Origin of the sequence: Streptomyces sp. NBC_01803 (assembly GCF_035917415.1) — a bacterium.
In the GTDB taxonomy this organism is placed as follows: domain Bacteria; phylum Actinomycetota; class Actinomycetes; order Streptomycetales; family Streptomycetaceae; genus Streptomyces.
The window spans coordinates 3,755,165-3,866,610 of record NZ_CP109073.1 but is presented as its reverse complement, the minus strand read 5'-3'; the positions used below and the strand labels follow the sequence as shown (position 1 = coordinate 3,866,610).

At 71.4% G+C, this 111,446-nt stretch carries 115 protein-coding genes and 2 pseudogenes (2 of these 117 running past the window's edge); 26 read left to right on the top strand and 91 right to left on the bottom strand.

From position 1 onward, the window contains the following. The 3 genes from OIE51_RS17650 to OIE51_RS17640 form a co-directional block, all read right to left on the bottom strand. Positions 1–124, bottom strand: the start of a protein-coding gene (locus OIE51_RS17650; RefSeq protein WP_326598677.1) for an ABC transporter substrate-binding protein. The gene continues 1,517 nt to the left of window position 1, outside the view; only the first 124 of its 1,641 coding nucleotides appear in the window; the start codon lies at positions 122–124; the stop codon falls past the left edge of the window. A 105-nt stretch (positions 125–229) separates the two neighbouring features. Then, positions 230–526, bottom strand: a complete 297-nt coding sequence (locus OIE51_RS17645) for a carboxypeptidase-like regulatory domain-containing protein (protein WP_326598676.1) — start codon at positions 524–526, stop codon at positions 230–232. Between the two features lie 158 nt (positions 527–684). Continuing rightward, the gene (locus tag OIE51_RS17640) at positions 685–2,013 is read right to left on the bottom strand and encodes a metallophosphoesterase (protein ID WP_326598675.1); all 1,329 of its coding nucleotides are present in this window, start codon (positions 2,011–2,013) and stop codon (positions 685–687) included. A gap of 165 nt (positions 2,014–2,178) precedes the next feature. Between OIE51_RS17640 and OIE51_RS17635 the strand changes: the two genes are divergently transcribed. Further along, positions 2,179–3,405: a D-alanyl-D-alanine carboxypeptidase family protein gene (locus OIE51_RS17635; RefSeq protein ID WP_326598674.1), complete on the top strand. Its 1,227-nt coding sequence runs from the start codon at positions 2,179–2,181 to the stop codon at positions 3,403–3,405. A gap of 64 nt (positions 3,406–3,469) precedes the next feature. Here the strand turns inward: OIE51_RS17635 and OIE51_RS17630 are convergent. From OIE51_RS17630 to trpS, 3 genes and pseudogenes are all read right to left on the bottom strand, one after another. Continuing rightward, a pseudogene (locus tag OIE51_RS17630) lies at positions 3,470–4,228 on the bottom strand (YihY/virulence factor BrkB family protein); the annotation flags it as partial. A gap of 78 nt (positions 4,229–4,306) precedes the next feature. Next, positions 4,307–4,882, bottom strand: a complete 576-nt coding sequence (locus tag OIE51_RS17625; RefSeq protein ID WP_326600667.1) for a 2'-5' RNA ligase family protein — start codon at positions 4,880–4,882, stop codon at positions 4,307–4,309. 77 nt (positions 4,883–4,959) lie between these two features. Further along, complete coding sequence (gene trpS, locus OIE51_RS17620; RefSeq protein ID WP_326598673.1) at positions 4,960–5,976, bottom strand: tryptophan--tRNA ligase; 1,017 nt, start codon at positions 5,974–5,976, stop codon at positions 4,960–4,962. Between the two features lie 169 nt (positions 5,977–6,145). Between trpS and OIE51_RS27000 the strand changes: the two genes are divergently transcribed. From OIE51_RS27000 to OIE51_RS17605, 3 genes are all read left to right on the top strand, one after another. Then, entirely contained in the window at positions 6,146–6,709 is a 564-nt protein-coding gene (locus OIE51_RS27000) for a hypothetical protein (protein ID WP_442811949.1), read from the top strand. 36 nt (positions 6,710–6,745) lie between these two features. Next, positions 6,746–7,735, top strand: coding sequence for a malate dehydrogenase (locus OIE51_RS17610; RefSeq protein WP_326598672.1), 990 nt, complete (start codon positions 6,746–6,748; stop codon positions 7,733–7,735). 134 nt (positions 7,736–7,869) lie between these two features. Beyond that, the gene (locus OIE51_RS17605) at positions 7,870–8,757 is read left to right on the top strand and encodes a glycine betaine ABC transporter substrate-binding protein (protein ID WP_326598671.1); all 888 of its coding nucleotides are present in this window, start codon (positions 7,870–7,872) and stop codon (positions 8,755–8,757) included. Positions 8,758–8,833: 76 nt separating this feature from the next. Here OIE51_RS17605 and OIE51_RS17600 read toward each other — a convergent pair whose 3' ends face one another. Together OIE51_RS17600 and OIE51_RS17595 are read right to left on the bottom strand one after the other, a co-directional pair. After that, positions 8,834–9,247 (bottom strand): DUF3017 domain-containing protein, encoded by a 414-nt coding sequence (locus OIE51_RS17600; RefSeq protein WP_326598670.1) that lies wholly within the window; start codon positions 9,245–9,247, stop codon positions 8,834–8,836. A gap of 35 nt (positions 9,248–9,282) precedes the next feature. Then, positions 9,283–10,140 carry a bifunctional methylenetetrahydrofolate dehydrogenase/methenyltetrahydrofolate cyclohydrolase gene (locus OIE51_RS17595; RefSeq protein ID WP_326598668.1) on the bottom strand — a complete coding sequence of 286 codons (858 nt, stop codon included), beginning with the start codon at positions 10,138–10,140 and terminating at the stop codon, positions 9,283–9,285. A gap of 291 nt (positions 10,141–10,431) precedes the next feature. On the opposite strand from OIE51_RS17595, the gene OIE51_RS17590 reads away from it, so the two are divergent. Together OIE51_RS17590 and OIE51_RS17585 are read left to right on the top strand one after the other, a co-directional pair. Then, the gene (locus tag OIE51_RS17590; RefSeq protein WP_326598667.1) at positions 10,432–11,124 is read left to right on the top strand and encodes a DUF4234 domain-containing protein; all 693 of its coding nucleotides are present in this window, start codon (positions 10,432–10,434) and stop codon (positions 11,122–11,124) included. A gap of 103 nt (positions 11,125–11,227) precedes the next feature. Further along, positions 11,228–11,593 (top strand): hypothetical protein, encoded by a 366-nt coding sequence (locus OIE51_RS17585; protein ID WP_326598666.1) that lies wholly within the window; start codon positions 11,228–11,230, stop codon positions 11,591–11,593. On the opposite strand, the gene purH is transcribed toward OIE51_RS17585, so the two are convergent. Together purH and purN are read right to left on the bottom strand one after the other, a co-directional pair. Further along, the gene (gene purH / locus OIE51_RS17580) at positions 11,565–13,175 is read right to left on the bottom strand and encodes a bifunctional phosphoribosylaminoimidazolecarboxamide formyltransferase/IMP cyclohydrolase (protein ID WP_326598665.1); all 1,611 of its coding nucleotides are present in this window, start codon (positions 13,173–13,175) and stop codon (positions 11,565–11,567) included. The two genes, OIE51_RS17585 and purH, sit on opposite strands and share 29 nt — an antisense overlap. Beyond that, complete coding sequence (purN, locus tag OIE51_RS17575) at positions 13,172–13,807, bottom strand: phosphoribosylglycinamide formyltransferase (RefSeq protein WP_326598664.1); 636 nt, start codon at positions 13,805–13,807, stop codon at positions 13,172–13,174. Before purN ends, purH begins: the two co-directional genes overlap by 4 nt. Before the next feature lie 141 nt (positions 13,808–13,948). Here purN and OIE51_RS17570 point away from each other — a divergent pair, with 141 nt between their 5' ends. Next, positions 13,949–14,695, top strand: coding sequence for a hypothetical protein (locus tag OIE51_RS17570; RefSeq protein WP_326598663.1), 747 nt, complete (start codon positions 13,949–13,951; stop codon positions 14,693–14,695). 17 nt (positions 14,696–14,712) lie between these two features. Here OIE51_RS17570 and OIE51_RS17565 read toward each other — a convergent pair whose 3' ends face one another. The 4 genes from OIE51_RS17565 to OIE51_RS17550 all read right to left on the bottom strand — a co-directional run bounded on the left by OIE51_RS17565 (position 14,713) and on the right by OIE51_RS17550 (position 19,366). After that, the gene (locus OIE51_RS17565; protein ID WP_326598662.1) at positions 14,713–16,152 is read right to left on the bottom strand and encodes a cell division protein PerM; all 1,440 of its coding nucleotides are present in this window, start codon (positions 16,150–16,152) and stop codon (positions 14,713–14,715) included. A gap of 405 nt (positions 16,153–16,557) precedes the next feature. Next, on the bottom strand, positions 16,558–17,448 hold the full coding sequence (sucD, locus tag OIE51_RS17560; RefSeq protein ID WP_326598661.1) for a succinate--CoA ligase subunit alpha: 891 nt from the start codon (positions 17,446–17,448) through the stop codon (positions 16,558–16,560). Positions 17,449–17,476: 28 nt separating this feature from the next. Next, positions 17,477–18,652 (bottom strand): ADP-forming succinate--CoA ligase subunit beta, encoded by a 1,176-nt coding sequence (gene sucC, locus OIE51_RS17555; RefSeq protein ID WP_326598659.1) that lies wholly within the window; start codon positions 18,650–18,652, stop codon positions 17,477–17,479. 312 nt (positions 18,653–18,964) lie between these two features. Beyond that, positions 18,965–19,366 carry a cobalamin B12-binding domain-containing protein gene (locus OIE51_RS17550; protein WP_326598658.1) on the bottom strand — a complete coding sequence of 134 codons (402 nt, stop codon included), beginning with the start codon at positions 19,364–19,366 and terminating at the stop codon, positions 18,965–18,967. A 301-nt stretch (positions 19,367–19,667) separates the two neighbouring features. Here OIE51_RS17550 and OIE51_RS17545 point away from each other — a divergent pair, with 301 nt between their 5' ends. Further along, positions 19,668–20,882 carry a M23 family metallopeptidase gene (locus OIE51_RS17545; protein WP_326598657.1) on the top strand — a complete coding sequence of 405 codons (1,215 nt, stop codon included), beginning with the start codon at positions 19,668–19,670 and terminating at the stop codon, positions 20,880–20,882. A 144-nt stretch (positions 20,883–21,026) separates the two neighbouring features. Here the strand turns inward: OIE51_RS17545 and OIE51_RS17540 are convergent, their stop codons facing one another. Both OIE51_RS17540 and pcrA read right to left on the bottom strand, forming a co-directional pair. After that, positions 21,027–21,704 (bottom strand): hypothetical protein, encoded by a 678-nt coding sequence (locus OIE51_RS17540; protein ID WP_326598656.1) that lies wholly within the window; start codon positions 21,702–21,704, stop codon positions 21,027–21,029. 160 nt (positions 21,705–21,864) lie between these two features. Beyond that, on the bottom strand, positions 21,865–24,339 hold the full coding sequence (pcrA, locus tag OIE51_RS17535) for a DNA helicase PcrA (RefSeq protein WP_326598654.1): 2,475 nt from the start codon (positions 24,337–24,339) through the stop codon (positions 21,865–21,867). Positions 24,340–24,586: 247 nt separating this feature from the next. On the opposite strand from pcrA, the gene OIE51_RS17530 reads away from it, so the two are divergent. Next, positions 24,587–25,771: a C40 family peptidase gene (locus OIE51_RS17530; RefSeq protein ID WP_326598652.1), complete on the top strand. Its 1,185-nt coding sequence runs from the start codon at positions 24,587–24,589 to the stop codon at positions 25,769–25,771. A gap of 22 nt (positions 25,772–25,793) precedes the next feature. Here OIE51_RS17530 and OIE51_RS17525 read toward each other — a convergent pair whose 3' ends face one another. Then, positions 25,794–26,144, bottom strand: a complete 351-nt coding sequence (locus OIE51_RS17525; RefSeq protein ID WP_326598651.1) for a hypothetical protein — start codon at positions 26,142–26,144, stop codon at positions 25,794–25,796. Between the two features lie 222 nt (positions 26,145–26,366). Here OIE51_RS17525 and OIE51_RS17520 point away from each other — a divergent pair, with 222 nt between their 5' ends. After that, a complete protein-coding gene (locus tag OIE51_RS17520; RefSeq protein ID WP_326598650.1) occupies positions 26,367–27,191 on the top strand; it encodes a DsbA family protein in 825 nt (274 codons plus the stop codon). A gap of 129 nt (positions 27,192–27,320) precedes the next feature. After that, positions 27,321–28,418, top strand: coding sequence for a C40 family peptidase (locus OIE51_RS17515; RefSeq protein ID WP_326598649.1), 1,098 nt, complete (start codon positions 27,321–27,323; stop codon positions 28,416–28,418). Here the strand turns inward: OIE51_RS17515 and OIE51_RS17510 are convergent. Together OIE51_RS17510 and OIE51_RS17505 are read right to left on the bottom strand one after the other, a co-directional pair. Then, a complete protein-coding gene (locus OIE51_RS17510) occupies positions 28,344–28,691 on the bottom strand; it encodes a hypothetical protein (RefSeq protein ID WP_326598648.1) in 348 nt (115 codons plus the stop codon). The two genes, OIE51_RS17515 and OIE51_RS17510, sit on opposite strands and share 75 nt — an antisense overlap. Further along, positions 28,688–30,004: a PspC domain-containing protein gene (locus tag OIE51_RS17505; RefSeq protein WP_326598647.1), complete on the bottom strand. Its 1,317-nt coding sequence runs from the start codon at positions 30,002–30,004 to the stop codon at positions 28,688–28,690. Before OIE51_RS17505 ends, OIE51_RS17510 begins: the two co-directional genes overlap by 4 nt. Positions 30,005–30,127: 123 nt before the next feature. On the opposite strand from OIE51_RS17505, the gene OIE51_RS17500 reads away from it, so the two are divergent. Then, positions 30,128–31,405: a PspC domain-containing protein gene (locus tag OIE51_RS17500; RefSeq protein ID WP_326598645.1), complete on the top strand. Its 1,278-nt coding sequence runs from the start codon at positions 30,128–30,130 to the stop codon at positions 31,403–31,405. Continuing rightward, complete coding sequence (locus OIE51_RS17495) at positions 31,402–32,097, top strand: response regulator transcription factor (RefSeq protein ID WP_326598644.1); 696 nt, start codon at positions 31,402–31,404, stop codon at positions 32,095–32,097. Before OIE51_RS17500 ends, OIE51_RS17495 begins: the two co-directional genes overlap by 4 nt. A 13-nt stretch (positions 32,098–32,110) precedes the next feature. Here OIE51_RS17495 and OIE51_RS17490 read toward each other — a convergent pair whose 3' ends face one another. After that, positions 32,111–33,088: a helix-turn-helix domain-containing protein gene (locus tag OIE51_RS17490; RefSeq protein WP_326598643.1), complete on the bottom strand. Its 978-nt coding sequence runs from the start codon at positions 33,086–33,088 to the stop codon at positions 32,111–32,113. 51 nt (positions 33,089–33,139) lie between these two features. Between OIE51_RS17490 and OIE51_RS17485 the strand changes: the two genes are divergently transcribed. Beyond that, positions 33,140–33,562 (top strand): cupin domain-containing protein, encoded by a 423-nt coding sequence (locus tag OIE51_RS17485; protein ID WP_326598642.1) that lies wholly within the window; start codon positions 33,140–33,142, stop codon positions 33,560–33,562. Positions 33,563–33,571: 9 nt separating this feature from the next. On the opposite strand, the gene guaA is transcribed toward OIE51_RS17485, so the two are convergent. Beyond that, positions 33,572–35,155 (bottom strand): glutamine-hydrolyzing GMP synthase, encoded by a 1,584-nt coding sequence (guaA, locus tag OIE51_RS17480; RefSeq protein WP_326598641.1) that lies wholly within the window; start codon positions 35,153–35,155, stop codon positions 33,572–33,574. Between the two features lie 327 nt (positions 35,156–35,482). On the opposite strand from guaA, the gene OIE51_RS17475 reads away from it, so the two are divergent. Then, positions 35,483–35,749, top strand: coding sequence for a chorismate mutase (locus OIE51_RS17475; protein ID WP_326598639.1), 267 nt, complete (start codon positions 35,483–35,485; stop codon positions 35,747–35,749). Between the two features lie 495 nt (positions 35,750–36,244). After that, complete coding sequence (locus tag OIE51_RS17470; RefSeq protein WP_326598637.1) at positions 36,245–36,991, top strand: LPXTG cell wall anchor domain-containing protein; 747 nt, start codon at positions 36,245–36,247, stop codon at positions 36,989–36,991. Positions 36,992–37,318: 327 nt separating this feature from the next. Here OIE51_RS17470 and OIE51_RS17465 read toward each other — a convergent pair whose 3' ends face one another. The 5 genes from OIE51_RS17465 to OIE51_RS17445 form a co-directional block, all read right to left on the bottom strand. Then, positions 37,319–39,157 carry a GMC family oxidoreductase gene (locus OIE51_RS17465; RefSeq protein ID WP_326598636.1) on the bottom strand — a complete coding sequence of 613 codons (1,839 nt, stop codon included), beginning with the start codon at positions 39,155–39,157 and terminating at the stop codon, positions 37,319–37,321. After that, on the bottom strand, positions 39,157–40,731 hold the full coding sequence (locus OIE51_RS17460) for a succinic semialdehyde dehydrogenase (RefSeq protein WP_326598635.1): 1,575 nt from the start codon (positions 40,729–40,731) through the stop codon (positions 39,157–39,159). Before OIE51_RS17460 ends, OIE51_RS17465 begins: the two co-directional genes overlap by 1 nt. A gap of 87 nt (positions 40,732–40,818) precedes the next feature. Then, entirely contained in the window at positions 40,819–43,551 is a 2,733-nt protein-coding gene (locus OIE51_RS17455; protein ID WP_326598634.1) for a serine/threonine protein kinase, read from the bottom strand. Between the two features lie 99 nt (positions 43,552–43,650). Further along, positions 43,651–45,588: a serine/threonine-protein kinase gene (locus OIE51_RS17450; RefSeq protein ID WP_326598633.1), complete on the bottom strand. Its 1,938-nt coding sequence runs from the start codon at positions 45,586–45,588 to the stop codon at positions 43,651–43,653. A gap of 85 nt (positions 45,589–45,673) precedes the next feature. Beyond that, positions 45,674–47,380 carry a glycerol-3-phosphate dehydrogenase/oxidase gene (locus OIE51_RS17445; protein WP_326598632.1) on the bottom strand — a complete coding sequence of 569 codons (1,707 nt, stop codon included), beginning with the start codon at positions 47,378–47,380 and terminating at the stop codon, positions 45,674–45,676. Positions 47,381–47,595: 215 nt separating this feature from the next. Between OIE51_RS17445 and OIE51_RS17440 the strand changes: the two genes are divergently transcribed. Next, positions 47,596–48,828, top strand: coding sequence for a nucleotide sugar dehydrogenase (locus OIE51_RS17440; protein ID WP_326598631.1), 1,233 nt, complete (start codon positions 47,596–47,598; stop codon positions 48,826–48,828). Between the two features lie 25 nt (positions 48,829–48,853). Here OIE51_RS17440 and OIE51_RS17435 read toward each other — a convergent pair whose 3' ends face one another. The 5 genes from OIE51_RS17435 to OIE51_RS17415 all read right to left on the bottom strand — a co-directional run bounded on the left by OIE51_RS17435 (position 48,854) and on the right by OIE51_RS17415 (position 53,388). Further along, a complete protein-coding gene (locus OIE51_RS17435; protein WP_326598630.1) occupies positions 48,854–49,969 on the bottom strand; it encodes a GuaB3 family IMP dehydrogenase-related protein in 1,116 nt (371 codons plus the stop codon). Between the two features lie 70 nt (positions 49,970–50,039). Then, complete coding sequence (locus tag OIE51_RS17430; protein WP_326598629.1) at positions 50,040–50,306, bottom strand: hypothetical protein; 267 nt, start codon at positions 50,304–50,306, stop codon at positions 50,040–50,042. Between the two features lie 27 nt (positions 50,307–50,333). Beyond that, positions 50,334–51,839 carry an IMP dehydrogenase gene (gene guaB, locus OIE51_RS17425; protein ID WP_326598628.1) on the bottom strand — a complete coding sequence of 502 codons (1,506 nt, stop codon included), beginning with the start codon at positions 51,837–51,839 and terminating at the stop codon, positions 50,334–50,336. A 124-nt stretch (positions 51,840–51,963) separates the two neighbouring features. Next, positions 51,964–52,539, bottom strand: a complete 576-nt coding sequence (gene shbA, locus OIE51_RS17420; protein WP_326598627.1) for an RNA polymerase sigma factor ShbA — start codon at positions 52,537–52,539, stop codon at positions 51,964–51,966. A 237-nt stretch (positions 52,540–52,776) separates the two neighbouring features. Then, a complete protein-coding gene (locus OIE51_RS17415) occupies positions 52,777–53,388 on the bottom strand; it encodes a response regulator transcription factor (protein WP_019431595.1) in 612 nt (203 codons plus the stop codon). A gap of 325 nt (positions 53,389–53,713) precedes the next feature. Here OIE51_RS17415 and OIE51_RS17410 point away from each other — a divergent pair, with 325 nt between their 5' ends. The 3 genes from OIE51_RS17410 (at position 53,714) to OIE51_RS17400 (ending at position 55,591) form a co-directional block, all read left to right on the top strand. Beyond that, positions 53,714–54,031 (top strand): WhiB family transcriptional regulator, encoded by a 318-nt coding sequence (locus OIE51_RS17410; protein ID WP_326598626.1) that lies wholly within the window; start codon positions 53,714–53,716, stop codon positions 54,029–54,031. Positions 54,032–54,050: 19 nt separating this feature from the next. Beyond that, positions 54,051–54,833 (top strand): SDR family NAD(P)-dependent oxidoreductase, encoded by a 783-nt coding sequence (locus OIE51_RS17405; protein ID WP_326598625.1) that lies wholly within the window; start codon positions 54,051–54,053, stop codon positions 54,831–54,833. 62 nt (positions 54,834–54,895) lie between these two features. Then, entirely contained in the window at positions 54,896–55,591 is a 696-nt protein-coding gene (locus OIE51_RS17400; RefSeq protein ID WP_326598624.1) for an ester cyclase, read from the top strand. A 49-nt stretch (positions 55,592–55,640) separates the two neighbouring features. Here OIE51_RS17400 and groL read toward each other — a convergent pair whose 3' ends face one another. The 3 genes from groL to OIE51_RS17385 all read right to left on the bottom strand — a co-directional run bounded on the left by groL (position 55,641) and on the right by OIE51_RS17385 (position 58,895). After that, on the bottom strand, positions 55,641–57,257 hold the full coding sequence (gene groL, locus OIE51_RS17395; RefSeq protein ID WP_326598623.1) for a chaperonin GroEL: 1,617 nt from the start codon (positions 57,255–57,257) through the stop codon (positions 55,641–55,643). Between the two features lie 109 nt (positions 57,258–57,366). Then, the gene (groES, locus tag OIE51_RS17390; RefSeq protein ID WP_049567300.1) at positions 57,367–57,675 is read right to left on the bottom strand and encodes a co-chaperone GroES; all 309 of its coding nucleotides are present in this window, start codon (positions 57,673–57,675) and stop codon (positions 57,367–57,369) included. Positions 57,676–57,890: 215 nt separating this feature from the next. Further along, entirely contained in the window at positions 57,891–58,895 is a 1,005-nt protein-coding gene (locus tag OIE51_RS17385; protein ID WP_442811948.1) for a polysaccharide deacetylase family protein, read from the bottom strand. A gap of 72 nt (positions 58,896–58,967) precedes the next feature. On the opposite strand from OIE51_RS17385, the gene OIE51_RS17380 reads away from it, so the two are divergent. Next, on the top strand, positions 58,968–60,179 hold the full coding sequence (locus OIE51_RS17380) for a class I SAM-dependent methyltransferase (protein ID WP_442811947.1): 1,212 nt from the start codon (positions 58,968–58,970) through the stop codon (positions 60,177–60,179). Between the two features lie 10 nt (positions 60,180–60,189). Here the strand turns inward: OIE51_RS17380 and OIE51_RS17375 are convergent, their stop codons facing one another. The 4 genes from OIE51_RS17375 to tsaB are packed head-to-tail and all read right to left on the bottom strand — an operon-like array spanning position 60,190 to position 62,678. Continuing rightward, a complete protein-coding gene (locus tag OIE51_RS17375) occupies positions 60,190–60,444 on the bottom strand; it encodes a hypothetical protein (protein WP_326598621.1) in 255 nt (84 codons plus the stop codon). Continuing rightward, positions 60,444–61,496 (bottom strand): tRNA (adenosine(37)-N6)-threonylcarbamoyltransferase complex transferase subunit TsaD, encoded by a 1,053-nt coding sequence (tsaD, locus tag OIE51_RS17370; protein WP_326598620.1) that lies wholly within the window; start codon positions 61,494–61,496, stop codon positions 60,444–60,446. The genes OIE51_RS17375 and tsaD overlap by 1 nt, the downstream gene beginning before the upstream one ends. After that, positions 61,489–62,022 carry a ribosomal protein S18-alanine N-acetyltransferase gene (gene rimI / locus OIE51_RS17365; protein WP_326598619.1) on the bottom strand — a complete coding sequence of 178 codons (534 nt, stop codon included), beginning with the start codon at positions 62,020–62,022 and terminating at the stop codon, positions 61,489–61,491. The genes tsaD and rimI overlap by 8 nt, the downstream gene beginning before the upstream one ends. Further along, positions 62,019–62,678 carry a tRNA (adenosine(37)-N6)-threonylcarbamoyltransferase complex dimerization subunit type 1 TsaB gene (gene tsaB / locus OIE51_RS17360; RefSeq protein ID WP_326598618.1) on the bottom strand — a complete coding sequence of 220 codons (660 nt, stop codon included), beginning with the start codon at positions 62,676–62,678 and terminating at the stop codon, positions 62,019–62,021. Before tsaB ends, rimI begins: the two co-directional genes overlap by 4 nt. 102 nt (positions 62,679–62,780) lie before the next feature. Between tsaB and OIE51_RS17355 the strand changes: the two genes are divergently transcribed. Continuing rightward, the gene (locus OIE51_RS17355) at positions 62,781–63,392 is read left to right on the top strand and encodes a hypothetical protein (RefSeq protein WP_326598617.1); all 612 of its coding nucleotides are present in this window, start codon (positions 62,781–62,783) and stop codon (positions 63,390–63,392) included. 28 nt (positions 63,393–63,420) lie between these two features. Here the strand turns inward: OIE51_RS17355 and tsaE are convergent, their stop codons facing one another. From tsaE to alr, 3 genes are read right to left on the bottom strand one after another with little or no spacing between them, the layout of a single operon-like run. After that, positions 63,421–63,945: a tRNA (adenosine(37)-N6)-threonylcarbamoyltransferase complex ATPase subunit type 1 TsaE gene (gene tsaE, locus OIE51_RS17350; protein WP_326598616.1), complete on the bottom strand. Its 525-nt coding sequence runs from the start codon at positions 63,943–63,945 to the stop codon at positions 63,421–63,423. After that, positions 63,929–65,101, bottom strand: a complete 1,173-nt coding sequence (locus tag OIE51_RS17345) for an alpha/beta fold hydrolase (protein WP_326598615.1) — start codon at positions 65,099–65,101, stop codon at positions 63,929–63,931. Before OIE51_RS17345 ends, tsaE begins: the two co-directional genes overlap by 17 nt. Then, the gene (gene alr, locus OIE51_RS17340; RefSeq protein ID WP_326598614.1) at positions 65,098–66,276 is read right to left on the bottom strand and encodes an alanine racemase; all 1,179 of its coding nucleotides are present in this window, start codon (positions 66,274–66,276) and stop codon (positions 65,098–65,100) included. Before alr ends, OIE51_RS17345 begins: the two co-directional genes overlap by 4 nt. Positions 66,277–66,327: 51 nt before the next feature. Between alr and OIE51_RS17335 the strand changes: the two genes are divergently transcribed. Continuing rightward, positions 66,328–67,773: an NAD(P)H-hydrate dehydratase gene (locus tag OIE51_RS17335; RefSeq protein WP_326598613.1), complete on the top strand. Its 1,446-nt coding sequence runs from the start codon at positions 66,328–66,330 to the stop codon at positions 67,771–67,773. Positions 67,774–68,449: 676 nt separating this feature from the next. On the opposite strand, the gene OIE51_RS17330 is transcribed toward OIE51_RS17335, so the two are convergent. Then, positions 68,450–68,818, bottom strand: a complete 369-nt coding sequence (locus tag OIE51_RS17330) for a holo-ACP synthase (protein WP_326598612.1) — start codon at positions 68,816–68,818, stop codon at positions 68,450–68,452. A gap of 14 nt (positions 68,819–68,832) precedes the next feature. After that, positions 68,833–69,543 (bottom strand): annotated as a pseudogene (locus tag OIE51_RS17325) (glutamine--fructose-6-phosphate transaminase (isomerizing)); the annotation flags it as partial. A gap of 34 nt (positions 69,544–69,577) precedes the next feature. On the opposite strand from OIE51_RS17325, the gene coaA reads away from it, so the two are divergent. After that, positions 69,578–70,513: a type I pantothenate kinase gene (gene coaA / locus OIE51_RS17320; protein ID WP_326598611.1), complete on the top strand. Its 936-nt coding sequence runs from the start codon at positions 69,578–69,580 to the stop codon at positions 70,511–70,513. Between the two features lie 23 nt (positions 70,514–70,536). On the opposite strand, the gene glmM is transcribed toward coaA, so the two are convergent. The 3 genes from glmM to rplM all read right to left on the bottom strand — a co-directional run bounded on the left by glmM (position 70,537) and on the right by rplM (position 73,010). Then, positions 70,537–71,895, bottom strand: coding sequence for a phosphoglucosamine mutase (gene glmM / locus OIE51_RS17315; protein ID WP_326598610.1), 1,359 nt, complete (start codon positions 71,893–71,895; stop codon positions 70,537–70,539). A gap of 120 nt (positions 71,896–72,015) precedes the next feature. Next, entirely contained in the window at positions 72,016–72,525 is a 510-nt protein-coding gene (gene rpsI / locus OIE51_RS17310) for a 30S ribosomal protein S9 (RefSeq protein WP_442811946.1), read from the bottom strand. A gap of 41 nt (positions 72,526–72,566) precedes the next feature. Further along, a complete protein-coding gene (rplM, locus tag OIE51_RS17305; RefSeq protein WP_326598609.1) occupies positions 72,567–73,010 on the bottom strand; it encodes a 50S ribosomal protein L13 in 444 nt (147 codons plus the stop codon). 571 nt (positions 73,011–73,581) lie between these two features. Here rplM and OIE51_RS17300 point away from each other — a divergent pair. Beyond that, a complete protein-coding gene (locus OIE51_RS17300) occupies positions 73,582–74,466 on the top strand; it encodes a hypothetical protein (RefSeq protein ID WP_326598608.1) in 885 nt (294 codons plus the stop codon). Positions 74,467–74,498: 32 nt separating this feature from the next. On the opposite strand, the gene truA is transcribed toward OIE51_RS17300, so the two are convergent. The 38 genes from truA to rpsL all read right to left on the bottom strand — a co-directional run bounded on the left by truA (position 74,499) and on the right by rpsL (position 98,868). Further along, entirely contained in the window at positions 74,499–75,365 is an 867-nt protein-coding gene (truA, locus tag OIE51_RS17295) for a tRNA pseudouridine(38-40) synthase TruA (protein WP_326598607.1), read from the bottom strand. Positions 75,366–75,447: 82 nt separating this feature from the next. Continuing rightward, on the bottom strand, positions 75,448–75,984 hold the full coding sequence (rplQ, locus tag OIE51_RS17290) for a 50S ribosomal protein L17 (protein ID WP_326598606.1): 537 nt from the start codon (positions 75,982–75,984) through the stop codon (positions 75,448–75,450). Positions 75,985–76,176: 192 nt separating this feature from the next. Beyond that, a complete protein-coding gene (locus OIE51_RS17285) occupies positions 76,177–77,199 on the bottom strand; it encodes a DNA-directed RNA polymerase subunit alpha (RefSeq protein ID WP_326600664.1) in 1,023 nt (340 codons plus the stop codon). Positions 77,200–77,321: 122 nt separating this feature from the next. Beyond that, complete coding sequence (gene rpsD / locus OIE51_RS17280; RefSeq protein WP_326598605.1) at positions 77,322–77,948, bottom strand: 30S ribosomal protein S4; 627 nt, start codon at positions 77,946–77,948, stop codon at positions 77,322–77,324. A 28-nt stretch (positions 77,949–77,976) separates the two neighbouring features. Next, entirely contained in the window at positions 77,977–78,381 is a 405-nt protein-coding gene (gene rpsK, locus OIE51_RS17275) for a 30S ribosomal protein S11 (RefSeq protein WP_059012899.1), read from the bottom strand. Between the two features lie 64 nt (positions 78,382–78,445). Next, the gene (gene rpsM / locus OIE51_RS17270; RefSeq protein ID WP_326598604.1) at positions 78,446–78,826 is read right to left on the bottom strand and encodes a 30S ribosomal protein S13; all 381 of its coding nucleotides are present in this window, start codon (positions 78,824–78,826) and stop codon (positions 78,446–78,448) included. 187 nt (positions 78,827–79,013) lie between these two features. Beyond that, a complete protein-coding gene (rpmJ, locus tag OIE51_RS17265; protein ID WP_049567412.1) occupies positions 79,014–79,127 on the bottom strand; it encodes a 50S ribosomal protein L36 in 114 nt (37 codons plus the stop codon). A gap of 43 nt (positions 79,128–79,170) precedes the next feature. After that, positions 79,171–79,392: a translation initiation factor IF-1 gene (gene infA, locus OIE51_RS17260; RefSeq protein ID WP_003948620.1), complete on the bottom strand. Its 222-nt coding sequence runs from the start codon at positions 79,390–79,392 to the stop codon at positions 79,171–79,173. A 134-nt stretch (positions 79,393–79,526) separates the two neighbouring features. After that, positions 79,527–80,363 (bottom strand): type I methionyl aminopeptidase, encoded by an 837-nt coding sequence (map, locus tag OIE51_RS17255; RefSeq protein ID WP_326598603.1) that lies wholly within the window; start codon positions 80,361–80,363, stop codon positions 79,527–79,529. Positions 80,364–80,388: 25 nt separating this feature from the next. Next, positions 80,389–81,045, bottom strand: coding sequence for an adenylate kinase (locus OIE51_RS17250; protein ID WP_326598602.1), 657 nt, complete (start codon positions 81,043–81,045; stop codon positions 80,389–80,391). After that, complete coding sequence (gene secY, locus OIE51_RS17245; protein ID WP_326598601.1) at positions 81,045–82,370, bottom strand: preprotein translocase subunit SecY; 1,326 nt, start codon at positions 82,368–82,370, stop codon at positions 81,045–81,047. The genes OIE51_RS17250 and secY overlap by 1 nt, the downstream gene beginning before the upstream one ends. Before the next feature lie 189 nt (positions 82,371–82,559). Next, a complete protein-coding gene (rplO, locus tag OIE51_RS17240; RefSeq protein ID WP_326598600.1) occupies positions 82,560–83,042 on the bottom strand; it encodes a 50S ribosomal protein L15 in 483 nt (160 codons plus the stop codon). 1 nt (position 83,043) lies between these two features. Then, positions 83,044–83,226 (bottom strand): 50S ribosomal protein L30, encoded by a 183-nt coding sequence (rpmD, locus tag OIE51_RS17235; protein WP_326598599.1) that lies wholly within the window; start codon positions 83,224–83,226, stop codon positions 83,044–83,046. After that, complete coding sequence (gene rpsE, locus OIE51_RS17230; RefSeq protein WP_049567390.1) at positions 83,226–83,828, bottom strand: 30S ribosomal protein S5; 603 nt, start codon at positions 83,826–83,828, stop codon at positions 83,226–83,228. The genes rpmD and rpsE overlap by 1 nt, the downstream gene beginning before the upstream one ends. 37 nt (positions 83,829–83,865) lie before the next feature. Then, complete coding sequence (gene rplR, locus OIE51_RS17225; protein WP_326598598.1) at positions 83,866–84,249, bottom strand: 50S ribosomal protein L18; 384 nt, start codon at positions 84,247–84,249, stop codon at positions 83,866–83,868. A gap of 2 nt (positions 84,250–84,251) precedes the next feature. Then, the gene (gene rplF, locus OIE51_RS17220; protein ID WP_326598597.1) at positions 84,252–84,791 is read right to left on the bottom strand and encodes a 50S ribosomal protein L6; all 540 of its coding nucleotides are present in this window, start codon (positions 84,789–84,791) and stop codon (positions 84,252–84,254) included. A 22-nt stretch (positions 84,792–84,813) separates the two neighbouring features. Next, positions 84,814–85,212 (bottom strand): 30S ribosomal protein S8, encoded by a 399-nt coding sequence (gene rpsH, locus OIE51_RS17215; protein WP_326598596.1) that lies wholly within the window; start codon positions 85,210–85,212, stop codon positions 84,814–84,816. Positions 85,213–85,292: 80 nt separating this feature from the next. Next, positions 85,293–85,478, bottom strand: coding sequence for a type Z 30S ribosomal protein S14 (locus tag OIE51_RS17210; RefSeq protein ID WP_059013617.1), 186 nt, complete (start codon positions 85,476–85,478; stop codon positions 85,293–85,295). Between the two features lie 2 nt (positions 85,479–85,480). Next, complete coding sequence (gene rplE / locus OIE51_RS17205) at positions 85,481–86,053, bottom strand: 50S ribosomal protein L5 (protein WP_326598595.1); 573 nt, start codon at positions 86,051–86,053, stop codon at positions 85,481–85,483. Beyond that, positions 86,053–86,376, bottom strand: a complete 324-nt coding sequence (rplX, locus tag OIE51_RS17200) for a 50S ribosomal protein L24 (RefSeq protein ID WP_326598594.1) — start codon at positions 86,374–86,376, stop codon at positions 86,053–86,055. The genes rplE and rplX overlap by 1 nt, the downstream gene beginning before the upstream one ends. Positions 86,377–86,378: 2 nt before the next feature. Then, positions 86,379–86,747 carry a 50S ribosomal protein L14 gene (gene rplN / locus OIE51_RS17195; protein WP_019433424.1) on the bottom strand — a complete coding sequence of 123 codons (369 nt, stop codon included), beginning with the start codon at positions 86,745–86,747 and terminating at the stop codon, positions 86,379–86,381. A gap of 3 nt (positions 86,748–86,750) precedes the next feature. Next, positions 86,751–87,032, bottom strand: coding sequence for a 30S ribosomal protein S17 (gene rpsQ / locus OIE51_RS17190; RefSeq protein WP_059012874.1), 282 nt, complete (start codon positions 87,030–87,032; stop codon positions 86,751–86,753). Then, entirely contained in the window at positions 87,032–87,277 is a 246-nt protein-coding gene (gene rpmC / locus OIE51_RS17185) for a 50S ribosomal protein L29 (protein ID WP_326598593.1), read from the bottom strand. Before rpmC ends, rpsQ begins: the two co-directional genes overlap by 1 nt. Next, a complete protein-coding gene (gene rplP / locus OIE51_RS17180) occupies positions 87,277–87,696 on the bottom strand; it encodes a 50S ribosomal protein L16 (RefSeq protein ID WP_326598592.1) in 420 nt (139 codons plus the stop codon). The genes rpmC and rplP overlap by 1 nt, the downstream gene beginning before the upstream one ends. A gap of 4 nt (positions 87,697–87,700) precedes the next feature. After that, positions 87,701–88,540 carry a 30S ribosomal protein S3 gene (gene rpsC, locus OIE51_RS17175; RefSeq protein ID WP_326598591.1) on the bottom strand — a complete coding sequence of 280 codons (840 nt, stop codon included), beginning with the start codon at positions 88,538–88,540 and terminating at the stop codon, positions 87,701–87,703. Further along, entirely contained in the window at positions 88,540–88,887 is a 348-nt protein-coding gene (rplV, locus tag OIE51_RS17170; RefSeq protein ID WP_326600663.1) for a 50S ribosomal protein L22, read from the bottom strand. Before rplV ends, rpsC begins: the two co-directional genes overlap by 1 nt. A gap of 40 nt (positions 88,888–88,927) precedes the next feature. Next, positions 88,928–89,209, bottom strand: coding sequence for a 30S ribosomal protein S19 (gene rpsS, locus OIE51_RS17165; RefSeq protein WP_059012867.1), 282 nt, complete (start codon positions 89,207–89,209; stop codon positions 88,928–88,930). 12 nt (positions 89,210–89,221) lie between these two features. Beyond that, entirely contained in the window at positions 89,222–90,058 is an 837-nt protein-coding gene (gene rplB / locus OIE51_RS17160; RefSeq protein ID WP_326598590.1) for a 50S ribosomal protein L2, read from the bottom strand. Between the two features lie 38 nt (positions 90,059–90,096). Further along, positions 90,097–90,429, bottom strand: a complete 333-nt coding sequence (gene rplW / locus OIE51_RS17155; RefSeq protein ID WP_326598589.1) for a 50S ribosomal protein L23 — start codon at positions 90,427–90,429, stop codon at positions 90,097–90,099. Next, positions 90,429–91,073, bottom strand: coding sequence for a 50S ribosomal protein L4 (rplD, locus tag OIE51_RS17150; RefSeq protein ID WP_326598588.1), 645 nt, complete (start codon positions 91,071–91,073; stop codon positions 90,429–90,431). Before rplD ends, rplW begins: the two co-directional genes overlap by 1 nt. A gap of 8 nt (positions 91,074–91,081) precedes the next feature. Further along, entirely contained in the window at positions 91,082–91,726 is a 645-nt protein-coding gene (gene rplC / locus OIE51_RS17145) for a 50S ribosomal protein L3 (RefSeq protein ID WP_326598587.1), read from the bottom strand. A gap of 16 nt (positions 91,727–91,742) precedes the next feature. Continuing rightward, entirely contained in the window at positions 91,743–92,051 is a 309-nt protein-coding gene (rpsJ, locus tag OIE51_RS17140) for a 30S ribosomal protein S10 (RefSeq protein ID WP_016473429.1), read from the bottom strand. 461 nt (positions 92,052–92,512) lie between these two features. Beyond that, positions 92,513–93,559, bottom strand: coding sequence for a DUF5954 family protein (locus OIE51_RS17135; RefSeq protein WP_326598586.1), 1,047 nt, complete (start codon positions 93,557–93,559; stop codon positions 92,513–92,515). A 102-nt stretch (positions 93,560–93,661) separates the two neighbouring features. Then, entirely contained in the window at positions 93,662–94,321 is a 660-nt protein-coding gene (locus tag OIE51_RS17130; RefSeq protein ID WP_326598585.1) for an NAD(P)-dependent oxidoreductase, read from the bottom strand. A gap of 164 nt (positions 94,322–94,485) precedes the next feature. Continuing rightward, complete coding sequence (tuf, locus tag OIE51_RS17125) at positions 94,486–95,679, bottom strand: elongation factor Tu (RefSeq protein WP_326598584.1); 1,194 nt, start codon at positions 95,677–95,679, stop codon at positions 94,486–94,488. 172 nt (positions 95,680–95,851) lie between these two features. Continuing rightward, positions 95,852–97,984, bottom strand: coding sequence for an elongation factor G (fusA, locus tag OIE51_RS17120; RefSeq protein WP_326598583.1), 2,133 nt, complete (start codon positions 97,982–97,984; stop codon positions 95,852–95,854). A 38-nt stretch (positions 97,985–98,022) separates the two neighbouring features. Further along, on the bottom strand, positions 98,023–98,493 hold the full coding sequence (gene rpsG / locus OIE51_RS17115; protein ID WP_049572475.1) for a 30S ribosomal protein S7: 471 nt from the start codon (positions 98,491–98,493) through the stop codon (positions 98,023–98,025). Positions 98,494–98,496: 3 nt separating this feature from the next. After that, on the bottom strand, positions 98,497–98,868 hold the full coding sequence (rpsL, locus tag OIE51_RS17110) for a 30S ribosomal protein S12 (RefSeq protein ID WP_049572471.1): 372 nt from the start codon (positions 98,866–98,868) through the stop codon (positions 98,497–98,499). A 252-nt stretch (positions 98,869–99,120) separates the two neighbouring features. Here rpsL and OIE51_RS17105 point away from each other — a divergent pair, with 252 nt between their 5' ends. Further along, entirely contained in the window at positions 99,121–100,194 is a 1,074-nt protein-coding gene (locus tag OIE51_RS17105) for an LCP family protein (RefSeq protein WP_326598581.1), read from the top strand. 84 nt (positions 100,195–100,278) lie between these two features. Here OIE51_RS17105 and OIE51_RS17100 read toward each other — a convergent pair whose 3' ends face one another. The 7 genes from OIE51_RS17100 to rplK all read right to left on the bottom strand — a co-directional run. Beyond that, positions 100,279–104,178 carry a DNA-directed RNA polymerase subunit beta' gene (locus tag OIE51_RS17100; protein WP_326598580.1) on the bottom strand — a complete coding sequence of 1,300 codons (3,900 nt, stop codon included), beginning with the start codon at positions 104,176–104,178 and terminating at the stop codon, positions 100,279–100,281. A 101-nt stretch (positions 104,179–104,279) separates the two neighbouring features. After that, positions 104,280–107,765: a DNA-directed RNA polymerase subunit beta gene (rpoB, locus tag OIE51_RS17095; protein ID WP_326598579.1), complete on the bottom strand. Its 3,486-nt coding sequence runs from the start codon at positions 107,763–107,765 to the stop codon at positions 104,280–104,282. 481 nt (positions 107,766–108,246) lie between these two features. Then, positions 108,247–108,636 carry a 50S ribosomal protein L7/L12 gene (rplL, locus tag OIE51_RS17090; RefSeq protein ID WP_326598578.1) on the bottom strand — a complete coding sequence of 130 codons (390 nt, stop codon included), beginning with the start codon at positions 108,634–108,636 and terminating at the stop codon, positions 108,247–108,249. 71 nt (positions 108,637–108,707) lie between these two features. Further along, a complete protein-coding gene (gene rplJ, locus OIE51_RS17085) occupies positions 108,708–109,256 on the bottom strand; it encodes a 50S ribosomal protein L10 (protein ID WP_326598577.1) in 549 nt (182 codons plus the stop codon). 280 nt (positions 109,257–109,536) lie between these two features. Continuing rightward, positions 109,537–110,463 (bottom strand): hypothetical protein, encoded by a 927-nt coding sequence (locus OIE51_RS17080; RefSeq protein WP_326598576.1) that lies wholly within the window; start codon positions 110,461–110,463, stop codon positions 109,537–109,539. A gap of 154 nt (positions 110,464–110,617) precedes the next feature. Further along, on the bottom strand, positions 110,618–111,334 hold the full coding sequence (rplA, locus tag OIE51_RS17075) for a 50S ribosomal protein L1 (protein ID WP_326598575.1): 717 nt from the start codon (positions 111,332–111,334) through the stop codon (positions 110,618–110,620). 82 nt (positions 111,335–111,416) lie between these two features. Beyond that, positions 111,417–111,446, bottom strand: the end of a protein-coding gene (gene rplK, locus OIE51_RS17070; protein WP_326598574.1) for a 50S ribosomal protein L11. 402 nt of this gene lie beyond the right edge of the window; the window shows 30 of its 432 coding nt (coding positions 403–432); the start codon falls outside the window, past its right edge; the stop codon is at positions 111,417–111,419.

Here is a 111,446-nt window from a genome sequence, read left to right as displayed (position 1 = left end):
CGACCACGATCGGCTCCTTGTCACCGCCGTCCGGCCGGAAGACCATCCAGCCGCCGATCGCGCCGACCACCACCGCCACGGCCAGTCCGATGCCTATGGCCCCTCTGGCCCGGATTCGTCGCACTCCCCGCGCCCCTTCTCCCATGCTGTGTCGCGGGCCAGCCAACCACAGGGCCATATCCCACGCATTACACAGGGGGCAACGGACCGGCCACAACGCGCGGGGTGATCAGTCCACTACCGCGCCGGGAACATCCATCCGGAATTCCACTTCGACGGGGCGGCCGTCCAGTCTCACCAGGATGCTCTGAGTGCCGAGCTGCGGGGAGAACGCGGCCAGCAGATAGTCACCGTGGCCCGGCGCGATCACCGTGAAGCCGCCGTCGTCGGCACTGCGCGTCTTCATCAGATTCCGGCCGCCCTCGGCGCCCGTGAGCGTCACCACGGCCCGCGGCAACGCGACTCCCAGCGAGTCACGCACCTGGCCCCGGATGATGAGGGCTTCCGCCCCGGACTCGTCCGTCATCCCCGCACTCCTCCGTCACCGCGGTCCGTGTTCCCGTCACGCTGCCAGTTTGTTCTCCAGCCGTTATCTAGGACACCAGCTTGGCCCGAATAGTTGACCCGGAAGAGAGCCCGGGTCAAAAACCGGACAGCGAGGCGTTCATATGCCTGTCACGTGGATCACGCCTGCGCCGACGCGAGTTCGATGATCGTGATGTCGGGGTCGGCGCCCACGCGCACCGGCGGCCCCCAGGCACCGGCGCCCCGGGTGACGTAGAGCTGGGTGTCGCCGTAGCGTTCGAGACCGGCCAGGGTGGGGTTGGAAAGGTCCGCCAGGTAGGTGAACGGCCAGAGCTGGCCGCCGTGGGTATGGCCGGAAAGCTGGAGGTCGACGCCGTAGTCCACGGCGTCGTGGATCTGCACGGGCTGGTGCGCCATGAGGACGGTGGCCCGCCGCCGGTCGCGGTCGCCGAGCGCCGCCTCGAAGTCGGGCCCGCCGAAGTCGCTGCCCTCGCCGTCGGCGTCGTTGACCCCGGCGAGGTCGAAGTACGGCAGCTCGTCCCGGGCGTTGACCAGGGGCGTCAGGCCCAGCTCCCGGACGTGGTCCACCCAGGCTCGGGTGTCGAGGTAGTACTCGTGGTTGCCCGTGACGAAGTAGGCCCCGTCCCTGGCCCGCAGCCCGGCCAGCGGCGCGGCGGCGGACCGCAGGTCGTCCACCTCGGCGTCGACGAGGTCGCCGACGACGGTGACGAGGTCGGGCTGGGCGCGGTTGATGTGGTCCACCACGTTCTGGCAGTGGGCGCGGCCCAAGATGGGCCCGAGGTGGATGTCGCTGACGACGGCGATGCGGTAGCCGTGCGCGGCGCGCGGCAGCTTGGCGAGGGTGATCCCGACCCGCTTGGTGGTCAGCCGCCGCGCGGCGTACGACCCGTACCCCACGACCCCGGCCGCGACCACCCCGGCCCCGACGGCGATCCCTCGCGAGACAAGCAGCCGGCGGCTGAGCGCGTCCGCCTCGCGCGCGGCGTCCCCGGCCCCGGCCCCGGGCGGGGCCGTGATCTCCGGCTCCTCGTCCGGCACCGCCGCACCGCCCCCGGCGCCGGCCCCGGAGACACCCGCCGCCGCACCGACCGCCACGGGCTCCGTGCTCCGCGCCGCTTCGGCGTCCGGGACGGTGGCGGTGGCGGTGGCGGGCACGGGCGTCCGCGTGCGGCGGAGCAGCGCCCAGCGCAGGAGCTCGGCCGGGACCAGGAGCAGCATCAGGTACAGCAGCATGGCCAGCCAGTAGTTGCCCGGCCAGGCCAGCGCCTGGAGCACCCCGAACGGGATGCCGATCTCGCGGCCCGTCGTGGCGAGCATCGACAGCAGCGGCAGCACCACGACCGCCGCCGTGCCTATCCGGCGGTACCAGCCGCCGGGGGCCGAGACGTCGCGCACGAGGCGCCGCCACAGATACCAGTGCGTTCCCGTGAGCAAAAGTGAGAAGACGACGGCCGCGCCGATAAGCATGAAGTTCCCCTCTGTGCTGTCAGTCGTCCCCCACCGCAAGTATCCGGGATGCCCGTCCCCCATTTGACCCGGGTCCTCACCGGTTTGGTCCGCTCCGCTGGTGGGCGCTCCGGGGGGCAACGGTAAGTTCACCGTGTGCCGTTCAATCGCTCGTCCTTTCTTCGGATGTCCGTTCGCGCGCTCGCTCTCGCGATAATCCCCCTCGCCCCCACGTTGCTCACGCCCGCCGCCGCGGCCGACGACCCGCCGCGGATGTCGACCGTCGGCGGTGAACTGCTGGGCAGACCCGGGACCCAGGTCCACTCCGGTGGCCGGGTGCCGGAGCTGCCCGAGGACCTGACCGCGAAGTCCTGGATCGTCGCCGACGCCGAGAGCGGCGAGGTGCTCGCGGCGCGCAACGCCCACAAGCCCCTGCCGCCCGCGAGCACCCTCAAGATGCTGTTCGCCGACACGGTGATCCCGAAGTTCGACCGCGAGGACCTGTACCGGGCGCGTCCGGAGCACTTCGCCGAGATGGGCCCCGGCAGCAGCGCGGTCGGCATCGCGGACTACCAGACGTACACCGTCGAGGACCTGTGGCGCGGCGTCTTCCTCGCCTCGGGCAACGACGCGGTGTACGCCCTCACCGCCATGAACGGCGGCAAGGAGGACACGGTCGCCGAAATGAACGAGCGCGCCGAGGAGTTGCGGGCCGGCGACACCCACGTGGTGAACCCGGACGGCTACGACGCGCGCGGTCAGACGTCCTCGGCCTACGACCTGACCCTCTTCGCCAGGTCCGGCATGCAGAACCCGGACTTCCGCGAGTACGCCGCCACGCCCCACGCCGAGTTCCCCGGCGCCGGGGAGGGCGAGGACCGCGAGTCCTACGCGATCCAGAACACCAACCGGCTTCTGGTCGGCGCCCCCGGCCTGGAGCCCTACGAGGGCATCGCCGGCGTCAAGAACGGCTACACCTCCACCGCCGGCCACACCTTCACCGGCGTGGCCGAACGGGCCGGCCGCGTGCTGCTGGTCACCGTCATGCACCCCGACGAGGACGACAGCCTCGCCGTCTACCGGGAGGCCGCCGACCTGCTGGACTGGGGCTTCGAGGCGGCCGGGACGGTGGAGCCCGTCGGCGAGCTGGTGCCGCCGCTCGACGAGCTGCCCGAGGTCGCGGAGACCACCGAGGACGGCGGCAAGAACGCCGACGACGAGGCCGCGCTCAACGGCGCGGCCGGGCCGTCGGACGGCGGCGGCTCCGCCAGCGGCGTCGTCGTGCTCGGCGTCACGGCCTCAGGTGCGGCACTGCTGGCGGCCGGGGCGTATGTGTTCCATCGTCGGCATCCGCTTCCGATTCGGCCTCTTCCACGTCCAGCGCGTCGACGCGGGAGCGCTCCTCCGGGGTGACGGCGGTGGCCGTCCAGGCGCAGCACAGCAGCAGCAGCTTCGCCATCAGGTTGATCCAGATGAGCAGGGCGATGGGCACCCCGAAGGCGCCGTAGACGTTCCGGCCGGCGACATCGGTCAGATAGCTGCCGAGCAGCAGCTTCAGCAACTCGAAGCCGACCGCGCCGATCAGGCAGGCGGTGATCACCGCCTGCCGCGGCGGCCGGACGGCGGGCAGCCAGACGAGCATGTACGCCAGCAGGAAGAAGGTGACGACCATCGCCAGCAGATAGACGACGATCTGGAAGAGGATCGCGGCGCCGAGCCAGCGGGTGACCCAGTGCAAGGCGTTCATGCCCAGCGCGGAGGCGGCGAGCGACACGAAGGTCACGCCGCCGAGCCCGGCCAGCACGCCCACGTCCGTGATCCGGCGCCGGATGAAGTTCTCCTCCGGCTCCGGCAGGTCCCACACCGCGCGCAGGCAGCCGCGCAGCGCGTCCACCCAGTTGGCGCCGGTGGAGATCACCAGGAGCGCCGAGACGAATCCGATGGTCCCGGCGTGGTCGAAGAACGCCGCCAGGTCGAGCTGGTCGGAGATGCCGGGGACCTGGTCGGAGAACCACCGCTCGACGTCGTCCAGGCGCCGCTCGTCCAGCAGCACCGCGCCGATGGCCGCGGCGAGACCGAGCGCGGGAAAGAGCGTGACGAAGCTGGTGAACGTGATCGCGGCGGCCAGCCGCGTCCACTGTCGCGCGTCGAGGTGCTGGTACACCTGCCACCCACGGCTGCGGAAGAACCACGCCACCACGGCGCCGATCCTCGGCACCCGGGTCAGTCGCTGCATAACGTCGGCCACGCTAGGACCGGGTGCCCCGAATCCCGCACGTGACACGCGCCGGGGAGCTGTCTCGCGCCGCCCCGCTCACGCGGCCTCGGGCGCCCACTGCCGGGGCCGCGGCCTGCGCTGGCGCGGATAGGGCGCGAACCGGAACTCCCGGCGGGGCTCCCAGGCCCCGTCCGGCCCCTGCTCGTAGAGCGAGAAGCCGTTCACGGTCCAGGCGGCCTCGTAGTCCGCCAGCTCCGCCTGCGCGCTGTCCATCGCGCTCTCCGCCACCCCGTGCGCGACCGTGACGTGCGGGTGGTAGGGGAACTGGAGCTCGCGGGCGAGCGGCCCGCCGCGCTCGCGGACACGCTCCTGGAGCCGGCCGCAGGCCAGGCCACCCTCGACCACCCGCACGTAGACCACGGGGGACAGCGGCCGGAAGGTGCCCGTGCCGCACAGCCGCATGCGGAACGGCCGGGCCGCCTCCGCGATGCCCGCCAGGTGCTCGTCGATCACCGGTCGGCACGCCGCGTCCACCTCGGTGGGCGGCAGCAGGGTCACATGGGTGAAGATGCCGGCCGCGGCGGCGTCTCCGAAGCCGAGACGGCAGCGCTGAAGCAGGCTTCCGTGCGGCTCCGGGACCGCGATCGACACGCCGAGCGTGACGGTCCCCACGTGCTCCATGTCCCTGTCGACTCTCCCTGTCGTTCGTCCGCGGAATGTCCTCGGTCCGTCCTGGAATCGTCCCTCAGTCAGTGTGCACCCGCGGGCAGGAAACCGACCTTCTCGTACACGTCGGCCAGTGTCCCGGCGGCGATGGCGCGGGCCTTCTCGGCACCCCGGGCCAGGAGGCGGTCCAGCTCGGCCGGGTCGTCCAGGTACTCCTGGACGCGGGCCCGGAAGGGCGCCACCCAGTCCGCGAACACGTCGCCCAGCTCGGTCTTCAGCGAGCCGTAGAGCCGGCCGGTGAACTTCTCCTCCAGCTCCCCGACGCCGATCCCGGTCAGCGCGGAGTAGATGGTCAGCAGGTTGCTCACGCCGGGCTTGGTCTCCGGGTCGTACCGGATCACCGTGTCGGTGTCGGTGACGGCGCCGCGGAACTTCTTGCCCGACGTCTTCGGGTCGTCCATCAGCCAGACGATGCCCTTGGGCGAGGACGCCGACTTGCTCATCTTGATCGACGGGTCCTGGAGGTCGTAGATCTTCGCGCCCTCCTTCAGGATGTACGGCCCGGGGACGGTGAACGCCCGCCCGAAGCGCCCGTTGAACCGCTCGGCCAGGTCCCTGGTCAGCTCGATGTGCTGGCGCTGGTCCTCCCCGACCGGCACGAGGTCCGCCTGGTAGAGCAGGATGTCGGCGGCCTGGAGCACCGGGTAGGTGAAGAGTCCGACCGTGGTGCCCTCGGCGCCCTGCTTGGCGGCCTTGTCCTTGAACTGGGTCATCCGGGACGCCTCGCCGAAGCCCGTGACGCAGTTCAGCACCCAGGCGAGCTGCGCGTGCTCGGGCACCTGGCTCTGCACGAAGAGGGTGCAGCGCGCGGGGTCGAGCCCGGCGCCCAGGAGCTGGGCGGCGGCCAGCCGGCTGGACTCGCGCAGCGCGCGCGGGTCTTGCGGAACGGTGATCGCGTGCAGGTCGACGATCGAGTAGAACGTGTCGTGCGTCTCCTGAAGCGCCACCCACTGGCGGACGGCGCCCAGATAGTTGCCGAGGTGGAACGAGCCAGCCGTCGGCTGGATTCCGGAGAGCACGCGAGGACGTTCAGCAGCCATGCCGTCATTGTCTCAGGTAACCCGTCCGTGTCTGCCGCCCCGGTGCCGCGCCCGGACCGGCCGGGTGCGGTCCCCGGAAACCCGGGCGGCTACCCTGGACCCCGGGTATCTTGATGACGAGATATCAAGGTGCCCGGACCCGGCCGCTGGAGAGGGAAAGACCGCGCTCATGGCCACGACCAAGGTAGCCAACCCCGTCATGAAGCTCGACGGGGACGAGATGACCCGCGTCATCCGGCGGTTCATCTCGGACGGGCTGATCCTTCCGTATCTCGATGTCGACCCGGAGTACGACGACCTGGGGATCGAGCACCGCGACGTGACGGACGACCAGGTCACGGTCGACGCGGCGCACGCGATCAGGGAGCACGGCGTCGGCGTCACGCGCGCCACCGTCTCGCCGGACGAGGCGAGGGTCGAGGAGTTCGGCCCGAAGCGGATGTACCGCTCCCCGAACGGCACGATCCGGAACATCCCCGGCGGCGTCTTCTCCCGCGAGCCGATCATCATGAGCGACGTGCCGCGTCGGCACGGACCAGCCCTGGCCGACCACCGAGGACTTCCTCGCGGCGCTCGACGAGAGCCTGAGGAAAGAGATCGCGCGTACCTGACGCGCCCCCGACGCCGTGTCCCGGGCGTCCCGCCCCGCCTCCAGCTGGGCGGGGTGCCCGGAACGGCGTCAGATAACCTGCCCCCCGGGTCTCTTGACGTGGAGAGGACCTCGGACACGTAAGCGACCCGGCAGTCATCGTCCGAATCCGGAGACACAATGCCCCGCACCCCCGTCACCGTCACCGTCACCGGCGCCGCCGGCCAGATCGGCTACGCGCTCCTCTTCCGCATCGCGTCCGGGCACCTGCTCGGCCCCGACACCCCGGTGAAGCTCCGGCTGCTGGAGATCACCCCGGCCCTGCCGGCCGCCGAGGGCACCGCCATGGAGCTCGACGACTGCGCCTTTCCGCTGCTGTCCGGCATCGACATCACCGACGATCCGAACGTCGCCTTCGACGGGACCAACGTCGCGCTGCTCGTCGGCGCCCGCCCCCGCGCCAAGGGCATGGAGCGCGGTGACCTGCTGGAGGCCAACGGCGGCATCTTCAAGCCGCAGGGCCGTGCCATCAACGACCACGCCGCCGACGACGTCAAGGTCCTGGTCGTGGGCAACCCGGCCAACACCAACGCGCTGATCGCCCAGGCCGCCGCGCCCGACGTGCCGGCCGACCGCTTCACCGCCATGACCCGCCTGGACCACAACCGGGCGCTGTCGCAGCTGTCCAAGAAGACGGGCGTCCCGGTCAGCGAGATCCGGAAGCTCACCATCTGGGGCAACCACTCCGCCACCCAGTACCCGGACGTCTTCCACGCCGAGGTCGCGGGCAAGAACGCCGCCGAGGCCGTCGGCGACGAGAAGTGGCTGGCCGACGAGTTCATCCCGACGGTCGCCAAGCGCGGCGCCGCGATCATCGAGGCCCGCGGCGCGTCCTCGGCCGCCTCGGCCGCGAACGCCGCCATCGACCACGTGCACACCTGGGTGAACGGCACCCCGGAGGGCGACTGGACCTCGATGGCCATCCCGTCCGACGGCTCCTACGGCGTTGCCGAGGGCCTGATCTCCTCCTTCCCGGTGACCACCGCGGGCGGCTCGTACGAGATCGTCCAGGGCCTGGAGATCAACGAGTTCTCCCGCCCCCGCATCGACGCCTCGGTGCGGGAGCTGGCGGAGGAGCGCGACGCGGTCCGGGGACTCGGTCTCATCTGAGCTCTCGTCCGAGCGCCCTCACCCGGGACGCCGGGGACGTAATATCGTCACATCTGTGGCCCCCACACATTCGCTGTCGGGGCCACACCCGTCCCCGGGACCCACCGCACGGAAGCCGTAAGGAAAGCCACACCATGGCCAAACGTCACCCTCTCCTCGCCGGAGTGGGCGCCCTGTGTCTGGTCGCGACGAGCGCCTGCAGCGTCGCCGGGAGGGTGACGGGCGGCGCGGAGGCCGATCCGGTCTACATCGCGATGCCGGACTGGCCGGGCGGCCAGGCCAACGCGGCGGTCGCCGCCCACGTGCTGGAGGCCGAGCTGGGCGTGGACGTCGTGACCTACCCGACCGACCAGGCGACGGCCTGGGACGCGATCGGCGACGGCGCGATACAGGCGATCCTGGAGGACTGGGGCGCGCTGCCGGACAAGACCGAGCTGCACGTCGAGCACAAGAAGGACGTGGTGGACGCGGGCGGGCTCGGGATCACCGGGCACGTCGGCTGGTTCGTCCCGGCGGACTTCGCCGAGGCGCATCCGCGGGCCCTCCAGTGGCGCAACCTGAACGACTTCGCCGACCTCCTCGGCGGCGCGGTGCTCCAGGGCGATCCGCAGGACGCCACCCGCGACGAGGCGATCATCGAGGAGCTCGGGCTCGACCTGCGGACCGTGGCGGCGGGCAGCGAGGACGCGCTGGTCGAGGAGATATACCGGGCGGGCAGCGGCGGCGCGCCCCTGCTGACGTACTTCTGGCAGCCGCACTGGCTGGCCACCGAGGTCGAGCTGGAGGAGGTCGACCTCCCCGGCTACTACCCGCGCATAGAGCTGCGGAAATACCTCAACGCCGACTTCGCGGCGGACGGCGGCCCGGCCGCCGTGTTCCTGCGGAACTTCTCGTGGACCGCCGACGACCAGAACGCGGTGGCCGAGCTGATCGCCAACGAGGGCCTCTCCCCGGCCGCCGCCGCCGAGCGGTGGGTGACCGACCACCCGGACGCCGTCGCCTCCTGGCTGGCGGGCGGCTGACCGACGCCGGGGGCCGACCGGGGCGGCGGAGTCAGTGGGGGCGGCGGCGCCGGTGGGGGCGGCGGGGCCGGCCGGATCACCCCGCCGAGAAACGCAGCACGTCGCTGAGGATCGGCACCTCAAGCCACGGGTTGGGCTCCGCCATCAGCGTGAGCAGGACGATCAGGCCGCCCAGCACCCCGTAGGTCAGCACATCGGTGAAGCGCGAACGCACCGCCAGCATGCCCACGGCCGGCAGCCAGCCGCGCAGCAGCGCGCCCGCCAGCAGCGCGAGACCGACGGTCAGCAGGCCGATACGGAAGTCCGCCAGGGTGATCAGCAGCCCGGCGACGGTGGCCCCCAGCACCGCGAGCAGGGGCCACTGGCGTATCGGGGCCGGCGCGTCGCCGCCGGCGCTGCGCTGCCCGCCCTCGGGCCGGGCCGTTCCCCGAGTGGGGTACTTGTCCCGGATCCGCCTGCGCCCGCGCCATGTCGTGCCGTTCGCCCCCATGGATCGCCGTTCCCCTTCCTTCGCCGGCCCGTCCGTCACCCGGCCGCCGCGCGCTCGGCGGCCTCGACCACGTTCTGGAGCAGCATCGCCCGGGTCATCGGCCCGACGCCACCGGGGTTCGGGGAGAGCCAGCCGGCGACCTCGGCGACGCCCGGGTGCACATCGCCGACGATCTTGCCGTGCTCGTCCCGGCTGACGCCGACATCGAGGACGGCGGCGCCCGGCTTGATGTCCTCGGGCTTCACCAGGTGCGGCACACCGGCCGCCGCGACGACGATGTCGGCGTCGCGCAGGTGCGCGGACAGCTCGCGGGTGCCGGTATGGACCTGGGTGACCGTGGAGTTCTCGGTGCGGCGGGTGAGCAGCAGCGGGAGGGACCGGCCCACGGTGACGCCCCGGCCGACCACGACGACGTGGGCGCCGGCCAGCTCCACGCCGTAGCGGCGCAGGAGGTGGATGACACCGTTCGGCGTGCAGGGCAGCGGCGCGGGCTCGCCCAGCACCAGGCGGCCCAGGTTGGTGGGGTGCAGTCCGTCCGCGTCCTTGGCCGGGTCGATGAGCTCCAGCACGCGGTTCACGTCGATGCCGCGCGGCAACGGGAGCTGCACCAGGTACCCGGTACAGGCCGGGTCCTCGTTCAACTCGCGGACGACGGCCTCGATCTGCTCCTGGGTCGCGGTCGCGGGAAGCTCCCGCTGGATGGAGGCGATCCCGACAGCCGCGCAGTCGCGGTGCTTGCCGGCCACGTACTTCTGGCTGCCGACGTCCTCCCCGACCAGCAGCGTGCCGAGGCCCGGGACCACGCCGCGCTCCGCGAGGGCGGCGACCCGGACGGACAGATCGGACTTGATCGCGGCGGCGGTTGCCTTGCCGTCGAGAATCTGGGCGCTCATGCCCCCTATCCTCGCGGATGGGGGCCCCAGGTCACCAATCAGCCCCCGGCCGGGCCGGGGGCATGTTGCAGCTTCGCCACAGTCCTTGCGCCCGGCTGGACAGCGGGACCGACCAAAGGATGAAATGACCCGCTGGTGCCGCCCCGGGGGGAAGCGCGCGCGGTTACGGCGTCGTCACGCACACGTCCTCACAGCCTCTGCTTCCCAGGCCCTTTCGCCCGGCCGCAGACCACGGCCGCGGCCGTCCCCGCACCCGGACAAGAGCAGACGAATCACGAGGAGCCCACAGACGTGAGCAACTATCAGACGCCCCCCGGGCAGCCGCCGCAGGGCGGGCAGCCGGGTCCGTATCCGCCGCAGGGCGTCCCCGGCCAGGGCCTCCAGAAGGACGGTCGGCCCGGACAGCCCGGCCCCTACCCAGGGGGAGCGCCCGGTCCTTACCCGGGTGGGCAGCCCGGCCCCTACCCGCCGCAGGGCGCGCCGCAGCCGGGCGCGTACCCGGGCCCGGGGCAGGGCGCGCCGCAGCCGGGCGCGTACCCGGTGACGCCGGGGCCCGTACCGCCCGGCATGCCCGTGTCTCCCGCCGGGTTCGGGCTGGCGATGAAGACGCGCAATCCGCTCGGCGTCTGGGGCCTGACCCTCATCACCCTCGGCATCTACGGCCTGGTGTGGTGGTTCAAGATCCAGAAGGAGCTCGGCCTCTTCGACCGGCGGATCGTGGTCAACCCGGGGGTCAGCGTGCTGGCGTTCCTCCCCGGCGCGTACATCGTCGTCCCGCCGTTCGTCTCGGTCTACAACACCGCCACCCGGATCCAGGCCGCCCAGCGCGCGGCCGGTCTGCCGCAGTCGTGCAGCGGCGGCCTCGGCATCCTGCTGTACATCCTGCTCGGGACGCACACGATCTACTACCAGTCCGAGCTGAACAAGATCAACACCCACTACCGGAACCCTCCGGAGGGCACCCAGCTCCCGCTGGTCGCCTGAGGTTCACCGCACCGCCGCCGTCCGCGCGCCCGGGCCGTCAAGCCCGGCGCGCGGACGCGGCGTTGAGGGGCGATCACGGGGTGTCCGTGGTCGAATATCCGGTATGAGCGAAAGGTACTCGGTCTTCACCGCGCCTCGCGGCGGCGTGATGACCAAGGAAGTCGGCGTGATCACCGGCGAGTTGGAGCTGCACAGCAGCGCCGGGCCGGACGGCGCGCTGACGCTGAGGGTCCGTTACGCGGGCGCCGACGAGTGGTACACGCCGGAGGGCGGGCCGTACACGCTGTACGACCCGCGCGACCACGAGGTGGTGCACGAGGTGGTCGTCGACCTCCTGCACCGCCCGCCGCTGACGCCGGCCGCCGGGACCGGTGGCGCGTCCTCGGTCAATGGCCCCTCCGCCAGCGATGGCCCCTCCACGATCAATGGCCCCTCCACGATCAATGAAAGAAGTGCCGGGTCCCGGTGAGGTAGAGGGAGATCCCCGCCGCCCGGGCGGCCTCGACCACGTGCTCGTCCCGGACCGAACCGCCCGGCTGCACCACGGCCTTGACGCCGGCCTCGGTCAGCACCTCCAGGCCGTCCGGGAACGGGAAGAAGGCGTCCGAGGCCGCGAACGCCCCCGCCGCCCGCTCCGCGCCCGCCCGCTGGACCGCCAGCCTGGCCGAGTCCACGCGGTTGACCTGGCCCATCCCGACGCCGACCGTGGCGCCGTCCTTGACCAGCAGGATCGCGTTCGACTTCACCGCCCGGCAGGCGCGCCAGGCGAAGGCGAGATCCGCCAGCCCGTCCGCGTCCAGCGCCTCGCCGGTCACCAGCCGCCAGGCGGCCGGGTCGTCGCCGGGGGCCTGGAGCCGGTCGGTGACCTGGACCAGCGTGCCGCCGTCGATCGGCCGGTACTCGGTGACCGCCTCGGGCCGCTCGGGGCAGCGCAGCACCCGGATGTTCTTCTTGCGGGCCAGCACCTCGACGGCGCCGTTCTCGTACGCGGGCGCGACGATGACCTCGGTGAAGATGTCCGCGACCTGCTCGGCCATGGCCACCGAGACCGGCCGGTTGACGGCGATGACCCCGCCGAACGCGGACAGCGGGTCGCAGGCGTGCGCCCTACGGTGCGCCTCGGCGACGTCCGCGCCGATCGCGATGCCGCACGGGTTGGTGTGCTTGATGATCGCCACGCACGGCGGCTCGTGGTCGTAGGCGGCCCGGCGGGCGGCCTCGGTGTCCACGTAGTTGTTGTACGACATCTCCTTGCCGTGCACTTGCTCGGCCGCCGCCAGGCCGGTGCCGCCGCCGTCGGTGTAGAGCGCGGCGGCCTGGTGCGGGTTCTCGCCGTAGCGCAACACCCGTTCGAGGCCGAACGTCAGGCGGGCCCGCTCGACGAACAGCTCACCCTCGGCCGTCTCGTCCGCGTCCGCCGCCTCGACGGCGTCGAGCTGCGTGAACCAGCCGGCCACCGCCGCGTCGTACGCCGCCGTGTGCTGGAAGGCGCGGGCGGCCAGCCGCCGCCGCTCCGCCAGTGTGAACCCGCCGTCCGCCACGGCCGCCAGCACGTCCGCGTACCGCTCGGGGTCGGTGACGACCGCGACGGACGGGTGGTTCTTCGCCGCCGCGCGCACCATCGAGGGGCCGCCGATGTCGATCTGCTCCACGCACTCGTCGGGCGAGGCGCCGGACTCGACGGTGAGCTGGAACGGGTAGAGGTTGACCACCACCAGGTCGAACGGCTCGACGCCGAGCTCGTCGAGCTGCGCCCGGTGCTCCGGCTTGCGCAGGTCGGCGAGGATGCCCGCGTGGACGCGCGGGTGGAGGGTCTTCACCCGGCCGTCCAGGCACTCGGGGAAGCCGGTCAGCTCCTCGACCGGGGTGACCGGCACCCCGGCGGCGGCGATCTTCCCGGCCGTTGAGCCGGTGGACACGATCCGCACCCCCGCCGCGTGCAGGCCCCGGGCCAGCTCGTCCAGACCGGTCTTGTCGTAGACGCTGACCAGCGCACGTCGGATGGGCCGCTTCGCCTCGCGGGCGGTTCGGGCGGTCTCTTCGGCGGTCACGGGATATACACCTTTCGTCCCTTGATGCTGTACCCGTCGCGGGCGAGCCGGCCCACGACGTCGACCAGGAGCCTGCGCTCCACGTCCTTGATCCGCTCGTGCAACGCGGCCTCGTCGTCCTCGTCGCGGATCTCCACGACCCCCTGCGCGATCACCGGCCCGGTGTCCACGCCGTCGTCCACGAAGTGGACGGTGCAGCCGGTCACTTTCGCACCGTAGGCGAGGGCGTCGCGCACGCCGTGCGCCCCGGGGAAGCTGGGCAGCAGCGCCGGGTGCGTGTTGACGATCCGGCCGCCGAACCTCGCCAGGAACTCCGCCCCGACGATCTTCATGAAGCCCGCCGAGACCACCAGGTCCGGCCGGTGCGCGGAGACCGCGTCGGCCAGCGCCACGTCCCACTCCGGGCGCGAGGCGAAGTCCGCGACCCGGCGGACGAACGTCGGCAGCCCGGCGCGCTCGGCCCGGCGCAGTCCCTCGATGCCGCTCCGGTCGGCGCCCACCGCCACCACCTCGGCGCCGTACGCCGGGCCGCCTTCGGCGGTGGCGTCCAGCAGTGCCTGGAGATTGGTCCCCGATCCTGAGACGAGGACGACGACGCGGGCCGGAGACGAAGGCTCCGTGGGAGCGGCCACGATGGGGGTCTTTCTCTGGGGACGGTCTGCCGCCACGATACCGGCATGCCCCGCTCCCCCCGTGCCGTGGGGCCGCCCGGGCCAGGTACGGTCGAAGGCACCGGACCCATCCGCAGCCACGAGGGAGATTCGACGACCACGATGACGGACCGACGCCGTGCCTCCGGCCAGCAGGAGCGGCCGGGCGAGGAGGACAACCCCTTCGCCCCGCCGCCCGAGGGAGAGCCCGACCGGCCGTGGCGACCGCGTCACCCGGAGCCGTCCGGGGGAGCCGGCGGCGACGCCGGGCAGGATGAGCAACGCCAGCGCTGGGGCAGCCAGTGGAGCAGGCGCCAGCCCAAGCGGGACGGCGGCGCCTTCGGCGAGCCGCCGCGGCGCGACCCCGAGAGCGGTGGCGGCCCCGGCGCGGGCGACGGCCCGGGCGCCCGGGGCCGCTGGGACCCGGCCGATCCGGCCCAGCGGCACGCGCGGTACGCGGTGCTGGCGGGCATGTGGGGCGTCTTCAGCGGACTGCTCGGCTGGGAATGGCTGGCCCTGCTGCTCGGCGCCCTGGCGCTGTACTGGGGCGTGAGCGCGCTGCGCGGCGGCCCCAAGCCCGACGGAGAGCCGAGGAACCGCCGCCTGGAGGCCCTGGAGGGCAAGCCACCGCCCCCCGCCGCCCCCGCTCCCCCGGCCGGCCGCCCGGCCCGGCCGCAGCTCACGGCGGCGATCTCCGGGATCGTGCTGGCGTCGGCGGCACTGGTGATCGTGGCGACGACCTACACCGTTCAGCTGGTCTACAAGGACTACTTCGACTGCGTGGACGAAGCCCTGACCTCCCCGTCCAGGGAGTCGTGCGAAGACCTCCTCCCCGACCGGCTCCGCCGGGTGCTGGGCGAGGAGGACTGAGGGCCGAGAACGGAGAACTACGGTCCGGGCCGTTTCTCCGGCGGCTGGTCCGGGGTCCGGGGGATCTCGGGGACCAGCGCGCCGGAGGTCTTCTTCAGGGCCGCCCAGCGTGTTCTGCGGGCGCCCGTGGCGTGCCACGTGTCCGCGTCGTCCGTTCCCCCGGGGGCCGGGCGGCGGCGCGGGGCGCGCGGGAGCCCACGCGGGCGGACGACGACGGCGGCCCGCGCGACGCGCGCCGTGACCCACTGCCGCAGCCACCGGGGCCGGCGCAGCCGCCGGGACCGCAGCGCGAGGGCCAGCGGGGTGCCGAGCACGGCCGTCCAGCCGGCGGCGGCCGGGGCCACGAGCAGGCCGTCCGGTCCGAACTCGGCCAGCGCGCCGCTGCCCAGCGGCCCGCCGGCCAGCGTCGCCAGCAGGCCGAGGGCCACGCCGGTGCCGCAGGCCGCGAGCAGCACGGTGAGCGCGGTGCCCTGCCGACCCGACGCGGTGACCCGCTCGCCGCGCACGGGCACGGCGGCGCGGGCGGCGAACCACGCGGTCGCCGCCACCCCGGCGGCGGGCACCAGGGCGGCCGTCCACAGGGCCGGACCCTGGGGCGTCTGCGCGGGCAGCACGGCGAAGAGCGGGAACGGCGGCAGGTCCGGGGCGCCGCTGACGCCCAGCGGCGCGACCGCGGTGCCGCCGCCCACCGTGAACCCGGGGCCGAGTCCGTACGCCGCCCCCCACACCGCCGCGTTGGGGGCCAGCGCCAGGGCCAGCAGGAGCACCGCCAGCCGACCCGACCACTCGCCGCTGAGCTGCCCCAAGCCGTCCTGCGCGGCCGACGCGCGCAGCACCAGCGCCCCCGCCACGAGCAGCGCCCCGGCGGCGCAGTACGCGGCGGTCCCGGCCGCCGCGATCCGGCCGGCGGCCAGCAGCCGGCGTCGGTCGAGGGCGGCGAGCACCCCCGGTGGCAGCCGGCGGAACGGCCACGGCGCGGGCGGGCCCCACGCCGCCCAGGCCCCGGCCAGCGTGACCGTCAACGCGAACAGCGGCAGATGCACGGCGGCGCTCAGCGGTCTGGCGTCGATCGGGGCGGGCAGGGTGTGGAGGACGGCCGCCGCCCCGGCGAGCAGGTACCCGCCGGTGATCCACAGCGCCGCGCGGGTGGCCCCGGCCGGCTCCGTTCCCCAGTCCACGGCGCGGACGGCGCGCAGCAGCAGCCAGCCCGGCAGCGCGCACAGCAGTAGCGGGGTCAGCCCGACCGGGGCGGGGGTGCCGCCGAGGGTGTCGGAGCGCAGCAGTTCCGTGCCATGGGCCAGCAGCCACAGGTCCGTGGCGACGCGGAGGGCACCGTCGGCGCCACTGTCGGGGTAGGGCGAGAGGGTCCACAGGAGGAGGACGAGCGCGGCGAGTGCGCCGAGCCCGAGACCGGCGGCCAGCAGCCCTTCGAGAAGCCATCGGAGAGGGTGTCGCACGCGGCCATGCTGCCAACAACAGCCGGCGGGGGCGGGTAACGGGGTTTCACCGTGGTGTCGCTCGATATGCGCACATGTCCCTCTTCTCACCGCCTGCCGGGACGAGCAGCGGGCTTCCGTGCTGACCGAGCTGCTGACCGAGCTGCTGACCGAGCTGCTGACCGAGCCTCGCGGCGGACCCGCCGGTCCGCTCCCGTTCCGGCACGGGTGATCCGCGCGACGAGCGAACGTGCCAGGCGGCGGCTGACGCTCGCCGCCTCGGCGGCGGTGCTGCTGGGGGTGGCCACGATGGCCGCGGGCACGGCGACGCCGCTGCCGGCGCGGTGAGCCGCCGGCCGGGCGGCGAAAGCCGCCCGCCCCTCCCCGGGACGGGGAAGGGCGGGCGGGACGTCGGGGCGCCGGGTCTCAGGCCCCCGTGCCCAGCAGCTCGCGGGCCAGGAGCGCCGTCTCGGAGGGGGTCTTGCCGACCTTCACCCCGGCGGCCTCCAGGGCCTCCTTCTTCGCCTGCGCGGTGCCGGCCGAGCCGGAGACGATGGCGCCGGCGTGGCCCATCGTCTTGCCCTCGGGCGCGGTGAAGCCCGCCACGTAGCCGACGACCGGCTTGGTGACGTTCGCCTTGATGAAGTCCGCCGCCCGCTCCTCGGCGTCGCCGCCGATCTCGCCGATCATCACGATCAGGTCGGTGTCGGGGTCCGCCTCGAACGCCGCGAGCGCGTCGATGTGCGTCGTCCCGATGATCGGGTCGCCACCGATGCCGACGCAGGAGCTGAAGCCCAGATCACGCAGCTCGTACATCATCTGGTACGTCAGCGTGCCGGACTTCGAGACCAACCCGATGCGGCCCGGCTTGGTGATGTCGGCCGGGATGATGCCCGCGTTGGACTGGCCCGGGGTGATGAGGCCGGGACAGTTGGGGCCGATGATGCGGGTCTTGTTGCCCTTCTTCCCGGCGTACGCCCAGAAGTTGGCGGTGTCGTGGACCGCGATGCCCTCGGTGATCACGACGGCGAGCGGAATCTCGGCGTCGATCGCCTCGATGACCGCGTCCTTGGTGAACTTCTCCGGGACGAAGATGACGGTCACATCGGCGCCGGTGGCCTCGACGGCCTCCTTCACACCGCCGAAGACGGGCACCTCGGTGCCGTCGAAGTCGACCTTCTGGCCCGCCTTGCGGGGGTTCACGCCGCCGACGATGTTGGTGCCGGCCGCCAGCATGCGCCTGGTGTGCTTCTGGCCTTCGGAACCGGTCATCCCCTGGACGATGACCTTGCTTTCCTTGGTGAGGAAGATAGCCATGGTGGTGTTCGGTTTCCTTTACTCGGCCTTACTTGGCAGCCAGCTCGGCGGCCCGGTCGGCCGCTCCATCCATCGTGTCCACCTGCTCGACGAGCGGGTGGTCGGCGTCGGTCAGGATCTTCCGGCCGAGCTCCGCGTTGTTGCCGTCCAGCCGGACGACCAGCGGCTTGGTGACGTCCTCACCCTTGGACTTCAGCAGCTCCAGGGCCTGCACGATGCCGTTCGCGACGGCGTCGCACGCGGTGATGCCACCGAAGACGTTCACGAAGACGGACTTGACCTCGGGGTCGCCCAGGATGATCTCCAGGCCGTTGGCCATCACCTCGGCGGACGCGCCGCCGCCGATGTCCAGGAAGTTGGCCGGCTTCACACCGCTGTGCTTCTCGCCCGCGTAGGCGACGACGTCCAGGGTGCTCATGACGAGACCCGCGCCGTTGCCGATGATGCCGACCGAGCCGCCGTCGAGCTTCACGTAGTTCAGCCCGCGCTCCTTGGCGGCGGCCTCCAGCGGGTTGGCCGCGGCCTTGTCCTCCAGGGCGGCGTGGTCCGGCTGGCGGAACTCGGCGTTGGCGTCCAGCGACACCTTGCCGTCCAGCGCGACGATCCGGCCGTCGCCGGTCTTGACCAGCGGGTTGACCTCAACCAGCAGCGCGTCCTCGGCGATGAAAACGGCCCACAGCTTCTGCAGGACGTTGACCACCTGGTCGGCGATCTCGGCGGGGAAGCGGGCTGCCGCCACGATCTCGCGGGCCTTCTCCTCGGTCACGCCGTCGATCGCGTCCACCGGGATCTTGGCCAGCGCCTCGGGGTTGTTGACCGCGACTTCCTCGATCTCCACGCCGCCCTCGACGGAGGCCATGGCGAGGAAGGTGCGGTTGGTGCGGTCGAGGAGGAAGGAGACGTAGTACTCCTCCACGATGTCGGCCGTCTGGGCCAGCATCACCCGGTGGACCGTGTGGCCCTTGATGTCCATGCCGAGGATGGCGCCGGCCTTGGCCACGGCGTCCTCGGGGTCGGAGGCGAGCTTCACACCGCCGGCCTTGCCCCGCCCGCCGGTCTTGACCTGCGCCTTGACAACCGCGCGACCACCGAGTCGCTCGGTCACCTCACGCGCCGCCTCGGGGGTGTCGATGACTTCACCGGCCAGCACCGGTACGCCATGCTTGGCGAAAAGATCCCTCGCCTGGTACTCGAACAGGTCCACGCGCGTCCGTCCCTCATCAGTGGTATCGCGGATCGTTTACAGCGGTGGGCGTGCCGCGAGGCCGCGCGCACGCGGCAAGTCCGGAGATGAGCGTATCGGGGGGCCGCGAAGGCGCATAAATCGTGGGTCACACCTGAGTGGTGAGACCTGTCACAGTCCCACCGGCCCGGCTGCCCCGCCGCCGACGGCGGCGGACCGGGGGCACCCACCGGGCGCGGGCACACCGCTCCCCTCCTCCATTCCCCTTCGCGCAGGGGAAGCGCGGACGGGAAGAGGGAGAGGACGCGCCCGCCCTCGGCGCCCGGGCCGGGGCTACCCGCGGACGTGTTCCCGGATCCAGGTCACCACCTCGCCGGTCCCCGCGCCCGGGGTGAAGATCTCGGCCACGCCCGCCGCCTTCAGCGGAGCGATGTCCGCCTCCGGGATGATGCCGCCGCCGAAGACCGTGATGTCGCTCGCGTCCCGTTCCTTCAGCAGCTCGATGACGCGCGCGAAGAGCGTGTTGTGGGCACCGGAGAGGATGGACATGCCGATGGCGTCCGCGTCCTCCTGGATCGCGGTGTCCACGATCTGCTCGGGGGTTTGGTGCAACCCGGTATAGATGACCTCCATACCGGCGTCGCGCAGCGCCCGGGCGATGACCTTGGCCCCACGGTCGTGACCGTCGAGACCGGGCTTGGCCACCACGACACGGATCGGACCCGAAACACCCATCTGAAGCCTCCCAAGGACGATGACACCAGGATCTCTCACACCACCGGGCTCGCGGCAGACTCAGAGGGGGAAATCACACCCGCGGGACATCCGGCACTCAATTCGAACGATTACCGAACGAGTTGTGACGTGATGATGCGCGCGCCCGCCGAAAGGCGGCCTATTGCCCGGTTCCTGGTGCTCGAAACCCGCGAACAGCCCGCGAAAGATTGTGGCCGAAGCGTACTGCCAGGTACAGTCGCGGCACTACAGCGCCGGGCCCCCACCCCTGCTCCTGTTGTCGAGCCGAAAGGCGTATTCGGTGAGCGATCGTCTGTTGTCGGAAGTCTCCGACCACTCGGATCACTCCGGCATCGGCTCTTACGCCGCCTACGACCCGCTCGACCCCTCATACGGCCATGACCATCAGGCCACCACCCACTACTGGGGGACGATGGACCAGCAGTGGACGGGCTACGGCCAGCAGGGTCAGGCCACCGAGTGGTACGGGGAACACCCGCGGCCCGCCCCCTACGGCACCGACGGCTGGGACGCCGGACAGCCTTTCGCGGCGGACCCGGACCCAGCCCACGCGTACGACGGCTATCACGAGGCCGGGTACGCCTACCAGGAGCCGGTGGCCCAGGCTCCCGAGCCGCGATACCAGCCGGACCCCAAGCCCGAGGCCGAACCGGAGCCGGAGACCGATCCGGAAGCCGCGACCGGGTCCGCCCCGGAGCCCGAGGCCGTTCCCGCTCCGGTTCCCGTCCCCGGACCGCGCGCCCAGCGCGGCAGGCGGCGGCGGGCGTCGCGGATGCGTCCGCGCCGGTCCGCGTTCCTGAGCGTCGCCGCGCCCTCCCTGGCGGTCCTCGGTGTCACCGCCGTCGCCACCGCCGCGACGGTCTCCGGCGGCCCGGGCTCCGCGCCCGCACCGGCCCCGGTCGCCGCGCCCGATCCGGGCGAGGCAGAAACGGTCGCCGCCAACGAGGAGTTCGACACCCAGCTCACCAGTCTCTCGGCCGCCGCCGACGACTACGCGGAGCGCGCCAGCCGGACCCAGGGCCGGATCGACCTGGAGGCGCAGCAGGAGGCCGAGGAGCAGGCGGCGGCGGAGGAGGCGGCCCGCCGCGAGGCCGCCCGGCAGAAGTTCTTCCTCCCGGTCGAACAGCACGGACTCAGCGCCTACTTCGGGCAGTCCGGCATCAACTGGATGTCCACGCACACCGGCATCGACTTCCCGGTCGGCTACGGCACCCCGGTCCGGGCCGCCACCGACGGCACGATCAGCACCCAGTGGCACCCCAGCTACGGCAACATGATGATCCTGACCGCCCCGGACGGCACCGAGACGTGGTACGCGCATCTGAGCAGCACGGCCTACACCTCCGGCTCGGTCCAGGCCGGCACCGTCATCGCGTACTCGGGGAACTCCGGCACCTCCACCGGACCGCACCTGCACTTCGAGGTCCGTCCCTACGGCGGCTCCCCCGTCGACCCGCTGCCCTGGCTGCGCGGCAACGGGCTGGAGCCCACCTGAGGCCATCGCCCCTGACCGAGGGCCCCGCACAGCGGAAGGCACCCCTCATATAAGGCATAAGGGCACCCCTCTATAGCGGAACGGGCCCGGCGGCTCCTGTTCGGAGCGCCGGGCCCTTTTCTTCCGGTCGTCAGTGGCCCCGTGCTAACGCCTGCGCTGCACGCCCGTGCACAGCGCGATGGCGCCGACCGGGGCGAGGGCGAGGAAGAGGTAGTTGGCGGCCTCGTTGGTCTCTTCCCAGATGTCCCAGGTGTCCCCGAACTTCTGGAACAGGACCTCGATGCCGCTCAGCTTCTCGGCCTCCAGGCCGGTGAACGGGTCCACGCCGCCGGTGTAGATGTACTCGCTCATCACCATGGCCGTGCCGTAGAGCTCACCGAAGATCGCCGCCGCCAGGCCGAGCGCGGCGGCCACCAGGTACGCGCCCCAGTTCCCCCGGGCGAGGAACGCCGGGCCGACGCCCACGGCCGCGCCGATGGCCAGCGAGATGTAGCTGATCTGCGTGAACTCGCCCTTCTCCTCGTCGAACATCCCGTTGTAGATGAACCCGTAGAGGATGCCCGCGATGATCGCGGCGGCGAGGGCGGCGACGATCGCCAGCGGCACGTTCGACCGGCGGCCGGCGGGCGGGGGCGCCGGGTAGCCGCCGTACGGCTGCGGCTGGGCCGGCGGGTAGCCGTAACCCTGCTGCGGCGGCTGGCCGTAGGGCTGCGGTTGTCCGTACGGCTGAGGCTGTCCGTAGGGTTGCGGCTGGCCATAGCCGCCCGGCTGTTGTGGCTGCTGACCGTATCCGTCCGGCTGTTGCTGCCAGGGCTGGCTCATGGTGTGTTCCCCCTGGGAATCTCAGGTCGTACGTACTCCGGGGACAGACCGGCGAGCGTGGAGTACGCACATTGCCACCTGGCAGCTAATCGCCCCCCGGGCCCGCACCACAAGCCTTTTCCCCGGGCTGTGACATAGCGGCGACACTACAGGGTAGTGATCAGAGCTTCTCCACCGGGGCGTAACGGAGCAGCAGCCGCTTGGGCTTCTCGCCACCGAAGTCGATCGTGGCCTCCGCCCGGTCGCCGCCGCCCTGGACGGAGACGACCGTGCCCATGCCGAAGCTGTCGTGCGTGACCCGGTCCCCCGGCGCGAGGGCCACCACCGGCCGGTCCGCCATCCGTCCGGTGGCGAACCCGCCCGCGCCGCGCCGCCCGCGCGCTCCGGCCGGAGGCGCCAGCACCGACGACGCCGCCGAGGGCGCGGGCACCGCCGATGTCGCGCCCGTGCGGCGCCAGTCGACGTACTGCTCCGGGATCTCGTCGAGGAACCGCGACGGCGGGTTGTGCTGCGGCTGCCCCCAGGCGCTGCGCAGCGCGGACCGGGTGACGTACAGCCGCTGCCGGGCCCGGGTGATGCCGACGTAGGCGAGCCGGCGCTCCTCCTCCAGCTCCTTCGTCTTGCCGAGGCTGCGCATGTGCGGGAAGACGCCGTCCTCCATGCCGGTCAGGAAGACGACGGGGAACTCCAGGCCCTTGGCGGTGTGCAGCGTCATCAGCGTGATCACGCCGCCGCTGTCGTCCGCGTCGTCGGGGATCTCGTCCGAGTCGGCGACGAGCGCCACCCGCTCCAGGAAGTCCGCGAGCGTGCCGGGGCTGTCGGTGCCCTGGCGCTCCTGCTCGAACTCCAGGGCGACGGCCGCCAGCTCCTGGAGGTTCTCCACCCGGGTCTCGTCCTGCGGGTCGGTCGATGCCTGCAACTCGGCCAGATACCCGGTCTGTTCGAGCACGGCCTCCAGCACGGTGGCCGGTCCGGCGCCCGACTCCACGACCGTGCGCAGCTCCTCCAGCAGGACGTTGAACCGCTTGACCGCGTTGGCCGAGCGGGCGGCCATCCCGTACGCCTCGTCCACGCGGCGCAGCGCCTGCGGGAACGAGATCCGCTCGCGCTGTGCCAGCGCGTCGATCATGGCCTCGGCGCGGTCGCCGATGCCGCGCTTGGGCACGTTGAGGATGCGGCGCAGCGGCACGGTGTCCTCGGGGTTGGCGAGCACCCGCAGATAGGCGAGGACGTCGCGGACCTCGCGGCGCTCGTAGAAGCGGACGCCGCCGACGACCTTGTAGGGCAGGCCGACGCGGATGAAGACCTCTTCGAAGACGCGGGACTGGGCGTTGGTGCGGTAGAAGACGGCGACGTCGCCGGCGCGGGCGTCGCCCGTGTCGGAGAGCCGGTCGATCTCGTCGGCGACGAACTGCGCCTCGTCGTGCTCGGTGTCCGCGACATAGCCGGTGATGCGTGCGCCGGCGCCCTCGTTGGTCCACAGGTTCTTCGGGCGGCGGTCCTCGTTGCGCGCGATGACGGCGTTGGCGGCGGAGAGGATGGTCTGCGTGGAGCGGTAGTTCTGCTCCAGCAGCAGGGTGGTGGCGTCCGGATAGTCCTGCTCGAACTGGAGGATGTTGCGGATGGTCGCGCCGCGGAAGGCGTAGATCGACTGGTCGGCGTCGCCGACGACGCACAGCTCGGCGGGGTCGGCGTCCCGTCCGTCGGCGCCCACCAGGTGCTTGATCAGCGTGTACTGCGCGATGTTGGTGTCCTGGTACTCGTCGACCAGGACGTGGCGGAAGCGGCGCCGGTAGTGCTCGGCAACGTCGGGGAAGGCGTCGAGCAGGTGCACGGTGGTCATGATGATGTCGTCGAAGTCCAGCGCGTTGGCCTCGCGCAGCCGCGACTGGTACATCCCGTACGCCTCGGCGAGGGTCTTCTCGAACCCGTCGCTCGCCATCGCCGCGAAGTCCTCGGCGTCGATCAGCTCGTTCTTCAGGTTCGAGACCTTGGCGCTGAACGACTTGGGCGGGAACCGCTTGGGGTCGAGGTCCAGGTCGCGGCAGACCAGGGCCATCAGCCGCTTGGAGTCGGCCGCGTCGTAGATCGAGAAGCTGGAGGTGAAGCCCAGCAGCTTGCTCTCGCGGCGCAGGATCCGCACACAGGCGCTGTGGAACGTCATCACCCACATCGCGTTGGCGCGCGGGCCGACCAGCTCCTCCACGCGCTCCTTCATCTCGCCGGCGGCCTTGTTGGTGAAGGTGATCGCCAGGATCTGCCCGGGGTGCGCGGAGCGGGCGGCCAGCAGGTGCGCGATGCGGTGGGTGAGCACCCGGGTCTTGCCGGAGCCGGCGCCCGCCACGATCAGCAGTGGCGTTCCGCTGTGGGTGACGGCCTCGCGCTGCTGCTCGTTCAGCCCGGCCAGCAGGGCGGCGGCATCGGTGACGGGCTTGCGGGCGCCGTCGCGGTAGAAGGCGTCCTCGTCCGCCCGCTTCGGCTCGGCGAAGGTCCCGGCGAACAGGTCGTCCGGGATGTCGTCCGGCGCCGCGTCGGGCTCCGGCTCGTAGCCGGACTCGGGGGGCGGCTCCTCGTCACCCATGACGGGCAGGGGGGTGAGGTTCGCCAGCGCGTTGTCATCGAATAGGCCGCTCATCGCTGACCGAGTCTAGGCCGCCGGGCGGGCCGACGGGCCGGGACGGCGCAGGCGGTCCCGGCCGTGCCGTCCGGCTGTGAGAAGCGCCACAGAAAACGGCGTGGAACGCGCCAAACCCCGGACTCCGGTCACGAATTGGTTTCGGTCACATCGCGCATCGGCCTTCCCAAACACCGCCGCGAGTGGTTAGCGTGCAGCGCCAAGCGCTTCGTTACCGCCCCGTAAACAAGCGAAGGAGGGACCGGCCTTGGGATCTCACCGCAAGCCGCGCGTCGGCTTTCTCAGCGGGTTCACCACGCGCCGCGGCGCCGTCGGTGTGGGCGTGCTGGCGCTCGCCTCGGCGACGCTGTTCGGCTCGACCGCGCGGGCGGACGACGACGCCTCCTCCGTCGAGGAACAGCGCGACCGCGCCGACGAGGCGCACGAGCGCGCCGTCGAGGTCAGGGACCGGGTCGACGAGCTGTACCGGGAGGCCGGCACCGCCACCCAGCACTACAACGCCGCCCAGGAGGCCACCGACCGGCAGCAGGAGATAGCCGACGAGCTGATGGAGGAGGCCGCGGCGGCGAGCGAGCAGGTGAACGAGGCCCGCCAGGTGCTGGGCACGTTCGCCACCGCTCAGTACCGGCTCGGCGGCGGGCTCTCGGACACCGCCGCGCTGCTCCTCGCGCCGGACGTCAGGAGCTTTTTCGACACCAGGAACACCCTCAACCGGCTGACCGAGGCGCAGCGACAGGCCGTCACGGACTTCACCGAGCGGAGCGAGGACGCGGAGGCGCAGCGCGCCGACGCGTCCGAGGCGCTGGCCGAACTGGAGGCGAGCGAGGCCGAGCGGGCCGAGCAGGAGGAGACGGTCCAGGGGAAGTTGACCGAGGCCCGCGAGTTGCTGGACCAGCTCACCGACGAGGAGGAGGCCGAACTCGCGGAGCTGGAACGGCTGGAGCGCGAGGAGGCCGAGCGTCTGGCCGAGGAGGCGCGCCGGGCGCAGGAGGAGCGCGAGGCGGCGGAACGCGCGGCGGCGGAGCAGGCCGCGGACGGCGGAACCGGCGGCGAGGCCGCGGACATCGGCGGCGGCGAGGTCTCCGGCCAGGCGGAGGCGGCGATCGCCTTCGCGGAGACCCAGCTCGGCAAGCCGTACGTCTGGGGCGCCACCGGGCCGAATTCCTATGACTGTTCAGGGCTGACGCAGGCCGCCTGGCGCGCGGCCGGTGTGAGCATCCCGCGCGTCACCTGGGACCAGGTGAACATCGGCACCCCGGTCTCCCGGGACGCCCTCCGCCCGGGCGACCTGGTCTTCTTCTACGCCGACATCAGCCACGTCGGCCTGTACATCGGTGACGGTCTGATGATCCACGCCCCCAAGCCGGGCGACGTGGTCAAGGTCGAGTCGATCGACTACATGCCGTTCCACAGCGCGGTCCGGCCCGCCTGAGCGGGCCGGGGCGCCCTCCCTCTCACCACAGCGCGGCGACGAGGATGTTGCCGACGGTCAGCGCGGCGACCGCGCCGAACAGCGAGTTGGGGACTTTCTCCTCGTCACGCTTGACGTAGATCAGCGCCAGGATGATGACGACCACGCCGAGTTTGACGGCGAGCTTGACGTTGTTGAGGTCCTGATCGTCGGCCTGGTTCAGGGCGACCAGCACGATGCCGGTCAGCAGTGCCGCCGCCGCGCCGAGGCGCATCGCGGGTCTCATCCGCGCTTTGCCGGCCATGGCGGCGGGCAACTGGACCGCCATATCGGCCAGCAGGACGATGAAGCCGATGAAGTGTAAAACGACGAATACGTTGATCAGCGTGTCCATGGCGCGGAGTGTACCGGCGGCCCGTTACGGGCTTCCCCCGCCCCGGAGGACCGCGCGATACCCCTGGGCGTCCTTCTCCCGACCCGTCCGGGAGGAGTCCCGGGCCGCTCCGCCGCATCGCGCGCGCACGACCACGCGCGCACGACCACGCGACGACGGGCGACCACGTACCACCAGGACCTGGTCCAGGAAGGCCCGCAAGGCAGGCCCTAGGCTTGCGGCATGCCCGTATCCCGGACCCGGAAGCCCAGGAACAAGTCCAAGGCCGCGGCCAGGGACAGCCGCGCGGACAAGCGCGCCCCCCGGGAGCCCGGTGCGGCGACCGGTGGACGGCGGCTCGCGGCCGGGGCGCTGGCCCTGGCGCTCGTGTGCGTGCTGGTCATCGGCGCGCTGTCGGCACTCTCCGGCTCCGGCGGCGACGACCCGGCCGGCGGCGGGGACGGGCCGACCGTCGAGCCGCTGCCGTCCGACCACCCGGCGCTGGCACTCGCCCGCCGGGAGGACGGTGATCCGCTGGCGATCGGGGACACCGACGCTCCGGTGGTGATGATCGAGTACGCGGACTTCCAGGACGCCTTCGCCGGCATCCACGCCCGCGACACCCACGACAGCCTGGTCGCGGAGTACGTCGAGTCCGGCGTCCTGCGCATCGAGTTCCGCAACTTCCCGGTCAACGGCCCGGAGTCCGACGCCGCCGCGCGGGCCTCCTGGGCGGCCGGGCGGCAGGGGAGGTTCTGGGAGTTCTCCGCGGTCGCGTTCGGCGAGGAGTTCAACCACGACAGCGGCCGGTTCTCCGCCGACGGCCTGCGCGAGCTCGCCACCGAGGCCGGCGTTCCCGACCTGGACCGGTTCGCCGAGGACACCGAGTCGCCGGAGGCGGGCGACGCCGTGGGCCGGGACGCGGAGGAGGCGCTGGACCTCGGCGTCACCACCACCCCCGCGTTCCTCATCAACGGCCAGGCGCTCCAGGGAGCCCGGCCCGTCGAGGACTTCCGGGACATCATCGACCAGCTCGCCGGGGCAGCCGAAGAGGACTCCGCAGACTGATCAGGAGCCGTCAACGACCACTGCCGAAGGAGCAGCAAACGGTCACCTTTACCCCTTCTGCGGACAATTGCCACCAATGCCGGTCGGGTGGCCGTGTCCGGGGGGCCGCCCGGTTTAGCCTGCGGGGCCATGGCTCAGCATCGTAAGCAGCGCCCCTGGCGCAGGACCGGCCACCGGAAGAAACCTCAGCCGTCGCCCCCGGCGGCCGTGCCCGGCGCCTTCCGCACCGCCGCGACCCTCACCCTCGCCGGGGCCGCGTCCGCCGCCGCGCTCGGCGGGACCGCCGCCGCCGACCCCGAGCCCTCGCTCGCCGAGATCGAGGAACGGGTGGACACCCTGCACCGCGAGGCGGAGGAGGCGACCGAGGAGTACAACGCCGCCGCCGAGGCCGTCCGGCGCGCCGAGGAGCGGCTCGACCGGCTGCGCGACCGGGCCGCACGCGGTACCGAGGAGCTCAACACCGCCCGGGACGCGCTCGGTTCCCAGGCTGGTGCCGCGTACCGGGCGGGCGGGCTGCCGCCGTCCCTCCAGCTCGCCCTGTCCTCGGCCCCGGACGACTTCCTGGACCGGGTCGCGCTGATCGACCGCACCGGCCGCCGACAGGCCCGCGCCGTGCGGGACATCGAGGGCCGGCTGCTGGACATCCGGCGGCTGCGGGCCGAGGCGTCCGCGCAGGCCGACACCCTCACCGACGCCCGGGAGCGGGCCGACGACCAGCGCGAGACGGTCGAGACGAAGCTCGCCGAGGCCGAGGAGCTGCTGGCCACCCGGACCGCCGAGGAGCGCGAGCGCCTGCTGGACGAGGAGACGGCCCCCGGCACCGGCCGCGCCGACCGCTCCACCACCCCGCGCGCGGCGGACCCGGCCGCCGCCCCGACCGAACGCGCCGCGGCGGCCGTCGCGTTCGCCTACGCCCAGCTCGGCAAACCGTACGGCTGGGGCGCCACCGGCCCCGACGCCTTCGACTGTTCGGGGCTCACCCAGGCCGCCTGGCGGACCGCCGGGGTCGCGCTGCCCCGCACCAGCTACAGCCAGGTCGGCGCGGGCACCCGGGTGCCGCGCGCGCGACTCGCCCCGGGCGACCTGGTCTTCTACTTCTCGGGGATCAGCCACGTGGGCATCTACGTCGGGAACGGCCAGATCATCCACGCCTCACGGCCCGGCACCCCGGTCCGTCTGGCCCCCGTCGACTCCATGCCGATCGCCGCCGCCACCCGCCCCGCGTGAGTCGCCCGGAGCACCGGCGGCGCGACCGGCCCGCGCCGCCGCACCGGACCGGGCGCGGGCCCGGGCGCGGCGGGCGGCGAACACGACCACGGCCACCACGGCGGCGAGGAGCAGCGCGGCCGGCAGCAGCGCGGCGAGCACGGGCAGCGGCATGTCGCCGCGCCCGGTCGCCCGCAGCAGGTGCACGGCGGCGACGGCGATCAGCGCCAGCCCGAGGACCAGCCGCGCCGGCTCGAAGCGGTGCCGCCGCGACAGCGCGTTCCTCCCGTTCACGGCCGCTCCACCACCACGTGCCCGATGCCCATCTCCACGCGCAACTCCAGCGTCCCGCCGGGCTCGACACCCGGCTCGGGTCCATAGGTGTCGGTCCGCTCCTCACCGAGGCCGCCCCAGGAATCGTCCGGTCGGCCCACCAGGGCCGGCGACAGCGCCTCGTAGTGGAACGCGCCCGCGCCGATCTCCGTGTGCGTGATCACCCTCGCGTCGTGCGGCACGACCACCCTGATCTCTCCGGCCCCGGCCTCCACGGCGGTGCGCAGGGTCCGGTCGGCGGGCAGATCGAGCGCCGACAGGTCGAGCACCGCGTCACCGGTGCCCAGCTCGTAGGCCGCCCGCACCGCCGACGCCTCGGTCGGCCGCCACTCGGGGCTGGACCAGCCGGTGGTGATGCTGTCCGGCAGCGCCGACGCGCCCGCCAGCATGCCGCCGGTCAGCACCACGGCGACGACCGTGCCGCCGCCGAGGCGGCCGACGAAGGCGCTGACCACCAGCCCGACGCCGTAGACCGCCAGAGCGGCGGACAGGCCGACGACCAGCGCGGTGCCCAGCGGCTCGTCCCAGGTCAGGGCGGTGCCGGTCACGCAGGCGATCGAGGCCAGCAGCTGCACCAGCCCGCCGAGGCGGAGCTCGCGCCGCCCGGCGGCCGGCGCGGGCGGCGCCTGGGGCTCGCGCGGCGCCCACCCGCCGCCCGCCGCGCCGTCGTGCGCCGCGAGGCCGGGCGTCGGCCCGAAGTCGCCGGGCCGGGCGTCGGCCGGGCCCCACAGATAGCCGCCCGCCGCCGACCCCTGCCACCAGGACGGTCCCAGCGGCGCGGGCGGCGCCTGGGCCTCGGGCGGCGCCTCCGCGACGACCTGCGCGCCGCCGGCCTGGCCCACGCCCGCCGCACCACGCCGCCGCGACCAGTGGGCGGCGGCGGCCAGCACCACCAGGATCATGACGGAGAACCAGGTGGCCGGGCCCTGGTTCCCCAGCGACGCCAGGAGCAGCCCGCAGCCGGCCACGATGAACAGCAGCGCGGTGAGTCCCGGGCCCTCCACGCGCCCGGACAGCAGCCGGCGGCCCTCGTTCTCCTCCTCGCCCTCGAACGGGATGAGCAGCCAGGCCAGGCCGTAGGCGACGAAGCCCAGGCCGCCGACGACGGACAGCACCGCGAGCGGGACCCGGAAGATCACCGGGTCGAGGTGGCAGTACCGGCCGAACCCCCCGCAGACGCCGCCGATCACCTTGTGGCGCCGGCTCCGGGTCGGCCCGTCGACCGGCGGGGGCCGCCGCTCCGCCGCCGGCTCGGTGATGAGGTCGTCGGTCATGCACACCATGGTGACGCAGCCGGACCGGGCGGGAATCCGGGTCCGTCCCCCAGTGGTCCCTGAGCTTTCCTTCAGGGACCAACCCTGATGTGGCGGGCCGTCCGGACATGTGACGATCGGAGTATGACCACCGCCACCCCGGCCGCCGGTGCCGCCCCGGACGAGGCGCCCGCGCGCAAGCTGTACCGCAGCGCGGAGGGCCGCTGGCTCGGCGGCGTGGCACAGGGCATGGCCGGGCACCTGGCGCTGCCGGTGTCGTGGGTGCGGATCGTCTTCTTCGTGCTGATCCTGGCGAACGGCCTGGGCGTGCTGCTGTACGCCATCTTCTGGTTCGTCGTCCCGCTCGGCGCCCCGCGCACGACCGCCGCCGCGCCGGCCGGGCCGCCGCTGCGCCGCCGGCTGCTGCGCCGCCCGCACAAGCGGCGGCTGTTCGCGTTCCTGGTGCTGGCCTGCGCGCTCGGCGTGCTCGGCACGAACGTCCAGTTCCCCATCAGCGGCGGGTACTTGTGGCCCCTGCTGATCATCGGCGTCGGCGCGGCCGTCGTATGGCGGCAGGCGGACAACTCGCGCCGCGCGCACTGGGCGGCGGCCACCCGGGACAGCCGCTGGCTGCCGCTGCTGCGCAGCGCCGCCGGTGCCGTGCTGGTGTGCCTGGGCGTGGGCACCTTCGTGATCGGGCAGCACCCGGCCGAGGCGACGCAGAGCCTGAGCCTGGTCTTCCAGGCGGCGGTCGCCGTCGTGGTCGGGATCGCGCTGCTGGCCGGGCCGTATCTGGTGCGCATCGTGCAGGACCTGTCCGAGGAGCGCACCATGCGCATCCGCGCCCAGGAGCGCGCCGAGGTGGCGGCCCACATCCACGACTCGGTGCTGCACACCCTCACCCTGATCCAGCGCAACGCGGAGAGCCCGCGCGAGGTGGCCCGCCTGGCCCGCGCCCAGGAACGCGACCTGCGCGCCTGGCTGTACAAGCCGGCCGAGCGCTCGGGACCCACCGAGGAGGAGGACAAGCCGGCCGGCCTCGCCGAGTCGGTCCGCGCCACCGCCGCCGAGGTCGAGGACCACCACGGCGTTCCGATCGAGGTGGTCTGCGTGGGCGACTGCCCGCTGGACGAGCGGCTGGCCGCGCAGCTCCAGGCGGCCCGCGAGGCGATGGTGAACGCCGCCAAGTACGGGGACGAACGCGGTCCGGTGCGGGTCTTCGCGGAGGTCGAGGGGCGTACCGTCTTCGTGTCGGTCCGCGACCGCGGTCCCGGCTTCGACCCCGACGCGGTGCCGGCCGACCGGATGGGCGTGCGGGAGTCCATCGTCGGCCGGATGCGGCGCAACGGCGGCTCCGCGCGGGTACGGTCCATACCAGGCGAGGGCACAGAGGTGGAGCTGACGATGGAGCGAGCGGAATGAACGGCACCGGGACGCGAGATCTGCCCGAGGAGCGCGGAGCCCGCGTCGTCCTGGTCGACGACCACCGGATGTTCCGCGCCGGGGTGCGGGCGGAGATCGGCCGCACCGAGGAGACGGGCGTGGAGGTCGTCGGCGAGGCGGGCGACGTGGACCAGGCGGTGAGCGTCATCAAGGCCACCCGGCCCGATGTGGTCCTGCTCGACGTCCACCTGCCGGGCGGCGGCGGGGTGGAGGTGCTGCGCCGCAGCGCGGAGCTCCTCTCCGCGCCCGAGCGGCCGGTGCGTTTCCTGGCGCTGTCGGTGTCGGACGCCGCCGAGGACGTGATCGGCGTGATCCGGGGCGGTGCCCGCGGCTATGTCACCAAGACGATCACCGGCTCCGACCTGGTGGACGCGATCTTCCGGGTCGCGGACGGCGACGCGGTGTTCTCGCCGCGCCTGGCCGGCTTCGTGCTCGACGCCTTCGCCTCCTCCGAGGCCGCCCCGGTCGACGAGGACCTGGACCGCCTGACCCAGCGGGAACGCGAGGTGCTGCGCCTGATCGCGCGCGGGTACGCGTACAAGGAGGTCGGCAAGGAGCTGTTCATCTCGGTCAAGACGGTCGAGAGCCACGTCTCGGCGGTGCTGCGCAAGCTCCAGCTCTCCAACCGCCACGAGCTCACCCGCTGGGCCACGGCCCGCCGCCTGGTCTGACCCCGGCCGCCGGTCAGGGGCGGCGCGCGAAACGGCGGCGGTAGGCCGAGGGGCTCAGCCCGGTGTGGCGGCGGAGCTGGAGGCGGAGGTTGGTCGCCGTGCCCAGCCCGCAGGAGCGGGCCACGACATCGAGGCGGGGCTCGCCGCGTTCGATCAGGCGGCAGGCGAGGGTGACCCGTTCGGCGGTGAGCCAGGCCAGCGGCGTGGTGCCCAGCTCGGCGCGGAATCTGCGGTGCAGTGTGGCCTGGCTGACGGCCGCCCGCTCCGCGAGGTCGGGCACGGTCAGCGGCTGGTCGAGGCGCTCCTGCGCCCAGGCGAGCAGCGCGGCGAGCGAGCCGTCGCGCACGGCCGGAACCGGCCGTTCGACGAACTGCCGCTGGCCGCCGTCCCGGTGACCGGCGAAGACCAGCCGCCGGCTGACCGCGTTGGCCACCTCGGCACCATGATCGCGGCGGATCAGGTGGAGGCACAGGTCGAGCGCCGCCGCGCTCCCGGCGGCGGTCAGCACGTCGCCGTCGTCCACGAACAGCACGTCGGGCTCCAGCTTCACCGCCGGGTGGCGGGCGGCGAGCTGCCCGGCCCAGTGCCAGTGCGTGGTGGCGCGGCGACCGTCCAGCACCCCGGCGGCGGCCAGCACGAAGGCGCCGGTGCAGAAGCTGAGCAGCCGGGCGCCGCGCGCGGCGGCCCGCCGGACGGCCGTCAGGACCTCGGGCGCGGGCGTGGCCAGCGGATCGGGGCGGTTGGGGACGATCACGGTGTCCGCCTCGGCGGCGGTGTCGAGGCCGGCGACGCCGGAGAGCGTGAAGAATCCGGCGTGCATCCGTACCTCGGGCCGGGCGGCGCACAGCGTGAACTCGTACCAGGGGCGGCCCAGTTCCGGCCGCCGCAGTCCGAACAGTTCGGTGGCCACACCCATTTCGAACGGGTTGGACCCCTCGTCGACGATCATCACGACGCGGTGCGGACGGGAGTGCGAGGATTCTTGCGGCATATGCGATTCCTATCACTCGTCCCGCGCCGCGCGGCGCGGGACGATGACCGCATGACCACCAGGAACGACGGACCGGCCAGGCCGGTCGACCTGTACGCCGCACTCGACACGTTCGACGAGATCTTCGACCCGCGCGTCGCCACCCGCGTGAACGACTACGACGTCCGCATCGGCAAGGTGCGCGGCGACTACGTCTGGCACACCCACCAGCACACCGACGAGTTCTTCCTCGTCCTCGACGGCGAGCTGACCATCGGCCTGCGCGAGAACGGCGCCGAGCGCACCGTCACCCTCTCGCGCGGCGCGGTCTTCACCGTGCCGCGCGGCACCGAGCACCGGCCGTCCTCGGCGGACGGCGCGGCCATCCTGATGTTCGAGCCGACCGGCACCGTCACCACCGGCGACGACGGGGACACCGCCGCCGCCCTGCCCGGCCACATCAGGCCGCGCACCGGCCGCGCCCTGGCGGAGTGAGCCGAGGGCTCACTCCCACTCGATGGTCCCCGGCGGCTTGCTCGTGATGTCCAGCGTCACGCGGTTGACGTCGGGGACCTCGTTGGTGATCCGGGTGGAGATCTTCGCCAGCAGGTCGTACGGCAGCCGCGACCAGTCGGCGGTCATCGCGTCCTCGGAGGAGACCGGGCGCAGCACCACCGGGTGGCCGTAGGTGCGGCCGTCGCCCTGGACGCCGACGCTGCGGACGTCGCCCAGCAGGACCACCGGGCACTGCCAGATCTCCCGGTCGAGCCCGGCGGCCGTCAGCTCCGCGCGGACGATCGCGTCGGCCTCGCGCAGCAGGTCCAGCCGTTCCCGGGTGACCTCGCCGACGATCCTGATGGCGAGCCCCGGGCCGGGGAACGGCTGCCGCTGGACGATCTCCTCCGGCAGGCCGAGCTCCTGCCCGACCATCCGCACCTCGTCCTTGAACAGCTTCCGCAGCGGCTCGACCAGCTCGAACTCCAGGTCCTCGGGGAGCCCGCCCACGTTGTGGTGCGACTTGATGTTGGCCGTGCCGGTGCCGCCGCCGGACTCGACCACGTCCGGGTAGAGGGTGCCCTGGACCAGGAACGCCACGTCCTCCCCCGCCGCGCCCGCCTCGGCGACCAGCTCGGCCTGGGCGAGCTCGAAGACCCGGATGAACTCCCGGCCGATGATCTTCCGCTTCTGCTCCGGGTCCGAGATACCGGCCAGCGCCTCCAGGAAGCGGTCGGCGGCGTCCACGACCTTGAGCCGCACGCCGGTCGCGGCCACGAAGTCCTTCTCGACCTGCTCGGTCTCGCCCTTGCGCATCAGCCCGTGGTCCACGTACACGCAGGTGAGCTGGTCCCCGATGGCCCGGTTCACCAGCGCGGCGGCGACCGCCGAGTCCACCCCGCCGGAGAGCGCGCAGATCGCGCGCTTGCCGCCGACCTGGGCGCGGATCACGGCGACCTGCTCCTCGACGATGCTGCCGGTCGTCCAGGCCGGGGCGATGCCCGCGCCCCGGTAGAGGAAGTGCTCCAGCACCTGCTGCCCGTAAGTGGAGTGCATGACCTCCGGGTGGTGCTGGACGCCGTACAGCCGGCGCTCGTCGTCCTCGAAGGCGGCCACCGGGACGGTGCCGGTGGAGGCGGTGACGGTGAAGCCCTCGGGGGCGGCCGAGCAGGCGTCGCCGTGCGACATCCACACCTGCTGCTCAGCGGGCGTGCCCTCGAAGAGGGTGGAGCCGGTCTTGCTGACGGTCAGCGCCGTCCGCCCGTACTCGCGAGCGCCGGTGTTGTCGACCCGCCCGCCCAGGGCCTGGGCCATGAGCTGGAAGCCATAACACATGCCGAGCACCGGCACCCCGGCCTCGAAGACGGCGCGGTCTATGCCGGGGGCGTCCTCGGCGTAGACCGACGAGGGGCCGCCGGAGAGGATGATCGCGCGCGGATTCCTGGCGAGCATGTCGGCCACCGGCATGGTGGAGGGGACGATCTCGCTGTAGACCCTCGCCTCACGCACCCGGCGGGCGATGAGCTGCGCGTACTGCGCGCCGAAGTCCACGACGAGGACCGTGTCGGTGTCCTTGCCTGCCACGTCTGCCACGTCTGCCACCAAGATGTTGCCTTTCTCGCCTTCCCCCTGAAGTGCCTCCGAGTCTACCGACGGGCCGGGCCCGCCGGATCCGGCGCGGGGTTGGCCGGTGCCGGTTCCGCTGGCATACTCGCGAGCATGCTTCGCGTTGCGCGTCTGCGCTCCTTGATGTATGGCACCGGTTCGGCCGGCCGCCACGAGGAGCGCTGCGCACAGCACTGACCAGCGACGTCCTTCGCGCCCCGGGCCCATCAGCGGCGGCCCGGGGCGCTCTTCGTCGGCCGGGCGGCGGCCGAGGGGGACCCGGGGCCCCGACCGCACTGATCGAGGAGACCCCACATGAGCAGCACCGGCAGCACCACGGACACCGATGTCGTCGCGGACGGGCGCGAGCGCCTCGACGCCCTCGACGCCCGGATCATCGAGCTCGTCAAGGAGCGCGTCACCGTGTCCGAACAGATCCAGGCGGCGCGGATCGCCGCCGGCGAGCGGCGCATCCACCTGGCCCGCGAGATGGAGGTCCTGCGCCGCTACCGCGACGAGCTCGGCCGCCAGGGCACCCAGCTCGCGATGACGCTCCTCGAACTGTGCCGCGGCCGGGCCTGAACGCGCACGCGAGCGAGTCACCCGTACGGAGCGTGACCGGTCTGCGGCGGACTTCGTTGAACGGTGTGTCCCCGGGGCGATGAGACACTCCGGCCCCTCGCGGTGTGGCGGGGGCCGGGTGTCGTGGGACCTCGCTCCGGTGCGGTGGCCGGGCAGCAGGGGACAGCAGGCCGGTCACGTCCTCGGGCGGCCGGTTCCCGGGACGCCGGGGACCGGCCGCCCGCTCCGCGATGAGCACGGCCGACGGCGGCGTCACCCCCGGACGCCGCTTCACCAGCACCGGCGCCGCCCTGTCGCCCGGGTGCTGACCGAGGGGCCCCGGCGCGGGACGCCGGGGCCCCTCGACATGTGGGCAGGTCGTGTCCTTTTCGTGATCAAGGCCGACACAACCGATCACCGCGATGGCGGGTCGTAGCTGATGAAACCGATCTGTCACCTCGTCACTTTCCTTCCACTTCCTTTCACGGCCGTTCCTTCTACGGGGGTGAGGCACCGATGCGGCTCCGACGAGCTCTTCCCGCCACGGCGGTGACCGCCGCCGTCGCCCTGACGGGCGGCCTGGTGCCCGGCCACGCCTCGGCGGAGGACGCCTGCGCGGACTGGTCGGGCGCCGGGCCCGCGCCCACCGAGCTGACCGGCGTGCCGGAGACACTGGTGGCGGGCGAGTGGGCGGAGTTCACCCTCCGGGCCGCCAACACCTTCGACGGGCCGGTCGATTCACTGCACCCCTTCGTCTTCGTGCAGACCACCAGCCCCGGCGGCGACTACGCGGCATGGGTCGTCGCCACGGTGGAGTGGCACGCGGACGGCGAGTGGATCGAGCCCGGGACGAACGGCTATCTCGCCGTCACCGGACCGCTGGCGCCCGGCGAATACGCCGAGGCGCGGGTGCGGACGCGGGTCCCGGCCGGGATCTCCGAGGAGATGGGCTGGTCGGTGGTCTCGGGGGTGTATGTCAACGCGGAGGGCGAGTGCCAGCTCTCCGACTGGAACGATTACGAGTTCGACGCCATGCCCGCGGACGGCGACGCCGTCACCGCGGGTGAGGCGACGGGCGGCGAGGTGGTGGGCGGCATGCTGGCTCCTATGGGCGCGTTCGAGGAGCTCCCGACGGCGGGCCGCCTGCCGGACTCCGGACCGTCCGCCACCTTCCCGGCCCTGGCGCTGGCCGCCACGACCGCCGCCCTGGTGGCGTTGGGCGCGCTTCTCGCCCTCCGCCGACGCCGCCGCACGAGGGCCTGACGCCGGCTCTCCCCCATGACCGGGGTCCGCTCCCAATCCCCCGGGGGGCGGGCCCCTTTCTCCTGCCCGTCCGCCGCCGACGCGGCCCCGTTCCGCGTCCGCCCGTCCGCCCGTCCGGCCGGACGGGCGGGCGGGCGGGCGGACGGGCGGACGCGGTCGGCGGTGGCGTCTTCCGGCGGGACCGAGCCGCGACCGGCCGGCGGGTCCGCGGCGAGACGTCCATGAGCACGAGCGCCGAGGCGGAACGGAACCCGGACCGCCCGGAGACCCGCGGTGCCGTCACGCACGTCCACCGCGGGCGCCGAGGGAGCCGCGTCCGTTCACGGACTACGCCTCCGCCGTGTGCGGCTCCTCCCGCGACTCCGCGGCCGGGCGGGCCGGGGGGATGGTCGGAATCGGGAGGATCACCGGCGGGCGCAGGGCCGCGAAGGCGTCCTCGGGGACCGCCGGGTTGGCCGGGGGGACCGCCGGGAGGGACTCGTACGCGGCGCCCTGCGCCGGGCGCGGGTCCGGCTCGCCCTTGTTGGGCCACAGGGACATGGCGCGCTCGGCCTGGGCGGTGATGGTGAGGGACGGGTTCACGCCGAGGTTCGCGGAGACCGCCGAGCCGTCGACCACCGAGATGTCGGGATGGCCGTACAGCCGGTGGTACGGGTCCACCACGCCCTGGGAGGCGTCCGCGCCGATCGGGCAGCCGCCGAGGAAGTGAGCGGTCAGCGGGGTCCCGATCAGCTCGCCGACGTTCGTGCCGGCGAAGCCGTTGATGTCGTCCGCGATCCGCCGGGCCGCCTCGGCGCCCTCGGGGATGTAGTCGGGGTTCGGCGCTCCATGGCCCTGCTCGGCGCTCAGCAGGCCCTTGCCGAGGCCCTTGCGCTTGCGGAACGTCGTCAGCGAGTTGTCGTGCGTCTGCATCACCAGGCCGATGATCGTCCGCTCCGACCACTTCCGGTTCGACAGCGAGATCAGGAAGAGCAGTGGGTGGCGCACGGTGGTCGCCGCGTAGGCCAGGAGCTTGGGCATCTTCCCGTCCTGGCGGAACTGCTTGAGGGATAGGAAGCCCATCGCGTTCGAGCCCTTGCCGTAGCGGACCGGCTCGATGTGGGTGTGCTCGTCCGGGTGGATGGACGAGGTGATCGCGACGCCCTTGGTGAAGTCCAGCACGGCGTCCTTGCCGTGCTTGGCGCGGTAGCGGCGCGGGTTGGTGCGGGAGCCGACCAGGGCCTCGGAGTTGGTGCGGGTGAGCGTGCCGAGGCGGTCGGAGACGCGCGGCAGCGCGCCGGTGTCCCGCATCCGGTGCAGCAGCGTCTGGGTGCCGTAGGTGCCGGCGGCCACCACGACCTTGCGGGCGACCAGGGTGCGCCGCGCGCGGCGGCGCTTGCGCGGCGAGGCGTTCGTCGGGACGACCGTGATCCGGAAGCCCTCACCGCCGTCGAGCTCGGTGATCTCGGTGACGGTGGTCAGCGGGTGCACCTCGGCGCCGGCCCGCTCGGCGAGGTAGAGGTAGTTCTCGTTCAGGGTGTTCTTCGCGCCGTGCCGGCAGCCGGTCATGCACTCGCCGCACTCGGTACAGGCGCGGCGGGACGGGCCGACGCCGCCGAAGTACGGGTCGGGGATCTCCTCGCCCGGCCGGGCGGTGCGGGTGCCGTCGGCGTCCTGGTCGTCGCCGAAGAAGACGCCCACCGGCGCCATGTGGAACGTGTCGCCCACGCCCATCTGCTCGGCCGCCGCCTTCAGATGCGTGTCGGACGGGGTCATGGTGGGGTTGAGCCGGACGCCGAGCATGCGCTTGGCCTGGTCGTAGTACGGCGCCAGCTCCTGCTGCCAGTCGGTGATGTCACGCCACTGCCGGTCCATGAAGAAGGCCGCCGGCGGCACGTAGAGGGTGTTGGCGTAGTTCAGCGAACCGCCGCCGACCCCCGCGCCCGCCAGGATCATGACATTGCTCAGGAGGTGGATGCGCTGGATGCCGTACAGACCCAGCCGGGGCGCCCACAGGTAGTTCTTGATGTCCCAGGAGTTCTTGGGGAGATCGGTGCGGGCGAAGCGGCGGCCCGCCTCCAGCACACCGACCCGGTAGCCCTTCTCGGTCAGCCGCAGGGCGGACACGGAGCCGCCGAATCCGGAGCCGACGATCACCACGTCGTAGTCGTAGGCGTTGTCTCGCATCAGCGGAACCTCAGCGTCTTCAGTGCTTTCAGGGATTGCGTCAGCAGCGCCGCGTAACGGCGGTCGTCCAGGCCGAATGACGGCTCCATCGGCACCAGCCGCTGCTGGGCGATGGTCTGCGCCTCGGTGTACTTGAGGATGCCCTCCGAGCCGTGCCGCCGGCCGAGGCCCGAGTCGCCCATGCCGCCCATCGGGGACTGCACGCTGCCGTACGCGGCGGCGTAGCCCTCGTTGATGTTGACGGTGCCGGTGTGGAGTTGGGCGGCGATCCGGCGCGCGCGGCGTCCGTTCTTCGACCAGACGCTGGAGTTGAGGCCGTACGGGGTACCGTTCGCGCGGGCGATCGCCTCGGTGTCGTCGTCGAAGCGGTAGACGGAGACGACCGGGCCGAAGGTCTCCTGCTCGCACACCAGCATCGAGGGCTGGACGTTGTCGAGGATCGTCGGCTCGTGGAAGAACGGGCCGAGGTCGGGGCGCGGCTTGCCGCCGGCGAGGATCTTCGCGCCCTGCGCGACGGCGTCCTCGATGTGCCGGGTCACCGCGTCGAGCTGAGCCTGCGAGACGAGCGAGCCGACGTCCGTGCCGTAGTCCAGCGGGGCGCCCAGGCGCAGCGCCTGGGTGCGCTCGCTGAACCGGCGCAGGAACTCGTCGGCGACCGAGGCGTGGACGTACAGCCGCTCCACCGAGATGCACAGCTGACCGGCGGAGGAGAAGCAGGCACGCACCGCGCCGGCCGCCGCCTTGTCGAGATCGGCGTCGTCCAGCACCAGCATCGCGTTCTTGCCGCCGAGTTCGAGACTGACGCCGACCAGCCGCGCCGCCGCGCCCTGGGCGACCTCGCGGCCGGTGCGGGTGGAGCCGGTGAACGTGACGTAGTCGGCGTGCCGGACGACCTCGGGGCCGACGACCGGGCCCTCGCCCAGCACGACCTGCCAGACGTCCTGCGGCAGCCCGGCCTCGATCAGCAGCCGCCGCGCCCACAGAGCGGTCAGCGCGGTCTCGGTGTCGGGCTTCATGACGACGGCGTTGCCGGCCGCGAAGGCGGGCAGCGCGTCACCGACGGAGAGTTCGAGCGGGTAGTTCCAGGGGGCTATCTGGCCGACGACCCCGCGCGGGTGCCGCAGCTCGCGCACCTGGGTGAGGAGGGGGAAGACGCCGGTGTGCCGCTTGGGCCGCAGATAGGCGGGCGCCTTGCGGCCGTAGTGCCGCGCGGCGACGGCGACGGCCTGCACCTCTTCGTGCGCGTGCAGCCTGGCCTTGCCGGTCTCCAGCTGGATGAGGTCGAGGACCTCGCTCTGGCGGCGCAGCAGAAGATCGTGGAAGCGCAGCAGCACGCCCGCGCGCTGCCGCGGCGACCTGGCCGCCCACGCCGTCTGCGCCGCTCTGGCGCGCTCGAACGCCGCGGCCACCTCGTCCGGCGTCGCCTCGGGCAGCTCGGCGAGACGCTCGCCGGTCAACGGGGTGTGGCAGGCGGTACGGCCACTGCCCCCGACCCCCTGGGTCAGCAGGCTCACCAGCTCGCTGGTGACTACTCGGGCGGCCTGTGCCTGAGGGTCTGACTGCGCTGTCGTCATAGGCGGAGATTACGACTGAGCGCCCAGCGTTGACTACCCATTGGTAACAAAATTTTTCGCCAGCGATCACTGGCAGCGTCGCTCCGATCAGCCCGTGATGCGGTAGCTCCCCGCCGTGACGTCGTAAATGGCGTTGATCCGGTCCTGCTGATCGGCCGGACCGCGGACCATCACAATGTGATAAGCGTCGTCCAGCAGCACCACTTGGTTGTAAGCCACCCGGTCGCCGCCGTCCTGCCAGCCGAAGACGCCCTCGACCATGGTCGCGTTGCCCACCGCGGTGGTGGTCAGTCCGCTGACCGTGCCGAACTGATAGTTCCGGTAGTCCGCCAGCTCCGGCTGCCGGGTGAGCTGATAGCGCATCGGGTCGTCGCCGTACTGCTGGGCGCGGTCCCGCCCCGACACGACCACGATCTCGATGCCGCCCTCGCCATAGACGACCTGACCGTCACCGTTCATGCCCTGCCGCCGCCATCCCTCGGGCACCGTGAGCGCGAACCCCTCGGGGTCCTCGCGTGTCTCGTAGCCGTCCGGCGGCGCGGCGGGCTCCTGACCGTCCTCGGCCGGCGAGGTGTTGGTCGGGTCCTCGCTCTCCTCCGGGTCGGACTCCGGCTCGGAGGTGGGATCGGTCGGCTCGTCATCCGGCGGGGTCTCCGGCTCGGCCGGGTCCGTCGGCTCCTCCGAGGCCGGCGGCCCGCCCGCGCCGCGGCGCGGCGTGTCGTCCCCGGACATGAAAGCCAGCACATAGGCGACGGTCCCGGCCAGCCCGAACAACACCAGCGTCAACAGGATGCCCCCCAGCCGACGCGGACCGCCCGGGCCGCGCGGGCGCGGGCGACGGCGCGGGCCGACCAGCTCGCCGCGGAGCCGCACGACCGGCAGCCGCCGCGGGTCGGCCGGCCGGCCCGGCTCCAGGGCGGGCGGCGCGGTGACCGTGTGGCGGCCGGCCTCCGGCTCGGGCGCGGCGCGCAGCAGGGAACGCAGCCAGCCGCGCAGCTCCTCGGCGCTCGGCCGCTCGGTCGGGTCCTGCCGCAGCAGGGACTCGATGACCGGCCGCAGTGCCCCGCAGTCCTCCGCGAACGCGGGCTGCTCGGCGCAGACGGCCTGGGTCAGCTCGGCCGCGTTCTCCTCCGGGTAGGGCGGGTAGCCCTGCACGACGCGGAAGAGCAGCGCGCCGAGAGCCCAGAAGTCGGCGGGCGGGCCGACCGGCGGAGCCAGCCGCCAGTGCTCGTACACCGGGCCCGCCTGCTCCGGCGCCCAGCGCTCGGTGACGGCGCCCACGGTGGTGATGCGCGCCTGCCGGGCGCGCTCGGCGGCCCGCGCGGTGCCCGGGCCCCGGTAACGGCTTCCCGCCGCCGGACCGCCCGCGCCCGGCGCGCGCGGCGGGCGCGGCTCGCCCGGGTCCGCGCGGCGCGGCTGCGCCGGGGCCTGGGCCTGGCCGGTGGCCGGGGGCGGGCCCGGACGAGCCGACGCGCCCTCCCAGCCCGTGCGCACGGGGTGGCTCGGCCGCACCGTCCCGGGCAGCTCGGTCGGGCTCACCGCGCCCGAACGGTGTGCCGCGCCGGCCTGCGTGCCCGCCCGGTACGCCGCGATGGCGCCGCTGCGCGCCGCGCGCTCGGCGGCCGTGGTCGGCGGGTCCTCGTCGGGTCCCCGGGCGGCGGCCAGGGCCGCCCGCCCGCTCTGGTCGGAGCCGCCGGAGCCGCCCTCGAAGTCCCAGGAGGAGGGCAGCGCATCGTGCCCGCCCCGGGGCGGAGCGCCGGGCTCCTCGCCGTGCGGGTCCGCGCCCTGGTCGGGCCCGGCACCGCCGCGCGGGCCCGGCTCCTGCGGGACGCCGCCCTGCTGCCGCACCCGGGCCACGAGATCGGCCGCGCCGCCGACGGGGGGCGGGAGCGCGTCGTGGCCTTCCTCCTCCAGCCGCCGCACCTCGGCGGTGGTCTCCCAGCGCTTGTAGGCGTCGGGCACGGCGCCGCCGTGCGGGCGGGGCCGCGGTGTGAAGCCGGGCGGCGTGCCGCCCAGCTCGCGCACCTGGGCGGCGACGTCGTCGTGGCCCTCGCCGGGACCGCCGGGACCGTACGCCGGCGGTCCGGGCAGCGCGGGGGTCTGCCGCGGCGCGCCGTTCTCCAGGCGCGCGGACGCGCCCTGGCCGGGGGGCAACTGCTCCCGTCCGCCCCGCGGTTCCTGGTGCGGCACGGCGGCGAACGTGTCGGGAACACCAGCCGGCGGCGGCAGCGGGTCGTACCCGCACAGCACTTCCTCCGCCGCCCCGACCGCCAGGCCGGTCAGCATGGCGCGGCCGTCCTCGCAGATCATGACCGTGCGAACGGTCAGGTTCCGGTGGGTCCAGCCATGCGCGTGGACTATCCGCAGGGCCGCGAGAAGATCCGCCGCCACCTCGGCCGCCCGGTACGGACCGAGCCGCTCCTCGGCCAGCACGGCGGCCAGCGGCCTGCCCGGCACCAGCTCACTGACGATCCACAGGCCGTCGCCCTGCACGAACACGTCGAAGACCTGGTCGAGCCGGGGATGGTCGGGAAGCCGCGCCGCCGCGGCGGCGGCCTCGACCGCGCGCCGCACCACCGGGTCCTCCGGCGTGCGCGTGGCGCGGTCGCTGTAGCCGCGGCCCATCGCCGGACGCGCCCTGCGGCCGTCGCCGTCGAGCGTCTCCGCGTCCACGATCTCGGGCAGCGGCACCTGGCGCACCAGGACTTCCTGCCCGCTCGCCGTGTCGAAGGCCCGCGACTCGATGAGCTCGAACTCCTCGGAGGGAGTCCTCGGCAGCCGATAGCGGTCGGCCAGCAGCCGACCCGCGTAAGTGTCCACGATGCCTCCCCACCGCGTGCGAACCCCCACCGGGCACGGTCCCTCACGATACGCGCCACGGGCAGAAGACGGCTACGGTCCGTCAACTCTTGATAATGCTCAGTCCCAGGGTTCGAACGTCTCGAAAGCGGTCTCACGGAGCGTGGTACAGGTGCTGTCGTCCCATTCGTCCACGGGACAGGTGACCATGATGGCGTAGCCGTGGGTGTCGTCCACCCGGAATCCCCTGTTCAGCACCCGGACGCGCACCCCGTCCTCAGCGCGCTCGAACTCCCAGTCGGCGACGGTCGGATAGCCCCGCCACTCCACCGAATCGATGCCGATCAGCTCGTAGTCGTCGCTGTTGCGCGCCGTCGAGGGCTCCAGGGAGCGCCAGGCGGCCTCGGCGTCGTCGCCGGGGCTGGAGTTGAAGTCGATCTGGACCTTGGGCGGTCCGCCGTCCGCCGCGCTGTAGATACCACCGGAGTCGGCCCCGGCGATGCCGGTACGCTCCCAGCCCCTGGGCAGCGAGACGCGGAAGTGGAAGCGGCTGTCGGAGATCCGCGCGTACCCGGCGGGGGTCCCGGGCAACGAGACGTCCGGATCGGTCTCCGGCTCGGTGCCGCGCGGGCCGTCCCCGTCGGCGTCCGACCCGTCGTCCCCGGGGTCCTCGTTCCCCGTCTCGGTCCCGGTGGGGTTCTGCGTCTCCTCGCCGCCCGGATCCTCGGCGGGGTCCTGCGGCGACTCCCCGGCGCCCTGCTGGTCCTCGCCGGACCGCTCGTCGGTGTCCTCCTCGCCGGACCCGCCCTGCGTCTGGGCGTCGGTGCCGCCGCCGTCCTCGTCCCCCAGTCCGGAGGCCAGCGCGGCGCCGAGCAGCGCGAGCAGCACGGCCACGACGCCGGCGATGAGCATCAGGCGCCTGCGTCTGACGCCGTCCGGCGGGGGCGCGACCGGGCCGGTGGTCGCGGGCTCCGCGACGGGCGGCAGCGGCGGGGGCGGCTCGGGCGCCGCGGTCGCGGGCAGGGCCGCCACCGGCTCGGCGGGGGTAGGGCTCGGGTCGGCCGCCGGCTCGCGGGGCGCGCGCATGCCGACCACCACGGTCCGGTCGGCGGGCTCGGCGGCCGGGGTCCCGGCCAGCGCCCGGTCGAGCAGCTCGCGGGTGTGCTTCTCGTCCAGCCGCCCGGCCGGGTCCTTGACCAGCAGCCCGGTGATGACCTCGGTGAGTGGGCCGGCCCGGCGCGGCGGCGGCACCGGGTCGTACATGACGGCGGCCAGGGTGGCGATCGCGCCGCCCTCGTCGTAGGGCGGGCGACCCTCGACGCAGCAGTACAGCAGGGCGCCCAGCGACCACATGTCGGCGGGCGGGCCGGGGGCCCCGCCACGGGCCCGCTCGGGCGAGATGTAGGAGGGCGCGCCGACCAGCATGCCGGTGGAGGTGATCGACGGGTCGCCCTCGACCTTGGCGATGCCGAAGTCGGTGAGGACGACACGGCCGTCCTCGTCGGCGATGAGCACGTTGGACGGCTTGACGTCGCGGTGCAGCACCCCGGCGGCGTGCGTGGCGCGCAGCACCTTCAGAATGGCGAGCCCTATCGACGCGGCGCGCTCCGGCCGCATCGGCCCCTCGCCGCGGATGATGTCGGCCAGCGAGCGGCCCTCGATCAGCTCCATCACGATCCAGGGCCGCGCACCCTCGTCCACCACGTCGTAGATGGTGACGACGCCCTGGCTGCGGATGGTCGCGATGGCCTTGGCCTCGCGCAGGGTGCGCGTGATCATGCGCTTGCGCTCACCGTCGTCGACACCCGGCGGCAGCCGAAGCTCCTTCACCGCCACGGACCTGGCCAGGACTTCGTCCCTGGCCCGCCAGACCGTGCCCATGCCACCGCGCCCGACGACCACGCCCAGGCGGTACCGCCCGTTCAGCAGGCGGCCCTTGGTGCCCTCGCTCCCGGCATCCGGCGTCCCGCCCGCGGCGCGGCCGTCCGCACCCTCGTCGTCCGGCACCGCTTCGGGCGTGGCGTCCCGCGGCTCGATGTCCCCGTTGTCTTGGCCCATGCGTCGCGTCCCCTCCGGCTTCCCCGGCCATTGTCACCCATTCCGCCGACAGCCGGGGGGTGGGCCGCACGACGGCCGACGCGAATCAGAGCGGGACGGTGTCGGGCGCGCCCAGCCTGGCGGCGTCGGCGGTCTGGTCATCGGGCTGCAGCTGGGATTCGCGCTCCGCCTCGACGCGCTTCTCGTAGTGCTCGATCTCACGCTCGATCTGATCGTCCGTCCAGCCGAGGACGCCCGCCATCAGCCGGGCGCACTCGCGGGCGCTGCGCGTACCCCGGTCGAACGTCTCGATGGAGATGCGGGTCCGGCGGGTCAGCACGTCCTCCAGATGGCGGGCCCCCTCGTGCGAACAGGCGTAGACGATCTCGGCCTTGAGATAGTCGTCGGCGGCCGGCAGCGGCTCGCCGAGCTTGGGGTCGGCGGCGATCAGCTCCAGCAGCTCCTCCGTCAGGGAGCCGTAGCGGTTGAGCAGATGCTCGACCCGCGCCTCGTGCAGGCCCGCCCGGGCGGCGAGGCGGGCCCTGGCGTTCCACAGCGCGTGATACCCCTCGGCCCCGGCGAGGAGCACCTCCTCGGTGCAGCACGCCGCGACCCGCTGGTCCAGGCCGTGTACCGCCGCGTCCACCGCGTCCTTGGCCATGACCCGATAGGTGGTGTACTTGCCGCCCGCGATCACCACCAGGCCGGGCACCGGATGCGCCACGGTGTGCTCGCGCGACAGTGTGCTCGTGGCGTCCGACTCCCCGGCGAGCAGCGGGCGCAGCCCCGCGTAGACGCCCTCCACGTCATCGCGGGTAAGGGGCACGGCCAGCACGGAGTTGACGTGTTCGAGCAGGTAGTCGATGTCCGCGCTGGACGCCGCCGGATGTGCCTTGTCCAGGTCCCACGCGGTGTCCGTGGTGCCCACGATCCAGTGCCGGCCCCAGGGGATGACGAAGAGCACGCTGGTCCGGGTGCGCAAGATCAGGCCGGTCGAGGAGTGGATGCGGTCCTTGGGCACCACCAGGTGGATGCCCTTGGAGGCCCGGACGTGGAACTGGCCGCGCTCGGCGATCATCGCCTGCGTGTCGTCCGTCCACACGCCGGTCGCGTTGACGACCTGCCGGGCCCGGATCTCGTACGCGCCGTTCTCCTCCAGGTCCATCACCCGTACGCCGACCACCCGTTCGCCCTCGCGCAGGAACTCGGTGACCCGGGCCCGGTTGGCGACGTGCGCCCCGTACCCGGCGGCGGTCCGCACCAGGGTGGCCACGAAGCGGGCGTCGTCCACCTGCGCGTCGTAGTACTGCAACGCGCCGACCAGCGCCTCCTTCTTCAGGCACGGCGCGATCCGCCGCGCGTTTCGCCGCGACAGATGCCGGTGGCGCGGCAGCCCCCGGCCGTGCCCCGAGGAGAACGCCATGGCGTCGTACAGCGCGACGCCGCTGCCCGCGTACAGCCGCTCCCAGCCGCGGTGCTGGAGCGGGTACAGGAACGGCACGGGCTTGACGAGGTGCGGCGCGAGCCGCTCCAGCAGCAGTCCCCGCTCCTTCAACGCCTCCCTGACCAGCCCGAAGTCGAGCATCTCCAGATAGCGCAGCCCGCCGTGGATCAGCTTGCTCGACCGGCTCGACGTCCCCGCCGCCCAGTCCCTGGCCTCGACCAATCCGGTGGCCAGACCCCGGGTCACGGAGTCGAGCGCGATGCCCGCCCCGACCACACCGCCGCCGACCACCAGTACGTCGAGCTCCCGCTCCGCCATCCGGGCGAGTGCCTCGGCCCGCCGCACCGGCCCCAGTTCGGCTGTCCTCACGTGCGCCTCCTCATTCGCTGCTCCGCCCGTGACACCCCGCCCACGGCCCGGCGAGCGCCTCGTCGTCGCGCACCGCGACCCGCGCCTCGTTACCGATGCTCCCCCATTTCAGCCGCTTTGGCGCGCCATCGGTCCGCCTCGGGGGTCAATCGGCGAACATCTGTCATATATGCCCCTAAGCAGACCGCACGGGGGAGAAGGGAGCGGTATCGCGCATGCCCGCTGATCTCGCCATTCTCGGCCTGGGGCAGTTGGGGCTGCCCGCCGCCCAGGCCGCCACCGCCGTCGGCATCGGCACCGTCGGCTTCACCTCCGACCCCGCGACCGCCGCCGAGCTCAACGCGGGCCGCCCGCCCGCCGACGGCTCGCTGTCCGCCGCCGAGTTGCGCCGCATGCTCTCCGGTGGCTTCCGGGCCACCAGCGACCCCGCCGTGCTCGGCCGGGTCCGCACCGCCCTGATCTGCGCGCCGACCCCGTCCGGCGCCGGCCGCGCCCCCGACGTGAGCGGCGTGCGCGAGGCGGCCACCGCGCTGGCGCCCCGGCTCCGCCCGCGCACCCTCGTCATCCTGGAGTCCGCCGTGCCGCCCGGCACCACGCGGGACGTGCTGCGCCCCGCGCTGGAACGCGGCTCGGGCCTGCGGGCCGGCCAGGACTTCCACCTCGCCTGCGCGCCGGGCCGCCTCGACCCGGGCAGCCGAACGTTCGGCTACACGGGCACGCCGCGCGTCATCGGCGGCCTGACCCCCGCCTGCACCGAGGCCGCCGCCGCGTTCTACGGGCGGCTGACCGACAAGGTGGTGCGCGCCAAGGGCGTGCTGGAGGCCGAGGCGGTCAAGGTCCTGGAGACCAACTTCCGGCACGTCAACATCGCCCTGGTCAACGAGATGGCCGTGCTCTGCCACGAACTCGGCATCGACATCTGGGACGTGGTCCGCTGCGCGGAGACCAAGCCGTTCGGCTTCCACGCCTTCCGCCCCGGCCCGGGCGTGGGCGGCCACGGCGTCCCCGTCGACCCGGGCGGCCGGCTCCGGATCGTCCAGCTCGCGCGCGACGTCAACGAACGGATGCCGCGCTACGTCACCCAGCGGGCCGCCGCCCTGCTGAACGAGCACGGCAAGTCCGCGCGCGGCGCCCGCGTCCTGCTGCTGGGCGTGACCTACCGGCCCGACCTGGCCGACCAGGAGGGCGCCCCGGCCCGCGAGATCGCCTCCCGGCTGCTGGCCCTGGGCGCGCACCTCACCTTTCACGACCCCTTCGTGACCGAGTGGCGTGTGGAGGGCCGCCCGGTCCACCGCGCCGACTCGCTCTACGAGGCTGCCGCCGCCGCGGACCTGACACTGCTGCTCCAGCACCACGCCACCTACGACCTCCAGGGCCTGGCGGCCAAGGCGCAGCTCCTGCTCGACACCCGGGGCGCCACCCCGGCCGGGTCGGCGCACCGCCTCTGACGGGCTCCCGGCCGGGCGCCCGCGCTCAGCGCGAGCGAGCGACCGTGACCTCGACCCGCTGGAACTCCTTGAGCTCCGAATACCCCGTCGTCGCCATCGCGCGGCGCAGCGCCCCGAAGAAGTTCATCGAGCCGTCGGGGATGTGCGAGGGACCGGTGAGGATCTCCTCGGTCGTCCCGACCGTGCCCAGGTGGACCTTCTTGCCGCGCGGCACGTCTTCGTGGACGGCCTCCATGCCCCAGTGGTGGCCCCGCCCGGGGGCGTCGGTGGCCCGGGCCAGCGGCGAGCCCATCATCACGGCGTCGGCGCCGCACGCGACCGCCTTCGACAGGTCGCCGGACCAGCCGACACCGCCGTCCGCGATGACGTGCGCGTACCGGCCGCCGGACTCGTCCATGTAGTCCCGCCGGGCCGCCGCCACATCGGCCACCGCGGTGGCCATCGGGACCTGGATGCCCAGCACGTTCCGCGTGGTGTGCGCGGCGCCGCCGCCGAAGCCGACGAGCACGCCCGCCGCGCCGGTCCGCATCAGGTGCAGGGCGGCGGTGTACGTGGCGCAGCCGCCGACGATCACCGGCACGTCGAGCTCGTAGATGAACTGCTTGAGGTTGAGCGGCTCGGCCGCCCCCGACACGTGCTCCGCCGAGACGGTGGTGCCGCGGATGAGGAAGATGTCCACACCCGCGTCCAGCACCGCCTTGGAGAACTGGGCGGTCCGCTGCGGCGAGAGCGCGGCGGCGGTGATGACACCCGCGTCCCGCACCTCCTTGATCCGGCGGAAGATCAGCTCTTCCCGGATCGGCGCGGCGTAGATCTCCTGGAGGCGCCGGTTGGCGGACTCCTCGTCCAGCTCGGTGATCTCCGTCAGCAGCGGCTCGGGGTCCTCGTACCGGGTCCAGAGCCCTTCGAGGTTCAGCACGCCGAGCCCGCCCATCTCGCCGATCCGGATGGCGGTGGCGGGCGAGACGATGGAGTCCATCGGCGCGGCCAGGAACGGCAGCTCGAACCGGTAGGCGTCGATCTGCCAGGCGATCGAGACCTCTTTCGGGTCGCGGGTGCGCCTGCTGGGCACCACGGCGATGTCGTCGAAGGCGTACGCCCGCCGTCCGCGCTTGCCGCGCCCGATCTCGATCTCAGTCACGAAAGAACCTTTCCGTACGGTCTGCCTTCCCCAGTATCCCCGACCGGAGTAAGGCACACCCCCCGGCGGGTCACTCCTCCAGGAGCACGTGGGTGAAGTCCACGACATGCACGACGAGCACCAGCAGCAACCCCTCGCCGACGACGTACTCGATGGCGATGTTCGGGGTCAGGGCCAGCGAGCGGGTGGACTCGTCGCCGGAGATCGGGATCGACATCTTGGGCTCGGGGTCCTGGGCCAGCACGGCCAGCCCCCGCTCCAGCAGCGCCTTGCGGTCGGCCGGGAGGCCGTCCCGGACCCGGGCGGCCTCCTCGCTGAATTTGACCGCGTACAGCATCCGCCGCCGCCGTGTCCGTGCGTCGCGTCAGCGCCGCGAGTAGTTCGGCGCCTCGGTCGTCATCTGGATGTCGTGCGGGTGGCTCTCCTTCAGCCCGGCCGCGGTGATGCGGACGAACCGCCCCCGCTCCTTGACCTCCGGGATGGTCCGGCCGCCCAGGTAGTACATCGACTGGTGCAGACCGCCGATGAGCTGGTGCACGACGGAGGCGAGCGGGCCGCGGTAGGGCACCTGGCCCTCGACACCCTCGGGGATCAGCTTGTCGTCGTCGCCGATCTCGTCCTGGAAGTACCGGTCCTTGGAGTACGAACGCCGCTCGCCGCGCGACTGCATGGCGCCCAGCGAGCCCATGCCGCGGTACGACTTGAACTGCTTGCCGTTGATGAACAGCAGCTCGCCCGGGGACTCCTCGCAGCCGGCCAGCAGGCTGCCGAGCATCACCGTGTCGGCGCCGGCCACCAGCGCCTTGGCGATGTCGCCGCTGTACTGGAGGCCGCCGTCGCCAATGACCGGGACGCCGGCCTCGCGGGCGGCGCGCGCCGCCTCGTAGATCGCGGTCACCTGCGGCACGCCGATGCCGGCGACCACCCGGGTGGTACAGATCGAGCCGGGGCCGACCCCGACCTTGATGCCGTCCACGCCCGCGTCCACGAGGGCCTGGGCGCCGTCCCGGGTCGCGACGTTGCCCGCGACGACGTCCACCCGGTCGAAGTTCGACTTGATCTTGGCGGCCATGTCGGCGACCAGCCGGGAGTGCCCGTGCGCGGTGTCGACCACGATGAAGTCCACCCCGGCCTCGATCAGCGCCTGGGCCCGCTCGTAGGCGTCCCCGGCGACGCCGACCGCGGCGCCGACGATCAGCCGGCCCTCGCCGTCCTTGGCGGCCCTGGGGTACTTCTCGGCCTTGACGAAGTCCTTGACGGTGATCAGGCCCTTGAGCAGGCCCTCGCCGTCCACCAGTGGCAGCTTCTCGATCTTGTGCCGCCGCAGCAGCTCCATGGCGTCCTCGCCGGAGATGCCCACGTGCCCGGTCACCAGCGGCATCGGCGTCATGACCTCGCGCACCTGGCGGCCGCGGTCCGGCTCGAACGCCATGTCGCGGTTGGTGACGATGCCCAGCAGCTTCCCGGCCGCGTCCGTCACCGGCACGCCGCTGATCCGGAACCGGCCGCACAGCTCGTCGGCCTCCCGCAGCGTGGCGTCCGGGCGGGTGGTGATCGGGTCGGTGACCATGCCCGACTCGGAGCGCTTGACGCGGTCCACCTGGACGGCCTGCTCCTCGATCGACAGGTTCCGGTGGAGGACGCCGACGCCGCCCTGCCGGGCCATGGCGATGGCCATCCGGGCCTCGGTGACCTTGTCCATCGCGGCCGAGATCAGCGGAACGTTCACCCGGACGTTGCGGGAGACGCGGGACGAGGTGTCGATGTCCTGCGGTGCCAGGTCCGCGACGCCCGGCAGCAACAGCACATCGTCGAAGGTCAGCCCCAGTGCCGCGAACTTGTCCGGCAGCTCACCCGCGTAATCAGTCATGGCACCCTTCCGCTCACCCGCTTGCCCGCCGCCGTTTACTCTCCATGGACCCATGGGTTCACCCGGGCGGGGACTCCATGCTACGGCCCTCGGGGGCGACGTCCGTTCCCGGCCTTGGCGGGGCTCAGCGACCGGCCAGCGCGCGCAACCGGCTGAGGGCCCGGTGCTGGGCGACGCGGACGGCCCCGGGCGACATGCCCAGCTTGGCGCCGGTCTCCTCGGCCGTCAGCCCGACCGCGACCCGCAGCAGCACCAGCTCCCGCAGGTGGTCCGGCAGGTTCGCCAGCAGCTTCCTGGCCCACTCGGCGTCGCTGCTGAGCAGCGCCCGCTCCTCCGGGCCCAGGGAGTCGTCCGGCCGCTCGGGCATCTCGTCGGAGGGCACGGCGGTACTGCCGGGACGGCGCAGCGCGGCCCGCTGGAGATCGGCGACCTTGTGCTGGGCGATGGCGACCACGAAGGCGTCGAACGGACGGCCCGTGTCCCGGTAGCGCGGCAGCGCGCACAGCACCGCCAGACAGACCTCCTGCGCGAGATCGTCGACGAAGTGTCTGGCCTCCCCCGGCAGCCGCGCCAGGCGCATCCGGCAGTAGCGCAGGGCCAGCGGATGCACATGGGCCAGAAGGTCGTGCGTGGCCTGGGCATCACCCTCGGCGGCACGATGAACGAGAGCGCCGATCGCTGTGGTCTCGTCTTCGCCCATCGGTCCATGGTGCACTGTGGCCGCGGGCTCCGTGTCACCGCGGTCCGGGTTGTGCACCGAAGCGTTATGTGCGGGAGCGGTGAGCGTCATGTCCCGAACCCTCCCCTCGCACCTGGCTGACTCGTCCCCAAGCAGCGTCATGCTTTCAAGGATGCGTCACCCGCGAAGCTTTTGAGCCTCCGGCTTCTGCCGGACGGGGTGACAGCCACGGCCGCGCTCCCCGTCCGGTCCCGTCGATCAGCGGACCAGTCCCCAGCGGAACCCCAGCGCGACGGCGTGCGCGCGGTCGGACGCGCCGAGCTTCTTGAACAGCCGACGGGCGTGTGTCTTGACCGTGTCCTCGGAGAGAAAGAGCTCCCGCCCGATCTCGGCGTTGGAGCGGCCGTGGCTCATCCCCTCCAGCACCTGGATCTCCCGGGCGGTCAGCGTCGGTGCGGCGCCCATGTCGGAGGAGCGCAGCCGGCGCGGCGCGAGCCGCCAGGTGGGGTCCGCGAGTGCCTGGGTGACCGTGGCGCGCAGCTCGGCGCGGGAGGCGTCCTTGTGGAGATAGCCGCGGGCGCCGGCCGCGACGGCCAGCGCCACGCCGTCCAGATCCTCGGCCACGGTGAGCATGATGATGCGCGCGCCGGGGTCGGCGGAAAGAAGCCGCCGGACGGTTTCCACTCCCCCGAGCCCGGGCATTCGGACGTCCATCAGAATCAGGTCGGAACGGTCGGCACCCCAACGGCGCAGGACCTCTTCGCCGTTGGCGGCCGTAGTGACCCGCTCAACACCGGGCACGGTCGCGACCGCGCGGCGGAGCGCCTCCCGGGCGAGCGGGGAGTCGTCGCAGACGAGGACGGATGTCATGGTCGCCCTCCGGAGCTGATGCGCATCACCTTGAGCCTCCAGGCAGTCGTGTTTCGTCATCTGTGCGGTTGACAAGCCGCGTCAACCGCCTCAGCCCTCTCAACGACGGTCACCCGAAAGAGTTACGGCCTCCAACTGCACAGCATCAGCACTGTACGTGACCGTCTGATGACGCTCTCGCCGCGCCCGAGCAAACACGCCGAACATCCGCTTTTGCCCTGTTTAGGCCTTTTTGTTCCTGTCAGCGTGTTTACGGCTATATTCAGCTGGTAGTCATATTTACATCTACTTTCTGAGCCTCGATGACGATCGATGGGACACTGTCATGGCAGATTTCTCCCGCCTTCCGGGCCCCAACGCGGACCTGTGGGACTGGCAGTTGCTCGCGGCCTGCCGCGGGGTGGACAGCTCGCTGTTCTTCCATCCCGAGGGCGAGCGCGGGGCCGCCCGCAGCGCGCGCGAGGAGGCGGCCAAGGAGGTGTGCATGCGCTGCCCGGTCCGCTCCGAGTGCGCTTCGCACGCGCTGTCGGTCCGCGAGCCGTACGGCGTGTGGGGCGGGCTGACCGAGGACGAGCGCGAGGAGCTGCTCGGCCGCGCCCGCCGGGACCTGGTGAACGCCAACTCGGCGCACACCCGGCCCTGAAGACGACTACCGTCTTCGTATGACAACTGCATTGGTGACCGGAGCGACGGCGGGAATCGGCGCCGCCTTCGCCCGACGGCTGGCCCGTGACCGGCACGACGTGGTGCTCGTCGCCCGGGACCTGGAGGCGCTGCGGCGCCAGGCCGCCGAGCTGCACGACCGGCACGGGATCGAGGCGGCCGTCCTGTCGGCCGATCTGTCGACGGACGACGGCATCGCGGCCGTCGAGGCGCGCCTGGCCGACCCGGAACGCCCGGTCGACCTGCTGATCAACAACGCCGGCTTCGGCCTCAAGGGCGGCTATCTCGACGTGCCGATGGCGGACGAGCTGACGATGCTCAAGGTCCACTGCGAGGCGGTGCTGCGGCTGACGACGGCCGCCGCCCGGCCCATGCGCGAGCGCGGACGCGGCGGCGTGGTGAACGTCGCCTCGGTGGCCGCCTTCCTGCCGCGCGGCACCTACGGCGCCTCCAAGGCGTGGGTCGTCCAGTTCACCGAGGGCGCGGCACGCGACCTCGCGGGCAGCGGCGTGCGCCTGATGGCCCTGTGCCCGGGGTTCGTCCGGACCGAGTTCCACCAGCGGGCCGGGATGACCACGGACAACATCCCGGGCTGGATGTGGCTGGACGCCGACCGCGTGGTGGACACGGCCCTCAAGGACCTGGCCCGCGGCCGGACGGTCTGCATCCCCGACGCGCGCTACAAGGTGCTCATGGGCGCCGCCCGGCTGGCCCCGCGCGGCGCGGTGGGCGGGCTGTCCTCACGGGCGGGGCGGAAGTACGGACCCGGCCGAAGCGGATAAATCAGGCATAAAGCATTAGGCTGGACGTGTCATGCAGACGCCCTCACAGACACGGACACGCCATGACTTTCGTACAGGTAATCGACTGCAGGACCAGCAGGGTCGATGAACTGAATCGGCTCATGGACACCTGGATCGAGCGGACCCGGGGCAGACGGACCGCGACCCACTCGATCGTGGGCCGGGACCGGGCCGACAGCACGCACATCGTCGAGATCGTGGAGTTCCCCTCGTACGAGGAGGCACGCCGGAACGCCGAGCTCCCGGAGACCGATCGGGTCTTCCGGGAGATGGTGGCGCTCTGCGACGGAACGCCGCGGTTCACCGACCTGGACGTGGTGCGGGACGAGCAGCTCAACAAGGAGGCCGTCCGGCGCTTCTTCGACAAGGCCGTGAACCGCGGTGACGTGGACGCGGTGGACGAGCTGTGCGCCGACGACTACCGGGAGCACGACCCGGGCAGCTCCGTCGATCCGCTCGGGCTCGCGGAGTCCAAGGAGGACGCCGCCAAGTACATCCGGGCCTTCCGGCCGACGTTCATCATCGAGAGTCAGGTGGCCGAGGGCGACCTGGTGATCACCCGGTTCACCGCGACCGGCACCCACAGCGCCGCGTTCATGGGGCTGGCCCCGACCGGCCGCCCGGTGCGGATCTCCGGGCACGTCACCCACCGGTTCACCGATGGGCGGATCGCGGAAGCCTGGTGGAATTGGGATCAGCTGGGTCTGCTCGCCCAGGTGGGGCTGGTGGAGCTGTAGCCGTCGCCCCGGCGGGACAGGACGAACCCGCCGGGGCGACGGCCCGCACTCAGTGCGAGTGGCCGTGACCGGCCGACTCCGGCTCCTCTTCCTTCTTCTCCACCACCAGGGTCTCGGTGGTGAGCAGCAGGGAGGCGATGGAGGCGGCGTTCTGCAGCGCGGATCGGGTCACCTTCACCGGGTCGATGACGCCATCCTTGACCAGGTCGCCGTAGAGGCCGGTGGCCGCGTTGAAGCCCTGGCCCTTGTCGAGCTCGGCCACCTTCGAGGTGATCACGTAGCCCTCCAGGCCGGCGTTCTCCGCGATCCAGCGCAGCGGCTCGACGACGGCGCGGCGGACGATCGCCACGCCGGTGGCCTCGTCGCCGGTCTTGCCGAGGTCGCCGTCCAGCACCTTGGCGGAGTGCACGAGGGAGGCGCCGCCACCGGGGACGATGCCCTCCTCGACCGCCGCGCGGGTGGCCGAGATGGCGTCCTCCAGACGGTGCTTCTTCTCCTTCAGCTCCACCTCGGTCGCCGCGCCGACGCGGATCACGCAGACACCGCCGGCCAGCTTCGCGAGCCGCTCCTGGAGCTTCTCGCGGTCCCAGTCGGAGTCCGTGGTCTCGATCTCGGCCTTGATCTGGGCGACGCGGCCCTCGATGTCCTCGGACCGGCCGGCGCCGTCGACGATCGTGGTGTCGTCCTTGGTGATGGTGACGCGGCGGGCGGTGCCCAGCACGTCCAGGCCGACCTGGTCGAGCTTGAGGCCGACCTCCTCGGAGATCACCGTGGCGCCGGTGAGCGCGGCCATGTCGCCGAGCATCGCCTTGCGGCGGTCACCGAAGCCGGGGGCCTTGACGGCCGCCGAGTGGAACGTGCCGCGGATCTTGTTGACGACGAGGGTGGACAGCGCCTCGCCCTCGACATCCTCGGCGATGATCAGCAGCGGGCGGGAGCCGCCGCCCTGCATGATCTTCTCCAGCAGCGGGAGCATGTCCTGGATGGACGAGATCTTGCCCTGGTTGATCAGGATGTAGGGGTCGTCGAGGACGGCCTCCATGCGCTCCTGGTCGGTGACCATGTAGTGCGACAGGTATCCCTTGTCGAACGCCATGCCCTCGGTGAAGTCGAGGTCCAGACCGAAGGTCTGGGACTCCTCGACGGTGATCACGCCGTCCTTGCCGACCTTGTCCATCGCCTCGGCGATGAGCGCGCCGACCTGCTTGTCCTGGGCGGACAGGGCGGCCACGGCCGCGATGTCCTCCTTGGAGTCGATCGGCCGGGCGCTGGCGCGCAGGTCGTCGGCGACGGCCGCCACGGCCGCGTCGATGCCGCGCTTGAGGCCGGACGGGGACGCGCCGGCCGCCACGTTGCGCAGACCCTCGCGGACGAGCGCCTGCGCCAGCACGGTGGCGGTGGTGGTGCCATCACCGGCGACGTCGTTGGTCTTGGTCGCCACCTCCTTGACGAGCTGGGCGCCGAGGTTCTCGTAAGGGTCCTCCGCCTCCACCTCGCGCGCGATGGTGACGCCGTCGTTGGTGATGGTGGGCGCGCCGAACTTCTTGTCGATGACGACGTTGCGGCCCTTGGGACCGATGGTGACCTTGACGGCGTCGGCGAGCTGGTTCACGCCGCGCTCGAGGGCGCGGCGGGCGTCCTCGTCGAATTTAAGGATCTTCGCCATGGGTGTGGATGTCCCTCGCGTGTTCTTCGGTAAGCGAAACCGCGCCCCGGCCCCGGCTGTCTCGGATGAGCGCGGGTTCCGGGGCGCGGAATTGAAGCGTCGGTGCCGTTTACTTCTCGATGATCGCGAGCACGTCGCGGGCCGAGAGCACGAGGTACTCCTCGTTGTTGTACTTCACTTCGGTGCCGCCGTACTTGCTGTAGAGCACGATGTCGCCGACCTTGACGTCGAGCGGCAGTCGATTCCCGTCCTCGAAGCGGCCCGGGCCAACGGCCAGGACAGTGCCCTCCTGGGGCTTCTCCTTGGCCGTGTCCGGAATGACCAGGCCCGAGGCCGTGGTCTGCTCGGCGTCGAGCGGCTGGACCACAATGCGGTCCTCGAGCGGCTTGATGGCAACCTTGGAGCTGACGGTCGTCACGATCCGACCTCCCCCTTCGGAGATCTCACGGGGTTATCAATGGCTGGGTGGCGACTTGGAGGACCCGTCGTCGCGGGTGCCGGATCCGCCTGTCGCGCTGTTGGCACTCGCCGATGGTGAGTGCCAGGTCGAGACTAGGCCGCCGTTAGCACTCAGTCAACTAGAGTGCCAGCCGCCCGGTGCGCGCGTCGCGCGGCGCGGGGTTCGCGCCGGGGCTACACGTAGTCCTCCAACCGCGCGATGGCGAACCCCTGTTCGGTCGCCGCGTTGATCACCCGCCGGACCATGTCCGCCATGTCGCCCTCCCACACGTCGTCGCCGCGGAAGTGGGTGAGGATGATGTCGCCGGGGTGGAACTCCTGGTCCGCGCGGCCGTATTCGATCCGGTCGGGGAAGGCCTCCTCCGCCCACAGCGGGATCGCCCGGATGCCGCAGGACTTCGCCGCGCGCAGCGTGTCGCGGTCGTAGGCGCCGTACGGCGGCCGGAAGAGCGTGGGCCGCTCGCCGATCTCCTTCTCCAGCGTGTCCTGCTGACGGCAGATCTCCTCGCGCTGCTCGGCATAGCTGAGCGTGGTCATCTCCAGGTGGTTGACGGAGTGGTTGTGCATGCCGGCGCCCGCGCGGTGGGCGTCGCGGAAATAGCCGTAGTCGTCGCGGGACACGTAGTCGGTGAGGAAACCGCTGTAGGGCACGTCGAGTTCGCGCATCATCTTCAGCAGCTCCGGGTCCTTCTCGGCGCCGTCGTCGATGGTGAGGAAGACGACCTTCTCGTCGGTGGGCACGCTCACGATCACCGGGGGCAGGCCGGTGCCGGTGACCAGACCGGGCTCGGTGGTCAGCTTCGGCTTCTTCCCGGGAGGCGCGGGAGCGCGCAGCGGAACGCGGCGCAGCCCCCACCGCTTGGCGGCGGCGACCCGGCGCGCCTCGGCGCGTTCCAGCTTCTTGGCGTACGCACCCAGCGCGTCCGCGGCTGTTCGCGCCTGGGCGCGCTGCGACGCGCCAAGTGCCAGACCGACCTCCCCGGACCCGGGCGGGGCGGCGTCGACCACGGACAGCAGGCCGTACTCCTCCTCCCCCGCGCCGCCGGGCAGGAGCTCCGGCGGCACGCCGGCTCCCGAACAGACGAGGGCCAGTATCGTCGCGCCGCCCAGGGCACCGCACCGCCGGACCCTCCGTCGAATCCGACAATCATTTAGTCCTACTTGTCCGATAATCCTCATGGTTCGGGATGCTGCCATCGCCTCGCGCGCACCCCCGGACGCCCTTCCGGATCGACGGGGAGAATGACCCTTGTGGCCGTACGCACTTCAGATCCCGACGCCCCCGACGCCCCCGGCGCCCTCGACGCCTTCCGCGCCCTGCTGACCGAGCCGGGCCGACTGCTGCTGGCCGGGCTGCGCGACATCGACCCGGACCGGGAGCTGGCCGTCGCCACCCGCCTGCGCCGCGACCACCCGCCGGAGCTGGTCGCGGCGGCCATCGGCCAGGCCCGGCTGCGGCAGCGCGCCGCCGCGAAGTTCGGCCCGGACGCCGAGCGGATGTACTTCACGCCCGACGGCGTCGAACAGGCCACCCGCGCCCCCGTCGCCACCTGGCGGGCCCGGCGCTTCGCCGCGCTCGGCGTCAGCCGCGTCGCGGACCTGTGCTGCGGCGTCGGCGGCGACGCCCTCGCGCTCGCGCGGGCCGGCCTCACCGTCCTCGCCGTGGACCGCTCGCCGCTCGCCTGCGCGGTCGCCGAGGCCAACGCGGCGGCGCTCGGTCTCGCCGACCGCGTCACCGTGCGGTGCGCGGCCGTCGAGGACACCGATGTCCGGGGCTACGACGGCGTCTTCGTCGACCCGGCCCGGCGGCGGGCGGGCGGGGGCCGCCGGATCTTCGACCCCGAGGCGTACTCGCCACCGCTCTCCTGGGCCGTCGCGCTGGCCGCCGAGGTCCCGTACGCGGCGCTGAAGATCGCCCCCGGCGTGCCGCACGAGGCGGTGCCGGCCCAGGCCGAGGCGGAGTGGGTCTCGGACCGGGGGGACGTGAAGGAGGCGGTGCTGTGGTTCGGCACCGGCCCGGCCGCCCCGCGCCGCGCCACCCTGCTCCCCGGCGGCCACACCCTGACCGGCACCGCCCGCCCGGCACCGGCCGGGCCGCCCGGCCGCTATCTCTACGAGCCGGACGGCGCCGTCATCCGCGCCTCCCTCGTCGCGGACGTCGCCGAACAGGTCGCGGGCCGACTGCTCGACCCGGCCATCGCGTACATCGCGAGCGACGAGCTGCGGCCGACGCCGTACGCCACGGCCTACGAGATCACCGACGTGCTGCCGTTCGGCGTGAAACGCCTGCGGGCCCTGCTGCGCGAGCGCGGGGTCGGCACGGTGACCATCAAGAAACGCGGCTCCGCGGTCACCCCCGAGGAGCTCCGGAGCTGGCTGCGCCCCTCGGGGCCCCACGCGAGCACGCTCTTCCTGACCCGGATCGGCACCGCTCCCACGGTCCTGATCGGCCACCCGGCCTGACGGCGCGGACTCAGCCGGGGACCGGCTCGAAGCGCCAGCGGTGGACGTCCCGGTGGAGCAGCTCGTCCGGCGGATCGGGGAGCTCGGGCAGCTCGGCGGAGAGCTCCGCGTCCCACCACGTGATCACCAGCACCCGGTCCACCGGCGCCGTGAACGTCTCCCGGCGGGCCGGCGCCGGGTCCAGCGTCCTCGCCCGCGCCCAGGCCAGCAGCTCACCGCCCCGGCCGCCGGCCGCCCGCGCCTCCCACATCAGCGCCACCGCCATCAGGGGTGCCCCCCGGGCACATGCGTCTCGGTCACCGGCAGCGAGGAGTCGGCGGACAGGTCCAGCGCGGACGGCGTCCGGCCACGGGCGACCATCTCCGCGCCGAGCGCCGCGACCATCGCGCCGTTGTCCGTGCACAGTCCGGGACGCGGCACCCGCAGCCTGATCCCGGCCGTCGCGCACCGTTCCTCCGCCATGGCGCGCAGCCGCGAGTTCGCCGCGACGCCGCCGCCGATCATCAGATGGTCGACCCCCTCGTCCCGGCAGGCCCGGATCGCCTTGCGGGTCAGGACGTCCGTCACGGCCTCCTGGAAGGACGCGGCGACATCGGCCACCGGCACCTCCTCCCCCGCGTTCCGCCGCGCCTCCACCCAGCGCGCCACGGATGTCTTCAGTCCGGAGAACGAGAAGTCGTACGGCGCGTCCCTCGGCCCGGTCAGGCCGCGCGGGAACGCGATGGCCCGCGGATCGCCCTCCCGCGCCAGCCGGTCCACGACCGGACCGCCCGGAAAGCCGAGCCCGAGCACCCGGGCCACCTTGTCGAACGCCTCGCCCGCCGCGTCGTCGATCGTCGCGCCCAGCGGGCGCACGTCCGCCGTGATGTCGGGCGCCAGCAGCAGCGACGAGTGCCCGCCGGAGACCAGCAGCGCCATCGTCGGCTCCGGCAGCGGCCCGTGCTCCAGCTGATCGACGCAGATGTGCGAGGCGAGGTGGTTGACCCCGTACAGCGGCCTGCCCAGCGCGTAGGCGTACGCCTTGGCGGCCGAGACGCCGACCAGCAGCGCGCCCGCCAGCCCCGGGCCCGCCGTCACGGCCACCGCGTCCAGGTCCGTGGCGGCGACCCCGGCCTCCTTCAGCGCCCGCTCGATGGTGGGCACCATGGCCTCCAGGTGCGCCCGGCTGGCGATCTCCGGGACGACACCGCCGTACCGGGCGTGGTCGTCCACGCTGGAGGCGACGGCGTCGGCGAGCAGCGTGTGGCCGCGCACCACGCCCACGCCCGTCTCGTCGCAGGAGGTCTCGATGCCGAGGACGAGGGGTTCGTCAGCCATGTTCCGTCGTTTCTCCGGGTTCTTCGTCCGCGTCGGCGGCGAGCTCACGCCGCATCACCAGGGCGTCGAAATTGCCCGGCTGGTAGTAGCCGCGCCGGACGCCGATCCGCCGGAAGCCGAAGCGCGTGTACAGCCGCTGCGCCCGCTCGTTGTCCACCCGGACCTCCAGCAGCACCTCGCGGCAGCCCAGCCGCCTGGCGTCGGCCAGCACCTCCGCGAGCAGCCGCCCGCCGAGGCCGGTGCCCTGGTGGGCGCCGGTCACGCCGATCGTCATCACGTCGCCCGTCTCGCCGGCCACGCTGAGCCCGGCGTACCCGGCCAGCTTCCCGTCGGCGTCCTCGGCCACCACGTAGCCGCGCGTGCGGCGCGGGCCGCCGGCGCCCGCCAGCTCCGACCAGTACATCCCCTCCGACCAGGCGTCCAAGGGGAACAGCTCCGCCTCCAGCGCGAGCACCGGCTCGATGTCCCACCAACGCATCCGGCGCAGCACGACACCGCCCCCGTGGCCGTCGCCACCGTTCGTCATGCCCGGGTGACCGCCTTGTACCCGGCCGGAACGCGCGCGTCCGGGCGGCGCAGATACTCCGGCCTCGGCTCGGCCAACGCCTCCCCCGCCGCCAGCCGCTCCGCCGCCAGCGCGGCCAGCGCCGCCGCCGAGGCGTGCTCCGGCAGATCCGCGCGCGCCAGGGGGAACGCCGCCGCGTACAGCCGCGCGCCCGCGCCCACGGCGGGCAGCCCGGCCACCGGGCCGGCGATCTCGTCCGGCCGGTCCACGGCCGGACCCTCGGTCCGGGTCCTGGCGTCGGCGTAGCGCGCCCAGTACACCTCCTTGCGCCGGGCGTCGGTGGCGACGACGAACGGCTCGTCCAGCCCCGCCGCCCAGGCGATCGAGTCGAGGCTGCACAGGCCGTGCACCGGGATCGAACGGGCCGCGCCCAGCGCCGCCGCGGTGGCCAGGCCCACCCGCAGTCCGGTGTACGGTCCGGGCCCGGTGCCCACGATCAGCGCCGTGACGTCGTCGAGCGAACGGGACGCCGCGGCCAGCACCCGGTCCACGGCGGGCAGCAGCAGCTCCCCGTGCCGGCGGGCGTCGACCTCGTCGGCGGACGCGAGAACCTCCGCGCCGTCGTGGAGGGCGACGGTGACGGCCGGGGTGGCGGTGTCCATGGCGAGCAAGAGCACGGGAGCAAGGGTACGGCTCCCCGGGGAGCCCGCGGGACCCTGGTAGCGTCGGCCCCCCGCCCCCCCTGTGCGCAGGCACCGCACGTGAAAGGCAGCAGACCCGTGGCGCGCCCTACCCCAGCCTCCGGCTCCGGTGCCGTCGTCACCGGGCTGACCGTCGCCGCGCTCGCCGTCGTCGCGTTCTTCGCCTACCAGGCGTCCGCGGCCGACGACGGCCCCCGGGCCGCCGAGCCGCCCGCCGCTTCCTCACCCGCCGACGGCAGCGGCGGCGCGGACGGCGGTACGGGCGGCACGGACGGCGAGACCGAGGGCCCGCCCGCGGTGCCGGCCGAATCAGGCCGGGGCAAGCGCGTGGTCTACGCCCTCGGGCAGCAGCGGGTGTGGCTGGTCGACACCGCCGAGGACGGCTCGGGCGAGGTGGTGACCGAGACCTACGAGGTGTTCCCCAGCCCGGTCCGCCCGCCGGTGGGCGAGTACGCCGTCAGCTCGCGGGCGGCGCAGGGCACCGGCTCGGACGGGGTCGCGATCGAGCACGCCGTCGTCTTCCACGTGGCCGGTGACGGCACGGTCTTCGGCTTCTCCGCCGCCCTGGACGGCTCCACGCCCGACCCGGGGGCCGAACAGCGCACGGGCGGCGTCCGGCAGAGCCGCCGGGACGGCGACGCGATGTGGCTGTTCGCGACAGCGGGCGTGCCGGTCGTGGTCGTGCCCTGAGCCGCTTCCGCCCCTCAAGGGGCGCCGCTCAGGCGGCGGCGCCGAGCACCGACAGGTCGACCCCGGCCCAGCGCGGCCCGACACCGGTCGCCGTCACCGCGCGGGTGTCGTCCTCCTTGCTCCCGTCGCCGCCCGCCGCACGGTGGATCACCACGTGCAGCCGCTGCTCCGACAGCTCCTCGACCCGGCCCTCGCCCCACTCCACGACCACCACCGACTCCGGCAGCGCGACATCGAGGTCCAGGTCCTCCATCTCGTCCAGGCCCCCGCCGAGCCGGTAGGCGTCCACGTGGACCAGCGGCGGCCCCCCGGCCAGTGGCGGGTGGACGCGGGCGATCACGAATGTCGGCGACGTCACCGCGCCCCGCACGCCGAGCCCCTCGCCGATGCCCCGGGTGAGCGTGGTCTTGCCCGCGCCCAGCTCGCCGGTGAGGAGCACCAGGTCGCCGGGGCGCAGCAGCCCGGCCAGCCGCCGGCCCACCTCCCGCATCCGCTCGGGCCCGGTGACGGTGAACGACGCCAAGGACACCGGCGCCTCAGAGAGCTGGCTCATGGGTCTGGATGCTACGCGCCAGCAACCCGGCCAGATGGTCGTTGACCTCGCGCGGCGCCTCCAGCGGCACCAGATGTCCCGCGCCCGGCAGCAGCACCAGCTCGGCGGCGGGCAGCGCGGCGGCGATGCGCTCGCTGTGCGCGACGGGCGTGATCTCGTCCCGCTCCCCGGCCAGCACCAGCACCGGCGGCGCGCCGGAGCCGCCGAACAGCGACAGCGCCCGCCACTTCTCGTGCGGGCCGAACGCCGGGTAGAACTCGGCGACCACGTCCACCGGCACCGACTCGATCAGCCGCTCGGCGAAGCGCGCCACGCCCGGATCGACGTCGCCCGGCGCCCCGAACGCATACCGCCGCACCAGCCCCGCGTACAGGTCCCCCGCCGCGCGCCGGCCCAGGTCCACCAGATCGGGCTGGGTGCCCAGCGCCCGCAGCACGCCCGGCAGCACGCGGCGCGCCGCGCGGACGGCGGCGGCCGGGAAACCGTAGGTGACCTCCGCCAGATTCCCCGCCGAGGTGGACACGAACGCCGCCCCGGCGACCCGGCGCGCCACATACTCGGGGAACTGCTCGGCCAGCGCCATCATCGTCATGCCACCCATGGAGTGCCCGACCAGCAGCACCGGGCCCTCGGGCACGGCGGCGTCCAGGACGGCCTTCAGGTCGCGGCCGAGCTGCTCGATACTGACCGGCCGCCCCGACTCCCGCTGGGCGCGCCCGCGCTGGGAACGGCCGTGGCTGCGCTGGTCCCAGTAGACGGCGCGCACGGCGCCGCGCAGGGCGGCGCGCTGGAAGTGCCACACGTCCTGGCTCAGGCAGTACCCGTGGCTGAAGACCACGGTGGGCGCGGGGGGCGCCGGAGCCGGGACCGGCACGTCGACGGGCTCGGGGACCGGGCCGCCGGCGCCGTCGTCGACCGGCCTGGCGGACTCCCCGACCGCGTAGAGCTCGTCGATCTCGTAATAGAGACCGGTGCCGTCGTCCGCGACGGCGGTGCCGGGGGTGCCGCGCAGCGAGCCGTACGGTCCGGAGGCGTCCAGCGCGAGCCGCGCCTGGCGGCGCACCGCGCGGCTGACGGTGAGGCGGTCGACGGCGACGGTCGTCGCCACGGCGCCCAGCGCGAAGCCGGCCACGCCCATCCGGCGCGGCCAGCTCATGACGACCGCTCCGCGGGCTCGACGCGCTCCCCGTGATAGACGCGGGGGACGCGGGGGCCGATTCGGGTGACGATCTCGTAGCCGATGGTCCCGGCCGCGCGGGCCCAGTCCTCGGCGGTCGGCTCGCCCCGGTCTCCGGGCCCGAACAGCACGGCCTCGTCGCCGACCGCCGCCGTGTCCCCCCCGAGGTCCACGACGAACTGGTCCATCGCCACCCGCCCGGCGATCGTCCGCCACTTCCCGGCCACCAGCACCGGGCCGTTGCCCGAGGCGTGCCGGGGGATGCCGTCCGCGTACCCGGCCGGGACCAGCGCGAGCGTGGTGGCACCGGGGGTGGTGTAGGCGTGGCCGTAGCTCACGCCGTGGCCGCCGGGGACGCGCTTGACCGAGGCCAGGGCGGCGCGCAGGGTCATCACCGGCCGCAGCCCGAAGTCCTCGGGGGCGCCGATCTCGGGCGACGGCGACAGACCGTAGACCGCGAGCCCCGGACGGACCAGGTCGTAGTGGGCGGCGGGCAGGGTGAGGGTGGCCGGTGAGTTGGCGAAGTGCCGCACCTCGGGATCGAGTCCGGCCCGCGCGGCGGTGGCCAGGGCCTCGGCGAACGCGACCTGCTGGGCGGCGATCGAGGGGTGGCCCGGCTCGTCCGCGCAGGCGAAGTGCGACCACAGGCCGGTGACCGTGACCGCGCCCTCCGCCTCGGCGGCCCGCGCGGCGGCGACCAGGCCGGGCCAGTCGGCGGGTTGGCAGCCGTTGCGGCCCAGGCCGGTGTCGGACTTGAGGTGCACACGGGCGGTGCGGCCCGCCGCCCGCGCGGCGGCCGTGACCCGGTCCAGGGCCCACCGGCCGCTGACCGAGACGTCGATGTCCGCCTCCACGACCCGCCGCCACGGCCCGTCCGGGGTCCACACCCAGCACAACAGCCGCCCGGTGTCCCCGGCCGCGCGCAGCGCCAGGGCCTCGTCCGGAGTGGCCGTACCCAGCCACGTGGCGCCCGCCTCGCGGGCGGCTCGGGCGCACGGCACCATGCCGTGCCCATATCCGTCGGCCTTCACCACGGCCATCAAGTCCGCGCCGCCCGAGGCGCGTTCGCGGAGCGCGCGGACGTTGGCGCGCAGCGCGCCGAGATCGATGTCGGCGCGCAGCCGCCAGCTTTCTGCCGGTGAGTGGTCGTTCATCACCCTCCAGTGTCGCAGGTGGACCCGCGGCGAACGGGCCAGACTTGTGGCATGAGGACTGCTTACCGAGTGGAGACCGTCCGGGCCGCCGAGCGGGCGCTGATGGCCCGGCTGCCCGAGGGCGCGCTGATGGCCCGGGCCGCGGCCGGGCTGGCGGCGGCCTGCGCCGAGCTGCTCGGCCGGCGCCGGTACGGGGCGCGCGTGGTGCTGCTGGTCGGCAGCGGCGACAACGGCGGCGACGCCCTCTACGCCGGTGCACGGCTCGCGCGGCGCGGCGTCGCGGTCACGGCGGTGACGGTCAGCCCTGGACGGGCTCACCCGGGCGGTCTGGCCGCGCTGCGGGCGGCGGGCGGGCGCGTGGTGGGGCCGGCCGACGCGGAACGCGCCATCGCGCGGGCCCGCCTGGTGGTGGACGGCATCACCGGCATCGGCGGTCGCGGCGGCCTGCGCCCGGAGGCCGGGGAGCCGGCCCGGCTGGCGGCGGAGCGCGGCGTGCCGGTGGTGGCGGTGGACCTGCCCAGCGGCGTGGACGCGGACACGGGCGAGGTGGCCGGCCCGGCGGTACGGGCGGCGCTGACGGTGACGTTCGGCACGCACAAGCCCGGTCTGCTGATCGACCCGGCGCGCGAGTACGCGGGCGAGGTGCGGCTGGTCGACATCGGGATCGGCCCCGAGCTGCCGGCCGAGCCCGACGTGGCGGCCCTGGAGGACGCCGACGTGTCCGCGCTGCTGCCACGCCCGGCGGCCGAGTCCGACAAGTACCGGCGCGGGGTGGTCGGGGTGGCGGCCGGCTCGGCCCGTTACCCGGGCGCCGCGGTCCTCGCCGTGGGCGGCGCGCTGCGCGGCGGCGCGGGGGCCGTCCGTTACGTGGGGCAGGCCCCCGCCGACACGATGGTCCTGGCCCGGTATCCGGAGACGCTGGTGTCCGGCGGCCCGCCGCACAAGGCCGGCCGGGTGCAGGCGTGGGTCGTCGGCCCCGGCCTGGGCGACGGCCCCGAGGCGCGGGCGGCGGTCGCGGACGTGCTGGCCGCCGGGGTCCCGGTGCTGGTGGACGCGGACGGCCTGCGCCTGCTCGACCCGGAGCAGGTGCGCGCCCGCCCGGCGCCGACGCTGCTCACACCGCACGCCGGGGAGGCCGCGGCGCTGCTGGGCACCGAACGGCGGCGCGTCGAGGAGTCCCGGCTCGCCTCGGTCCGCGCGCTGGCCGAACGGTACGGCGCCACCGTCCTCCTCAAGGGCTCCACGACCCTGATCGCCGCCCCCGGCGGCGGCCCGGTCCGCGTCAACCCGACCGGCACCCCCTGGCTGGCCACGGCGGGCAGCGGCGACGTCCTCTCCGGCCTGACCGGCGCCCTGCTCGCGGCGGGCCTCCCGCCCATGGACGCGGCCTCGACCGCCGCCTACCTCCACGGCGAGGCCGCCCATCTGGCCCCGCCCCCCGCCATGGCCTCGACGGTGGTGGAAGCACTGCCCGAGGTGTGGGCCCGACTGCTGTAGCACGACGGACGCACGACGACGCGGCGCGGCCGTGCCCTGTCCCCCGTGCCGACGGGGGCACCGAGACCACGCCTCCCGGCGAGACTCCACCCCGCCACTCGAACGGGCCGTCCGATCCGGGGCTTCGCGAAGCGACCGACGCGAGGACACCCGCGCCAAGGCCCGCCGACGCGCGTCCCGGTCCGCCGACACCGCCCCACACGGCCGCTCCGCGGCGTCGCGACGTGACAAGCCCCGAACCGGCGCACCGGCCGCCTCGTCACCCCTCGGCTCGTCACCCCTCAACACCCCACGTCATCGCGGCGGCGACCGACGCCAGACGCCGGACCCGCGCCACGACCGGTCGCGCGGGCTGGGCGGACATCTCCGGGACACGGCGTCGGGGTCCGCCGCCCGGCCCTCCGCGGCGCGTCCCGGTCCGGCCCGGCACAGCCGCTCACCCGGCACGGCCGCCCCACCCGGCCGCCCCACACCGTCGCCGAGCGACAGACGCGAGTTCCACACGCCAGGAGCAGCCGTGCGAGCCCGCACCACCCTCTCGACCATCTCGGTGAGACGACGTCGCCGCATCCCGGTCCCGGCCGACACGGCCCGGCGCGGCCGTTCCGCGGCGTCGCGGGGCGACACCCGTGGCCCGGGGCGAACCGCGCACGCGCGCCCGGGCGTTCGGGGTGGCTCAGCCCTCGGCGATGACCACCGCTGAGGCGATTCCCGCGTCGTGGCTCAGGGACAGGTGCCACGTCCGTACGCCGAGGTCGGCCGCGCGGGCGGCCACCGTGCCGCGGACCTCCAGGCGGGGACGACCGCTGTGGGACTGGATCACCTCGGCGTCCGTCCAGCGCAGGCCCGGGGGCGCGCCCAGAGCCTTGGCCAGGGCCTCCTTCGCCGCGAAGCGGGCCGCCAGCGACGCGACGCCGCGCCGTTCGCCGCTGGGCAGCCACAGCTCGGCCGACACGAACAGCCGGTCGGCCAGCTCGGGCGTCCGTTCCAACGACCGCGCGAACCGGTCGATCTCCGCCACGTCGATCCCCACCCCCACGATCACGCGCGCACCACGTCCCCGTCGGCGTCGGTGACCTCGTACCGCACCTCGTCCGCCTCCCGGCGCAGCACGACCACCTGGTCGCCCCCGTCGGTCCGCAGCTCCACCACCTCGCGCGTCGCCCGGCCGTCGAAGGCCGCCGGGTGCGAGGCGAGGAACGACTCACCGTCCCCGAGCCCCAGCGCCAGCGGCAGCTCCCGGCACGCGCCGACCACCGTGTCCGGCTCGTCGGCGTGCACGGCCAGCAGCGCGTACCCGCCCCGCAGCGACCGGCACACCTGCCGCATCGCCTCCGCCAGGTCGGCGCACGAGGAGAACGCCTCGGCCAGCAGGTGCGCGACCACCTCGGTGTCGGTGTCCGAGGCGAGCGCGTGCCCCCGGGCGGCCAGTTCGGCGCGCAGCTCGGCGTGATTGTCGATCCGGCCGTCGTGCACCACCGCGACCCGGCCGGCGTTGTCGAGCTGCGGGTGCGCGTTCCCGTCCGTGGGCGCGCCGTGCGTGGCGCGCCGCAGATGCCCGATCGCGCTGCCGCCGGTGGGCAGCGGACGGCGGTCCAGAACGCGGCGCAACGCGGGCAGTTCCCCGGCCGTCCTCGCCGACGCGAGGCCGCCGTCGGCGAGCACCGCGACGCCCGACGAGTCGTAGCCGGGCCGCTCGATCCGGCCCAGGCCGGCGAGGACCACGTCGAGGGCCGAGCCCGTCCCTGTGTAACCGACCATCCCGCACATGCGGGCAGACTAGCCGGGCCTGGACAATGGGCGCGTGACAACCTCGCTCCAGCAGCAGACTCCGTTCGTCGACCTCAGCCGAGCGGAGTGGAGCGCGCTGCGCGAGCGCACGCCCCTTCCGCTGACCGCCGATGAGGTCGAACGCCTGCGCGGCCTCGGTGACGTCATTGACCTGACCGAGGTCGTGGACGTCTACCTGCCGCTGTCCCGGCTGCTCAACCTGTACGTCGGCGCGACGGAGGGCCTGCGCGCCGCCGTCAGCACCTTCCTGGGCGGCGCCCAGCCCACGACCCCATTCGTCATCGGCGTCGCGGGCAGCGTGGCGGTGGGCAAGTCCACGGTGGCCCGTCTGCTGCGGGCCCTGCTGGCGCGCTGGCCGGAGCACCCGAGGGTGGAGCTGGTCACCACGGACGGCTTCCTGCTGCCCAACGCCGAGCTGGTGCGGCGCGGGCTGATGACGCGCAAGGGCTTCCCCGAGTCGTACGACCGGCGCGCGCTGACGCGGTTCGTGGCGGACGTCAAGGCGGGCAAGGAGGAGGTGAGCGCGCCGGTGTACTCGCACCTCACCTACGACATCCTGCCGGGCGAACGGCTGACCGTGCGCCGCCCGGACATCCTGATCCTGGAGGGCCTGAACGTCCTCCAGCCCACCCAGATGGGACGGGTGGGGCTGGCCGACTACTTCGACTTCTCGGTGTACGTGGACGCCAGGACGGAGGACATCGGCGGCTGGTACCTGGACCGGTTCCGGAAGCTGCGGGAGACGGCGTTCCAGGACCGGGCGTCGTACTTCCGCAAGTACGCCGAGGTCTCGGAGGCGGAGGCGATGGAGTACGCGCGGAACAACTGGCGCGCCATCAACGAGCCGAACCTCCGCGAGAACATAGCCCCGACCCGCTCCCGGGCCACGCTGGTCCTTCAGAAGGGCTTCGACCACAAGGTCCGCAGACTGCGCCTGCGCAAGCTCTGACCCCCGGCCTCAGCCCTCGGCCGTCACCCCAGCGCGGACTTCACCACATCGGCCAGGCCCGCCGCCACCGCGCGGGCCTGAGCGGCGTCGGCCGCCTCGACCATCACGCGCACCAGCGGCTCCGTCCCCGAGGGCCGCAGCAGCACGCGGCCCGTCTCGCCGAGCTGGCGCTCGGCCTCGGCCACCGCCTCGGCCAGCTCGCGGCACTCCGCGACCCGGGAGCGGTCCACATCCCGGACGTTGATCAGCACCTGCGGCAGCCGTTCCATCACCGTCGCCAGCTCGCCCAGCGGGCGGCCGGTCGCCGCGACGCGCGCGGCCAGCAGCAGGCCGGTGAGCGTGCCGTCGCCCGTCGTCGCGTGGTCCAGCACGATCACGTGCCCGGACTGCTCGCCGCCCAGCGAGAAGCCGCCGCGCTTCATCTCCTCCAGCACGTAGCGGTCCCCGACCGCCGTCTGTCGCAGCCGCAGGCCCTCGCGCTCCATCGCCAGCGTGAACCCGAGGTTCGACATGACCGTGGCCACGACCGTGTCGTGCCGCAGGGTGCCCGCGTCCCGCATGGCCACGCCCAGCACGGCGAGGATCTGGTCGCCGTCCACCGGGGTGCCCGCCGCGTCGGCGGCCAGGCAGCGGTCCGCGTCGCCGTCCACCGCGATGCCCAGGTCCGCGCCGTGCGCGGAGACGGCGGCGCACAGCACGTCGAGGTGGGTGGAGCCGTAGCCGTCGTTGATGTTGAGCCCGTCGGGCTCGGCACCGATCGTGACGACCTCCGCGCCGGCCCGCGCGAACGCCTCCGGCGCCACCCGCGACGCCGCGCCGTGCGCCGCGTCGATGACGACCTTCACGCCGTCCAGCCGGTTCGGCAGCACGCGCACGAGGTGCGCGACATAGGCGTCGAAACCCTTCGAGTGCTCGGTGACCCGGCCGACGCCCGCGCCCACCGGGCGCTCCCACGGCTGGCCGGCCGCGTGCTCCCAGTAGACGGCCTCGATGCGGTTCTCCAGATCGTCGGCCAGCTTGTGGCCACCCGCCGCGAAGAACTTGACGCCATTGTCCGGCATGGGGTTGTGGCTGGCCGAAAGCATCACGCCGAAGTCGGCGCCGAGCGAGCCGGTGAGGAACGCCACCGCCGGCGTCGGCAGCACGCCCACCCGCAGGACGTCCACGCCCGCGCTGGCCAGTCCCGCCACCACGGCCGCCTCCAGGAACTCCCCGGACGCCCGCGGATCGCGCCCGACGACCGCGAGCGGTCGCGGTCCGGGCGAGCCCCCCGCGGTGACGAGCACGCTCGCCGCCGCGACCGACAGACCCAGCGCCATCTCGGCCGTGAGATCCGCGTTGGCGACGCCGCGCACGCCGTCCGTGCCGAAGAGTCGTCCCACTGTATTTCCTCCGAATGTCACACGAAGCGGCTCATGCGTTAACCCTATGCGGCGTTCACCCTATAAAGGGAACGCCCCGACAGCATGGATCCGCTGTCGGGGCGTTGACCGGAAAGACGATTAGCGCTTGCTGTACTGCGTCCCCTTACGGGCCTTCTTCAGACCGGCCTTCTTCCGCTCCACCGCACGGGCGTCACGGGTGAGGAAGCCGGCCTTCTTCAGGGGGGCGCGGTTGTTGTCCACGTCCGCCTCGTTGAGCGCGCGGGCCACGCCCAGGCGCAGCGCGCCCGCCTGGCCCGAGATGCCGCCACCGGAGATGCGGGCGACGACGTCGTAGCGCTCGTCGAGCTCGAGCACCTTGAAGGGCTCGTTCACGGACTGCTGGTGCACCTTGTTGGGGAAGTAGCCCTCCAGGGGGCGACCGTTGATCTTCCACTTGCCGCTGCCGGGAACGATCCGCACACGGGCGATCGCGTTCTTCCGGCGGCCGGTACCGGCGCCGGGCAGCGGGTCGCCGAAGCGTGCCGCGACCGTCTCGGTGTCGGCGAATTCCTCGGGCGCGCTCTCGGTCGTGTACTCCTCGACCTCGGGGACCTCGGTGTCAAGGGTCTCGGGGGTGGGCTCGGCCACGATTCTCCTCAGATTCTCTTTCGTCTTCTGTGTGGCCGGGACTACTGCGCGACCTGGGTGATCTCGAACGGCACCGGCTGCTGCGCGGCGTGCGGGTGCTCGGAGCCCGCGTAGACCTTCAGCTTGGAGAACATCTGACGGCCGAGGGTGTTCTTCGGCAGCATGCCCTTGACCGCCTTCTCGACGGCCTTCTCGGGGTTGTTCTTCAGCAGGTCCTCGTATCGGACGGACCGCAGACCGCCCGGGTATCCGGAGTGGCGGTAGGCCAACTTCTGGGTTCGCTTGTTGCCGGACAGGTGCACCTTGTCGGCGTTGACGATGATGACGAAGTCACCGGTGTCAACGTGCGGCGCGTACACCGGCTTGTGCTTGCCCCGCAGAAGGGTGGCGGCCTGGGCGGCCAGTCGGCCCAGGACGACATCGGCAGCGTCGATGACGTGCCATTGACGCTGGATGTCGCCGGGCTTGGGGCTGTACGTACGCACGGTCGTAGCCTTCGCTTCTTCAGTGGTGAGACTCTGACAAGGTCACCCGACGATCACGGCAGAAATGGTCGCACTCCGGTGACGCAACCGGGTCGCGACCGCTGGCAACCGTCCTGGTGGACCGGCGCAAGGCCCCTCACGTGAGATCGAGCAAGCCATACGCATTATCGACCAGGCAGAGTACCGCTCCGGCGCGGGCCCGGTCAAAACGAGTCCGGCCCGCCCGCCGCGCGGCACCGCCGGGGGTACTTTCCCGTCACCCTACTCCGACTCGAACTGGCGCGCGGACACTTCGCCTCCTGGAGCTCGCGTGAGCCTCTACGGGGAGCCCCGTACAAGGGGAGGGAGCGGAATGACGCGTTGATCCGTCCACAGATTCCCGCACGGGTCCTGGACTCGGGCGCTCGCCCCTCGACCTGGTCACGATCATCCCCGCGACCGGCGCGGTGGTCAGGACCCGGCCGGCACGGGCTTCGGCGGCTACCAGCGCATCGGCTGGCGGCGAACCACTGCTCCGCGCGCGGACCGGACCTGGCGGCCGGCGCGCGGAGCGCACCATTAAGCTTCGCCCATGAGTTACGGGCAGGGGGGACCCGCGTGGGTCCCCGGGGGATCGAACACACCGGACTGGGACGCGCTCGCCGCCGACGCCGAACGGCGGCGCGGACGGCGACGGCTGGTGCTGATCGGCGGCTCCGCGTTCGCAGCCGTGGCCATCGGCACCCTGGTCGCGCTCGCCATCGTCAACCAGAGCGGCGACGACGACACGGACGCCTCGGACAGCCCGTCCGCCACCCTCCCCGACCCCTCCGACCTGCCCTCCGGCAGCGACGACTCCGAGCCCACCTTCCAGGAGACGACGCTCCCGCCCCTGCCGGAGCCGCGCGAGTTCATCTCCGACGCCGACAAGGACCTCGCGCCCTTCGAGCCCGACACGTTCTACGCGGGCGACAGCATGGAGATAGACGGCCGGACCTACACCAGGGCCGCCACCGAGGCCGCCACCGACTGCGCCGGGGCGACCAGCCCCGACCTCGGCACGGCCCTCGCCGAGCACGGCTGCACCACCCTGCTGCGCGCCACCTACACCGGGGACGGCGTCGCGGTGACCGTGGGCGTCGCCCAGTTCGCCTCCGAGGAGAACGCGCTGGCGGCCCGCGAGGAGGCCGGCGGCGCCGGGAAGTACCTGCTCGCGCTGACCGGCGGCGACGCGCCCTCGTTCTGCCAGCGGGGCGGCTGTCGCACCACGAGCAACCAGGTCGGCCGCTACACCTACTTCACCATCGCGGGCAACAGCGACGGCACGCCCGACAGCGGCGACGGCACCCCGGCCCAGCAGGCCGCCCGGGACGGCAACGACCACGCGTTCGCCAGCATCATCCAGCGCGGCGAGGCCCAGGCATCGGCCTCCGCCAGCGCGATCGTCGAGGAACGCCGGCGCAGCCAGGGCGGCTGACGGCCCGCGTCACCAACCTTCCCGGACGACACCTAGCCCTCGGTCTCCACGCCGCCCAGCGTGCGGACGCCGCGGGCCTCCGCGTTGCGGGCCGCCAGGGCCTGGGCCGGGGGGTAGGCGACCTCCTCCAGGGTCAGGCCGTGCGGCCTGACGACGTGCACCGCGGAGTCCCGCACACCGGCCGCCAGCACCTTCGCCGGCCAGTCCGGCGGCCGGTGCCCGTCGCCCACGAACAGCAGCGCGCCGACCAGCGAACGCACCATGTTGTGGCAGAAGGCGTCGGCCTCCACCGTGCCCTCGACGATCCCGTCCGGCCGCCGCACCCAGCGCAGCGCCCGCAGCGCCCGGATCGTGGTCGCGCCCTCGCGCCGCTTGCAGAACGCCGCGAAGTCGTGCTCGCCCAGCAGCAGTCGCGACGCCTCGTTCATCGCCGCCACGTCCAGCGGCCAGTTGTGCCACAGCACGTGCCCGCGCAGCAGCGGGTCGACCCCGCCGGGGTGGTCGCTCACACGGTAGGCGTAGCGCCGCCAGATCGCCGAGAACCGCGCGTTGAAGTGCTCCGGCGCCCGCACCACCCGCCACACCCGCACGTCCTGCGGGAGCCGCCCGGCCAGCCTGCGCACCAGCCGGTCGTGCTGCTCGGCCCAGACCGCCTCGGGCAGGTCCACGTGGGCCACCTGACCCCGCGCGTGCACGCCCGCGTCCGTGCGGCCGGCCACGGTCAGCTCGTACCGCTCGGCGCGCGAGCGGGTCACCACCCGCAGCGCCTCCTCGACCTCCTCCTGGACCGTGCGCCGCCCCTCCTGCCGCGCCCAGCCGGAGAAGCCCCGCCCGTCGTAGGACAGGTCGAGGCGCACCCGGACCAGGCCGGGCGGAACGCGGTCGCGGTCGTCGCTCATGCGGACCTCTCTGCTGCACGACGGAACGCCGCTGGGCCTGTCCCCGCGACGGGGAACAGGCCCAGCGGACGGAACGAACGGATCAGGCGTCCTTCTCGGCCTGCTCGTCCTTCGACTCCGCGGCCTCGGTGCCCTCCGCGGCCTCGGTGCCCTCGGTGACCTCAGTCGCCTCGGTGGTCTCGGCCTGCGTGGCCGCCTCGGACTCCTTCACCGAGCGCTTCGTGGCGGCCTCGGCCTCGCCGACGGCCTCCTGCTGCACGGTGAGGGCCTCCACCAGCTCGATGACCGCCATCGGGGCGTTGTCGCCACGACGCGGGCCGACCTTGGTGATCCGGGTGTAGCCACCGGGACGGTTGGCGAACTTCGGCCCGATCTCCGTGAACAGCGTGTGCACCACGCTCTTGTCACGGATGGTCTGCATCACCTGGCGACGGTTGTGCAGGTCGCCCTTCTTCGCCTTGGTGATCAGCCGCTCCGCGACCGGACGCAGCCGCCGGGCCTTGGCCTCGGTGGTCTTGATGCGGCCGTGCTCGAACAGCGCGGTGGCGAGGTTCGCCAGAATCAGACGCTCGTGGGCGGGGCTGCCACCCAGCCTGCGGCCCTTCGTGGGCGTCGGCATTGCTCTCTCCTGTCGTGTCTGCACCGGCCGTATGAGGTACCGGTGTCAGCGTCGACGTCCGGGGCGGTCCCCGGACGTAACGCCGCCCGCGGCGCCGGACCGTGGTCCGGCTCCGCCGGAGGCGATCGCACCGGCCGTATCAGGTACCGGTGCCGGTCCCCCGGGGCGGGCCGGAAGGCCCGCCGGGGGAGGTCAGTACTGCTCGGTCTCCGCGAAGCCCGTGTCGCCGTCGTCCTCCGCGCCGAAGGCGTCGACGGCGGTGGTCGGGTCGAATCCGGGCGGGCTGTCCTTCAGGGCCAGGCCCATGCCGGCCAGCTTCGCCTTGACCTCGTCGATCGACTTCGCGCCGAAGTTCCGGATGTCGAGCAGGTCCGCCTCGGAACGGGCCACCAGCTCGCCCACCGAGTGGATGCCCTCGCGCTTGAGGCAGTTGTAGGAGCGGACGGTCAGCTCCAGCTCCTCGATCGGCAGCGCCAGGTCGGCGGCGAGCGCGGCGTCCGTCGGGGACGGACCCATGTCGATGCCCTCGGCGTCGACGTTCAGCTCACGCGCCAGGCCGAACAGCTCGACCAGCGTCTTGCCGGCCGACGCCATCGCGTCGCGCGGACGCATGGCCTCCTTGGTCTCGACGTCGACGATCAGCTTGTCGAAGTCGGTGCGCTGCTCGACACGGGTGGCCTCGACCTTGTAGGTCACCTTCAGCACGGGGCTGTAGATGGAGTCCACCGGGATGCGGCCGATCTCCTGGCCGGCGGCCTTGTTCTGCACCGCGGAGACGTAGCCGCGACCGCGCTCGACGGTCAGCTCCATCTCCAGCTTCCCCTTGTTGTTCAGGGTCGCGAGCACCAGGTCGGGGTTGTGCACCTCGACACCGGCCGGCGGAGCGATGTCCGCGGCGGTGACCAGACCCGGGCCCTGCTTGCGCAGGTACATCACCACGGGCTCGTCGTGCTCGGAGGAGACGACGAGCTGCTTGATGTTGAGGATCAGGTCGGTGACGTCCTCCTTGACGCCCGGCACGGTGGTGAACTCGTGCAGCACGCCGTCGACACGGATGCTGGTGACGGCCGCGCCGGGGATGGAGGAGAGCAGCGTGCGCCGCAGTGAGTTGCCGAGGGTGTAGCCGAAGCCCGGCTCCAGCGGCTCGATCACGAACCGCGAGCGGAACTCGTCGACGACCTCTTCGGTCAGGGAGGGACGCTGAGCGATCAGCATGGTGATGACTCCAGTCTTCGGCACCCACTATTTGATGCCGAGCCAGACGATGTGTACGGCAAGGGTACGGGTGGAGCCGCGCATATCACACGGCTCCACCCATACCGGAGTATCGGGCTCGCCTACTTCGAGTAGAGCTCGACGATCAGCTGCTCCTGCACCTGGGTGTCGATCACCTGGCGCTCGGGCAGCGAGTGGACGAGGATCCGCAGCCGCGACGGGATGGACTCCAGCCACGCGGGAACGGTCTTGTCCCCGGCCTCCGCCTGCGCCACCTGGAAGGGGGTCAGGGTGCGGGAGGACTCGCGGACCTCGATGATGTCGTTCGGCGAGACACGCGCCGAGGGGATGTCCGTCTTCCGGCCGTTGACCGTGATGTGGCCGTGCCGGACGAGCTGACGGGCGTGGTCGCGGGACTTGGCGAAGCCGGCCCGGTACACCACGTTGTCGAGACGGGACTCCAGAATGCGGAGCAGGTTCTCACCCGTCTTGCCCGACTGACGGTTCGCCTCGTTGTAGTACCCCCGGAACTGCTTCTCCAGGATGCCGTAGATGCGCGCGCACTTCTGCTTCTCGCGCTTCTGCAGCAGGTACTCGCTGTCCTTGGTGCGCCCGCGTCCGTGCTCACCCGGGGGGTAAGGACGGATCTCGATCGGGCACTTAGCGCTTTCGCACTTGGCTCCCTTGAGGAAGAGCTTCTGCTTCTCCCGACGGCAACGCTTGCAGTCGGCCCCGGTGTAACGCGCCATAGTTCTCTCAGTCTCCTACTTCACCTGGTCAGACGCGGCGGCGCTTCGGCGGGCGGCAGCCGTTGTGCGGGGTCGGGGTGACGTCCTGGATCGAACCCACCTCCAGGCCGGTGGCCTGAAGGGAACGGATCGCGGTCTCACGGCCGGAGCCGGGACCCTTGACGAAGACGTCGACCTTGCGCATCCCGTGCTCCTGCGCGCGGCGAGCGGCGTTCTCCGCGGCCATCTGGGCGGCGAAGGGGGTGGACTTCCGGGAGCCCTTGAAGCCGACGTGGCCGGCGGAGGCCCAGGAGATCACGTTGCCGGTCGGGTCGGTGATCGAGACGATGGTGTTGTTGAACGTGCTCTTGATGTGGGCGTGCCCGTGAGCGACGTTCTTCTTTTCCTTGCGGCGCACTTTCTTGGCGCCGGCGGAACGGCCCTTTGGAGGCATGTGGTGTTAACTCCCGTGGAGGTGGTCGGTCCTGCTGCCGGACCGCTTTCGGCGTCCGGTCGGACTACTTCTTGCCCGGCTTCTTCTTGCCGGCGATCGCGCGACGCGGTCCCTTGCGGGTGCGGGCGTTGGTCTTGGTCCGCTGGCCGTGGACGGGCAGGCCACGACGGTGACGAATGCCCTCGTAGCACTGGATCTCGACCTTGCGGCGGATGTCCGCCTGGATCTCGCGACGGAGGTCACCCTCGGTGCGGAAGTTGTTGTCCACGTACTCGCGGAGCTTGACGAGGTCTTCCTCGGCCAGATCCCGCACGCGCGTGTCCGGGTTCACCCCGGTGTTGGCGAGTGTCTCTTTGGCAAGGGTGCGTCCGATGCCGAAGACATAGGTGAGAGCGACCTCGACGCGCTTTTCGCGCGGGAGGTCAACGCCTGCGAGGCGTGCCATGTGGTGGGACTCCTGGTGGTGTCGTCGGAGGTCTGCCGCAGCACCGTTCCCGGCTGCCCGAAAATCGGACCGGGTCCCCGGCCTCCGACCGGGGGTGTCGTCCCCGCGCTGCGCGAGGGGTCGGGTGACTGCGTATGTGCTGTTGTCGCGTGCGTCGCGGGAAGCGGCTGCGAAAAGTACGGTGCGGTCAGCCCTGGCGCTGCTTGTGGCGCAGGTTCTCGCAGATGACCATGACGCGCCCGTGGCGACGGATCACCTTGCACTTGTCGCAGATCTTCTTGACGCTCGGCCTGACCTTCATAAGTGAGGATCTCCGGGTCTTGATCTGCTGTGTCTACGTGGTGCTACTTGTAGCGGTAGACGATCCGCCCGCGCGTCAGGTCGTAGGGAGAGAGCTCCACCACGACCCGGTCGTCGGGCAGGATACGGATGTAGTGCATCCGCATCTTGCCGCTGATGTGCGCGAGAACCTGGTGCCCGTTCTGAAGCTCCACCTTGAACATCGCGTTCGGCAGAGACTCGACGACGGTGCCCTCGATCTCGATGGCCCCTTGTTTTTTGGCCATGCTTGAGCGCTTCACCTTCCGGGATCGGCTACCTGGATGGCCCTGGGCAGACGGGTGCACCAGGACCGACTAGCCAGTCTACGGCACCCCATTCGAAAAGACGAATCCGTGATCTTTCCCACCGAAGAAGATCGTTAAGCCAACGGATCGGGTGCGGCTGTCACGCCGAGCTCGGCGAGCTTCGCCCGGCCGCCGTCCACCGCCGTGAGCACGAGCGGCCCCTCCTCGGTCAGCGCCACCGAGTGCTCCCAGTGCGCGGCCCAGGTGCCGTCGTTCGTCTTCACGGTCCACTCGTCGGCCAGCACGTGCGTCTTCGGGGTGCCCAACGAGAGCATCGGCTCGATCGCCAGGCAGAATCCGGGCACCAGGCGCGGTCCGCGCCCGCGTCCGCGGTCCACGTAGTTCAGCAGGTGCGGGTCCATGTGCATCTCGCTGCCGATGCCGTGGCCGCCATAGTTCTCGACGATGCCGTACTTGCCGGACGGCGGCAGGGGCTGGCGGCGGATGTAGCTCTCGATGGCCTTGGAGATGTCCACCAGCCGGTTGCCCTTGCGCATCGCGGCGATACCGGCCCACAGCGATTCCTCGGTGACCCGGCTCAGCTCGTGGAGCTGCGGTGCGTGGCCCTCGCCCACGAAGACGGTGAGCGCCGCGTCCGCGTGCCACCCGTCGACGATGGCGCCGGCGTCGATCGAGATCAGGTCGCCCGCCTTGAGCACGGTCTCCCGGTCCGGGATGCCGTGCACCACGACGTCGTTCACCGACGTGCAGATGCTGGCCGGGAAGCCGCCGTAGCCGAGGAAGTTCGGCTTGGCGCCCCGTTCGGCCAGCACCTGCGCGGCGATGTCGTCCAGATCCTTGGTGGAGGTCCCGGGCACCGCCGCCTCGGCGCAGCGGCGGTGTATCTCGGCAACGACAAGACCGGCCGCGCGCATTTTCGCGATCTGCTCGGAGGTCTTGATTTCCACCATGGGTGATTCCTCTCGGGCGCCAGGTTCAGGCGGCGCGTTCCGGCAGGGCGTCCAGAGCCCGCTGGGTCACTTCGGAGACCGGGGCGAGGGCCGGGATCGTGGAGACCAGGCCCTGCGCACGGTAGTAGTCGATGATCGGCTCGGTCTCCTGGTGGTAGACCGAGAGCCGCTTGCGGACGGTGTCCTCGCGGTCGTCCTCGCGCTGGTAGAGCTCACCGTCGCAGACGTCGCAGACACCATCCTTCAACGGCGGCCGGTACGTCGAGTGGAAGGCGTGGCTGCTGTCCTTGCGACAGGTGCGGCGGCCGGCGATGCGCTTGACCACCTCGTCCTCGGGGACCTCCAGGTCCAGCACCGCGTCCAGCTTGTGGCCGGCTTCCACCAGCATCCCGTCCAGGGCCTTCGCCTGGGAGATGTTGCGGGGGAAGCCGTCGAGCAGGAAACCGTCCCCGGCGTCCGGCTGGGCGAGCCGGTCCGCGGCCATCGCCACGGTGATCTCATCCGGTACGAGTCCGCCTTCGCGCAGGATGGACTCGACCTTGCGGCCGAGCTCTGTGCCCTGACTGATGTTGGCCCGGAAGAGATCGCCGGTAGAGATGTGTGGAATGGCGAGGCGCTCGGCGAGCAACGCGGCCTGCGTGCCCTTACCCGCGCCCGGCGGTCCGACGAGGACGATTCGCATCAGCGTAGGAACCCTTCGTAATTGCGCTGGTGGAGCTGACTCTCAATCTGCCGCACCGTCTCCAGGCCGACACCCACGATGATCAGAATGGATGTCCCACCGAATGGGAAGTCCCCCTGTGCGTTGAACATCACCAGCGCCACGGTAGGCACCAAGGCGATCAGACCCAGATAGAGCGCCCCGGGCCATGTGATGCGGTTCAGCACATAGCTCAGGTACTCGACCGTGGGCCGGCCCGCCCGGATGCCCGGGATGAACCCACCATACTTCTTCATGTTTTCGGCTACGTCTTCGGGGTTGAAGGTGATGGCGACGTAGAAGAAGGCGAAGAAGACGATGAGAAGGAAGTATGTAGTGATGTAGTACGGGTGGTCACCGCCCGTGAAATACCGCTGCACCCAGTCCGTCCAGCCGCCCGAATCACTGCCGGCGAACTGCACGAGGAGCTGCGGAATGTAGAGCAGCGAGGACGCGAAGATGACAGGAATCACACCCGCCTGATTCACCTTGAGCGGGATGTACGTCGAAGTGCCGCCGTAGGAACGGCGCCCGATCATCCGCTTCGCGTACTGCACGGGGATGCGCCGCTGCGCCAGCTCGACGAAGACCACCAGCCCGACCATGGCGAGACCGCAGGCGACGACGGTGCCGAATTCGATCCAGCCGTCGGCCAGGCTGCCCTGCTGCTTGATCTGCCACAGCGAAGCCGGGAACCCGGCGGCGATGGAGACGAACATCAGCATGGACATGCCGTTACCGATACCCCTGTCGGTAATCAGTTCACCCATCCACATGATGAGTGCGGTGGCAGATGTGAGAGCAATCACCATGACCATCGTCGTGAAGACGGAGTCGTCCGGGATGATCTCGTTGCGCACTGTGCACTGGGGGAAGAGGGTGCCACTGCGGGCGGTGGCCACCAGACCCGTCGCCTGGAGGACGGCCAGAGCCATCGTCAGGTAGCGCGTGTACTGGGTGATCTTCGCCTGGCCGGCCTGCCCCTCCTTCTTGAGGGCTTCCAGCCGGGGGATCACGACCACGAGCAACTGAAGGATGATGCTCGCGGTGATGTACGGCATGATGCCCAGCGCGAATACGGTGAGCTGCAGCAGCGCCCCGCCGCTGAACATGTTCACCAGACCGAACAGACCCGAGCCCCCTCCGAGGGCGTCGGCCTCCTTCACACACTGATCGACGTTCTGAAAGCTGACCCCCGGCACCGGGACGTGCTGGCCGAGCCGGAACAGCACGACGATACCGAGTGTGAAGACCAGCTTCTTACGCAGGTCGGGCGTCTGAAACGCCCGGGCGAACGCGGTGAGCACGGCTCCTCCTGCGCCCCCCGCGGTGAGCGCGAGAGGGTTCGGTCTTAAGTCCAACGGATATGACAGATCTGGTGACGACAACGGACGCCACCTTACCGGCGCGGGTCCCGGGCCGGAACGACTGACCGGGGACGCCCATGCGTGGACATCCCCGGTCAGACTTACCTTTTCAGCCGTGCGCCCACCGACTCAGGAACGGTCGGTGACCGAGCCGCCGGCCGCGGTGATCTTCTCCTTGGCCGAGCCGGAGACGGCATCCACCGTCACCGTCAGCGCCACCGAGATGTCGCCGGAGCCGAGCACCTTCACGAGCTCGTTCTTGCGCACCGCGCCCTTGGCGACCAGGTCCTCGACGGTCACCTCACCACCCTCCGGGTAGAGGGCGGCGAGACGCTCCAGGTTGACGACCTGGTACTGCTTGTGGGCCGGGTTGCGGAAGCCCTTGAGCTTCGGCAGCCGCTGGATCAGCGGGAGCTGACCGCCCTCGAAGCCGGCCTTGACCTGGTACCGGGCCTTGGTGCCCTTGGTGCCGCGACCCGCGGTCTTGCCCTTGGACGCCTCACCACGACCCACCCGGATCTTGGCCTTCTTGGCGCCCGGCGCGGGCCGGAGGTCGTGGAGCTTCAGGGGACCGCCACGCTCGGCGCTCTCCTTCTTGGCGAGGTCCGCCATCTCAGTCCACCTCCTCGACCGACACCAGATGCCGCACGGTGTTGGCCATGCCGCGGATCTCCGGCCGGTCGTCCTTGAGGACCACGTCGTTGATACGCCGCAGCCCGAGCGAGCGCAGCGTCTCCCGGTGGTTCTGCTTGCTCCCGATACGGGACTTGACCTGAGTGATCTTCAGCCGTGCCATCACGCACCCACCCCGGCGCGCGCCCGCAGCAGAGCGGCGGGAGCGACGTCCTCCAGCGGAAGGCCGCGACGGGCGGCGATCTCCTCGGGGCGCTGAAGGCCCTTCAGAGCGGCCACCGTGGCGTGCACGATGTTGATCGGGTTGGACGAGCCGAGCGACTTGCTCAGCACGTCGTGGATGCCCGCGCACTCCAGCACGGCGCGCACCGGGCCGCCGGCGATCACGCCGGTACCCGGCGAGGCCGGCTTGAGCAGCACGACACCCGCGGCTTCCTCACCCTGGAACGGGTGCGGGATGGTGCCCTGGATCCGGGGGACCTTGAAGAAGTGCTTCTTGGCCTCCTCAACACCCTTGGCGATGGCGGCCGGCACCTCCTTGGCCTTGCCGTAGCCGACACCGACGGTGCCGTCACCGTCGCCCACCACGACCAGCGCGGTGAAGCTGAAGCGACGACCACCCTTCACTACCTTGGCGACGCGGTTGATCGCGACGACACGCTCGACGTAGGCGGTCTTCTCGGCGGCGGCGCCGCCGTCCCGGCCCTTACGGTCCCGCCGCTCGCCGCCACCCGCACCGCCACCGCGGCGCTGTGGTCCAGCCATGGGAATTACCTCTCTCGATTCAGTCGACGGGACCGGCTCAGAATTTGAGCCCCGCCTCACGGGCGGCGTCCGCAAGCGCGGCGACGCGCCCGGCGTACCTGTTACCGCCGCGGTCGAAGACCACGGCCTCGACACCGGCGGCCTTGGCCCGCTCGGCGACCAGCGCGCCGACCTGCTTGGCCTTGTCGCTCTTGTCGCCCTCGACACCCCGGATGGACACGTCGAGAGACGAGGCAGAGGCGAGCGTGTGCCCGACGGTGTCGTCCACGACCTGCGCCACCATGTGGCGGTTGGAGCGGGTCACCACCAGACGCGGCCGCGCGGCCGTGCCGGCGATCTTCTTGCGGATACGCACGTGGCGGCGCTTGGTCGCCACCCGCTTCCGCGCGTCGCCCTTGGCGATCTTGATGCCGTATGCCATGGCTACTTACCAGCCTTTCCGACCTTGCGGCGGATGACTTCGCCCTCGTACTTCACGCCCTTGGCCTTGTACGGGTCGGGCTTCCGCAGCTTGCGGATGTTGGCCGCGACCTCGCCGACCTTCTGCTTGTCGATCCCCTCGACGCTGAACCGGGTCGGGTTCTCGACCTTGAACGCGATGCCCTCGGGGGGCTCGACGAGAATCGGGTGGCTGTAGCCCAGCGAGAACTCGAGGTTGGCACCCTTGGCCTGGACGCGGTAACCGACACCGCTGATCTCAAGCTTCTTGATGTAGCCCTGGGTCACACCGGTGATCATGTTGGCCACCAGCGTGCGCGACAGACCGTGCAGCGCACGGTTGCGGTTCTCGTCGTTGGGACGGCTCACCAGAATGGCGCCGTCCTCGCCCCGGACCACCTCGATCGGCGCCACGACGGTGTGCGACAGGGCGCCCTTGGGGCCCTTCACCTCGACCGTGCGCCCCTCGATGGTGACGTCCACACCGGCGGGAATCTGGATCGGCTGCTTGCCAATACGCGACATGGCTCTCCTCCGTTCCCTTCCGTCACCAGACGTAGGCGAGGACTTCCCCACCCACGCCTTTCTTCTGTGCCTGCTTGTCGGTGAGCAGCCCGTGGGACGTGGAGATGATCGCCACGCCCAGGCCGCCGAGCACCTTCGGCAGACCGGTGGACTTCGCGTACACCCTCAGGCCCGGCTTCGAGATCCGCTTGATGCCGGCGATCGAGCGCTCGCGGTTGGGGCCGTACTTCAGCTCCAGAACGAGGGACTTGCCCACCTGGGCTTCCTCGGTCTTCCAGCCGGTGATGTAACCCTCCTGCTGGAGAATCTCCGCGATGTGCGACTTGATCTTGCTGTGCGGCATCACGACGGCGTCGTGGTATGCCGAGTTCGCGTTCCGCAGACGGGTCAGCATGTCTGCGATCGGGTCGGTCATGGTCATAAAACGGCCTTGGGCCTCTCTCGCCGGGGTTTCCTCGTGGCGTGTACTCCACACACGCGGGACCTACGGCGTAGTCGGTGTTACCAGGAGCTCTTGGTGACGCCCGGCAGCTCGCCGCGGTGCGCCATCTCACGGAGGCACACACGGCACAGGCCGAACTTGCGGTACACGGAGTGCGGCCGGCCGCAACGCTGGCAGCGCGTGTAGCCACGCACGGCGAACTTCGGCTTGCGGCTGGCCTTGGCGATCAGAGCCTTCTTCGCCACGGTCACGCCTCCTTGAAGGGGAATCCGAGGAGCTTCAGCAGGCTGCGCCCCTCGTCGTCGGTCGTGGCCGTGGTGACCACGGTGATGTCCATGCCCCGCACCCGGTCGATGCGGTCGGGGTCGATCTCGTGGAACATGACCTGCTCCGTGAGACCGAACGTGTAGTTCCCCCGCCCGTCGAACTGCTTGGGGGACAGGCCGCGGAAGTCGCGGATGCGCGGCAGCGCCAGCGACAGCAGCCGGTCGAGGAACTCCCACATCCGGTCGCCGCGCAGCGTCACGTGCGCGCCGATCGGCTGCCCCTCGCGCAGCTTGAACTGCGCGATGGACTTGCGGGCCTTGGTCACGGTCGGCTTCTGGCCGGTGATCGTGGCGAGGTCGCGCACGGCGCCCTCCATCAGCTTGGAGTCGCGGGCGGCGTCGCCCACACCCATGTTGACCACGATCTTGGTCAGGCCCGGCACCTGCATGATGTTCGGGTACTGGTACTCGTCACGCAGCTTGCCGATGATCTCTTCGCGGTACCGCGTCTTCAGACGCGGCGTGGCGGTGGCAGTGGCAGTGGCAGTGGTCATCAGATGTCCTCACCGGTCCGGCGTGCGACGCGGATCTTGTTGCCGTCCTCGTCGAAGCGGTGGCCGATGCGGGTGGTGACCTTCTTGCCGTCCTTCTCCACCACCAGCGCGACGTTGCTCACGTGGATGGGGGCCTCGGTCGTGATGATGCCACCGGTCTTGGATCCGCGAGCGGTCGCGCCGGCCTTCGTGTGCTTCTTGACCCGGTTGACACCCTCGACCAGGACCCGGTCCTCGCGGGGGAAGGCCACGATGACCTTGCCCTGCTTGCCCTTGTCCTTACCGGTGATGACCTGGACCAGGTCGCCCTTCTTGATCTTCATGCTCACAGCACCTCCGGCGCGAGCGAGATGATCTTCATGAACTTCTTCTCGCGCAGCTCACGGCCCACCGGGCCGAAAATACGGGTGCCACGGGGGTCGCCGTCGTTCTTGAGGATGACGGCGGCGTTCTCGTCGAAGCGGATGTACGAGCCGTCCGGCCGCCGGCGCTCCTTCACGGCGCGCACGATGACGGCCTTGACGACATCGCCCTTCTTCACGTTGCCACCGGGGATCGCGTCCTTGACGGTGGCCACGATGACGTCACCGATGCCCGCGTAGCGGCGCCCGGATCCACCGAGAACGCGGATGCACAGGATCTCCTTGGCACCCGTGTTGTCGGCGACGCGCAGTCGCGACTCCTGCTGGATCATTGGTTACTTCGCCTTCTCCAGAATCTCCACGACGCGCCAGCGCTTGGTCGCGGACAGCGGACGGGTCTCCATCAGAAGAACGCGGTCACCGATACCGGCGACGTTCTGCTCGTCGTGGGCCTTGAGCTTGCTCGTGCGGCGGATGATCTTGCCGTACAGGGCATGCTTGACCCGGTCCTCGACAGCGACAACGACGGTCTTGTCCATCTTGTCGCTGACGACCAGACCCTCACGGGTCTTCCGTCGGCCGCGCTCAGTCGTCTCAGTCACAGTCTTCTCACTCATCAGGCGTTCTCCACCGCCTCGGCGACGGGCTCCACCGACTCGATGCCGAGCTCGCGCTCACGCATCAGGGTGTAGATCCGGGCGATGTCCTTGCGAACGGCCCTGAGCCGGGTGTTGTTCTCGAGCTGGCCGGTCGCCGCCTGGAAGCGGAGCCGGAACAGCTCCTCCTTCGCCTCGCGCAGCTTCACGACGAGCTCCTCGTCGTTCAGCTCCCGGAGCTCGGCTGCCTTGGTACCGGCTGCCATCACGCCTCACCTGCCTCGCGCCGGACGATCCGGCACTTCATCGGAAGCTTGTGCGCGGCGCGGGTGAGCGCCTCACGAGCGATCTTCTCGTTGGGGTAGGAGAGCTCGAACATCACGCGCCCGGGCTTGACGTTCGCGATCCACCACTCCGGCGAGCCCTTGCCGGAACCCATGCGGGTCTCGGCGGGCTTCTTGGTCAGCGGACGGTCCGGGTAGATGTTGATCCACACCTTGCCGCCACGCTTGATGTGCCGGGTCATCGAGATACGCGCGGCCTCGATCTGCCGGTTCGTCACATAGGCACCGGTGACGGCCTGGATGCCGTACTCACCGAAGGCGACCTCGGTACCGCCCTTGGCAGCACCCTTGCGCTTCGGGTGGTGCTGCTTGCGGTACTTGACCTTGCGAGGAATCAGCATGGTCTCAGCTCTCCGTTCCCGTGCTCTCGGCGGCGGGGGCGGCGGGCGCCTCGGCCTTGGGAGCCTCGGCGACGGGCGCGCCCTGCTGCTGCGGCCTGCGTCCGCGGCCACCACGCTCGCCACGACCGCGGGCGGGGCGGTCGCCACCGGGACCACCGGGACCACGGGCCGGGCGGTTGCCGGCGCGGGCGGCGGCGTTCTCGGCACGGACCTCGGCGATGTTCTTCACGTCGCCCTTGTAGATCCAGACCTTGACCCCGATGCGGCCGAAGGTGGTGCGGGCCTCGAAGAAGCCGTAGTCCACGTTGGCGCGCAGGGTGTGCAGGGGCACGCGGCCCTCGCGGTAGAACTCGGAGCGGGACATCTCGGCGCCGCCGAGACGGCCACCGCACTGGATCTTGATGCCCTTGGCGCCGGCCTTCATCGTGCTCTGCATCGACTTGCGCATCGCACGACGGAAGGAGACCCGGGAGGAGAGCTGCTCGGCGACCGCCTGGGCCACCAGCTGCGCGTCCAGCTCGGGGTTCTTGACCTCAAGGATGTTGAACTGGATCTGCTTGCCGGTCAGCTTCTCCAGGTTGCCCCGGAGCCGGTCGGCCTCCGCGCCGCGGCGGCCGATGACGATGCCCGGCCGGGCGGTGTGGACGTCGACGCGGACGCGGTCACGGGTGCGCTCGATCTCCACCTTGGAGATGCCGGCGCGCTCCATGCCCTGCGTCAGCATGCGGCGGATCGCGACGTCTTCCTTGACGTAGTCCTTGTACAGCTTGTCGGCGTACCAGCGCGACTTGAAGTCGGTGGTGATGCCGAGCCGGAACCCGTGAGGGTTTACCTTCTGCCCCATTACCGGGTCCCTTCCTTGCTGCTGACGACCACCGTGATGTGGCTGGTCCGCTTACGGATCCGGTAGGCGCGGCCTTGGGCGCGCGGCCGGAACCGCTTCAGAGTCGGGCCCTCGTCGACGTACGCCTCACTGACATAGAGGCTGCCGACGTCCGTGTGGTTGTAGTTGTGCGCGGCGTTGGCGATGGCGCTGTCGAGCACCTTGCCCACCGGCACACTGGCGGCCTGCGGAGCGAAGCGCAGGACCGCCTGAGCCTCCGCGGCATCCTTGCCGCGGATGAGGTCCACCACACGGCGGGCCTTCATGGGCGTGACGCGGATGAACCGCGCGATAGCCCTGGCTTCCATGGTTGTCCCTTCGGTGTCGGTCATGATCTGCACACCCCGCTCAGCGGCGCCGCGACTTGCGGTCGTCCTTCACGTGGCCGCGGAAGGTGCGGGTCGGCGCGAACTCGCCGAGCTTGTGGCCGACCATCGACTCGGTGACGAACACCGGGACGTGCTTACGGCCGTCGTGCACCGCGATCGTGTGGCCCAGCATCGCCGGGACGATCATCGAGCGGCGCGACCAGGTCTTGATGACGTTCTTGGTACCGGCTTCGTTCTGCGTGTCCACCTTTTTGATCAGGTGGTCGTCGACGAAGGGTCCCTTCTTCAGACTGCGCGGCATCGCAACCTGCTCCTAGCGCTTCTTGTTCGTCTTGCGGCGGCGGACGATGTACTTGTTGCTGGCCTTCTTGGGCGAGCGGGTACGGCCTTCCTTCTTGCCCCAGGGCGAGACCGGGTGGCGACCACCCGACGTCCGGCCCTCGCCACCGCCGTGCGGGTGGTCGACAGGGTTCATCACGACGCCACGGACGCTCGGGCGGACGCCCTTCCAGCGCATCCGGCCGGCCTTGCCCCAGTTGATGTTCGACTGCTCGGCGTTGCCGACCTCGCCAACGGTGGCGCGGCAGCGGACGTCGACCAGGCGGATCTCACCGGACGGCATGCGCAGGTGGGCCATGCGGCCCTCCTTGGCCAGGAGCTGCACGGAGGCGCCGGCGGAGCGGGCGAACTTCGCGCCGCCGCCGGGCTGGAGCTCGATGGCGTGAATGACGGTACCCACCGGGATGTTGCGCAGCGGCAGGTTGTTGCCGGGCTTGATGTCGGCGCCGGCGCCGTTCTCCACGCGGTCACCCTGCTTCAGGTGGGCCGGGGCGATGATGTACCGCTTCTCGCCGTCCACGTAGTGCAGCAGCGCGATGCGGGCGGTGCGGTTGGGGTCGTACTCGATGTGCGCGACCTTGGCCGGCACGCCGTCCTTGTCGTGCCGGCGGAAGTCGATCACACGGTAGGCGCGCTTGTGGCCACCGCCCTGGTGGCGGACGGCTACGCGACCGGCGTTGTCCCGGCCACCCTTGCTGTGCAGGGGGCGGACCAGCGACTTCTCCGGCGTGGACCGCGTGACCTCGACGAAGTCGGCGACGCTGGAGCCACGACGGCCCGGGGTCGTCGGCTTGTACTTGCGGATTCCCATTTCTTAGTCCTCGTCCGGTATCGGACGGACCGGATCTCCTAGGAGACCGGACCGCCGAAGATGTCGATGCTGTCGCCCTCGGCGAGGGTCACGATGGCGCGCTTGGTGCTGGCACGCCGACCGAAGCCGGTACGGGTGCGCTTGCGCTTGCCCTGCCGGTTGATCGTGTGGACCGAGGTGACCTTGACCGAGAAGACCGCCTGGACGGCCTGCTTGATCTGGGTCTTGTTCGCCCGCGGGTCGACGATGAACGTGTACTTGTTCTCGTCGAGCAGCGCGTAGCTCTTCTCGGACACGACCGGCTTGATCAGGATGTCGTGCGGGTGCGTGATCTCCTTGCTGGAGACCTCGGCGACGGTTCCGTCACTCATCAGGCGTCGCTCCCTTCGGGCTTGGCCGGGCCCGCCACGAAGCGCTCGAAGGCGGCCTTGGTGAACACCACGTCGTCGGAGTCGATGACGTCGTACGTGTTCAGCTGGCCCGGGTCGATCAGGTGCACCCGGGGCAGGTTGCGGACCGAGAGCCACGACGTCGCGTCGGCGCGGTCGGCGACCAGCAACAGCTTCTTGCGGTCACTGATCTTGCCGAGCAGCGTGCGGGCGGCCTTGGTCGAGACCTCGCCGTCCACCACGCCGGTGACGATGTGGATGCGGTCGTTCCTGGCCCGGTCGGTGAGGGCACCGCGCAGGGCTGCGGCCTTCATCTTCTTCGGGGTCCGCTGGCTGTAGTCACGCGGCACGGGACCGTGCACGACGCCACCGCCGGTGAACTGCGGGGCGCGGATGGAGCCCTGGCGAGCGCGGCCGGTGCCCTTCTGGCGGTACGGCTTCTTGCCGCCGCCTCGGACCTCGCCGCGGGTCTTCGCCTTGTGCGTGCCCTGGCGGGCGGCGGCGAGCTGGGCCACGACGACCTGGTGGATCAGCGGAACGCTGACCTTGGCGTCGAAGATCTCCGCGGGGAGCTCGACAGTGCCGGTCTTCTCACCGGCGGGCGAAAGAATGTCTACGGTGCTCATGGGTAACCTCAGGCCCCCTTGGCCGCGGTGCGGACCAGGACGAGGCCGCCGTTGGGACCGGGCACCGCGCCCTTGATGAGCAGCAGGCCCTTCTCCGCGTCAACGGCGTGGACGGTCAGGTTCTGGGTGGTCACGCGCTCGTTGCCCATCCGGCCGGCCATGCGCAGGCCCTTGAACACGCGGCCCGGAGTGGCGCAGCCGCCGATGGAGCCGGGCGAGCGGTGCTTGCGCTGGGTGCCGTGCGAGGCGCCGAGACCGGCGAAGCCGTGGCGCTTCATGACACCGGCGGTGCCCTTGCCCTTGCTGGTGCCGGTCACATCGACCCTGACGCCGGACTCGAACACCTCGGCGGTGATCTCCTGACCGAGGGTGTACTCGGCGGCGTCAGCGGTCCGCAGCTCGACCAGGTGGCGGCGCGGGGTGACGTCGGCCTTGGTGAAGTGGCCCTTGAGGGGCTTGTTCACCTTGCGCGGGTCGATCTCGCCGAACGCGATCTGGACGGCCTCGTAGCCGTCCCTGTCATTGGTGCGCACCTGGGTCACGACACAGGGCCCGGCCTTGACCACGGTCACCGGGACGACGCGGTTGTTGTCGTCCCAGACCTGGGTCATGCCGAGCTTCTCGCCCAGGACGCCCTTGATCTGCTTGGTCATCTCTCTTCCGCGCCTCTCAGAGCTTGATCTCGATGTCAACGCCGGCCGGAAGGTCCAGGCGCATCAGCGAGTCAACGGTCTTGGGGGTCGGGTCGAGGATGTCGATCAGCCGCTTGTGGGTGCGCATTTCGAAGTGCTCGCGCGAATCCTTGTACTTGTGCGGCGACTTGATGACGCAGTACACGTTCTTCTCAGTGGGCAGCGGCACCGGGCCCGCGACCGACGCACCCGTGCGGGTCACCGTCTCGACGATCTTCTTCGCCGAGTTGTCGATGACCTCGTGGTCGTAGGCCTTGAGCCGGATGCGGATCTTCTGTCCCGCCATGGCTACTTCGTAGTCCTGTCTCGTCTCAACGCTCCGGAACCTGGATTCCGCTTCTCCCCCGCCGACCCACGCGGTCGGGCGTGTCGCACTCATTCCCAGATTTCGCCCCTGCGGGCACCTCCCAGCCGCGAGGCCGAGGGAGTGTTTCCTCTGTGAGGAGTGGGGGAAGAACTTCCACCAGGTGCCTGGCTGACGCCCCGCCCACGCTTCCCGGAAGATCCCGGTATTTCCGCTGCTACCCCGCGCGAGCAGGGCATATATGCAGCGACGAATACAGTGAGACTCGCTTCCGGTCCTCCCGGCGGGAGGCGCGCAGCATCGGCTGTCAACCGAGCAACCTGGTCAGTGTGCCATAACGCCCACCGACAGTGCCAATCGGGCGAGAAGCCCCCTCCACGAGGCCGGCCGCGCCGGGCCGGGCGGGGGCGCCCCGGCCGGGCGCGGCGGCGGACCACCCCCGATCATCCCCCTCCCCGGGCCCGCTTGGCGCGCTCGCGCTCCTCCACCTCGGCCAGCGGCGGGTGGATCTGCATCGGCCCGTACGGGTCCTGGTCGCTGGGCCGCGGCGGCTCCGGGCCGTCGGGCCCGATCCGCATCAGCCGCTCCACCCGGATGACGCGGAACCGCCGCCCCAGCACCCGCAGTTCGTCGCCCGGCGGCCCCGCGCGGTACTCCTCGGCGGCCCTGGCGTACGTGGCGGCGTCGGCGGCGGAGACACCCTGCTCCAGCTTCGGGAGGAACTCGGCCAGGTAGTTGTACAGGGTCGCGCGGGCCTCCTGCGGGCTGGGCTGGAGGCTGGCCATCGGCTCCCAGGACCTGGTCTTGCGCTCGGCGAACGTGAAGGTGGCGGGCAGCAGGACGACACCGGGGTGGGAGGTGAGCGCGCGACGGGAGTCCTCCCGGACGTCCCGGGGGATGCGCGGCGCCTCGTAGCGCAGGGCGAGCAGCTCCATGCGCTGGATGCTCTCCATGATCCCGGTCGGGCTGGCGTGGTCGATGACGAAGCCCCGGGTGCGGCTCGGCGCGTCCCGGCGGGTCCGGTCGCCGAGGTCGCGCGAGGGGTCGTCGGGGTCGGTGGGCCTCGGCCCCTCGATGCCGTCGGGCCCGGTGCGGGCGAACTCGTCGCCGCGCACGATCCGGTAGCGGATGTCCCCGACGGTCAGCTCGTCGACCGGCTCCTTCTCCAGCCGGGCCACGGCGGCCAGCAGCTGCCCGCGGAGCGGCTCGCCGGCCACGGTCTCGTCCTTCGCCTTGAACCACAGGTAGGAGTTGAGCCCGTCCCGGGAGTGCTGCGCGAAGCCGTCCCCCATGTCACTGAGCAGCCGCCAGCTCTCCCCGTCCGCCGGCCGCTGCTCGGCGAATCCGAAGACCGGCCCCCGGATGACGACGTTGGGGTACCGCTCGGCGGCCCTGATCGTGTCCTGCTCCGTGACCTCGGAGACCGGATCATCCCGATGGGTGACCCGGAAGGTCAGGTGGCGCGGTGGACTGTTCCGGTGATCCTTCATGCGCCCAGCGTGACAGGAGTACCGCTGCGCGGTCAGTCGATTACGCGAAGTCCCCCTGTTCGAGGGGCTACCTTGCCCCCGCGTTCACGGCCTCGCCGTGCCTCAGCCGCCGTAGGCGACCGTGAAGCGCTCCCCGATGTGCCGCGGCTTCTCGATCTCGTCAACCAGCGCGACCGCGTAGTCCTCGGTGGAGATCCGGCTCTCGCCGCGCTCGTCGGTCACCAGGTCGTCCAGCCCCGCCTCGTACCGGCCGGTGCGACGGCCCGGCTCGATCCGGGCGGCGGGGCTGAGGGAGGTCCAGCGGACTTCGGTGGCGACGCCGCGCAGATACTCCAGGGCGTCGCCGTGGGCGCGCATGATCAGCACGACATCGCCGGGCAGCCCGGGCGCGTCCCAGACCCGACCGCCGCCGGGGGTACGCAACGAGCCGGCGTCGCCGACCATGATGAGCCGGGGCGCCCCGGACCCCAGCGCGTGCAGACCGGCCACCAGGGACTCGGCGGAGGGCTTCATGGTGGCCTGGTGCCCGGGACCGTCACCGCCGCCGACAGCGCTGACAAGCACGTCCTGACCCCGGGCGACCGCGCTGACGCTCGCCGGGTCGAGCACGTCCCCGGTGGTGACGGTGAGGTTCTGATGGGTCCTGGTGACCGAGGCGGGGTCGCGGACCACGGCCGTGATCGTGTGGCCGCGGTCGAGGGCCTCGCTGACGACCCGGTGGCCGATGGCGCCATTCGCCCCGAAGATCGCGATCCTGGCCATGAGGTGCTCCCTGTGGTGTTACGCGGCTTCTTCGCGGCCAGCGTGCCACCGGGCGGAGCCCGAGTCATGGAGGCGCCCGGAAGGGCGGGAAAGCCGACGGGCCCCGCTCCGCATGAGACTCATGCGGAGCGGGGCCCGTCGTACGGCCCGTGCCAGAGGTCAGATCACTTGATGATCTTGGTGACCTGGCCGGCGCCCACGGTCCGGCCACCCTCACGGATGGCGAACTTCAGGCCCTCCTCCATGGCGATCGGCTGGATCAGCTCGACCCTCATGTCGGTGTTGTCGCCGGGCATGACCATCTCGGTGCCCTCGGGGAGGTGCACCACGCCGGTCACGTCCGTCGTCCGGAAGTAGAACTGCGGGCGGTAGTTGTTGAAGAACGGCGTGTGACGGCCACCCTCGTCCTTGGACAGGATGTACGCGGTCGCCTCGAAGTCCGTGTGCGGCGTGACCGAACCGGGCTTGATGACGACCTGGCCGCGCTCGACGTCCTCGCGCTTGATGCCGCGGAGGAGCAGACCGACGTTCTCACCGGCCCGGCCCTCGTCGAGGAGCTTCCGGAACATCTCGATACCGGTGACGGTGGTGGTGGCCTTCGTCTCCTTGATACCGATGATGTCGACGGTCTCGTTGACCTTGAGGATGCCGCGCTCGATACGACCGGTCACGACGGTGCCGCGGCCGGTGATCGTGAAGACGTCCTCGATCGGCATCAGGAACGGCTTGTCGACGTCACGCTCCGGCTGCGGGATGGACTCGTCCACGGCCTTCATCAGCTCAAGGACGGTCTTGGACCACTCGGGGTCACCCTCAAGGGCCTTCAGCGCGGAGACCTTGACGACCGGCACGTCGTCACCCGGGAACTCGTACTCCGTGAGCAGCTCACGGACCTCGAGCTCGACGAGCTCCATGATCTCCTCGTCGTCCACCATGTCCGCCTTGTTCAGGGCGACCACGATGTACGGCACGCCGACCTGGCGGGCCAGGAGCACGTGCTCCTTGGTCTGCGGCATCGGACCGTCGGTGGCGGCGACCACCAGGATCGCGCCGTCCATCTGGGCGGCACCGGTGATCATGTTCTTGATGTAGTCCGCGTGGCCCGGGCAGTCGACGTGGGCGTAGTGCCGGCTCTCCGTCTGATACTCGACGTGCGCGATGGAGATGGTGATACCGCGCTGGCGCTCCTCGGGCGCCTTGTCGATGTTCTCGAACGCGAAAGTCTCATTCAGGTTCGGGAACTCGTCGTGCAGCACCTTGGTGATCGCCGCGGTAAGCGTCGTCTTGCCGTGGTCGATGTGACCGATGGTGCCAATGTTGACGTGCGGCTTAGTCCGCTCGAACTTCGCCTTCGCCACTGGGGTCCTCCTGTGGACTGGTGCTGTACGCCCCCCGCACCTTGCGGAAGGTTTTCAGATGGTCGACCGAACCGGTCAGGACCCCGAGGGGGACACCCTTGACCGCTTCGTTGAAAAGGGCTGGGCTCCGGGGGCGAAACGCCCCCGAACGCCCCTTGCTCCAGCTTAAGGGCTACTCACCCTTGGCCTTCGCGATGATCTCCTCGGCGACGCTCCGCGGAACCTCGCCGTAGGAATCGAACTGCATGCTGTAGCTCGCCCGACCGGAAGTCTTGCTTCGCAGGTCACCCACGTAACCGAACATCTCCGAGAGCGGCACGAGCGCCTTGACGACCTTGGCGCCGCTCCGGTCCTCCATGGCCTGGATCTGGCCACGGCGGGAGTTGATGTCACCGATCACGTCACCCATGTAGTCCTCGGGTGTGGTGACCTCGACGGCCATCAGCGGCTCCAGGAGAACCGGTCCGGCCTTCCGGGCGGCTTCCTTGAACGCCATGGAACCGGCGATCTTGAAGGCCATCTCGGACGAGTCGACATCGTGGAACGCGCCGTCGAGCAGGGTCACCTTGACGCCGGTCAGCGGGTAGCCGGCGAGCACGCCGAACTCCATCGCGTCCTGGCAACCCGCGTCCACCGAAGGGATGTACTCCTTGGGGATGCGGCCACCGGTGACCTTGTTCTCGAACTCGTACCCGTCGCCTTCCAGCGGCTCCAGCGCGATCTGCACCTTGGCGAACTGCCCGGAACCACCGGTCTGCTTCTTGTGCGTGTAGTCGTGCTTGTCGACCGCCTTCCGCAGGGTCTCCCGGTAGGCGACCTGCGGCTTGCCGACGTTGGCCTCGACCTTGAACTCGCGCTTCATCCGGTCGACCAGCACATCGAGGTGCAGCTCGCCCATGCCCGAGATGATCGTCTGACCGGTCTCCTGGTCAGCCTTGACCTGGAAGGACGGGTCCTCCTCGGCCAGCCGCTGGATCGCGATGCCCAGCTTCTCCTGGTCGCCCTTCGACTTGGGCTCGATGGCGACCTCGATGACCGGGGCCGGGAAGTCCATCGACTCCAGGATCACCGGGTTGCCCGGGTCGCACAGCGTCTCGCCCGTGGTCGTCTGCTTCAGACCCATGACGGCGACGATGTCACCCGCGCCCACACGCTCGATTTCCTCGCGCTTGTTGGCGTGCATCCGGTAGATCTTGCCGATGCGCTCCTTGCGGTCCTTCACCGAGTTCTGCACCTGCGCGCCGGACTGCAGCACACCGGAGTAGATCCGGATGAAGGTGAGCTTGCCCAGGTGGGGGTCGCTCATGATCTTGAAGGCGAGCGCCGCGAGCGGCTCCTCCTCCGACGGCTTGCGCGTGATGACCTGCTCGGGGTCGCGCGGGGAGTGCCCCTCGACAGCCTCGATGTCCAGCGGCGACGGCAGGTACCGGATGACCGCGTCGAGCAGGGGCTGCACGCCCTTGTTCTTGAACGCGGTGCCGCAGAACACCGGGGTGACGGTCATGGAGCCCTCCGAGCCGGCGGAGCCGGTGGAGGCGAGGGTGACCCGGCGCACGGCCGCGTAGAGCTGCTCCACGGAGGGCTCCTCGCCCTCCAGGTACAGCTCCATCATCTCCTCGTCGTTCTCCGCGACGGCCTCGACCAGCTTGGCGTGCCACTCCTCGGCCTGGTCCTGGAGATCCGCGGGGATGTCGACGACGTCGTACATCTCCCCGAGCTTGGTCTCCTCGGACCACACCAGGGCCTTCATGCGGATGAGGTCCACGACGCCCTTGAAGTCGGCCTCGGCGCCGATCGGGAGCTGCATGACCAGCGGGGTGGCCTTGAGCCGGTCGACGATCATGTCGACGCAGCGGAAGAAGTCGGCCCCCGTGCGGTCCAGCTTGTTCACGAAACAGATGCGGGGCACGCCGTAACGGTCCGCCTGGCGCCAGACCGTCTCGGACTGCGGCTCCACACCGGCCACGCCGTCGAACACCGTGACGGCGCCGTCGAGTACGCGCAGCGAGCGCTCCACCTCGACCGTGAAGTCGACGTGGCCCGGGGTGTCGATGATGTTGATCGTGTGGTCGACATCGTCCAGCGGCCAGTGACAGGTGGTCGCGGCGGACGTGATCGTGATGCCGCGTTCCTGCTCCTGGGCCATCCAGTCCATGGTGGCGGCGCCGTCGTGAACCTCACCGATCTTGTAGCTCACGCCGGTGTAGTACAGGATCCGCTCGGTGGTCGTCGTCTTGCCCGCGTCGATGTGGGCCATGATCCCGATGTTCCGGACCCTGGCCAGGTCAAGTGAAGTGGTAGCCATATGGCTTCAGTCTTCTCTCGGTCTCGATGGGGTAGCGACTACCAGCGGTAGTGCGCGAAGGCCTTGTTGGACTCGGCCATCTTGTGGGTGTCCTCGCGCTTCTTCACGGAGGCACCGAGCCCATTGGACGCATCGAGCAACTCGTTCATCAGCCGCTCGGTCATGGTCTTCTCGCGGCGGGCGCGGGAGTACCCGACCAGCCAGCGCAGCGCGAGCGTCGACGAACGGCCGGGACGGACCTCGACCGGCACCTGGTAGGTGGCACCGCCGACGCGGCGGGAGCGGACCTCAAGGGTCGGCTTCACGTTCTCCAGCGCGCGCTTGAGAGTGATGACCGGGTCGTTGCCGGTCTTGTCCCGCAGACCCTCCATGGCACCGTAGACGATGCGCTCGGCAGTGGAACGCTTGCCGTTCAGGAGGACCTTGTTGATGAGGGAGGTCACCAGAGGAGAGCCGTACACCGGGTCGATGTGGACCGGGCGCTTCGGGGCAGGGCCCTTACGAGGCATGGCTTACTTCTCCTTCTTGGCGCCGTAGCGGCTGCGGGCCTGCTTGCGGTTCTTGACACCCTGGGTGTCCAGGGAGCCGCGGATGATCTTGTAACGAACACCCGGCAGGTCCTTCACACGACCACCGCGCACCAGCACGATGGAGTGCTCCTGAAGGTTGTGGTTCTCACCCGGAATGTAGGCGGTGACCTCGATCCCGTTGCTCAGACGCACGCGGGCGACCTTGCGGAGGGCCGAGTTCGGCTTCTTCGGGGTGGTCGTGAACACACGCGTGCAGACACCGCGCCGCTGGGGCGAGCCCTCAAGGGCGGGTGTCTTGTTCTTCTCGACCTTGTCCTGCCGGCCCTTGCGGACCAGCTGCTGGATCGTTGGCACCGTTTCTCCGGTTTCTCTGTGCCGACTCGATGAAACTAACCTGGACCACCGCACCGACCCACGCGGTCGGGCGTGTCGAAGACTGCACGATTCCGGATCCTCGCTAAGCTGCGGGGAGCGGATGCAGATCCGGGAGCTCTTCTGCGGGCTGAAAAAACGCAGGGAACACCCCAGGCACAAGGTCAGAGCGTACCTACCCCACGGGCTGCGGTCAAAACAAGCGCCTGAGAACAGCACGATGACCGTAGGAGCATGGGAGGGGACGAGAGCGTGACGACCGCTACACCGGACGCCGCGGGCGATGAGGCCGCGCCCGAGACGGACATAGAGAAAGATACCGAAGCCGAACCCACCGGGCCGCCGCCCAGGAGAAGACGGCTCTGGCCGCGCGTCCTGCTCGGCTCGGTCGCCGGAGTCCTGGCGCTCCTGCTCGCCGGCGCCGGGTACGCGTACTGGCGCACCGACCAGGCCCTCGATTCCATCGACCGCATCCCCGACGCCCTGCCCAGCCTCCCCGAGGAGGACCAGCCGCCGGGCGCGGCGGGCGACGCCGAGGTCTATCTGCTGGTCGGCCTCGACGCCGAGGAGACCCCCGAGGAGGGCCCCGCCTGGCAGGCGGGCGCGGCGCGCAGCGACACGATGATGCTGCTCCAGCTCTCCGGGGACCGCCAGACCGCCTCGGTGGTGTCGCTGCCCCGGGACACCTGGGTGGACATCCCGGGCCATGGCGACGCGAAGCTGAACGCGGCCTACTCCTGGGGCGGGCCGCCGCTGATGGTGGAGACCGTGCAGAACCTCACCGGCATCCGCGTCGACCACCTGGCCGTCGTGGACTGGACCGGCTTCAAGGAGCTGACGAACGCGGTCGGCGGCGTCGACGTGGACGGGCAGCACATGAACGGCGAGGACGCCCTGACCTACGTGCGGGAGCGCAAGTCGCTGCCGGGCGGCGACTTCGACCGCACCCGCCGCCAGCAGAACTTCCTGCGTGCCCTGATGACCCAGACCCTGAGCGCCGACACACTCACCGACCCGGGCCGGCTCGGCGGACTGCTGGACGCAGTCGGCGACGTGGTGAGCGTCGACGACCAGCTCAGCAACGGCGACCTGCGCGGCCTCCTGTGGGGCCTGCGCGACATCCGCGCCTCGGACGTGCACTTCATGAACGCCCCGGTGACGGGCACCGACATGATCGACGGCCAGTCGGTGGTCCTGCTGGACCACGAGGCGGCCCAGCCACTGTGGCGGGCGATGCGCGACGACGAGATGGCCACCTTCCTGACCGGCGACCAGGCCCCGGCGGAGCTCGGCGACACCGTGCGCTGACGCGGCCGGCGGAGAAGGCACCGCAGGCCGAAGGCCCGGCCGGGGCGGCGATGCCGTCCCGGCCGGGCCTTTCGGTGTCCGGACTCAGCCCTGGTAGGGGCCGTAGTCGTAGTCCTCCAGCGGAACCGCCTGGCCGGAGCCGCCGCCGAAGGGCGAGTAGTCGATGTCGTCGTAGCCGACAGCCGAGTACATCGCGGCCTTCGCCTCCTCGGTGGGCTCGACCCGGATGTTCCGGTAACGGGACAGGCCCGTGCCGGCCGGGATGAGCTTGCCGATGATCACGTTCTCCTTGAGGCCGATCAGGGAGTCCGACTTGGCGTTGATCGCCGCGTCGGTGAGCACCCGGGTCGTCTCCTGGAAGGACGCCGCCGACAGCCACGACTCGGTGGCCAGCGACGCCTTGGTGATGCCCATGAGCTGCGGACGGCCGGAGGCCGGGTGGCCGCCTTCCGACACGACCCGGCGGTTCTCCGACTCGAACTTCGAGCGCTCGACCAGCTCGCCCGGCAGCAGCTCCGCGTCGCCGGACTCGATGATCGTCACCCGGCGCAGCATCTGCCGGACGATGATCTCGATGTGCTTGTCGTGGATCGCCACACCCTGGGAGTTGTAGACCTTCTGGACTTCGCCCACCAGGTAGATCTGCACGGCGCGCTGGCCGAGGATCCGCAGGACGTCGTGCGGGTTCGCCGCGCCGACCGTCAGCGGCTGGCCGACGGTGACGTGCTCGCCCTCGCTCACCAGGAGCCTGGCCCGCTTGGAGACCGGGTAGGAGGTCTCGTCGGAGCCGTCGTCCGGGGTGACGATGACCTTCTTGGTCTTCTCGGTCTCCTCGATCCGCACCCGGCCGGCCGACTCGGAGATCGGCGCGACACCCTTGGGCTGACGGGCTTCGAAGAGCTCGACCACACGCGGCAGACCCTGCGTGATGTCGTCACCGGCGACACCGCCGGTGTGGAACGTACGCATGGTGAGCTGCGTGCCGGGCTCGCCGATGGACTGGGCCGCGATGATGCCGACGGCCTCGCCGATGTCGACCAGCTTGCCGGTCGCCAGCGAACGCCCGTAGCACATGGCGCAGGTGCCGACGGCGGACTCGCAGGTGAGGACCGAGCGGGTCTTGACCGTCTCGACACCGTGCAGGACCAGCTCGTCGATCAGCACGTCGCCCAGGTCGGTGCCGGCCGGGGCCAGCACCTTGCCGTCGACCACGATGTCCTCGGCCAGGCAGCGGGCGTAGACGCTGGACTCGACGTCGTCCGCCTTGCGCAGCACACCGTCCGCGCCCTTGACCGCGATCGCCAGCTTCAGGCCGCGCTCGGTGCCGCAGTCCTCCTCGCGGATGATCACGTCCTGGGAGACGTCCACCAGACGCCGGGTGAGGTACCCGGAGTCGGCGGTCCGCAGGGCGGTGTCGGCCAGACCCTTGCGCGCGCCGTGCGTGGAGATGAAGTACTCCAGCACGGAGAGGCCCTCGCGGAACGACGCCTTGATCGGCCGCGGGATGGTCTCGTTCTTCGCGTTGGACACCAGGCCGCGCATACCCGCGATCTGACGCATCTGCATCATGTTCCCGCGGGCGCCCGAGTCGACCATCATGAAGATCGGGTTCGTCTTCGGGAAGTTGTCGCTCATGGTCTCGGCGACCTCGTTGGTCGCCTTCGTCCAGATCGCGATCAGTTCCTGAGTCCGCTCGTCCTTCGTGATCAGGCCGCGCTCGTACTGCTTCTGGACCTTCTCGTCCTGCGCCTCGTAGTTGGCCAGGATGGCCTTCTTGGCCTCGGGCACGACGATGTCGGAGACGGCGACGGTGACGCCGGACCGGGTGGCCCAGAAGTAGCCGGCCGCCTTCAGGTTGTCCAGGGCGGCGGCGACGACGACCTTGGGATACCGCTCGGCCAGGTCGTTGACGATGCCGGAGAGCTGCTTCTTGCCCACGGACTGGTCCACGAAGGGATAGTCCTCGGGCAGCAGCTCGTTGAACAGCGCCCGGCCCAGCGTGGTGCGCATGCGGAAGCTGTCACCCGACTGCCACTCGCCCTCGCCCTCGGCGGGCTCCGGCGGGGTCCAGCCGCGCGGCGGGACCGAGCCGACCGGGAAGCGGATGTCGACCTTCGCCTGGAGCGACAGCCCCCCGGCGTCGAACGCCATGATCGCCTCGGCGGTCGACGCGAAGGACCTGCCCACGCCCTTGACCTCGCGCTCCTCCTCGTCGGTGGTGAGGAAGAACAGGCCCAGCACCATGTCCTGCGTGGGCATGGTGACGGGACGGCCGTCGGCCGGCTTCAGGATGTTGTTCGAGGACAGCATCAGGATGCGGGCCTCGGCCTGGGCCTCCGCGGAGAGCGGCAGGTGCACGGCCATCTGGTCGCCGTCGAAGTCCGCGTTGAACGCGGTGCAGACCAGCGGGTGGATCTGAATGGCCTTGCCCTCGACGAGCTGCGGCTCGAACGCCTGGATGCCGAGCCGGTGCAGCGTCGGGGCGCGGTTCAGCAGGACCGGGTGCTCGGCGATGACCTCTTCGAGGACGTCGTACACCACGGTCCGCTGGCGCTCGACCATGCGCTTGGCCGACTTGATGTTCTGCGCGTGGTTGAGATCGACCAGGCGCTTCATCACGAACGGCTTGAACAGCTCCAGGGCCATCGCCTTCGGCAGACCGCACTGGTGCAGCTTGAGCTGCGGGCCGACGACGATCACCGAACGCGCCGAGTAGTCCACGCGCTTGCCCAGCAGGTTCTGCCGGAAGCGGCCCTGCTTGCCCTTGAGCATGTCGGACAGGGACTTCAGCGGCCGGTTGCCCGGACCGGTGACCGGACGGCCGCGGCGGCCGTTGTCGAACAGCGCGTCGACGGCCTCCTGCAGCATGCGCTTCTCGTTGTTCACGATGATCTCGGGCGCGCCGAGGTCGAGAAGCCGCTTCAGGCGGTTGTTCCGGTTGATGACGCGGCGGTACAGGTCGTTCAGGTCGGAGGTCGCGAAGCGGCCACCGTCCAGCTGCACCATCGGACGCAGGTCCGGCGGGATGACCGGGACGCAGTCCAGGACCATGCCCTTGGGGCTGTTGGACGTCTGGAGGAACGCCGAGACGACCTTGAGCCGCTTCAGGGCGCGGGTCTTCTTCTGGCCCTTGCCGGTGCGGATGATCTCGCGGAGGCGCTCGGCCTCCTCGTTCAGGTCGAAGGTCTCCAGACGCCTCTGGAGCGCCGCGGCGCCCATCGAACCGTCGAAGTACGTCCCGAAGCGGTCGCGCAGCTCGCGGTAGAGCAGCTCGTCGCCCTCCAGGTCCTGGACCTTGAGGTTCTTGAAGCGGCTCCACACCTCGTCCAGGCGGTCCAGCTCACGCTGGGCCCGGTCGCGGAGCTGCTTCATCTCGCGCTCGGCGCCCTCGCGCACCTTGCGGCGCACGTCGGCCTTGGCGCCCTCGGCCTCCAGCTCGGCCAGGTCGGCCTCCTGCTTCTTGGCCCTGGCCTCCAGGTCCGCGTCGCGGCGCTGCTCGATCTGCTGGCGCTCGACGGAGATGTGAGCCTCCAGCGACGGCAGATCGCGGGTGCGGCGCTCCTCGTCCACGTACGTGATCATGTACGCGGCGAAGTAAATGACCTTTTCCAGGTCCTTGGGGGCCAGGTCGAGCAGGTACCCCAGCCGGGACGGAACGCCCTTGAAGTACCAGATGTGGGTCACGGGAGCGGCCAGCTCGATGTGACCCATCCGCTCACGGCGCACCTTGGCGCGGGTCACCTCGACGCCGCAGCGCTCACAGATGATGCCCTTGAAGCGGACGCGCTTGTACTTGCCGCAGTAGCACTCCCAGTCCCGGGTAGGACCGAAGATCTTCTCGCAGAAGAGTCCGTCCTTCTCAGGCTTGAGGGTGCGGTAGTTGATGGTCTCCGGCTTCTTGACCTCGCCGTGTGACCACTGACGGATGTCGTCAGCGGTGGCGAGGCCGATCCGCAGTTCGTCGAAGAAGTTGACGTCGAGCACTCTCGTCAATCCCTCTCAGGGTCGTGTCAGTCAATGGTCTGTCGGGGTCCGGGTGGGGAGGCCGGGAGAGAGAGACGGGCGCTCTCTCCCGGCCCGACCCGTCAGACCTCTTCGACGCTGCTCGGCTCGCGCCGGGACAGGTCGATGCCGAGCTCTTCCGCGGCGCGGAAGACGTCCTCGTCGGTGTCACGCATCTCGATGGACATGCCGTCCGAGGACAGCACCTCCACATTGAGGCAGAGTGACTGCATTTCCTTGATGAGCACCTTGAAGGACTCCGGGATACCCGGCTCCGGGATGTTCTCGCCCTTGACGATGGCCTCGTAGACCTTCACGCGGCCGGTCACGTCGTCGGACTTGATGGTCAGCAGCTCCTGGAGGGCGTAGGCGGCGCCGTACGCCTCTAGCGCCCACACCTCCATCTCACCGAAGCGCTGGCCGCCGAACTGGGCCTTACCACCCAGCGGCTGCTGGGTGATCATGGAGTACGGACCGGTCGAGCGCGCGTGCAGCTTGTCGTCGACCAGGTGGTGGAGCTTCAGGATGTACATGTGCCCGACCGAGATCGGGTCCGGGAACGGCTCGCCGGACCGGCCGTCGAACAGCCGGGCCTTGCCGGAGGGCAGCACGAGCCGGTCGCCGTCGCGGTTGGGAATGGTGGACTCGAAGAGTCCGGCCATCTCGTCCTCGCGAGCGCCGTCGAAGACCGGGGTGGCGACGTTGGTGCCGGGGGCGACCTCGTCGGCACCGATGACCCGCAGCCGCTCCTTCCAGTCCGACTCCGCGCCCTCGACCTTCCAGCCCTGGGAGGCGAGCCAGCCCAGGTGGATCTCCAGGACCTGGCCCGGGTTCATCCGGGACGGGACGCCCAGGGGGTTGAGGATGATGTCGACCGGGGTGCCGTCCTCCATGAACGGCATGTCCTCCACGGGCAGGATCTTGGAGATCACGCCCTTGTTGCCGTGGCGGCCGGCCAGCTTGTCGCCGTCGGTGATCTTGCGCTTCTGGGCCACGTAGACGCGGACGAGCTGGTTCACGCCCGGGGGCAGCTCGTCGCCCTCCTCGCGGTCGAAGACGCGCACGCCGATGACCTTGCCGGTCTCGCCATGCGGCACCTTCAGCGAGGTGTCGCGGACCTCACGGGCCTTCTCACCGAAGATCGCGCGCAGCAGCCGCTCCTCCGGGGTCAGCTCGGTCTCGCCCTTCGGGGTGACCTTGCCGACCAGGATGTCGCCGGCCTCGACCTCGGCGCCGATGCGGATGATGCCGCGGTCGTCCAGGTCGGCCAGGACCTCCTCCGAGACGTTCGGAATGTCCCGGGTGATCTCCTCGGGGCCCAGCTTGGTGTCACGGGCGTCGACCTCGTGCTCCTCGATGTGGATCGAGGAGAGGACGTCGTCCTGCACCAGACGCTGGGAGAGGATGATCGCGTCCTCGTAGTTGTAGCCCTCCCACGGCATGAACGCGACCAGCAGGTTCTTCCCGAGGGCCATCTCGCCGCGCTGGGTGGAGGGGCCGTCGGCGATGACCTGTCCGGCCACCACGCGCTCGCCCTCCTCGACCAGGACCTTCTGGTTGTACGAGGTGCCCTGGTTGGAGCGGTGGAACTTGGCGAGACGGTGCGTGACGTGCGTGCCGTCGTCGTTCTGGATGGTGATGTAGTCCGCGGAGACGTCGGTGATGACGCCGTCCTGCTCGGCCTTGATCACGTCGCCCGCGTCGACGGCCGAGCGGTACTCCATGCCGGTGCCGACCAGCGGCGACTCGGCCTGGATGAGCGGCACGGCCTGGCGCATCATGTTCGAGCCCATGAGCGCGCGGTTCGCGTCGTCGTGCTCCAGGAACGGGATCATGGCGGTCGCGACCGACACCATCTGGCGCGGCGAGACGTCCATGTAGTGGACCTCGGTGCCGGTCACGTAGTCGATCTCACCGCCGCGGCGGCGGACGAGCACGCGGGACTCGGCGAAGTGGTAGTCGTCGGTCAGCCGGGCGTTGGCCTGGGCGATGACGTACCGGTCCTCCTCATCCGCGGTCAGGTAGTGCACCTCGTCGGTGACGATGCCGTCGGTGACCTTGCGGTACGGGGTCTCGACGAAGCCGAAGGCGTTCACCCGGCCGAAGGCGGCGAGCGAGCCGATCAGGCCGATGTTCGGGCCTTCCGGCGTCTCGATCGGGCACATCCGGCCGTAGTGCGAGGGGTGCACGTCACGGACCTCAAGGCCCGCCCGCTCACGGCTCAGACCGCCGGGGCCCAGCGCCGAGAGGCGACGCTTGTGGGTGAGCCCGGACAGCGGGTTCGTCTGGTCCATGAACTGGGACAGCTGGCTGGTGCCGAAGAACTCCTTGATGGAGGCGACGACCGGCCGGATGTTGATCAGCGTCTGCGGCGTGATCGCCTCGACGTCCTGCGTCGTCATGCGCTCGCGGACGACGCGCTCCATACGGGCCAGACCGGTGCGGACCTGGTTCTGGATGAGCTCGCCGACGTTGCGCAGGCGGCGGTTGCCGAAGTGGTCGATGTCGTCGGTCTCGACGACGAGCGTCCGGCCGTCGGCGAGGGCCGTCTCGGTCTCCCCGGCGTGCAGGCGGACCAGGTACTTGATCGTGGCGACGATGTCCTCGACGGTGAGCACGCCGGCGTCCAGCGGCTCGTCCCCGCCGAGCTTCTTGTTGATCTTGTACCGACCGACCTTGGCCAGGTCGTACCGCTTGGGGTTGAAGTACAGGTTCTCCAGCAGGGTCTGCGCGGCCTCGCGGGTCGGCGGCTCGCCCGGGCGGAGCTTGCGGTAGATGTCGAGCAGAGCGTCATCCTGGCCCTGGGTGTGGTCCTTCTCCAGGGTGGCGCGCATCGACTCGTAGTCGCCGAACTCCTCCAGGATCTGGTCGGTGGTCCAGCCCAGTGCCTTCAGCAGCACGGTCACGGACTGCTTGCGCTTGCGGTCGATGCGCACGCCGACCATGTCGCGCTTGTCGATCTCCATCTCCAGCCAGGCGCCCCGGGACGGGATGATCTTGGCGGAGAACAGATCCTTGTCGGAGGTCTTGTCGATGGAGCTGTCGAAGTACACGCCCGGCGAACGGACGAGCTGCGACACGACGACGCGCTCGGTACCGTTGATGACGAAGGTGCCCTTGTTGGTCATCAGCGGGAAGTCGCCCATGAAGACCGTCTGGGACTTGATCTCGCCGGTCTCGTTGTTGGTGAACTCGGCGGTGACGAAGAGCGGCGCGGCGAACGTGAAGTCGCGCTCCTTGCACTCGTCGATCGAGTTCTTCGGGGGTTCGAAGCGGTGATCGCGGAAGGTCAGTGACATCGACCCGGAGAAGTCCTCGATCGGGGAGATCTCCTCGAAGATCTCCTCGAGCCCCGACTTCCTGGGGACGTCCTGTCCACTGTCCAGCGCGGCCTCGACGCGGGCTTTCCAGGCGTCGTTACCGAGGAGCCAGTCGAAGCTCTCGGTCTGCAGCGCAAGGAGATTCGGAACCTCCAGAGGTTCCTTGATCTTCGCAAAAGAGACACGCAGTGGTGCGGTGCTGGTGCCATTGTTCATACTGTTGGTCGAGGCGTTGCGCGAGGCGGCCAAGAGGGGGTCCTTCCGAGGGCTCGGACTCTCTGCGCGCGTACCGGCCCCCCTGGTGACGGGCAGGGAGCATCCAGGCAGCGCAAAGGGTCAGTGTAGCCACAAGACCCACTGATGTCCAATGCCCGTACCGACCATCGAGGAGCCACCCTCGGTGCTCTTCACCCTGTGCCCTTCAGGTCCACTCCCGATCGCCTCGATCACCGGGTGCTGACCCGTCTGCCGCATCACTTCCCGCTCCGCTGCGGATCCATGCCTCGGAACACGGATCGATCTGGCGGCGCGAGAGGAGAATCGCGCGCCCGGTGCGGTTCGTCAAGGCCCCTGCTCCATCACCACCCGTCCCGGGTGTGGCCTGGGGAGCGACCGGGATTCACCTTACCCGCAGCGGCCCCCGGGGCAAGGAGCCCGTCGCGACAACGCCGAAGGGCGACCACCCGAGTGGGTGATCGCCCCTGGCAGGAGTCACGCGGTCAGCGTGAGGTCACTTGACCTCGACACCGGCGCCGGCGGCGGCGAGGGACTCGCGGGCCTTCTCGGCGGCCTCCTTGTTCACCTTCTCCAGGACGGCCTTCGGCGTGTTGTCCACCAGCTCCTTGGCCTCCTTCAGGCCGAGGGAGGTGAGCTCGCGCACGACCTTGATCACCTGGATCTTCTTCTCGCCCGGGCCGGTGAGGACGACGTCGAACTCGTCCTTCTCCTCCTCGGCCTCGGCGGCGCCACCGGCGCCACCCGGGGCGGCGACGGCGATGGCGGCCGGGGCGGCGGCCTCGACGTCGAACTTCTCCTCGAACTTCTTCACGAAGTCCGAGAGCTCGAGGAGGGTCATCTCGGCGAACTGCTCAAGCAGCTCGTCCTGGCTCAGCTTCGCCATGATGGCGGTCCTTCCGTGTCAGTCGGCTGGTGCCGGTTTTCGTTGAAATGGGCGGGCGTTCGCCTATTCGGCTATTCGGCCGGAGCCGGCTCGCCGGCACCGCCCTGCTCCTCGACCTTGCTGCGAAGCGCCTCCGCGGTGCGGACGAACTTCGTGAGCGGGGCCTCGAAGGTCGCCGCGGCCTTCGCCATGGACGCCTTCATGCCACCGGCCAGCCTGGAGAGAAGCACCTCGCGGGACTCGAGGTCCGCGAGCTTCGTGATCTCCTCGGCGCTCAGCGCCTTGCCGTCGAGGACACCGCCCTTGATGACGAGCGCGGGGTTCTCCTTGGCGAAGTCACGCAGACCCTTGGCCGTCTCGACCGGATCCCCGGTCACGAAGGCGACGGCCGTCGAGCCCTTGAAGAACTCGTCGAGCCCGGTGACGCCGGCCTCGTTGGCCGCGATCTTGGTCAGCGTGTTCTTCGCCACGCGGTACTGCGCGTTCTCACCGAGCGAGCGGCGCAGCTTCTTGAGCTGGGCCACGGTGAGCCCGGTGTACGCGGTGACGACGGCCGCGTTGGAGCTCTCGAACTTCTCCCTGATCTCCGCGACGACCGCGCCCTTGTCAAGACTCGCCATAACCTCGGCCCTCCTTCCGGGTCTTTCCGGGTGCTGTTTTCCCAAGTCGGGGACCGCACGGAAGGGGCCGTACACAACGAAACGCCCCAAGCGCAGGCGCTCAGGGCGGACACACGATCGCGTGGGCGCGATGTCGTGCAAGTCTTCCACGATCACCTGCGCGGGCCGTCCGCATCAGCGGATCCTTCGGTCTCCCTGAGCTCCGAGTGGAGCCCAGGGCGACAACCTGCGGTCTTTGGCTACCGTGTGAGACTACGGGAATGGCCGGGCACGAGGCAAATCAGCCCACCTCCGCGCCCAGTCCCAGGCCCTCCTCCAACTCCTGGAGAAGCTCCCCGAAGTCGACCACCGAGTCGGCCGGGGGCGCTGCCACGTCGACACCGGTGCCGAAGTCGCTATACCTGACCTCGTACTCCACCGGGCCCATGCTGGTGTCATAGGTCTGATGGATCTGCACGGGGAAGTCGTTCCCGTCGACCCAGACCTCGACGTCGTAGCTCTCGATGCCCTGTTCCCGCATGACCTCGATGAGCCGCTCGCGCTCCTCCTCGGTGAGGAAGTCGGCGCTGCCGTTGCTCTCCATCGCGTCCTCGACGGAGATCGTGCCCTGATAGTGGGTGACCTCGACGCCGTCCAGTGTCTCCTCGCCGACGATCTCGATCTCCGGCGACTGAAGGAGCAGCGCGAGCTGCTGGGCCGGGTCCTGGTTGGCCTCGTCCAGGCCGAACGACAGGGCGTCCGCCGCGGCCTCGTCGCCGGACTCCTCGGCGAGGGCCGTCAGGTCGAGGGAGATCCAGTCACGGCCCTGGAACTCGCCACCGAAGGCGTCCCCCATGTCCATGTACATCACGTCGTCCACCCAGACGACCGCGATCTCCTCGGGGATCGCCGGGTCGGCCGCGAGCCCCTCGCCGGTCATGGTGATGTCCATGGCCAGCTCCGGGGCCCACGACATGGCGCCCGACATCTCCAGGTCGCCGCCGGCCGACTGCGGGGACCGCATGACCGCCTCGAAGCGGGCGGACGTGGTCTCCTGGGTGGTCTCCGCCGCCGCGGCCACCGCGTCGAAGGCGGCCCGGACGGAGCTCCCGTTCTCCTCCGGCGCGCGTTCCGCCGCTTCGCCGGAGCCGGAATCGCCGCATGCCGCCGTGGCGGCCAGCAGGGCGACGCCGACGGCCCCGAGCGCGGCTTTGCGTATGGGACGCATGTTCCCCCCGGTCCTTCCGTGGTGTGCGAACGTCTGACTCGTACCTCCGTTCACGCTAACTCAGCGCCCCGGCAACGAAAATGCCCGTCCCCGCTCTGTAACAGAACGGGGACGGGCCGATGTCGTTCTCGACGCGCCCGGGCGACCGGGAAGGTCAGACGGCGGCTTCCTCCGCGAGGAGGTCGCGCGTGCGGTTGGTGTCGACCGGCACGCCCGGACCCATCGTGGTGGAGATGGTCGCCTTCTTCAGGTAACGCCCCTTGGCGGCCGACGGCTTGAGCCGGAGGATCTCGTCCAGCGCCGCCGCGTAGTTCTCGACCAGGAGGCGCTCCTCGAAGGACACCTTGCCGATCACGAAGTGCAGGTTCGCGTGCTTGTCCACGCGGAACTCGATCTTGCCGCCCTTGATCTCGGTGACGGCCTTGGCCACGTCGGGGGTGACGGTGCCGGTCTTCGGGTTCGGCATCAGACCGCGCGGGCCGAGGACGCGGCCGAGGCGGCCGACCTTGCCCATGAGGTCCGGGGTCGCGACGACGGCGTCGAAGTCCAGACGGCCGCCGGCGACCTCCTCGATCAGCTCGTCGGAGCCGACGATGTCGGCTCCCGCGGCCTCCGCCGCCGCGGCACGCTCACCGGTCGCGAAGACCAGGACCCGGGCGGTCTTGCCGGTGCCGTGCGGAAGGTTGACGGTGCCGCGGACCATCTGGTCGGCCTTGCGCGGGTCGACGCCCAGGCGCATGGCGACCTCGACGGTCGCGTCGAACTTCGCGGTGTCGGTGTCCTTGGCGAGGCGGACGGCCTCAAGCGGTGCGTAGACGCGGGTCCGGTCGACCTTGGCGTCGGCGCCGCGGAGGTTCTTGCTGCGCTTCACTGCTGCTCCTGCTTCTGCGAGCTTTGACGGGGAGTCGTGGTGCGGGCCAGCGCGCGGCCCTTCCACGGGGTCTGCGGGACGGTCAGCCCTCGACGGTCACGCCCATGGAACG

Coding starts and splice junctions, on each gene's coding strand:
- rpmC (WP_326598593.1), bottom strand. CDS start 87,277: ATGGCAGCCGGTACCAAGGCAGCCGAGCTCCGGGAGCTGAACGACGAG.
- OIE51_RS17600 (WP_326598670.1), bottom strand. CDS start 9,247: ATGGGGGCGAACGGCACGACATGGCGCGGGCGCAGGCGGATCCGGGAC.
- OIE51_RS17080 (WP_326598576.1), bottom strand. CDS start 110,463: ATGCGTCCCATACGCAAAGCCGCGCTCGGGGCCGTCGGCGTCGCCCTG.
- alr (WP_326598614.1), bottom strand. CDS start 66,276: ATGAACGACCACTCACCGGCAGAAAGCTGGCGGCTGCGCGCCGACATC.
- OIE51_RS17465 (WP_326598636.1), bottom strand. CDS start 39,157: ATGCGAGACAACGCCTACGACTACGACGTGGTGATCGTCGGCTCCGGA.
- rpsC (WP_326598591.1), bottom strand. CDS start 88,540: ATGGGGCAGAAGGTAAACCCTCACGGGTTCCGGCTCGGCATCACCACC.
- rpsQ (WP_059012874.1), bottom strand. CDS start 87,032: ATGAGTGAGAAGACTGTGACTGAGACGACTGAGCGCGGCCGACGGAAG.
- rpsH (WP_326598596.1), bottom strand. CDS start 85,212: ATGACCATGACCGACCCGATCGCAGACATGCTGACCCGTCTGCGGAAC.
- truA (WP_326598607.1), bottom strand. CDS start 75,365: ATGAGCGACGACCGCGACCGCGTTCCGCCCGGCCTGGTCCGGGTGCGC.
- OIE51_RS17470 (WP_326598637.1), top strand. CDS start 36,245: ATGCGGCTCCGACGAGCTCTTCCCGCCACGGCGGTGACCGCCGCCGTC.
- OIE51_RS17550 (WP_326598658.1), bottom strand. CDS start 19,366: ATGGGTGTTTCGGGTCCGATCCGTGTCGTGGTGGCCAAGCCCGGTCTC.
- rplJ (WP_326598577.1), bottom strand. CDS start 109,256: ATGGCGAGTCTTGACAAGGGCGCGGTCGTCGCGGAGATCAGGGAGAAG.
- rplO (WP_326598600.1), bottom strand. CDS start 83,042: ATGGCGGACCTCGCCAAGAAGGAGAGCGCCGAGCGTGGCGGTCCCCTG.
- rpmD (WP_326598599.1), bottom strand. CDS start 83,226: ATGGCACGGCTGAAGATCACTCAGGTCAAGTCCCGTATCGGGAGCAAG.
- infA (WP_003948620.1), bottom strand. CDS start 79,392: ATGGCCAAAAAACAAGGGGCCATCGAGATCGAGGGCACCGTCGTCGAG.
- OIE51_RS17515 (WP_326598649.1), top strand. CDS start 27,321: ATGGCTCAGCATCGTAAGCAGCGCCCCTGGCGCAGGACCGGCCACCGG.
- rplN (WP_019433424.1), bottom strand. CDS start 86,747: ATGATCCAGCAGGAGTCGCGACTGCGCGTCGCCGACAACACGGGTGCC.
- trpS (WP_326598673.1), bottom strand. CDS start 5,976: ATGGCTGCTGAACGTCCTCGCGTGCTCTCCGGAATCCAGCCGACGGCT.
- rplC (WP_326598587.1), bottom strand. CDS start 91,726: ATGACCAAGCAGATCAAGGGCGTCCTGGGCGAGAAGCTCGGCATGACC.
- rplW (WP_326598589.1), bottom strand. CDS start 90,429: ATGAGTGACGGAACCGTCGCCGAGGTCTCCAGCAAGGAGATCACGCAC.
- OIE51_RS17415 (WP_019431595.1), bottom strand. CDS start 53,388: ATGACATCCGTCCTCGTCTGCGACGACTCCCCGCTCGCCCGGGAGGCG.
- rplL (WP_326598578.1), bottom strand. CDS start 108,636: ATGGCGAAGCTGAGCCAGGACGAGCTGCTTGAGCAGTTCGCCGAGATG.
- OIE51_RS17635 (WP_326598674.1), top strand. CDS start 2,179: ATGTCCGTTCGCGCGCTCGCTCTCGCGATAATCCCCCTCGCCCCCACG.
- OIE51_RS17645 (WP_326598676.1), bottom strand. CDS start 526: ATGACGGACGAGTCCGGGGCGGAAGCCCTCATCATCCGGGGCCAGGTG.
- OIE51_RS17495 (WP_326598644.1), top strand. CDS start 31,402: ATGAACGGCACCGGGACGCGAGATCTGCCCGAGGAGCGCGGAGCCCGC.
- rpsD (WP_326598605.1), bottom strand. CDS start 77,948: ATGGCGCGTTACACCGGGGCCGACTGCAAGCGTTGCCGTCGGGAGAAG.
- OIE51_RS17570 (WP_326598663.1), top strand. CDS start 13,949: ATGACGGACCGACGCCGTGCCTCCGGCCAGCAGGAGCGGCCGGGCGAG.
- tsaD (WP_326598620.1), bottom strand. CDS start 61,496: ATGGCTGACGAACCCCTCGTCCTCGGCATCGAGACCTCCTGCGACGAG.
- guaB (WP_326598628.1), bottom strand. CDS start 51,839: ATGACTGATTACGCGGGTGAGCTGCCGGACAAGTTCGCGGCACTGGGG.
- OIE51_RS17460 (WP_326598635.1), bottom strand. CDS start 40,731: ATGACGACAGCGCAGTCAGACCCTCAGGCACAGGCCGCCCGAGTAGTC.
- rpsM (WP_326598604.1), bottom strand. CDS start 78,826: ATGGCACGCCTCGCAGGCGTTGACCTCCCGCGCGAAAAGCGCGTCGAG.
- OIE51_RS17130 (WP_326598585.1), bottom strand. CDS start 94,321: ATGGCCAGGATCGCGATCTTCGGGGCGAATGGCGCCATCGGCCACCGG.
- OIE51_RS17335 (WP_326598613.1), top strand. CDS start 66,328: ATGAGGACTGCTTACCGAGTGGAGACCGTCCGGGCCGCCGAGCGGGCG.
- shbA (WP_326598627.1), bottom strand. CDS start 52,539: ATGGGCGAAGACGAGACCACAGCGATCGGCGCTCTCGTTCATCGTGCC.
- OIE51_RS17285 (WP_326600664.1), bottom strand. CDS start 77,199: ATGCTGATCGCTCAGCGTCCCTCCCTGACCGAAGAGGTCGTCGACGAG.
- OIE51_RS17540 (WP_326598656.1), bottom strand. CDS start 21,704: ATGAGCCAGCCCTGGCAGCAACAGCCGGACGGATACGGTCAGCAGCCA.
- tsaE (WP_326598616.1), bottom strand. CDS start 63,945: ATGAGCCAGCTCTCTGAGGCGCCGGTGTCCTTGGCGTCGTTCACCGTC.
- OIE51_RS17500 (WP_326598645.1), top strand. CDS start 30,128: ATGACCACCGCCACCCCGGCCGCCGGTGCCGCCCCGGACGAGGCGCCC.
- OIE51_RS17375 (WP_326598621.1), bottom strand. CDS start 60,444: ATGGCGGTGGCGCTGATGTGGGAGGCGCGGGCGGCCGGCGGCCGGGGC.
- rimI (WP_326598619.1), bottom strand. CDS start 62,022: ATGACGAACGGTGGCGACGGCCACGGGGGCGGTGTCGTGCTGCGCCGG.
- OIE51_RS17520 (WP_326598650.1), top strand. CDS start 26,367: ATGCCCGTATCCCGGACCCGGAAGCCCAGGAACAAGTCCAAGGCCGCG.
- rplQ (WP_326598606.1), bottom strand. CDS start 75,984: ATGCCGACGCCCACGAAGGGCCGCAGGCTGGGTGGCAGCCCCGCCCAC.
- OIE51_RS17525 (WP_326598651.1), bottom strand. CDS start 26,144: ATGGACACGCTGATCAACGTATTCGTCGTTTTACACTTCATCGGCTTC.
- OIE51_RS17490 (WP_326598643.1), bottom strand. CDS start 33,088: ATGCCGCAAGAATCCTCGCACTCCCGTCCGCACCGCGTCGTGATGATC.
- rplE (WP_326598595.1), bottom strand. CDS start 86,053: ATGACCACTGCCACTGCCACTGCCACCGCCACGCCGCGTCTGAAGACG.
- OIE51_RS17610 (WP_326598672.1), top strand. CDS start 6,746: ATGCCCCGCACCCCCGTCACCGTCACCGTCACCGGCGCCGCCGGCCAG.
- rpsK (WP_059012899.1), bottom strand. CDS start 78,381: ATGCCTCCAAAGGGCCGTTCCGCCGGCGCCAAGAAAGTGCGCCGCAAG.
- groL (WP_326598623.1), bottom strand. CDS start 57,257: ATGGCGAAGATCCTTAAATTCGACGAGGACGCCCGCCGCGCCCTCGAG.
- OIE51_RS17345 (WP_326598615.1), bottom strand. CDS start 65,101: ATGAGCTGGCCGCGCCGGATGGGCGTGGCCGGCTTCGCGCTGGGCGCC.
- map (WP_326598603.1), bottom strand. CDS start 80,363: ATGGTGGAAATCAAGACCTCCGAGCAGATCGCGAAAATGCGCGCGGCC.
- rpsE (WP_049567390.1), bottom strand. CDS start 83,828: ATGGCTGGACCACAGCGCCGCGGTGGCGGTGCGGGTGGCGGCGAGCGG.
- OIE51_RS17405 (WP_326598625.1), top strand. CDS start 54,051: ATGACAACTGCATTGGTGACCGGAGCGACGGCGGGAATCGGCGCCGCC.
- OIE51_RS17135 (WP_326598586.1), bottom strand. CDS start 93,559: ATGAAGGATCACCGGAACAGTCCACCGCGCCACCTGACCTTCCGGGTC.
- rplP (WP_326598592.1), bottom strand. CDS start 87,696: ATGCTGATTCCTCGCAAGGTCAAGTACCGCAAGCAGCACCACCCGAAG.
- OIE51_RS17385 (WP_442811948.1), bottom strand. CDS start 58,895: ATGAGGATTATCGGACAAGTAGGACTAAATGATTGTCGGATTCGACGG.
- OIE51_RS17400 (WP_326598624.1), top strand. CDS start 54,896: ATGACTTTCGTACAGGTAATCGACTGCAGGACCAGCAGGGTCGATGAA.
- OIE51_RS17250 (WP_326598602.1), bottom strand. CDS start 81,045: ATGCGAATCGTCCTCGTCGGACCGCCGGGCGCGGGTAAGGGCACGCAG.
- rplB (WP_326598590.1), bottom strand. CDS start 90,058: ATGGGAATCCGCAAGTACAAGCCGACGACCCCGGGCCGTCGTGGCTCC.
- OIE51_RS17605 (WP_326598671.1), top strand. CDS start 7,870: ATGGCCAAACGTCACCCTCTCCTCGCCGGAGTGGGCGCCCTGTGTCTG.
- OIE51_RS17595 (WP_326598668.1), bottom strand. CDS start 10,140: ATGAGCGCCCAGATTCTCGACGGCAAGGCAACCGCCGCCGCGATCAAG.
- fusA (WP_326598583.1), bottom strand. CDS start 97,984: ATGGCTACCACTTCACTTGACCTGGCCAGGGTCCGGAACATCGGGATC.
- pcrA (WP_326598654.1), bottom strand. CDS start 24,339: ATGAGCGGCCTATTCGATGACAACGCGCTGGCGAACCTCACCCCCCTG.
- rplV (WP_326600663.1), bottom strand. CDS start 88,887: ATGGAAGCCAGGGCTATCGCGCGGTTCATCCGCGTCACGCCCATGAAG.
- OIE51_RS17440 (WP_326598631.1), top strand. CDS start 47,596: ATGCCCGCTGATCTCGCCATTCTCGGCCTGGGGCAGTTGGGGCTGCCC.
- rplX (WP_326598594.1), bottom strand. CDS start 86,376: ATGAAGATCAAGAAGGGCGACCTGGTCCAGGTCATCACCGGTAAGGAC.
- OIE51_RS17475 (WP_326598639.1), top strand. CDS start 35,483: ATGAGCAGCACCGGCAGCACCACGGACACCGATGTCGTCGCGGACGGG.
- rpsG (WP_049572475.1), bottom strand. CDS start 98,493: ATGCCTCGTAAGGGCCCTGCCCCGAAGCGCCCGGTCCACATCGACCCG.
- OIE51_RS27000 (WP_442811949.1), top strand. CDS start 6,146: ATGGCCACGACCAAGGTAGCCAACCCCGTCATGAAGCTCGACGGGGAC.
- OIE51_RS17485 (WP_326598642.1), top strand. CDS start 33,140: ATGACCACCAGGAACGACGGACCGGCCAGGCCGGTCGACCTGTACGCC.
- sucD (WP_326598661.1), bottom strand. CDS start 17,448: ATGGCTATCTTCCTCACCAAGGAAAGCAAGGTCATCGTCCAGGGGATG.
- rpsS (WP_059012867.1), bottom strand. CDS start 89,209: ATGCCGCGCAGTCTGAAGAAGGGACCCTTCGTCGACGACCACCTGATC.
- OIE51_RS17640 (WP_326598675.1), bottom strand. CDS start 2,013: ATGCTTATCGGCGCGGCCGTCGTCTTCTCACTTTTGCTCACGGGAACG.
- OIE51_RS17430 (WP_326598629.1), bottom strand. CDS start 50,306: ATGCTGTACGCGGTCAAATTCAGCGAGGAGGCCGCCCGGGTCCGGGAC.
- OIE51_RS17410 (WP_326598626.1), top strand. CDS start 53,714: ATGGCAGATTTCTCCCGCCTTCCGGGCCCCAACGCGGACCTGTGGGAC.
- rplD (WP_326598588.1), bottom strand. CDS start 91,073: ATGAGCACCGTAGACATTCTTTCGCCCGCCGGTGAGAAGACCGGCACT.
- OIE51_RS17505 (WP_326598647.1), bottom strand. CDS start 30,004: ATGACCGACGACCTCATCACCGAGCCGGCGGCGGAGCGGCGGCCCCCG.
- rplF (WP_326598597.1), bottom strand. CDS start 84,791: ATGTCGCGTATTGGCAAGCAGCCGATCCAGATTCCCGCCGGTGTGGAC.
- OIE51_RS17585 (WP_326598666.1), top strand. CDS start 11,228: ATGAGCGAAAGGTACTCGGTCTTCACCGCGCCTCGCGGCGGCGTGATG.
- rpsJ (WP_016473429.1), bottom strand. CDS start 92,051: ATGGCGGGACAGAAGATCCGCATCCGGCTCAAGGCCTACGACCACGAG.
- OIE51_RS17300 (WP_326598608.1), top strand. CDS start 73,582: ATGAGTTACGGGCAGGGGGGACCCGCGTGGGTCCCCGGGGGATCGAAC.
- rplR (WP_326598598.1), bottom strand. CDS start 84,249: ATGGCATACGGCATCAAGATCGCCAAGGGCGACGCGCGGAAGCGGGTG.
- rpmJ (WP_049567412.1), bottom strand. CDS start 79,127: ATGAAGGTCAGGCCGAGCGTCAAGAAGATCTGCGACAAGTGCAAGGTG.
- OIE51_RS17450 (WP_326598633.1), bottom strand. CDS start 45,588: ATGGGCCAAGACAACGGGGACATCGAGCCGCGGGACGCCACGCCCGAA.
- OIE51_RS17105 (WP_326598581.1), top strand. CDS start 99,121: ATGGGAGGGGACGAGAGCGTGACGACCGCTACACCGGACGCCGCGGGC.